111 protein-coding genes, 16 tRNA genes, 1 other RNA gene, 1 riboswitch and 2 other annotated features (2 of these 131 running past the window's edge) are annotated in these 115,343 nt (G+C 42.1%); of the genes, 37 read left to right on the top strand and 91 right to left on the bottom strand.

Annotation, left to right across the window (positions count from 1 at the left end; genetic code table 11):
* Both FE005_RS06130 and FE005_RS06125 read right to left on the bottom strand, forming a co-directional pair.
* On the bottom strand, positions 1 to 537 hold the 5' portion of the coding sequence (locus FE005_RS06130; RefSeq protein WP_138371467.1) for a YjjG family noncanonical pyrimidine nucleotidase. The gene continues 147 nt to the left of window position 1, outside the view; the window shows 537 of its 684 coding nt (coding positions 1-537); its start codon is at positions 535 to 537; the stop codon falls past the left edge of the window.
* 13 nt (positions 538 to 550) lie between these two features.
* On the bottom strand, positions 551 to 1,264 hold the full coding sequence (locus tag FE005_RS06125; RefSeq protein WP_138371466.1) for a pseudouridine synthase: 714 nt from the start codon (positions 1,262 to 1,264) through the stop codon (positions 551 to 553).
* 300 nt (positions 1,265 to 1,564) lie between these two features.
* Between FE005_RS06125 and FE005_RS06120 the strand changes: the two genes are divergently transcribed.
* The 4 genes from FE005_RS06120 to FE005_RS06105 all read left to right on the top strand — a co-directional run bounded on the left by FE005_RS06120 (position 1,565) and on the right by FE005_RS06105 (position 4,032).
* Positions 1,565 to 2,179, top strand: coding sequence for a 50S ribosomal protein L25/general stress protein Ctc (locus FE005_RS06120; RefSeq protein WP_003128535.1), 615 nt, complete (start codon positions 1,565 to 1,567; stop codon positions 2,177 to 2,179).
* 119 nt (positions 2,180 to 2,298) lie between these two features.
* Positions 2,299 to 2,616, top strand: a complete 318-nt coding sequence (locus FE005_RS06115; protein WP_003128534.1) for a DUF960 domain-containing protein — start codon at positions 2,299 to 2,301, stop codon at positions 2,614 to 2,616.
* A gap of 409 nt (positions 2,617 to 3,025) precedes the next feature.
* Entirely contained in the window at positions 3,026 to 3,283 is a 258-nt protein-coding gene (locus FE005_RS06110) for a hypothetical protein (RefSeq protein WP_156233682.1), read from the top strand.
* Positions 3,268 to 4,032 (top strand): helix-turn-helix domain-containing protein, encoded by a 765-nt coding sequence (locus FE005_RS06105; RefSeq protein ID WP_081131410.1) that lies wholly within the window; start codon positions 3,268 to 3,270, stop codon positions 4,030 to 4,032. Before FE005_RS06110 ends, FE005_RS06105 begins: the two co-directional genes overlap by 16 nt.
* A 182-nt stretch (positions 4,033 to 4,214) precedes the next feature.
* On the opposite strand, the gene FE005_RS06100 is transcribed toward FE005_RS06105, so the two are convergent.
* The 7 genes from FE005_RS06100 to FE005_RS06070 form a co-directional block, all read right to left on the bottom strand.
* Entirely contained in the window at positions 4,215 to 5,066 is an 852-nt protein-coding gene (locus FE005_RS06100; RefSeq protein ID WP_003128530.1) for a MetQ/NlpA family ABC transporter substrate-binding protein, read from the bottom strand.
* 47 nt (positions 5,067 to 5,113) lie between these two features.
* Positions 5,114 to 5,800 (bottom strand): methionine ABC transporter permease, encoded by a 687-nt coding sequence (locus FE005_RS06095; RefSeq protein ID WP_003128528.1) that lies wholly within the window; start codon positions 5,798 to 5,800, stop codon positions 5,114 to 5,116.
* Positions 5,793 to 6,827, bottom strand: a complete 1,035-nt coding sequence (locus FE005_RS06090; RefSeq protein WP_060813125.1) for a methionine ABC transporter ATP-binding protein — start codon at positions 6,825 to 6,827, stop codon at positions 5,793 to 5,795. The genes FE005_RS06095 and FE005_RS06090 overlap by 8 nt, the downstream gene beginning before the upstream one ends.
* A 75-nt stretch (positions 6,828 to 6,902) precedes the next feature.
* Positions 6,903 to 7,154 (bottom strand) — a binding site (T-box leader).
* Positions 7,155 to 7,226: 72 nt separating this feature from the next.
* The gene (locus FE005_RS06085; RefSeq protein ID WP_003128526.1) at positions 7,227 to 7,565 is read right to left on the bottom strand and encodes a glycine cleavage system protein H; all 339 of its coding nucleotides are present in this window, start codon (positions 7,563 to 7,565) and stop codon (positions 7,227 to 7,229) included.
* On the bottom strand, positions 7,547 to 7,924 hold the full coding sequence (locus tag FE005_RS06080; protein WP_003128525.1) for an arsenate reductase family protein: 378 nt from the start codon (positions 7,922 to 7,924) through the stop codon (positions 7,547 to 7,549). Before FE005_RS06080 ends, FE005_RS06085 begins: the two co-directional genes overlap by 19 nt.
* Before the next feature lie 10 nt (positions 7,925 to 7,934).
* On the bottom strand, positions 7,935 to 9,116 hold the full coding sequence (locus FE005_RS06075) for an FtsW/RodA/SpoVE family cell cycle protein (protein WP_005472807.1): 1,182 nt from the start codon (positions 9,114 to 9,116) through the stop codon (positions 7,935 to 7,937).
* Between the two features lie 157 nt (positions 9,117 to 9,273).
* Positions 9,274 to 9,346: transfer RNA gene (locus FE005_RS06070), tRNA-Thr, on the bottom strand.
* Positions 9,347 to 9,472: 126 nt separating this feature from the next.
* Here FE005_RS06070 and FE005_RS06065 point away from each other — a divergent pair.
* Positions 9,473 to 9,709 carry a hypothetical protein gene (locus FE005_RS06065; RefSeq protein WP_003128523.1) on the top strand — a complete coding sequence of 79 codons (237 nt, stop codon included), beginning with the start codon at positions 9,473 to 9,475 and terminating at the stop codon, positions 9,707 to 9,709.
* 200 nt (positions 9,710 to 9,909) lie between these two features.
* Here the strand turns inward: FE005_RS06065 and upp are convergent, their stop codons facing one another.
* From upp to FE005_RS06025, 8 genes are all read right to left on the bottom strand, one after another.
* Positions 9,910 to 10,539 (bottom strand): uracil phosphoribosyltransferase, encoded by a 630-nt coding sequence (gene upp, locus FE005_RS06060; RefSeq protein WP_005472811.1) that lies wholly within the window; start codon positions 10,537 to 10,539, stop codon positions 9,910 to 9,912.
* A gap of 132 nt (positions 10,540 to 10,671) precedes the next feature.
* Positions 10,672 to 11,907 (bottom strand): serine hydroxymethyltransferase, encoded by a 1,236-nt coding sequence (gene glyA / locus FE005_RS06055; protein ID WP_005472813.1) that lies wholly within the window; start codon positions 11,905 to 11,907, stop codon positions 10,672 to 10,674.
* An 80-nt stretch (positions 11,908 to 11,987) separates the two neighbouring features.
* The gene (locus FE005_RS06050; RefSeq protein WP_138371465.1) at positions 11,988 to 13,016 is read right to left on the bottom strand and encodes an L-threonylcarbamoyladenylate synthase; all 1,029 of its coding nucleotides are present in this window, start codon (positions 13,014 to 13,016) and stop codon (positions 11,988 to 11,990) included.
* 196 nt (positions 13,017 to 13,212) lie between these two features.
* Positions 13,213 to 14,049: a peptide chain release factor N(5)-glutamine methyltransferase gene (prmC, locus tag FE005_RS06045; protein ID WP_113850240.1), complete on the bottom strand. Its 837-nt coding sequence runs from the start codon at positions 14,047 to 14,049 to the stop codon at positions 13,213 to 13,215.
* The gene (gene prfA, locus FE005_RS06040) at positions 14,042 to 15,115 is read right to left on the bottom strand and encodes a peptide chain release factor 1 (protein WP_003128515.1); all 1,074 of its coding nucleotides are present in this window, start codon (positions 15,113 to 15,115) and stop codon (positions 14,042 to 14,044) included. The genes prmC and prfA overlap by 8 nt, the downstream gene beginning before the upstream one ends.
* A gap of 3 nt (positions 15,116 to 15,118) precedes the next feature.
* Complete coding sequence (locus FE005_RS06035) at positions 15,119 to 15,703, bottom strand: thymidine kinase (RefSeq protein WP_029487305.1); 585 nt, start codon at positions 15,701 to 15,703, stop codon at positions 15,119 to 15,121.
* Between the two features lie 122 nt (positions 15,704 to 15,825).
* The gene (locus FE005_RS06030; RefSeq protein ID WP_138371464.1) at positions 15,826 to 16,428 is read right to left on the bottom strand and encodes a GNAT family N-acetyltransferase; all 603 of its coding nucleotides are present in this window, start codon (positions 16,426 to 16,428) and stop codon (positions 15,826 to 15,828) included.
* A 50-nt stretch (positions 16,429 to 16,478) separates the two neighbouring features.
* Positions 16,479 to 17,033 carry an AAA family ATPase gene (locus FE005_RS06025; RefSeq protein WP_138371463.1) on the bottom strand — a complete coding sequence of 185 codons (555 nt, stop codon included), beginning with the start codon at positions 17,031 to 17,033 and terminating at the stop codon, positions 16,479 to 16,481.
* 92 nt (positions 17,034 to 17,125) lie between these two features.
* On the opposite strand from FE005_RS06025, the gene msrA reads away from it, so the two are divergent.
* The 5 genes from msrA to FE005_RS06000 all read left to right on the top strand — a co-directional run bounded on the left by msrA (position 17,126) and on the right by FE005_RS06000 (position 22,956).
* Positions 17,126 to 17,644 (top strand): peptide-methionine (S)-S-oxide reductase MsrA, encoded by a 519-nt coding sequence (gene msrA, locus FE005_RS06020; RefSeq protein ID WP_138371462.1) that lies wholly within the window; start codon positions 17,126 to 17,128, stop codon positions 17,642 to 17,644.
* A gap of 311 nt (positions 17,645 to 17,955) precedes the next feature.
* Positions 17,956 to 19,020 carry an iron-containing alcohol dehydrogenase family protein gene (locus tag FE005_RS06015; protein ID WP_081131415.1) on the top strand — a complete coding sequence of 355 codons (1,065 nt, stop codon included), beginning with the start codon at positions 17,956 to 17,958 and terminating at the stop codon, positions 19,018 to 19,020.
* Between the two features lie 265 nt (positions 19,021 to 19,285).
* Positions 19,286 to 20,692 (top strand): TrkH family potassium uptake protein, encoded by a 1,407-nt coding sequence (locus tag FE005_RS06010; RefSeq protein WP_103300307.1) that lies wholly within the window; start codon positions 19,286 to 19,288, stop codon positions 20,690 to 20,692.
* A 250-nt stretch (positions 20,693 to 20,942) separates the two neighbouring features.
* On the top strand, positions 20,943 to 22,292 hold the full coding sequence (locus FE005_RS06005) for a Mur ligase family protein (RefSeq protein ID WP_060813132.1): 1,350 nt from the start codon (positions 20,943 to 20,945) through the stop codon (positions 22,290 to 22,292).
* Positions 22,285 to 22,956 carry a type 1 glutamine amidotransferase gene (locus tag FE005_RS06000; RefSeq protein ID WP_138371461.1) on the top strand — a complete coding sequence of 224 codons (672 nt, stop codon included), beginning with the start codon at positions 22,285 to 22,287 and terminating at the stop codon, positions 22,954 to 22,956. Before FE005_RS06005 ends, FE005_RS06000 begins: the two co-directional genes overlap by 8 nt.
* Positions 22,957 to 23,087: 131 nt before the next feature.
* Here the strand turns inward: FE005_RS06000 and FE005_RS05995 are convergent, their stop codons facing one another.
* Positions 23,088 to 23,900 carry an endonuclease/exonuclease/phosphatase family protein gene (locus FE005_RS05995; RefSeq protein ID WP_081131417.1) on the bottom strand — a complete coding sequence of 271 codons (813 nt, stop codon included), beginning with the start codon at positions 23,898 to 23,900 and terminating at the stop codon, positions 23,088 to 23,090.
* A gap of 218 nt (positions 23,901 to 24,118) precedes the next feature.
* The gene (locus tag FE005_RS05990; RefSeq protein ID WP_138371460.1) at positions 24,119 to 26,290 is read right to left on the bottom strand and encodes a PTS transporter subunit IIBC; all 2,172 of its coding nucleotides are present in this window, start codon (positions 26,288 to 26,290) and stop codon (positions 24,119 to 24,121) included.
* Between the two features lie 253 nt (positions 26,291 to 26,543).
* Between FE005_RS05990 and FE005_RS05985 the strand changes: the two genes are divergently transcribed.
* The gene (locus tag FE005_RS05985) at positions 26,544 to 28,808 is read left to right on the top strand and encodes a glycoside hydrolase family 65 protein (RefSeq protein ID WP_138371459.1); all 2,265 of its coding nucleotides are present in this window, start codon (positions 26,544 to 26,546) and stop codon (positions 28,806 to 28,808) included.
* Between the two features lie 114 nt (positions 28,809 to 28,922).
* Positions 28,923 to 29,942, top strand: coding sequence for a LacI family DNA-binding transcriptional regulator (locus FE005_RS05980; protein ID WP_081131419.1), 1,020 nt, complete (start codon positions 28,923 to 28,925; stop codon positions 29,940 to 29,942).
* A 63-nt stretch (positions 29,943 to 30,005) separates the two neighbouring features.
* Here the strand turns inward: FE005_RS05980 and FE005_RS05975 are convergent, their stop codons facing one another.
* Complete coding sequence (locus tag FE005_RS05975; protein WP_005472824.1) at positions 30,006 to 30,971, bottom strand: ribose-phosphate diphosphokinase; 966 nt, start codon at positions 30,969 to 30,971, stop codon at positions 30,006 to 30,008.
* A gap of 72 nt (positions 30,972 to 31,043) precedes the next feature.
* Positions 31,044 to 31,592: a C39 family peptidase gene (locus FE005_RS05970; protein ID WP_005472825.1), complete on the bottom strand. Its 549-nt coding sequence runs from the start codon at positions 31,590 to 31,592 to the stop codon at positions 31,044 to 31,046.
* A gap of 157 nt (positions 31,593 to 31,749) precedes the next feature.
* Between FE005_RS05970 and FE005_RS05965 the strand changes: the two genes are divergently transcribed.
* Positions 31,750 to 33,642, top strand: a complete 1,893-nt coding sequence (locus FE005_RS05965) for a M13 family metallopeptidase (protein ID WP_005472826.1) — start codon at positions 31,750 to 31,752, stop codon at positions 33,640 to 33,642.
* A 218-nt stretch (positions 33,643 to 33,860) separates the two neighbouring features.
* Here the strand turns inward: FE005_RS05965 and FE005_RS05960 are convergent, their stop codons facing one another.
* Genes FE005_RS05960 through FE005_RS05950 form a run of 3 tightly spaced genes read right to left on the bottom strand, consistent with a single transcriptional unit; the run spans position 33,861 to position 35,441 of the window.
* The gene (locus FE005_RS05960; RefSeq protein ID WP_081131421.1) at positions 33,861 to 34,160 is read right to left on the bottom strand and encodes a hypothetical protein; all 300 of its coding nucleotides are present in this window, start codon (positions 34,158 to 34,160) and stop codon (positions 33,861 to 33,863) included.
* Between the two features lie 18 nt (positions 34,161 to 34,178).
* Positions 34,179 to 34,724: a cysteine hydrolase family protein gene (locus FE005_RS05955; protein ID WP_003128491.1), complete on the bottom strand. Its 546-nt coding sequence runs from the start codon at positions 34,722 to 34,724 to the stop codon at positions 34,179 to 34,181.
* 21 nt (positions 34,725 to 34,745) lie between these two features.
* Positions 34,746 to 35,441 (bottom strand): 5'-methylthioadenosine/adenosylhomocysteine nucleosidase, encoded by a 696-nt coding sequence (locus tag FE005_RS05950; RefSeq protein ID WP_060813139.1) that lies wholly within the window; start codon positions 35,439 to 35,441, stop codon positions 34,746 to 34,748.
* Positions 35,442 to 35,463: 22 nt separating this feature from the next.
* Here FE005_RS05950 and FE005_RS05945 point away from each other — a divergent pair, with 22 nt between their 5' ends.
* Complete coding sequence (locus FE005_RS05945; RefSeq protein WP_306297876.1) at positions 35,464 to 36,168, top strand: class I SAM-dependent methyltransferase; 705 nt, start codon at positions 35,464 to 35,466, stop codon at positions 36,166 to 36,168.
* Positions 36,169 to 36,267: 99 nt separating this feature from the next.
* Here FE005_RS05945 and macP read toward each other — a convergent pair whose 3' ends face one another.
* Positions 36,268 to 36,564, bottom strand: coding sequence for a cell wall synthase accessory phosphoprotein MacP (macP, locus tag FE005_RS05940; protein WP_003128486.1), 297 nt, complete (start codon positions 36,562 to 36,564; stop codon positions 36,268 to 36,270).
* Entirely contained in the window at positions 36,557 to 37,135 is a 579-nt protein-coding gene (locus FE005_RS05935; RefSeq protein WP_138371458.1) for an NUDIX hydrolase, read from the bottom strand. The genes macP and FE005_RS05935 overlap by 8 nt, the downstream gene beginning before the upstream one ends.
* A gap of 213 nt (positions 37,136 to 37,348) precedes the next feature.
* Between FE005_RS05935 and FE005_RS05930 the strand changes: the two genes are divergently transcribed.
* Complete coding sequence (locus FE005_RS05930) at positions 37,349 to 37,996, top strand: 5-bromo-4-chloroindolyl phosphate hydrolysis family protein (protein WP_003128484.1); 648 nt, start codon at positions 37,349 to 37,351, stop codon at positions 37,994 to 37,996.
* Positions 37,997 to 38,093: 97 nt separating this feature from the next.
* A complete protein-coding gene (locus FE005_RS05925) occupies positions 38,094 to 39,287 on the top strand; it encodes a toxic anion resistance protein (RefSeq protein WP_138371457.1) in 1,194 nt (397 codons plus the stop codon).
* 133 nt (positions 39,288 to 39,420) lie between these two features.
* Here FE005_RS05925 and FE005_RS05920 read toward each other — a convergent pair whose 3' ends face one another.
* The 19 genes from FE005_RS05920 to FE005_RS05830 form a co-directional block, all read right to left on the bottom strand.
* Positions 39,421 to 40,812: an APC family permease gene (locus FE005_RS05920; RefSeq protein WP_138371456.1), complete on the bottom strand. Its 1,392-nt coding sequence runs from the start codon at positions 40,810 to 40,812 to the stop codon at positions 39,421 to 39,423.
* A 22-nt stretch (positions 40,813 to 40,834) separates the two neighbouring features.
* Positions 40,835 to 41,701 carry a GRP family sugar transporter gene (locus FE005_RS05915; RefSeq protein ID WP_003128481.1) on the bottom strand — a complete coding sequence of 289 codons (867 nt, stop codon included), beginning with the start codon at positions 41,699 to 41,701 and terminating at the stop codon, positions 40,835 to 40,837.
* Between the two features lie 97 nt (positions 41,702 to 41,798).
* Positions 41,799 to 42,824 (bottom strand): HAMP domain-containing sensor histidine kinase, encoded by a 1,026-nt coding sequence (locus FE005_RS05910; RefSeq protein WP_041119852.1) that lies wholly within the window; start codon positions 42,822 to 42,824, stop codon positions 41,799 to 41,801.
* An 8-nt stretch (positions 42,825 to 42,832) separates the two neighbouring features.
* Entirely contained in the window at positions 42,833 to 43,507 is a 675-nt protein-coding gene (locus FE005_RS05905) for a response regulator transcription factor (RefSeq protein WP_003128479.1), read from the bottom strand.
* Positions 43,508 to 43,658: 151 nt separating this feature from the next.
* The gene (locus FE005_RS05900; RefSeq protein ID WP_003128478.1) at positions 43,659 to 43,865 is read right to left on the bottom strand and encodes a hypothetical protein; all 207 of its coding nucleotides are present in this window, start codon (positions 43,863 to 43,865) and stop codon (positions 43,659 to 43,661) included.
* Between the two features lie 21 nt (positions 43,866 to 43,886).
* Positions 43,887 to 45,380 carry a phosphomannomutase/phosphoglucomutase gene (locus tag FE005_RS05895; RefSeq protein WP_138371455.1) on the bottom strand — a complete coding sequence of 498 codons (1,494 nt, stop codon included), beginning with the start codon at positions 45,378 to 45,380 and terminating at the stop codon, positions 43,887 to 43,889.
* A 157-nt stretch (positions 45,381 to 45,537) separates the two neighbouring features.
* The gene (locus FE005_RS05890) at positions 45,538 to 46,032 is read right to left on the bottom strand and encodes a methylated-DNA--[protein]-cysteine S-methyltransferase (protein ID WP_138371454.1); all 495 of its coding nucleotides are present in this window, start codon (positions 46,030 to 46,032) and stop codon (positions 45,538 to 45,540) included.
* 108 nt (positions 46,033 to 46,140) lie between these two features.
* Positions 46,141 to 48,063 (bottom strand): ABC transporter ATP-binding protein, encoded by a 1,923-nt coding sequence (locus FE005_RS05885; RefSeq protein WP_254697000.1) that lies wholly within the window; start codon positions 48,061 to 48,063, stop codon positions 46,141 to 46,143.
* Positions 48,002 to 49,741, bottom strand: a complete 1,740-nt coding sequence (locus FE005_RS05880) for an ABC transporter ATP-binding protein (RefSeq protein WP_005472838.1) — start codon at positions 49,739 to 49,741, stop codon at positions 48,002 to 48,004. The genes FE005_RS05885 and FE005_RS05880 overlap by 62 nt, the downstream gene beginning before the upstream one ends.
* A gap of 301 nt (positions 49,742 to 50,042) precedes the next feature.
* Positions 50,043 to 51,539: a PASTA domain-containing protein gene (locus FE005_RS05875; RefSeq protein WP_003128472.1), complete on the bottom strand. Its 1,497-nt coding sequence runs from the start codon at positions 51,537 to 51,539 to the stop codon at positions 50,043 to 50,045.
* On the bottom strand, positions 51,532 to 52,206 hold the full coding sequence (locus FE005_RS05870) for an ABC transporter ATP-binding protein (protein WP_003128471.1): 675 nt from the start codon (positions 52,204 to 52,206) through the stop codon (positions 51,532 to 51,534). Before FE005_RS05870 ends, FE005_RS05875 begins: the two co-directional genes overlap by 8 nt.
* Before the next feature lie 12 nt (positions 52,207 to 52,218).
* A complete protein-coding gene (locus FE005_RS05865; RefSeq protein ID WP_138371452.1) occupies positions 52,219 to 53,763 on the bottom strand; it encodes an ABC transporter permease in 1,545 nt (514 codons plus the stop codon).
* A gap of 354 nt (positions 53,764 to 54,117) precedes the next feature.
* Positions 54,118 to 54,564, bottom strand: coding sequence for a D-aminoacyl-tRNA deacylase (gene dtd / locus FE005_RS05860; RefSeq protein ID WP_003128467.1), 447 nt, complete (start codon positions 54,562 to 54,564; stop codon positions 54,118 to 54,120).
* A gap of 10 nt (positions 54,565 to 54,574) precedes the next feature.
* Entirely contained in the window at positions 54,575 to 56,785 is a 2,211-nt protein-coding gene (locus tag FE005_RS05855; protein WP_003128466.1) for a bifunctional (p)ppGpp synthetase/guanosine-3',5'-bis(diphosphate) 3'-pyrophosphohydrolase, read from the bottom strand.
* A 208-nt stretch (positions 56,786 to 56,993) separates the two neighbouring features.
* Positions 56,994 to 57,653, bottom strand: coding sequence for a hypothetical protein (locus tag FE005_RS05850; RefSeq protein ID WP_003128464.1), 660 nt, complete (start codon positions 57,651 to 57,653; stop codon positions 56,994 to 56,996).
* Between the two features lie 4 nt (positions 57,654 to 57,657).
* Positions 57,658 to 58,413: a 16S rRNA (uracil(1498)-N(3))-methyltransferase gene (locus FE005_RS05845; RefSeq protein WP_005472847.1), complete on the bottom strand. Its 756-nt coding sequence runs from the start codon at positions 58,411 to 58,413 to the stop codon at positions 57,658 to 57,660.
* Positions 58,414 to 58,423: 10 nt separating this feature from the next.
* A complete protein-coding gene (gene prmA / locus FE005_RS05840) occupies positions 58,424 to 59,365 on the bottom strand; it encodes a 50S ribosomal protein L11 methyltransferase (protein ID WP_138371451.1) in 942 nt (313 codons plus the stop codon).
* 11 nt (positions 59,366 to 59,376) lie between these two features.
* Complete coding sequence (locus FE005_RS05835; RefSeq protein WP_138371450.1) at positions 59,377 to 59,865, bottom strand: DUF3013 family protein; 489 nt, start codon at positions 59,863 to 59,865, stop codon at positions 59,377 to 59,379.
* Positions 59,866 to 59,882: 17 nt separating this feature from the next.
* Positions 59,883 to 60,503, bottom strand: a complete 621-nt coding sequence (locus FE005_RS05830) for a DNA-3-methyladenine glycosylase (RefSeq protein ID WP_005472850.1) — start codon at positions 60,501 to 60,503, stop codon at positions 59,883 to 59,885.
* Positions 60,504 to 60,679: 176 nt separating this feature from the next.
* Between FE005_RS05830 and FE005_RS05825 the strand changes: the two genes are divergently transcribed.
* From FE005_RS05825 to FE005_RS05810, 4 genes are all read left to right on the top strand, one after another.
* Entirely contained in the window at positions 60,680 to 61,957 is a 1,278-nt protein-coding gene (locus FE005_RS05825; protein WP_005472852.1) for a replication-associated recombination protein A, read from the top strand.
* Between the two features lie 97 nt (positions 61,958 to 62,054).
* A non-coding RNA gene (gene ssrS / locus FE005_RS05820) (6S RNA) lies at positions 62,055 to 62,249 on the top strand.
* Positions 62,250 to 62,367: 118 nt separating this feature from the next.
* Complete coding sequence (locus FE005_RS05815) at positions 62,368 to 62,652, top strand: hypothetical protein (protein ID WP_003128458.1); 285 nt, start codon at positions 62,368 to 62,370, stop codon at positions 62,650 to 62,652.
* A gap of 63 nt (positions 62,653 to 62,715) precedes the next feature.
* Entirely contained in the window at positions 62,716 to 63,198 is a 483-nt protein-coding gene (locus tag FE005_RS05810) for a universal stress protein (protein WP_003128457.1), read from the top strand.
* A gap of 368 nt (positions 63,199 to 63,566) precedes the next feature.
* Here FE005_RS05810 and FE005_RS05805 read toward each other — a convergent pair whose 3' ends face one another.
* Together FE005_RS05805 and FE005_RS05800 are read right to left on the bottom strand one after the other, a co-directional pair.
* The gene (locus FE005_RS05805; protein WP_138371449.1) at positions 63,567 to 65,147 is read right to left on the bottom strand and encodes an ABC transporter; all 1,581 of its coding nucleotides are present in this window, start codon (positions 65,145 to 65,147) and stop codon (positions 63,567 to 63,569) included.
* Entirely contained in the window at positions 65,144 to 65,905 is a 762-nt protein-coding gene (locus tag FE005_RS05800) for an ABC transporter ATP-binding protein (RefSeq protein ID WP_003128453.1), read from the bottom strand. Before FE005_RS05800 ends, FE005_RS05805 begins: the two co-directional genes overlap by 4 nt.
* A 270-nt stretch (positions 65,906 to 66,175) precedes the next feature.
* Here FE005_RS05800 and FE005_RS05795 point away from each other — a divergent pair, with 270 nt between their 5' ends.
* The 3 genes from FE005_RS05795 to abc-f all read left to right on the top strand — a co-directional run bounded on the left by FE005_RS05795 (position 66,176) and on the right by abc-f (position 70,058).
* The gene (locus FE005_RS05795) at positions 66,176 to 68,182 is read left to right on the top strand and encodes a KUP/HAK/KT family potassium transporter (protein WP_005472860.1); all 2,007 of its coding nucleotides are present in this window, start codon (positions 66,176 to 66,178) and stop codon (positions 68,180 to 68,182) included.
* 59 nt (positions 68,183 to 68,241) lie between these two features.
* Entirely contained in the window at positions 68,242 to 68,370 is a 129-nt protein-coding gene (locus FE005_RS17135; RefSeq protein WP_005472862.1) for a hypothetical protein, read from the top strand.
* A gap of 104 nt (positions 68,371 to 68,474) precedes the next feature.
* Complete coding sequence (gene abc-f, locus FE005_RS05790; protein WP_138371448.1) at positions 68,475 to 70,058, top strand: ribosomal protection-like ABC-F family protein; 1,584 nt, start codon at positions 68,475 to 68,477, stop codon at positions 70,056 to 70,058.
* A gap of 172 nt (positions 70,059 to 70,230) precedes the next feature.
* On the opposite strand, the gene FE005_RS05785 is transcribed toward abc-f, so the two are convergent.
* Entirely contained in the window at positions 70,231 to 71,088 is an 858-nt protein-coding gene (locus tag FE005_RS05785; protein ID WP_138371447.1) for a radical SAM protein, read from the bottom strand.
* A gap of 99 nt (positions 71,089 to 71,187) precedes the next feature.
* The gene (locus tag FE005_RS05780) at positions 71,188 to 72,648 is read right to left on the bottom strand and encodes a peptide MFS transporter (protein ID WP_003128449.1); all 1,461 of its coding nucleotides are present in this window, start codon (positions 72,646 to 72,648) and stop codon (positions 71,188 to 71,190) included.
* Between the two features lie 991 nt (positions 72,649 to 73,639).
* Here FE005_RS05780 and FE005_RS05775 point away from each other — a divergent pair.
* The 5 genes from FE005_RS05775 to FE005_RS05755 are packed head-to-tail and all read left to right on the top strand — an operon-like array spanning position 73,640 to position 76,349.
* Positions 73,640 to 73,981 carry a PadR family transcriptional regulator gene (locus tag FE005_RS05775; RefSeq protein WP_005472869.1) on the top strand — a complete coding sequence of 114 codons (342 nt, stop codon included), beginning with the start codon at positions 73,640 to 73,642 and terminating at the stop codon, positions 73,979 to 73,981.
* 9 nt (positions 73,982 to 73,990) lie between these two features.
* The gene (locus tag FE005_RS05770) at positions 73,991 to 74,893 is read left to right on the top strand and encodes an ABC transporter ATP-binding protein (RefSeq protein ID WP_138371446.1); all 903 of its coding nucleotides are present in this window, start codon (positions 73,991 to 73,993) and stop codon (positions 74,891 to 74,893) included.
* Between the two features lie 3 nt (positions 74,894 to 74,896).
* Positions 74,897 to 75,676 carry an ABC transporter permease gene (locus FE005_RS05765; protein WP_138371445.1) on the top strand — a complete coding sequence of 260 codons (780 nt, stop codon included), beginning with the start codon at positions 74,897 to 74,899 and terminating at the stop codon, positions 75,674 to 75,676.
* 10 nt (positions 75,677 to 75,686) lie between these two features.
* Positions 75,687 to 76,028, top strand: a complete 342-nt coding sequence (locus FE005_RS05760; RefSeq protein ID WP_081131433.1) for a DUF1048 domain-containing protein — start codon at positions 75,687 to 75,689, stop codon at positions 76,026 to 76,028.
* 9 nt (positions 76,029 to 76,037) lie between these two features.
* Positions 76,038 to 76,349, top strand: coding sequence for a DUF1048 domain-containing protein (locus FE005_RS05755; protein ID WP_081131434.1), 312 nt, complete (start codon positions 76,038 to 76,040; stop codon positions 76,347 to 76,349).
* Positions 76,350 to 76,570: 221 nt separating this feature from the next.
* On the opposite strand, the gene FE005_RS05750 is transcribed toward FE005_RS05755, so the two are convergent.
* The 14 genes from FE005_RS05750 to FE005_RS05685 all read right to left on the bottom strand — a co-directional run bounded on the left by FE005_RS05750 (position 76,571) and on the right by FE005_RS05685 (position 86,860).
* Complete coding sequence (locus tag FE005_RS05750) at positions 76,571 to 77,755, bottom strand: acetate/propionate family kinase (RefSeq protein ID WP_003128443.1); 1,185 nt, start codon at positions 77,753 to 77,755, stop codon at positions 76,571 to 76,573.
* 24 nt (positions 77,756 to 77,779) lie between these two features.
* Positions 77,780 to 78,787 carry a class I SAM-dependent methyltransferase gene (locus FE005_RS05745; RefSeq protein ID WP_003128442.1) on the bottom strand — a complete coding sequence of 336 codons (1,008 nt, stop codon included), beginning with the start codon at positions 78,785 to 78,787 and terminating at the stop codon, positions 77,780 to 77,782.
* Positions 78,788 to 78,961: 174 nt separating this feature from the next.
* Positions 78,962 to 79,240, bottom strand: a complete 279-nt coding sequence (comGG, locus tag FE005_RS16985; protein WP_050801522.1) for a competence type IV pilus minor pilin ComGG — start codon at positions 79,238 to 79,240, stop codon at positions 78,962 to 78,964.
* A gap of 49 nt (positions 79,241 to 79,289) precedes the next feature.
* Positions 79,290 to 79,703, bottom strand: coding sequence for a competence type IV pilus minor pilin ComGF (comGF, locus tag FE005_RS05735; protein WP_003128440.1), 414 nt, complete (start codon positions 79,701 to 79,703; stop codon positions 79,290 to 79,292).
* Positions 79,693 to 79,974 (bottom strand): hypothetical protein, encoded by a 282-nt coding sequence (locus FE005_RS05730; protein WP_103300412.1) that lies wholly within the window; start codon positions 79,972 to 79,974, stop codon positions 79,693 to 79,695. The genes comGF and FE005_RS05730 overlap by 11 nt, the downstream gene beginning before the upstream one ends.
* Before the next feature lie 10 nt (positions 79,975 to 79,984).
* Entirely contained in the window at positions 79,985 to 80,464 is a 480-nt protein-coding gene (gene comGD / locus FE005_RS05725; protein ID WP_138371444.1) for a competence type IV pilus minor pilin ComGD, read from the bottom strand.
* Positions 80,433 to 80,708, bottom strand: a complete 276-nt coding sequence (comGC, locus tag FE005_RS05720; protein ID WP_138371443.1) for a competence type IV pilus major pilin ComGC — start codon at positions 80,706 to 80,708, stop codon at positions 80,433 to 80,435. Before comGC ends, comGD begins: the two co-directional genes overlap by 32 nt.
* A complete protein-coding gene (gene comGB / locus FE005_RS05715; RefSeq protein WP_113850255.1) occupies positions 80,705 to 81,736 on the bottom strand; it encodes a competence type IV pilus assembly protein ComGB in 1,032 nt (343 codons plus the stop codon). Before comGB ends, comGC begins: the two co-directional genes overlap by 4 nt.
* Positions 81,711 to 82,652, bottom strand: coding sequence for a competence type IV pilus ATPase ComGA (gene comGA, locus FE005_RS05710; protein ID WP_005472888.1), 942 nt, complete (start codon positions 82,650 to 82,652; stop codon positions 81,711 to 81,713). Before comGA ends, comGB begins: the two co-directional genes overlap by 26 nt.
* A gap of 111 nt (positions 82,653 to 82,763) precedes the next feature.
* Positions 82,764 to 83,426, bottom strand: a complete 663-nt coding sequence (trmB, locus tag FE005_RS05705) for a tRNA (guanosine(46)-N7)-methyltransferase TrmB (RefSeq protein ID WP_138371442.1) — start codon at positions 83,424 to 83,426, stop codon at positions 82,764 to 82,766.
* A 53-nt stretch (positions 83,427 to 83,479) separates the two neighbouring features.
* Positions 83,480 to 84,259, bottom strand: a complete 780-nt coding sequence (locus tag FE005_RS05700; protein ID WP_003128432.1) for a phosphotransferase family protein — start codon at positions 84,257 to 84,259, stop codon at positions 83,480 to 83,482.
* Between the two features lie 104 nt (positions 84,260 to 84,363).
* Entirely contained in the window at positions 84,364 to 85,575 is a 1,212-nt protein-coding gene (locus tag FE005_RS05695) for an ABC transporter permease (RefSeq protein ID WP_138371441.1), read from the bottom strand.
* Positions 85,572 to 86,306 carry an ABC transporter ATP-binding protein gene (locus tag FE005_RS05690; RefSeq protein WP_003128430.1) on the bottom strand — a complete coding sequence of 245 codons (735 nt, stop codon included), beginning with the start codon at positions 86,304 to 86,306 and terminating at the stop codon, positions 85,572 to 85,574. The genes FE005_RS05695 and FE005_RS05690 overlap by 4 nt, the downstream gene beginning before the upstream one ends.
* A gap of 74 nt (positions 86,307 to 86,380) precedes the next feature.
* Positions 86,381 to 86,860 carry a hypothetical protein gene (locus FE005_RS05685; protein WP_138371440.1) on the bottom strand — a complete coding sequence of 160 codons (480 nt, stop codon included), beginning with the start codon at positions 86,858 to 86,860 and terminating at the stop codon, positions 86,381 to 86,383.
* A gap of 196 nt (positions 86,861 to 87,056) precedes the next feature.
* On the opposite strand from FE005_RS05685, the gene FE005_RS05680 reads away from it, so the two are divergent.
* The 3 genes from FE005_RS05680 to FE005_RS05670 all read left to right on the top strand — a co-directional run bounded on the left by FE005_RS05680 (position 87,057) and on the right by FE005_RS05670 (position 89,004).
* Positions 87,057 to 87,482, top strand: a complete 426-nt coding sequence (locus tag FE005_RS05680; protein ID WP_005472896.1) for an HIT family protein — start codon at positions 87,057 to 87,059, stop codon at positions 87,480 to 87,482.
* Complete coding sequence (locus tag FE005_RS05675) at positions 87,483 to 87,848, top strand: YtxH domain-containing protein (protein WP_138371439.1); 366 nt, start codon at positions 87,483 to 87,485, stop codon at positions 87,846 to 87,848. It abuts the gene before it with no gap.
* A 127-nt stretch (positions 87,849 to 87,975) separates the two neighbouring features.
* On the top strand, positions 87,976 to 89,004 hold the full coding sequence (locus FE005_RS05670) for a peptidylprolyl isomerase (RefSeq protein WP_003128425.1): 1,029 nt from the start codon (positions 87,976 to 87,978) through the stop codon (positions 89,002 to 89,004).
* 39 nt (positions 89,005 to 89,043) lie between these two features.
* On the opposite strand, the gene FE005_RS05665 is transcribed toward FE005_RS05670, so the two are convergent.
* From FE005_RS05665 to FE005_RS05645, 5 genes are all read right to left on the bottom strand, one after another.
* Positions 89,044 to 89,988 (bottom strand): 3'-5' exoribonuclease YhaM family protein, encoded by a 945-nt coding sequence (locus FE005_RS05665; RefSeq protein ID WP_138371438.1) that lies wholly within the window; start codon positions 89,986 to 89,988, stop codon positions 89,044 to 89,046.
* A gap of 28 nt (positions 89,989 to 90,016) precedes the next feature.
* Positions 90,017 to 92,677 (bottom strand): AAA family ATPase, encoded by a 2,661-nt coding sequence (locus FE005_RS05660; protein ID WP_138371437.1) that lies wholly within the window; start codon positions 92,675 to 92,677, stop codon positions 90,017 to 90,019.
* Positions 92,674 to 93,861, bottom strand: a complete 1,188-nt coding sequence (locus FE005_RS05655) for a DNA repair exonuclease (RefSeq protein ID WP_138371436.1) — start codon at positions 93,859 to 93,861, stop codon at positions 92,674 to 92,676. Before FE005_RS05655 ends, FE005_RS05660 begins: the two co-directional genes overlap by 4 nt.
* A gap of 261 nt (positions 93,862 to 94,122) precedes the next feature.
* Entirely contained in the window at positions 94,123 to 94,464 is a 342-nt protein-coding gene (locus FE005_RS05650; RefSeq protein WP_003128420.1) for a YlbF family regulator, read from the bottom strand.
* Positions 94,465 to 94,534: 70 nt separating this feature from the next.
* Positions 94,535 to 96,691, bottom strand: a complete 2,157-nt coding sequence (locus FE005_RS05645; protein ID WP_003128419.1) for a PBP1A family penicillin-binding protein — start codon at positions 96,689 to 96,691, stop codon at positions 94,535 to 94,537.
* A gap of 193 nt (positions 96,692 to 96,884) precedes the next feature.
* Between FE005_RS05645 and FE005_RS05640 the strand changes: the two genes are divergently transcribed.
* Positions 96,885 to 97,736: an RluA family pseudouridine synthase gene (locus FE005_RS05640; protein WP_081131440.1), complete on the top strand. Its 852-nt coding sequence runs from the start codon at positions 96,885 to 96,887 to the stop codon at positions 97,734 to 97,736.
* A 92-nt stretch (positions 97,737 to 97,828) separates the two neighbouring features.
* Here FE005_RS05640 and FE005_RS05635 read toward each other — a convergent pair whose 3' ends face one another.
* On the bottom strand, positions 97,829 to 98,554 hold the full coding sequence (locus tag FE005_RS05635) for a pseudouridine synthase (protein ID WP_138371435.1): 726 nt from the start codon (positions 98,552 to 98,554) through the stop codon (positions 97,829 to 97,831).
* A gap of 90 nt (positions 98,555 to 98,644) precedes the next feature.
* Entirely contained in the window at positions 98,645 to 100,291 is a 1,647-nt protein-coding gene (locus FE005_RS05630) for a polysaccharide biosynthesis protein (RefSeq protein WP_138371434.1), read from the bottom strand.
* Between the two features lie 196 nt (positions 100,292 to 100,487).
* On the opposite strand from FE005_RS05630, the gene murE reads away from it, so the two are divergent.
* Entirely contained in the window at positions 100,488 to 102,002 is a 1,515-nt protein-coding gene (gene murE, locus FE005_RS05625) for a UDP-N-acetylmuramyl-tripeptide synthetase (protein WP_138371433.1), read from the top strand.
* Between the two features lie 140 nt (positions 102,003 to 102,142).
* Here the strand turns inward: murE and FE005_RS05620 are convergent, their stop codons facing one another.
* Positions 102,143 to 102,442, bottom strand: coding sequence for a DUF5960 family protein (locus tag FE005_RS05620; protein WP_138371432.1), 300 nt, complete (start codon positions 102,440 to 102,442; stop codon positions 102,143 to 102,145).
* Between the two features lie 230 nt (positions 102,443 to 102,672).
* Here FE005_RS05620 and FE005_RS05615 point away from each other — a divergent pair, with 230 nt between their 5' ends.
* Positions 102,673 to 102,903, top strand: coding sequence for a hypothetical protein (locus tag FE005_RS05615; protein WP_003128412.1), 231 nt, complete (start codon positions 102,673 to 102,675; stop codon positions 102,901 to 102,903).
* Positions 102,904 to 103,258: 355 nt separating this feature from the next.
* On the opposite strand, the gene leuS is transcribed toward FE005_RS05615, so the two are convergent.
* Together leuS and FE005_RS05605 are read right to left on the bottom strand one after the other, a co-directional pair.
* Entirely contained in the window at positions 103,259 to 105,673 is a 2,415-nt protein-coding gene (leuS, locus tag FE005_RS05610; protein ID WP_003128411.1) for a leucine--tRNA ligase, read from the bottom strand.
* Between the two features lie 87 nt (positions 105,674 to 105,760).
* Positions 105,761 to 105,987: a binding site (T-box leader), on the bottom strand.
* 44 nt (positions 105,988 to 106,031) lie between these two features.
* On the bottom strand, positions 106,032 to 107,702 hold the full coding sequence (locus tag FE005_RS05605) for a LysM peptidoglycan-binding domain-containing protein (RefSeq protein ID WP_138371431.1): 1,671 nt from the start codon (positions 107,700 to 107,702) through the stop codon (positions 106,032 to 106,034).
* A 261-nt stretch (positions 107,703 to 107,963) separates the two neighbouring features.
* On the opposite strand from FE005_RS05605, the gene FE005_RS05600 reads away from it, so the two are divergent.
* From FE005_RS05600 to FE005_RS05590, 3 genes are read left to right on the top strand one after another with little or no spacing between them, the layout of a single operon-like run.
* Positions 107,964 to 108,614: a phosphatase PAP2 family protein gene (locus FE005_RS05600; protein ID WP_003128409.1), complete on the top strand. Its 651-nt coding sequence runs from the start codon at positions 107,964 to 107,966 to the stop codon at positions 108,612 to 108,614.
* Positions 108,615 to 108,638: 24 nt separating this feature from the next.
* Positions 108,639 to 109,622, top strand: coding sequence for a TIGR01212 family radical SAM protein (locus FE005_RS05595; RefSeq protein WP_029487327.1), 984 nt, complete (start codon positions 108,639 to 108,641; stop codon positions 109,620 to 109,622).
* The gene (locus tag FE005_RS05590) at positions 109,597 to 110,172 is read left to right on the top strand and encodes a class I SAM-dependent methyltransferase (RefSeq protein WP_005472914.1); all 576 of its coding nucleotides are present in this window, start codon (positions 109,597 to 109,599) and stop codon (positions 110,170 to 110,172) included. The genes FE005_RS05595 and FE005_RS05590 overlap by 26 nt, the downstream gene beginning before the upstream one ends.
* Before the next feature lie 24 nt (positions 110,173 to 110,196).
* Here the strand turns inward: FE005_RS05590 and FE005_RS05585 are convergent, their stop codons facing one another.
* From FE005_RS05585 to FE005_RS05500, 18 genes are all read right to left on the bottom strand, one after another.
* On the bottom strand, positions 110,197 to 110,979 hold the full coding sequence (locus tag FE005_RS05585; protein WP_021149016.1) for an alpha/beta hydrolase family protein: 783 nt from the start codon (positions 110,977 to 110,979) through the stop codon (positions 110,197 to 110,199).
* A complete protein-coding gene (locus FE005_RS05580; protein ID WP_138372196.1) occupies positions 110,979 to 112,460 on the bottom strand; it encodes an MDR family MFS transporter in 1,482 nt (493 codons plus the stop codon). Before FE005_RS05580 ends, FE005_RS05585 begins: the two co-directional genes overlap by 1 nt.
* A gap of 67 nt (positions 112,461 to 112,527) precedes the next feature.
* On the bottom strand, positions 112,528 to 113,712 hold the full coding sequence (gene metK, locus FE005_RS05575) for a methionine adenosyltransferase (RefSeq protein ID WP_003128403.1): 1,185 nt from the start codon (positions 113,710 to 113,712) through the stop codon (positions 112,528 to 112,530).
* Positions 113,710 to 113,792: riboswitch (SMK box riboswitch) on the bottom strand. It overlaps the preceding gene by 3 nt.
* Positions 113,793 to 113,894: 102 nt before the next feature.
* Positions 113,895 to 113,966, bottom strand: a tRNA-Glu gene (locus FE005_RS05570).
* A gap of 13 nt (positions 113,967 to 113,979) precedes the next feature.
* A tRNA-Ile gene (locus FE005_RS05565) sits at positions 113,980 to 114,053 on the bottom strand.
* A gap of 16 nt (positions 114,054 to 114,069) precedes the next feature.
* Positions 114,070 to 114,140 (bottom strand) — tRNA-Gly (locus FE005_RS05560).
* Between the two features lie 4 nt (positions 114,141 to 114,144).
* A tRNA-Phe gene (locus FE005_RS05555) sits at positions 114,145 to 114,217 on the bottom strand.
* 4 nt (positions 114,218 to 114,221) lie between these two features.
* Positions 114,222 to 114,294 (bottom strand) — tRNA-Asp (locus FE005_RS05550).
* Positions 114,295 to 114,311: 17 nt separating this feature from the next.
* Positions 114,312 to 114,385: transfer RNA gene (locus FE005_RS05545), tRNA-Met, on the bottom strand.
* Between the two features lie 84 nt (positions 114,386 to 114,469).
* Positions 114,470 to 114,559, bottom strand: a tRNA-Ser gene (locus tag FE005_RS05540).
* Positions 114,560 to 114,573: 14 nt separating this feature from the next.
* Positions 114,574 to 114,645 (bottom strand) — tRNA-Glu (locus tag FE005_RS05535).
* A gap of 7 nt (positions 114,646 to 114,652) precedes the next feature.
* Positions 114,653 to 114,740: transfer RNA gene (locus FE005_RS05530), tRNA-Ser, on the bottom strand.
* 25 nt (positions 114,741 to 114,765) lie between these two features.
* Positions 114,766 to 114,839 (bottom strand) — tRNA-Ile (locus FE005_RS05525).
* A 16-nt stretch (positions 114,840 to 114,855) separates the two neighbouring features.
* A tRNA-Gly gene (locus FE005_RS05520) sits at positions 114,856 to 114,926 on the bottom strand.
* Between the two features lies 1 nt (position 114,927).
* A tRNA-Asp gene (locus tag FE005_RS05515) sits at positions 114,928 to 115,004 on the bottom strand.
* Positions 115,005 to 115,050: 46 nt separating this feature from the next.
* Positions 115,051 to 115,124: transfer RNA gene (locus tag FE005_RS05510), tRNA-Met, on the bottom strand.
* Between the two features lie 86 nt (positions 115,125 to 115,210).
* A tRNA-Ser gene (locus FE005_RS05505) sits at positions 115,211 to 115,300 on the bottom strand.
* Between the two features lie 19 nt (positions 115,301 to 115,319).
* Positions 115,320 to 115,343: transfer RNA gene (locus FE005_RS05500), tRNA-Ile, on the bottom strand; it runs 50 nt beyond the window's last position.

Raw genomic sequence — 115,343 nt, 5'->3', positions numbered from 1 at the left:
ACCAATAATGACTGTTTTTTGTTGTTCAAAATTAGGAATCCGGTCAAAAACATAGGTGAAGAATTCTTTCATTGGTTTTTGATAACCTGTATCTTCTGATACAAATATATCTCGAAAATAAGGCATCAACTTAGCATCTGACAAACGGCGGTATTGGGTTTTAGAGACACCATTAGTCACAACATATAAATCAAACTTGTCAGCCAATTCGGCCAACACTAGCTGACTATTGCCTAATAATTTATGCCCTTGATCCAAGTAAGAACGATAGTTTTTTTCCATCGCTTCACTGTCGACGATTCGCCCATACTTTTTAAAAAATAAGCCAAATCGTTCATTGACTACTTGGTCTCTAGACAGCTTCCCTTGTTCAAATTGTTGCCACAGTCCGTGATTGACCGCTTGATAAGTCTGTTTCATTTCGAGATCCATCGTCAGACCTTGTTCCGCAAAAAGAGCTGTCAGCGCTTCATGTTCAGTATCTTGGAAATCAAGAATCGTATCATCGACATCAAATAACAGTGTTTTATAAGTCATAGTCTCCTCTTTCTCAGCGAAAATAATTCGCTAGGCTTTCTAATTCAAATTGGGTGAGATTCCGGTATTCTCCGGACAATAGATCCCCTAGTTCCAAAGGACCAATTGCAACTCTTTTTAGGGCAATCACTTTTTTCCCTCTTGCTAAAAACATCTTCTTCACTTGATGGAACTTCCCTTCAGCAATCTCTAGATGAACAAAGGACCGCCTACCTGAAGTCATCTCTATGGTCAATTTGGCAGGCTGGCAAACGACACCTCCATGAAAAACGATGCCTTGAGCAAAAGCAGCCACATCTTCCGCTGTTACCGGACCATTGACAATAACATCGTATCGTTTCGGCACTTTCTTGTTTGGGTGCAATAATTCATAGCCTAACTGCCCATTCGTCGTCAACAACACCAATCCTTCTGTATCGCGATCCAAACGTCCCACTGCATAAAGTGTCGCCTGTCGGTCTTCTGGCTGTAAAAGATCAATGACTGTGGGGTGCTGGTGATCTTTATTTGCTGTCACCACCCCCGCTGGCTTATTGAGTAAGTAATACACATCTCTTGTTTGCAGCAGTACCCCAGCAACCTTGATTTCATGCAATCGACTGTCGACATTTCGAGATGGGTTCCGTTCGATTTGCTGATCCACCAAGACTTTCCCTTGTTGAAAAAGACGTTTCATTTCTTTGCGAGAGGTCGCTAACCGCTCTTCTATCAGTTTGTCTAAACGCATTGTTTTCTCTCCATCTTGGCTATTATAGCTCAGATTTAATTGCTTGCAAATCCTCGACTCATCATTTCATTTGACTTTCTTCGACTTTCCACGTAAGGTTAAAGAGTAAAGTAAATAAAGTTTCTCATACACAGCGTTACGACCTGGTGGAGAAAAGTTGAACCAAAACTTTCTGGGGCAGTTGTGTAAACAACTGCCCTTTTGCGTGTTTTTACTCACGTACCACTTAATGTGCAGAGTTAACAAAATTTGCTTAAAAACATCCCGTTTTTTTCGGGAAATTTTAGGAGGAATTGAGTTATGTCAGTATCATTAGAAGTTACGAAAAGAGAAGTTCGCCCCCGTTCATTACGGAACAAATTGCGTCACGAAGGAAAAGTACCTGCTATCGTGAATGGTTATCAAGTAGACAGTACTCCGATTGCAGTCAATGCAGCGGAATTAGAAAGACTGCTACGTGAAAATGGTTTGAATACCGTAATCACTATGAACTTAGAAGGCAAGAAAGTAAATACACTGATCAAAGAATTTCAATCAGACACGTTCACTCGTGCATTGACCCATGTTGAATTCATCTCAGTCGATATGAATGAAGAAACTGAGGTAGAAGCTGAATTGACCTTAGTTGGTGATGCAGCAGGCGTGAAAGCCGGCGGCGTATTGACACAAAACTTATACAGTGTCGTTGTATCCGCAACACCAGATAAATTACCTGAACGTATTGAAGTTGATGTCACTGGACTTGAAATTGGTGACGCGTTGACTGTAGGCGATTTAGAGAAAAATGATGATTATACGATCGTCACAGAAGCCGAAGAACAAATCGTTGCTGTTGCTGAAGCACAAGAACTTTCAGAAGATGACGAAAACGGTGAAGCAGCAGAACCAGCTGTTATTGGTGAAGATCAAGAATAATTTTTGCTACAAGTAAAGAATAAGACCATTCCTTGGGGAGTGGTCTTATTTTAAACAAGTTGATTCTATCTTTCGATTGCCGACCCACGACCGACTTTATCCTCAAGGAGGGAACAACCATGTTTGAACCATTTGACAGTAGCCGCAGCCGCTATGCTTCTGGCGGTATCGTCCAAACCATGCCGGGAGAATTGATCGATAGTTTATGGCTGATCATTGACTTGGATCTGAAAGGCGTTATTCCGTTAGAAAATCTATTAACTTTTCACGTAAAAAATAATGACGGCCGTGTTAGTATTCATTTTTCACAAGATGATCGCCGTGCTGGGATGTGTATCGATCTGCCGATTGCTTACAATGAGTATTTGCCTCAAACCGTTTATGCCTATGATGATGGTCAGCGCCAAACCATTTTATTGCCTAGTGAAGCAAGCTGATCTTCTATAGTTTATTTCTCTGCATTACGTACCAAATCTCCAGCGAGGGAGGGATAGCTAGACACTTTCTGCTAGGCTTAAGGTATTCTTAGCCTAGTAGTTTATTAGTGTTGCCCTGCTATTTTTCAGCTATTCAGTTGTGCGGTTCTTTTGAGTCTGCTTTTAAGCGACACTGCTTGCAGGATCACCCAATTTCCCCTTCCATCATTCCCTACTATGAATCCAGAATCCCTGTTTTTTTCCTTATTTTCTTCGTTTTTTTCTCTTTTAAGCTGATTAGCTCCACATCTGTCTCTTTGTAGTGAAAATTATTTATTAAACTTTGATGATTATTCTTTTCTAAAAAAACCAAGAAACTAGTTATCCACTATAATAAATGTAATCTCATCCGAAAGAGGTGATTCACAACTTGGAGGATTTTCTCGAGAAAGAAGTGTTGCGCATGTTGCGTCTGATCCGTAGTCTTTTCAAAGAAAGTCCGCTCCCCCTCCAACAAGCAGCCCTGCAACAAGGGATCTCCGTCAAGACTATTAGACGGATGATCGCCAGCGAGTTAGGTATCAAGTTGCCAATCAAATTTTTGATTAAAAAAGGCCAACTTGATTATTTACAGACGGAAGCAATGTCGGTTACTGAGTTACAAAAAAAGTCATCGCTTCTCTTGTAAAAAAGAGCAGTAACTACCGTATTCTTAACACCCAGCTGGAAGAACCTTCGTTGACTTATCCATTATTATGCAGAAAATGCCACCTGAGCCCTTCCAGTGTCAATCGACGTTTCACTGCTCTATCATCCTCTTTGGCAGCGTATCACTTATCTCTGAATCGCAAGCATTTTCCACTTTTACAAGGGAACGAAATACAAATCCGTTTTTTCCATTATCAATTGTTGCGCTGGATGCGTCCACACTTGATAAAAAGTTCCAGTGAGGCCTTCTTTTGTATCAAAACAATCCATGAAAAAAGAAAAGCGGTTTATCCGCTGGAAAATGGGATCGCATTAGCTACAGTTTTTCCAAAAAACTTTGTCCCTGCCTTTTATTTGCGCCATGAACGCAACTATCTTTTCTTATGGAAACAATTACTTGGACTTGAAGCCTTCTATTTATCTGAAGAAGATACCTACTTGCTGAACCAAATATTTGCTGCAGAACTGCTCAAAGAACGTCTGGGAAGTGACTCCTTTCAAATCTGTCTTGTCAAAATCACTCAAATCCACTTGCTCTGTGCTTTATTGGAAGGCAATCTGATCTTGTTTAAAGGGAGTGGATCACTTTCACCTGATACCCTCACACTCATTCGTCTGTTTCTTAGCCAGCTCCCCCACTACGATCAATTATTAAAAAAGCACCCTGAATTGCCGCTGCTGTATGAAATGATTTGGCATAACCGTTCTGTTTTGCTAGATTGGAATTAAAAAAGAGCAGTGACAAAAGTATGAAACAAACCACCTAACCGAAACGTAAAGAGATTACTCCTGCGATTCAGGAGGTCTTCGACGCAAGATTGCGAGGAAGGTCAAATCTCTTTATCATTTAGTAAGTTTCGTCTGTTTTTAACTTAGGTCACTGCTCTGTTTGTACTGCTTAATGAAGGAAACTATTTAGCGTCCGCATCAACGATTTTCACAGAACCTTGCCATTGTTTTTCGACAAAGTCTTTGATTTCGTCAGAGTGAAGCACTTCAACCAATTTTTTGATTTTATCGCTGCTTTCGTCGCCACTGCGTACGGCAATCACATTGACGTATGGTGAATTATCCGCTTCTAATAAAACAGAATCATCTGCTGGATTCAAGTCGATCCCAAAAGCAAAGTTCGCATTGATGGCCACTAGGTCTGCTTCATCATTTTGGTAAGCCGTTGCCAATAATGAAGGATCAATATCATGCTTGAATTCTAATTTCTTTGGATTTTCAGCAATATCATCAAATGTTGCTGTTTCAGCATCGACACCATCTTTCAACTTAATCACACCAGCATCTTGTAAAATCGTTAAGATACGGCCCCAATCGGATTCCGAATTTGAAGTAATCACGGTTGCACCTTCAGCTAATTCAGAAATGTCAGAGATCCGTTTTGAATACAACCCCATCGGTTCGATATGAACCGCTCCTGCATTAACAAAGTCATAGCCATTATCGGCAATTTGCTTGTTCAAGTAAGGGATATGTTGGAAATAGTTGGCATCGATATCGCCATTTTCTAAAGCTTTGTTTGGCAAGATGTAATCATCGAAGGTTTTGATTTCTAAATCGATTCCTTCTTTTTCCAACAATGGTTTTGCTTGTTCTAAAATTTCTGCATGGGGTGTGACAGATGCTCCCACCACCAATTTCGTGTTTTCTCCACTAGCTGATGTTGAATCGGCGCTGTTATTTGAACCTGTACCGCAGGCTGCTAAAGCGACTGTTAACAATACTGTTGTTGCAAAACCAAAAATCTTTTTCATTTTTATTCCTCCCAATTTTCTGTTTGATGTTTTTCTTTTTCAGCCAATCAGCGTTTGTCTGTTGCTTTTGTCAAAAAGTCGCCGATTGCTTGTAAGATAAAGACAATAATTAAAATAATCACTGTTGCTACAAGCGTCACAGTGTAATTTCCCCGTTGAAAGCCTTCTTGCCAAGCCAATGAACCAAGGCCTCCGGCACCGATCGCCCCTGCCATAGCTGTGTAACCGATCATTGAAATGGTGGTGACAGTGATGCCCGAAATCAATGCTGGGACACTCTCAGGAATGATAATCTTATAAATAATCTCCCAGTAACTTGCCCCCATCGCCTCGGCAGCTTCAATCACACCTGGACTTACTTCTCGAAAGGCAATCTCTACTAACCGTGCATAAAAAGGAGCTGCTGATAGAACCAATGCTGGAATCGCAGCTTTTGCCCCTAAGAAGGATCCTACCAATAGTGTCGTAAACGGTATAATCAAAACCATCAAGATCATAAACGGAGTTGAACGAAACACGTTACTGATAATCGAAACTAAGGTATAGGCAAAGCGTGATCCAAATGTTTGCTTGCGACCTAATGAATAAAGAGCCAATCCTAGTATTAGTCCAATCACAATGACTAGTACCATAGAGAAGAATGTCATAAATAACGTATCGATCGTCGCTTGTTGCATGTTTGCCCAATCGATTTTTTCAAAATCAAAATAGGTTTCTGAAAATGATTTACCCACGCTCGATCACCTCCACGCCTACTTGTTCTTGCGCAAAAAAGCGCAATGCTTTATCGATTTCTGGTGTTTCACCGGTCAATAGAACGGTTAATGCGCCAAAAGAGCCTTCATTTGTTTGCTGAATCTTGCCATAAACAACATTGACATCAATCAGATACTTTCGGATCGCTTGCGAAATGATTGGTTCATTCGCATTGTCTTCCGTAAAGGTCAATGTCACTAAGCGGCCATGGGGATTTTCTCTTAAAAAGGCTTGACGCAATTCCTCGGGATCTTCTTCTGGCTCCAAATCTTGCTGCACAAAGCGCTTAGTCACAGCTTGTTGCGGATGACGAAACACCGAGTGCACGGAACCTTCTTCAACGATTTTGCCTAATTCCATTACAGCTACTTTATTGCAGATTTTGCGAATCACGTTCATCTCATGGGTGATCAGCACAATCGTCAAATTCAGTTTTTTGTTGATGGACAGCAGTAAATCCAGAACTTCTTCGGTTGTTTGAGGGTCAAGTGCACTGGTTGCTTCGTCGCATAGCAAGATTTCTGGCTCATTTGCTAACGCACGGGCAATTCCTACCCGTTGTTTTTGGCCACCTGACAATTGGGAAGGGTAAGCTTTTTCGCGTCCTTCTAACCCGACAAGTTTTACCAGTTCTTGTGCCCGCTCGCGGCGTTTGATTTTGGGGATCCCTGCCAATTCTAATGGTAATTCGATATTTTCCAATACTGTTCGTGACCACAAGAGGTTAAAGTGTTGAAAAATCATTCCAATTTTTTTACGAAAATCTCGTAATTCTTTGTTCTTCAAGGCTAAAATATTTTGACCATTGATCACTACATCACCAGCTGAAGGAAGTTCTAATCCATTCAATAGACGAACCAATGTACTTTTGCCGGCACCTGAATAACCAACGATGCCATAAATATCGCCTTTTTCCACTTGCAGAGAAACATCATTGACGGCATGGACTGCGCCACTTTTACCGTCAAAGGATTTCTTTACGTGGGTCAATTCGATTAATGCCATAAATTTCCCATCTTTCTTTATTCATTCACTAGTTAAACACAAAAAAAGCTTTCATCCTTTGTACATTATACTGTTACAAAGGACGAAAGCACAACTTCCGTGTTACCACCTTGATTTACTGTCGACTCGCATCAACAGCCTCTTCCAGTACTTGAATTTCTTCGCATACTGTTGCACAGTAACGGGTGCATCCCGTGATAGGCTTGTCCTTAGACTCACCCATCCTGCTCAAAGACCATCTTCCATCTTCTCTTCGTTGCCCATTTACACCAAACAGGGCTCTCTGTGTACGTCAAGAACATGTACTCTTCTTTTCAAAGCATTCATTTATTGAGCAAATTATAGCAACGTCTCAATCTGCTGTCAATTCTTTTTGTAAATCAGTGGTTGGATCTTGTTTTATAATTCGTCAAATTGACTTGGATCAACATCTTTAAAGCTGACTAGCCAAGCGTTCATTTCATCGCTGTCGTTTAAGATATCAACGTTTTGATCGATTTTTTCATTTACAGAAGAAATCACGCCTGTTAATGGGCTTGGAAATTCACTGACAGCTTTTTCTGCTTCCAACTCCACTAGCGTATCTCCTTGTTTCAAGGCTGTACCAACTTTTTTCAAAGAAGCAAAAGACACAGCACCTAATTCTTCTTGTGCTTCTTTTGTCAAACCAACACAGTATTCTTTGCCATTGAACAGTACCCACAAATTATCTTTTTTTCTCAAGCATTTCTTTTCCATGATTCTAACAAGACTCCTTCATATTCTTTTTCTTTAAACCCATTGATCAAAAAGCGATCTTCACTAATCAACAACGGGCGTTTGATCAACATGCCGTCTGTGGCCAACAAAGTTGCGGCTTCTTCATTCGACAACGTTGGTACTTTCTCTTTCAAACCTAATTCACGATATTTCATTCCGCTTGTGTTAAAAAAGCGGCGAGCTGGCAAGCCGCTAGAGGTGATCCATTGTAACAATTGCGCCTTCGTAGGCACCTCTTTGATCATGTCAATGGCCTCATAGGGAATCCCATTTGCTTCTAGCCAAGCTTTCGCATTTTTACATGTACTGCATTTCGGATACCAGTAAAATGTGATCATAGCTATCTCCTTACAAGGTTTTTGGTGTACTCTCAGCCTGATAGCGCATCGATAAAATCAAGCCAATGCCGATCATGTTACTTAATAATGCCGATCCCCCTTGACTGATGAAGGGTAATGGAATACCTGTCAAAGGCAATAAGCCAATATTAGCACCGATATTTTCAAAGACATGGAACAAGATCATCATGATGATCCCGGTAGCAAGATAGGCATAAAATTCATTGTTTGTATCAAAACAAACCCGAATCATTCGGTAAATCAAAATGAAATATAATAAAATCACAAAGGCACTGCCGACAAACCCAAAGTTTTCTCCGATCACAGAGAAAATCATATCTGATTCACGAACTGGCACGTAGACATCACTCACATTGAACCCTTTACCGAACATCCCACCAGACCCAATAGCCATTAAAGCATAAGCTAGTTGGAAAGACTGGCCTTGAGTATCGTGAAACGGATCTAACCAAGAATCGATACGTGCAAACTGATATTCTTTAAAGCCGACATTATAGAGAAACTCTCGTCCCATATCTGTTGTAACTAAAAAGATGGTCCCGCCCCCTATCAAAACAAAAGCGGCGATAACTGGGATCACGATCTGCCAAGAAATCCCCGACATCAAAAAGATCCCACCAAAAATAGCTAAGAAAACTAACATCGTTCCAAAGTCTTTTTGCAGCATGACTAAAACTAGGACCGGAATGGTTACAGCTAACATTTTAGCGATCAATAAGCCATCCGTCTTTAAATCTCGATCTCGATGACGAACATTGTGATGGGTGACCACCAGCGCCAACATCATGATAAAGGCAATCTTCATCAATTCCGAAGGCTGGATCGTAAAGGAGCCAAAACGCAGCCAGTTTCGCGAGCCCGTAGAGTCGGCTAACCCTGCATCATAGAACTTCAAGAGACCCAGCATTACCAGCAATCCTGCTCCGTAAATATAGGGAGTCAACTTCCACAACCACTTGGATTTTATATGCATGATCACTATAATTGCGATAACTCCTAGTACATACCATAAAGCTTGAAATCCTAAGGTTTTTCCCACGGATGGATTCCTTGGATCATTCGTCAATGCGACATACAATGACGCAAACCCAATCAAGCACAATAAAAATACGGGTAATATCACACCGTAGTCAATTCGATTATCATTCTTTTTTATTCGTGTATTTTCCATGCCCACACTCTCTTCTGTAGAATCTTTATCCATTATAGTGATGTTTGCGCAGAAAAGAAAGGATTCCCCGTTCTCATTCAGAAAAAATTTAGAAACTTTAAAGTTTTCTCTAAAAAAATCATCTAAAAAAAGAAGCAGTCTAATTAGACTGCTTCAATGCCAGCTGCAGGATTCGAACCTGTGACCTACGCGTTACGAGTGCGTTGCTCTACCAACTGAGCTAAGCTGGCAACTAACACAAAGAAGATTATAAGAAAAAAACACAACTTTGTAAAGAGAAGTTTAGGGAAAAAATAGGATTACTGAAAATTTTCAAAAAATGTGGTATAATTTAACTATATCAAGGAGGTTTTTACATGGCAACATTTGGTAAGTTCGAAACAACCGTTGTCCCGTCAGCTGAAGGTGCAAATTTTGAGGTCGCTACTCCTGTCATGTTCACGATCCATGGAATAAAACAAACCGGTACAGTCACTAAGCAGCTTAAGAACTCTGCGGTTGTTGAATTGAATCAGACAGCGGAGAATCAAAAGCTTGTTACACAAAGTAATGGTGTATTGATCATTAATTATAAACAGTTAACGAAAATGTAGTTCGTTCAAAAGGAGACTGGGACAAGAGTGGTAATCTCCAAGAAATAAGGAGGAATACACGGAAATTGCTTTTCAAATGTTTGAGTAGTTTTTGAGTAGTTCGATTTATTTCCGAAGGAGTTGCTCCTGCTCCCAGCGTTTAGACGTGTTTAGAGCGTGGAACAAAAGTGTTTTTCACTTTTTGTTCCACGCTCTTTCTTTTATTTTGTTCCAAACAAACGGTCACCAGCATCGCCTAATCCAGGAACGATGTAGCCATGTTCATTCAAGCGGTCATCTAAGCTTGCTGTGTAGATATCCACATCAGGATGGGCATCCTGCAATGCTTTCACACCTTCTGGCGCAGCAACTAGGCAAACAAACTTCATGTTAGAAGCACCGCGTTTTTTCAACGCATCGATGGCCATGATCGCTGAACCACCAGTTGCTAACATTGGATCAACAATAAATAACTGACGAGTGTCGATGTCTTCAGGCAATTTAACGAAATACTCATGTGGTTCAAGGGTTTCTTCATCACGATACATACCAATGTGTCCTACTTTAGCCGCTGGGATCAACTCTAGAATACCGTCGACCATGCCTAGTCCGGCCCGTAGAATCGGTACGATTGCTACTTTTTTACCACTAAGTGTTTTTTGGGTCGATTCTTCGATCGGTGTTTCGATCACTACATCTTCGAGGGGCATATCCCGTGATACTTCATACGCCATCAACATGGCGATTTCATCGACAACTTCACGGAACACTTTCGTTCCACAGTTCTTGTCGCGGATCATTGTTAATTTGTGTTGAATCAAGGGGTGGTCAATTACTTGGAATTTACCCATTTTAAAAGTCTCCTTTGGTTTTTCTTTTATTTTAAAGCAAATCAACGATTGATACAACCTTGCATCACGTCATAGCCATATTCCTTCAAAAAAGGATTTGAGCATCGGCTCAAACCCTTTTCCTGCTACATCTTAATACAACGGATACTTGTCCGTCAACTCTTTCACTTGTGCTTTTGCTTCTTCCAAAACAGCCGTATCTTCAGGGTGTTCCAACACTTTGACAATCAGTTTTGCTACTTCCACAGCATCTTCTTCTTTGAACCCACGGCTAGTGATTGCCGGTGTGCCGACACGAATACCGCTCGTTTTAAATGGGCTAAGGGTTTCAAATGGAATCGAATTTTTATTGACTGTGATGTTGACTTGGTCAAGCAATGCTTCGGCTTCTTTTCCGTTAAGCTCAAATCCTCGCACATCAATCAGCAATAAATGATTGTCCGTTGCACCAGAAACAAGCCGTGCTTGCGGTGCTTGATTGAACACTTTTGCCATTGCTTGCGCATTTCTGATCACTTGCTCTGAATAGGATTTGAAGTCTTCATCCAATGCTTCTTTGAATGCGACTGCCTTGGCAGCGACCACATGTTCCAAAGGTCCGCCTTGAATGCCAGGAAAGACTGCACTGTTGATTTTTTTCGCTAAGTCTTCGTCATTGGTCAAAATCAAGCCGCCACGAGGCCCTCTAAGGGTTTTGTGGGTCGTAGAAGTAGTGATGTCTGCATAAGGAACTGGATTTGGATGCAGACCAGCAGCAACTAATCCTGCGATATGTGCCATATCTACCATCAACTTAGCACCGACTTCATCAGCAATTTCACGGAATTTGGCAAAATCGATTGTTCGTGAATACGCACTTGCACCAGCAACGATCAATTTTGGTTGATGCTTTCTCGCTAAGATCCGTACGACATTATAATCAATCACTTCAGTCGCTGGGTCTACGCCATAGCTAACAAAGTGATAGGTTTTCCCACTAAAATTGACTGGAGAGCCATGGGTCAAATGCCCACCTGCGGATAGATCCATGCCCATCACCGTATCTCCTGGTTCAATCAACGCTAGATATGCTGCAGTATTGGCTTGTGAGCCTGAGTGAGGCTGTACGTTTGCATAGGCCGCACCAAAAAGTTCTTTGGCACGATCAATTGCTAAATTTTCAACAACATCGACAAATTCACAACCACCGTAGTAACGGCGACCTGGATATCCTTCGGCATATTTATTTGTTAAAATACTGCCTTGAGCCGCTCTTACACCTGCGGAAACGATATTTTCAGATGCGATCAATTCTAAATTGTTTTGTTGGCGATCCGCTTCCTTTTCAATGGCTTGCCATAAATCAGGATCAAACGTTTGATAGTCCATTCATACAACACCCCTTTACCTTAATGCTAGCATTGTATCATATTTCCTAAGCACTACCTATGATCAAAGCAGCGTTTTTTCTATTTTACCTGAAAAAAATTTTGATTGGCTGCTTTTTTCAAGCGATTCATATAGGCGCTGCCCATCCCTGTCTCAGGAAAAGCGGCCGCTAAAATGATCTCCAAGCCAGCGATCGATTCATCTAAGGCTCGCAAACCTGCAAAAAGTCCTTTTGCTGCTGCCTCAACCGTGTCGTCCGCATACATGTAAACAGCTGCTGTTTCAAATCTGGCTGTCTCACAAATTGATGGGCCTGCCAAGACACCTGCTCGCAATCGCTGCTGCTTGACCCAATCGAGTGCTGCTGGCCAGTCCTCTGACCGAACCATCACAACCTTTGTATCCGGAGCATAATGTTTGTATTTCATTCCCGGTGCTTTGGGTCTTTCACCTTCAGATACTAGGTGTTTATCTATTTCGACTTCACTGCCTAAAACCGTTTCTAATTGTTCTTTGGTCACGGCTCCTGGACGCAAGATCATTGGGTTTGCTGTCGGATCACTTAAATCCAAGACTGTTGATTCAACTCCGATACTAGTAGTCCCATCATCGATCACACCAGCTATCTTTCCTTTCAAATCATGCAATACATGTTCAGCTGAGGTCGGACTTGGCTTGCCAGAGGTATTTGCGCTAGGTCCGACTAGTGGGACATGTGCCTGTTTAATGACTGAAAGTGTTTTTTTATTCGCTGGCATACGGAATGCCGCTGTGGATAACCCCCCGGTCACAATAGACGGTAAACTGTTATTTTTGATAGTAAAAATCAATGTTAGGGGGCCAGGCCAAAACTTTGCCATCAATTTTTCCGCTGCTGGATGCAAGTTATCCACATAATCCTTCAGTTGTTCCGGGTCGGCGAGATGGACGATCAATGGGTTGTCACTAGGTCTTCCTTTGACGGCATAGACTTGTGCTACCGCTTCAGGCAAAAGAGCGTTGGCGCCTAAGCCATACACTGTTTCTGTAGGAAAAGCAACTAATCCACCCGCGGCTAAAATTTTTGCTGCTTCGGATAATTGTTCTTCACTAAATTTTTTTGTTTCCACAGTTTATCCACATCCTTTTTTTGAGGACTTCCACACTTATCAACATTTTTTCGGTTTTTATCCACATTTTGTGGATAAATCGTTTGTCAAGTGTGGATAACCCTGTTTATAACTTTTATTCGCAAGTAAGTCTTACTCTATCACTGTTTTTTATCAAAAAAATTTTTCAAAAAAATGGTTGTCCACATGCTGTGGATTATTGTACTGCGACCAACCGATCTTTTCCAGATAAATCTTGAATGACCGTAACTTTTTTATCTGGAAAAGCTTCCGCAAAAATACGCTGGACAGATTTACCTTGTTGAAAACCGATTTCGACGAAGATTTTTCCGTCAGGTGTCAATAACTTCTTTGCCTGGTCTGCAATCTTACGATACATCACTAGACCATTCTCCGCTGCAAAAAGGGCCATTTGGGGTTCAAACTGACGCACACTGGCATCCATCAGCTCCCACTCCTGCTCACTGATATAAGGCGGGTTTGATACAATGATGTCCCATGATTGATCCCCCACTGGTGTCAGGGTGTCGCCTTGATAAAAAGCGACCTCCGCACCTAATTGCGCCGCATTCTCTTTAGCTACCGCCAATGCGGCCTCTGAAAGATCAACAGCAGCGATCTGCCAGTGAGGACGTGCCAATTTCAAAGAGACCGCGATCGCACCTGTCCCTGTCCCAATATCTACGACCCGCAAATTCTCTGCAGGTTCTGTTTGCTCCAGACACAAAGCGACTAATTCTTCCGTTTCCGGTCGAGGAATCAATGTGTCTTCTGTTACTTTGAAGCGATGGCCATAAAACTCTTCATAGCCTAAAAGGTATTGGGGGGGACGATGCGCTAAAAGCTGCTGCAGATCTGCTTCAATTTGCACTTCATCAGCTGGCGAAATTTGCTGATCCATATGCAGCAACCAATCTAGTTTTTGCCAATTTTTACGAGCCAGAAAAAGGTATTGGATCGCATACCCTTCCAGTCCCTTTGTTTCTAAAAAAGAAGAAGCCCGTGAAAGGACTTCTCGATAGGTTTTACCCATTTTGCATTTCTTCCAATTTTGATGTTTGATCGTACATGATCAATGCATCAATGATCTCATCAAGTTTTCCAGCCAAAATTTGATCCAATTTTTGGATAGTCAACCCGATGCGGTGGTCCGTCACCCGATTTTGCGGAAAGTTATACGTACGGATCCGTTCAGAACGATCCCCAGTTCCCACTGCTGATTTACGATTTGCATCGTATTCGCTTCGTGCTTCTTGCTGGATTTGGTCGTATACTCTTGCCCGCAAGACTTTCATCGCTTTCTCACGGTTCTTCAACTGTGAACGCTCATCCTGCATGGCAACGACGATGCCAGTCGGCAAGTGTGTCAAGCGGACAGCTGATGCCGTTTTGTTGACGTGCTGACCACCAGCGCCTGAAGCATGATAGATATCTGTTCGGATATCTTTATCAGCAATATCGATCTCTACTTCTTCTGCTTCTGGCATCACGACTACGGTTGCTGTAGATGTGTGGATTCGTCCTTGAGATTCTGTCGACGGCACGCGTTGTACCCGATGCGCGCCACTTTCATATTTCAATTTTGAATAGACATTCTCACCGCTGATCATCATGATGACTTCTTTGTAGCCGCCGATGCCGGTAACGTTGGCATCCATCACTTCGACTTTCCAACCTTGTGTTTCCGCATATTTCTGATACATATTAAAGAGATCTCCAGCAAATAGTGCCGCTTCATCTCCACCCGCAGCCCCGCGAATTTCCATGATAATGTTTTTGTCATCATTGGGATCTTTTGGTAATAATAAGATTTTGATGCGGTCTTCAAGAACATCTTTTTCTTTTTTTAAGTCAGATAGTTCTTCTTTAGCCATTTCTGCCATTTCTGCATCCAAGTTTTCGCCCAATAGTTCCTCTGTATCTTTGATGCCTTCAACGACTTCTTTGTAACGGCGATACACTTCGACAGTCTCTCGGGTATTTGCTTCTTCTTTGGACAACTGCATGAACCGTTTCGTATCTGAAATGACAGCGGGATCACTAAGCAGTTCGCCTAGTTCTTCATAACGGTCTTCAATCGCTTGTAACTGATCGTACATGTTTTATTCTCCTTCTTTTTTGATTCCAGGGTGAAAATAGTGTTTCCGACAAACAGGGTAATAGGCTTCATTACCGCCAATTTGAACTTGATCGCCTTCATAGACTGGTTTACCGTCAATGTAATGCAGATTCATGGTCGCCTTTTTGTGGCAGAACCAGCAGATCGTTTTCATTTCTTCAATTTTATCTGCATAAAGAAGCAGATATTTAGAACCTTCGAATAATTCGTTGCGAAAATCATTTTTTAAACCAAATGCCATCACAGGAATGCCTAATTCGTCTACGATTTTAGTAAACGCCAAGACATGGTGTTTTTTCAAAAACTGTGCCTCATCAATCAAAATGCAATAGGGTTGATATCCTAGATCTTTTACTAAATGATACAAATCGGTCTCATCGAAAATCGGAATGGCGTCACGCTCTAACCCAATACGACTGGAAACTGTTCCGATCCCGCTTCGGGTATCGATGCCGCTGGTCATAATCACGACCGGCTTGTCTTGTTCTTCATAATTATGTGCAACTTTTAAAATCTCGATCGTTTTGCCACTATTCATCGCGCCATATTTAAAAAAAAGTTGTGCCATCTTGCCCATCCTTCCTGATACTCCTTTGGTATTATACTTGAAAACAAGGAATTTTTACAGGTTTAAATTCAGAAGTCGCTAAGAGGGGTACTGAACAGAACGATGCCTGCAAATGATTGGCTTTACTGCCCGTTTTCCTTCTGCGCCACGTCTCTCAAAATAGTCAATACTTGTTCGTACTCGGGATTCATCTGTCCCTGATAGTCTGTATCAATAAGTTTGAAGCCTAGTTGTTGATACAGTCCAATCGCAGCATGACTCCATGTTTGCGTATGGAGATAAATAGCGGCAGCAGATTCTTCGGAATCTGCCGTTTGGTTCTGGCATGTTTCTATAACTTTGGTTACCAAGCCGCGAGCGATCCCTTGTCTTTGAGCGCTGGGAATGACTGCTACCCAATGAACGAGCGGCACAATGTTGCCATCTTGCTTCTTCTTCCACCAAGCAGTCGCTGTTCCTACCTTTGTTCCTTCTGGATTCACTGCAAAAAACATTCGTTGCGGCAATTGAGATTCATAGGGGAGAAAGTCTTTTTCAAAATACGCAAGTGCCGCGGCTTCTGTATCAAATTCTCCCACCGCTGTCTCAATCCGCGCCCACTCACTCGCATCACCGGATTGATAAGGTTGAATGATGTAGTTATTTGAGGCAGGGACCGGTGCTACTTCATCCGCAGCCATGCGCTCCATCCAAATTTCTGCATAAGGAATTGATTTGTCTAACATAGAGATACCTCACTTTAGTTTTTTTGGAAAACAGATCGTTTGCTTCAAGGCTATTTTTGAAACTGTTTCGTATCCTCCAAGATCATCGTGATCATTTCAGATATTGTCTGCTTCTCTGTAAACATCTTCTCTTTTGAGAGGACTGATTTATTACTCGTATCATTGCTCTTGGACGCTATGCCGTTTTCCCCAAAGAGAAGGTCTTTTTCGAGCCACCACTTTTGTAGCGATGATTCGGAAAAAAATGCCCGTTGTGGCCGTGTTCGGTGTCTTTCAATCGTTGTTTGAAAAGGCACATCAAAATAATAAATGAGACACTTCTCAAAGGATTCTAGTAAAAAGAGCAAGAAGTCCTGGTATTTTTCACGGACAAAAATTCCCTCAACGATGATGAAAGGAACCTTCCCTCGCGCATATAAAAGGGCCTCCATCATTAGACCTACAGCATGATTATTAGGCGTATCTTTCACGTGAAAAATTTCTCGGCGAAATACATCCTGTGAGATCAACACCGCTTCTGCCCCTAATTGTTGATGCAGCGCTTTTGCTACTGTCGTTTTTCCGCTGCCAGAATTCCCCCGCAATAAAATGATAATCGTATCCACAGCAAACCTCGCTTTCTTTGGCCGTTTCTTATAAGCATATCGCTTGTCTTTCTCTATAAGAAGCATACCATAAAACCAAAGGAGGAATCACAATGAAAGATACTGCAATTTTTGCCGGCGGCTGCTTCTGGTGTATGGTCAAACCTTTCGATTCTTTACCAGGAATTCTTTCGGTAGTCTCAGGTTTTACCGGTGGACATGTCCCTCATCCTACCTATCAAGAAGTAACAACTGGAACCACAGGACATACAGAAGCCGTAGAAATCACTTTCGATCCTGAACAAATAACGTATGAAGAACTCGTGGCTATCTATTGGCAACAAACCGATCCTACAGATGCCTTTGGTCAGTTCGCAGACCGTGGGGACTCTTACCGTCCAGTCATCTATTACAATAGTGAAGAACAACGAAAAATCGCAGAAGCTTCAAAAGCCGCTTTGCAAGCAAGCGGTCGCTTTACAGATCCAATCGTGACAACAATCGAACCTGCTAAACCTTTCTATCCAGCAGAAGACTATCATCAAGATTTCTATAAGAAAAATACGGCGCATTACAACGCCTACCGTGAAGGTTCAGGACGAGCTGGTTTCATCCGTCAAAACTGGACATAACCTATTTTGAGAAGCGGCAGTTTGAATATTCCTTTAGTTTTCTGAGATAGAAATAGTAATGTTGTCTCGCCCAACAACTGACCCTCAAAAGGAGAGGATCTTCGCAAAACAGTCTTGATTATACGAAGACTAGCAAGAACAAACTCTCCTTTGTTAGGGTCTTTTTTTATGCCCTCTTTACGCCTGCTTGCGCCGATTGGCTTTGGCCTGGCTGATCTGAACAAAACTGCTCAAAAGAAAAATTGACAGCAGGCGCTATTCCACGTTACACTAATTAGAAAATTCTGACGATTGCAAAGGAGTGTTGTGTTATGTTAGCCAATGAAGTCCGCCCTGGACCAAACCGGTATATTACTGGTGAAGGAGTTCTTTTTGATCTACCAGAGTATCTCAATGATTTTGATCAGGTTGCTGTCATTACTGGCGATCAATCATTTGACGTTTTTAAAACCTATTATCCGCATCCATTTGACTATCCTGTTTATCGCTATGATGGCTCCTCAAGTTATGAGAATGCTCAGGAGTTAGCGGATAAGATCAAACACACAGATGTCCTGCTTGCGATCGGTGGTGGACGTGTCGCAGATACCGCAAAAATTACTGCAGAAAGAATGGGAGCGGAGCTGATCGTCATCCCTACATTGGTTTCCAACTGTGCACCCTTTACTCCTGTGATTGTCGCCTATTACCCAGACCACACAATCTGCAAGATCGATTACGCCAAAAAAGGGGCTTATATGACGATCGTCGATACTCGATTCTTGCTAGCAACACCCGTGGATTATTTCATTGCAGGCATCGCAGACACGCTAGCCAAGTATTATGAAATGGAAGCCATTGTACGCACGATGGCAGAAGAAGATAAAACAGCCTTGGTTCGGCTCGGTTTTCAAAGTGCAAAACTAATCAAAGAACTCTTGATCGCAGATGCCATCCAAGCAGTCACTGATTTAGAAGCCGGGCGCTTGACGCCAGCTTTTGCGCGAATCACAGATGCCATCATCGCTTTAGCAGGAGAAGTTGGTGGATTTGCTGTAGAGTTTGGCAGAACTTCTGGCGCCCACGCATTACATGACGGCTTATCTTATCTGAGCGAAACCCACAGTGTCCTCCATGGCAATAAAGTGGCCTACTGCATCTGGGTACAGCTTGCCTACACCAACGATTTTGCTGTTATCGAGGAACTGCGTCCTTTCTACGAAGCATTGCACTTACCTATGAAACTAAAAGACTTGCATGTCACTCGTGTGGATCGCGCTTATTTTGCGCCTGTTTTGACTTATGCCGTTAAAGAAGAAGAAACATTTGTCCTGATCGACCCAATGATCACTCCAGAAAAAGTCTTTCGCGCAATCGAAGCGGTGGAAGCACTCTAACTAACCGATCTCTTCAAAAAAACTGTAAGCCCAACAGACTTATCGGGCATACAGTTTTTTTGTTCGACTCACCGCTATCTTCGCTCTCTCAATGACAGGCTATCGTCTTCTCTGTTCCAGTGATTGTTTTGCGGCGCTATCTCATATTTTTGCAGAGCGTTTCTTTGATGATATTGGCTGCTACTTACTTTCAATCTTGCTTTCTTTTGAAACTGCTTGGTTCTTTGGTATACTGTGGGTAGTTTATTTAGTGAGGAGACTAGTTATGAATTTCACGCGGTTTGCTCGTCTGACACAACGCAAAAGCAAATATTTTATTGCCCAAAATGTTTCTTCGATCCAAGTGATCGTTTTTTACTATATTCTGATGACGATTATTTCCTTAGGTTTATTTTACCTTCCCTTTTTTCGTGAACCTCATTCTCATGCTTCCTTCATCGATATGTTTTTTATGGCAGTCAGCACGGTCAGTGTCACCGGATTGACAACATTCCCTATCGATGATGTGTTCAATGATCGCGGTGTAGTGCTTCTTGAAGTTCTTTTTCAAGTGGGTGGACTAGGGATTATGATGATCTCCACTTTCTTTGCGATCGTTTCTCGGAGAAAGATCTCATTGAAGCAGCGTCAGTTGATTATGACGGATATGAATCAGCCAAAGCTAAGCGGAATCGTGCGGATGATTCGAATCACGTTTACGATCATCTTACTTTGCCAAGCCATCTCTGGCGCTATTTTTTCTATTTATTTTTATTTTAATGGCTATTATGACAATTGGCGGGATGCCCTATTTTATGGTTTTTACCAAGCTATTTCCGCGGTCACAAACTCTGGCTTTGACGTGACAGGAAATTCCATTTTACCTTTCGCACATGATTATTTCTTTTTGATTTGTATCATGTTTTTGATTTTTATCGGTGGGATTGGGTTTCCAGTGATTATGGATTTCCGAGAATGGGCCCTCTTCAAGCTGAAAAAAAATCGCCGACAACTGCCTTTTCGCTTTTCATTGTTTACAAAAATCGCGATGTTGGCTTTTGTGATTTTGTTTATCGGTGGAACGATCGCCATTTATTTCCTAGAGAAAGACCATCTGTTCAAAGATTACGGCTTTAGCAGCACCTGGATCAACAGTATGTTTTATTCCATGACTACCCGTAATGCTGGACTGCAGATCCATGATTTAGGGAACTTTCAGACCACGACATTGATCGTTTTTTCGTTACTAATGTTTATCGGTTGCAGCCCAAGTTCAGTTGGTGGCGGGATTCGTACGACAACGATCGCCATTATTGGTCTTTATCTTTATGCCTTCTTAAAGAGTGAAGACAATATCAACATATTTGGCCGACGGATCGATGAAGACGATGTGCGTAAGTCGGTTGTTGTCTTCATGTTATCCTTAGGAATGTGCTTTTTCTGCGTATTATTTTTGACCGCCACTGAAGATATCCCGTTGATCGCCATCATTGTCGAAGTAGCTTCAGCGTTTGGGACCACCGGTTTATCGTTAGGGATCACCGATGATCTCTCAAGTGTGGGTAAGTTAGTGATAGCCTTACTGATGTTCATTGGACGTGTAGGTATGCTTTATACGTTGTTGTTGTTTGTGCCAAAAGAAACCCGAGATTTAGGTTATGAATACCCAACCGAGAAGATTATTATTGGTTAAACAGCCAGTAAAATGGCGCTATTGAAGGTTCTAAGCGTTGTATCTTAAAGTCGCGAGCCTTCCACAAGCGTTTTGAAGCGGCAGAGACATCTTGTTTGTAACGAATGTCTCTGCCTTTTTTGGTTCAATAAACTGAACTCTTTGCAGAAACTTAAAGAAATCGAAAAGCCGTTTAACCTTTTTTAGAACATATGGTATGATAAATTGAATTTAAACTAAAAAGACAATCATCTCGTTTGGAGGTTCAACTATGGGGTTAAGAAGTCAACTGGCTGTCACAGTCGGTAAGACCTCTCAGTGGGTATTAAAAAACTTTTTTAAAGGCGGATCAAGTCTGCCTGGGAAAATAGCATTAAAAATCGATCCGCATATTTTAGATCATCTAGCAAAAGATTATCAAGTTGTCGTTATCACTGGTACGAACGGAAAAACCTTGACTACTGCACTGACGGTGAATATTTTACGGCAAGAATTTGATGATGTGCTGACAAATCCAACAGGTGCCAATATGGTCCAAGGAATCGTTTCTACTTTCTTATCTGCCAAACCAAAAGGCGGCAAAAAGTTTGCAGTACTAGAGATCGATGAAGCTAGTCTTAGCAAAGTAACGAAGTATATCAAACCTGAACTATTTGTCTTCACGAATATTTTTCGCGATCAGATGGACCGTTATGGTGAAATCTATACAACATATAAAATGATCGTTGAAGGAGCAGCAAATTCACCGACGGCCACAATTCTATGTAATGGTGATTCCCCGTTGTTCAATTCTGTCACTACTGTTAATCCAAGAAAGTATTATGGCTTTGATCACTTACCTGATCAGGAACAGATGGCCCATTACAATACAGACGGGGTTCTTTGTCCAGAATGCCACCACATCTTACATTACCAAATGATTACCTATGCGAATCTAGGCAAATACTATTGTCCGAACTGCGGCTTCAAACGTCCAGAACTAGACTACAAACTGACAGCCATCACAGCAATGGACAATACTTCTGCTGATTTTGTCATTGATGGGAATTCATATGGAATCGAAGTTGGCGGCATGTACAATGTCTATAACGCATTGGCAGCGACCGCTGTAGCGGAATATTATCAAGTCGCACCTGAAAAAATCAGAGCTGGATTGGCCTATGATGAAAAAGTCTTTGGCCGTCAAGAAGTCATTACCATCGATGGCAAAGAGTGTACACTCGTGTTAGTCAAAAATCCGGTAGGACTGAATCAAGTGATCGATATGATCGGCTTATCTCCGTATCCTTTTTCTCTCGTCAGTCTCTTGAATGCAAATTATGCGGACGGCATTGATGTTAGCTGGATCTGGGATGGAAATCATGAAGCATTTGCCGAAATGGCGATTCCTCAAGTCATTGCTGGTGGCGACCGCCATCAAGATATGGCGCTGCGTTTAAAAGTAGCGGGAATTCCCGAAGAAAAGATCACCGAAACAAAAGATCTTGATGAGGTCATTAAAGATATCGCCAATCTACCAACTGAAAAAGTCTATATCCTAGCAACCTATACTGCTGTTTTGCAACTACGCAAAAAATTGGCAGAAAAAGGCTATATCAAAGGGGGGATGGATCGTGGCTAATTATCGTTTGAATGTTGCTCATCTTTACGGGAATTTGCTGAACACCTACGGGGATAATGGCAATTTGTTGATGTTGCGTTATGTAGCCGAAAAAATGGGTGTAGAATTCATTTCGGAAGTCGTCAGCATCCATGAACCATTTGATCCGAAGAAGTATGACTTAGTCTTTTTTGGCGGCGGACAGGATTTTGAACAGCTGATCGTTTCTGAAGATATCCAAACAAAAAAAGAAGCATTGACGGAATACATCGAGAACGATGGAGTCATATTGGCCATTTGTGGCGGGTATCAGTTGTTAGGTCATTACTACATGGGAGCTAACGGAGAGAAAATCAAAGGAATTAGCGCATTGGATCATTACACATTGAGTCAAGAAAACAATCGCTTCATCGGAGATATCGTTATCCATAATGAAGAATTCGATGAGACCTATTATGGTTTTGAAAATCACAATGGTCGGACGTTTCTTGGCAAAGGTGAGAAACCACTAGGTAAAGTCGTAGAAGGGCAGGGAAACAATGGCGAGGACCAAACAGAAGGCGTGGTCTACCGCAATGTTTTTGGTTCCTATTTCCATGGTCCACTGCTTGCCCGGAATGAACATTTGGCAGAACGCTTAATACGCACTGCCTTAAAAAACCGCTATGGTTCGATTGACATTTGATCAAAATAAAAAGGATGAAATCAGAAATTCGTTTCTGGTCTCATCCTTTTTTTAATCGATTGTCTGCTTCCTGAATCTCTAGCCGATTCAAGCGATAGCAAGCGAATAATCGAAGTCGTCTCTATTCTTGGTTATTCAAAAACCACACAGATACCAAAATGATCGCTGACTATCGGCAGCCGCTGACCGTCAAAGACCACTTCATACTCTACGGGCTGTTCATTCTGTGAGGCAAAGACATAATCGATACGCAAGGCTGTCTGATTGTCTTGCCAGCCATCGATTGCTTTAACAACCGAAGCCTCACCGATCGTTTTTGTTGCGGCAAGAAAACTATCCTGCAGCTGCAATGAACTGTTTTTAACCAGCTGATAACCCAAGCTGTCTGCCTCATTATTGAAATCACCTAAAAGCAAGAGCGATGCTGCTCGCTCAGTCAAAAACGCTTCGGTTTGCTGCCATTCATAGGCAAACTTGCCGTCATTCCACCAAGAAAAATGGCAGCTTAACACTTGGATCATTTTGCCATCTACTTCTGTGAGACCGCTAAGATTTTTTCGCGTAGTATGGTCCCAGACATCGGTTGTCTCAGAAGCCAAATATTCTTTGGCAATGATTGGATTTTTGGACAGTAAGGCATTCCCTTCATGATAGACATCATAACCCACATGACTGTAAGTCCATGACCAATAATAATCGTGATCCAGAATCTGCAGTTCTTCTACTAAGCGCAAAGCAAAATTGTCTTCTTTGATCTCAAGGATCGCCTCTGTCGGACAATAAAGACCATCCGGAACGATCGTTGTAGCAGCAATCGATTGATTGACTTCTTGCAACGCAATCAAATCATAATCTCCTGCTGCGATTTCTTGTGCGATCACTTTTAATTTTGCTTCTTGACCGTCTTCTAACCAGCTATGGGTGTTTAATGTTAAAACTTTCATGAATAACGCTCCTCTGCGTTTAATTATCTTCTTTCAAAATGTAAATAAAAGAACGGAGCTGTGCCATAAGTATGAACCAGACGAAACTATCCGCACTGTATGAGATCAGCTGTACTTCTCGTGAATTGCGACGAGAAACTACCAGACTGTAGCAACCCCACGATCGTTTGGATATTCAGTTTGGTAAAAAACTTATGGCACAGCTCTTAGTCATTTTATTATAGTTTGACGATTCCAACAACTGCTGCAGCTTTTTGCTGACCAGTTTGGGACAATTCAAAGGAATCGATTTGATCGGTATTTGTCATTACTACAACGATCGTTGTATCCTTACCCGCTTCTTTGATAGCTGCGAGATCCATTAAAGCCAACGGGTCACCTTTTGTGACTTGCTGCCCTTCTGTGACAGAAACTGTGAATGGTGCCCCTTGAAGTTCAACAGTATCCAAGCCCATATGAACCAATACTTCGACTCCTTCATCAGATAGCAACCCAATCGCATGTTTCGTAGGAAAAACATTCGTCACTTTCCCAGAAACAGGTGAATACACCTGCGTGTTATCGGGAATCACGCCAAATCCGTCCCCCATCATTTTCTCTGCAAAGACTTGATCACTGACCTCCGTGATCGGAATCACTTGCCCATCGGCTACTGAAACAACCTCAGCGGTTATCCCTTGGCTTTCGTGATTCGTCTCATTAGTGACTTCTTTTATGACTGCTTCAGGAATCGCCACACCGGAATCCAAGATATCCTGGATGTCTGATTTAAGTACATCGGCTTTAGGACCATATACCGCTTGCACTCCGTTATCTTTTACGATCAAACCTAATGCGCCGGCACCTTTCCAAGACTTTTCGTCTCCTACTGAGCTAGGGTTTTTGACAGAGACCCTTAAGCGAGTCATACATGCATCTACATCGCGGATGTTTTCACGTCCTCCCAACAGATGAATGATCTTAACCACTTGAGAGTTTGGATCTAACGTTCCGTCAGAGGCAGTTGTTGCTACGTTTTCGTCAGCTCCTTCTACTTCGTAGTTGCCGTTGCGTCCGGGCGTCGCAAAGTTGAATTTTTTGATTAAGAAGTTAGCCAAGAAATACATGCCGACCCCAAATGCGATCGTTACTAGGACAAAATTGATCAAGTCCTGACCCAGACCTGCATTGATCGCCATTGGTGTCCGAGTCAATAGTTCGATATTTCCAAAGGAGTGAACACGCAGGTGAACGATATCCGCCATAGCAAATGCTGCCCCTTGAACGACTGCATAAACAACATATAACGGTACAGCCGCAAACATGAACATAAATTCCAATGGCTCTGTCACGCCTGTCAAGAAAACCGCGATGGCAGCGGATAAATACATCGAGGTATATTTATGGCGTTTGTCTGCATCGACATTGCGATACATTGCATAGGCAAGTCCCATCAAAATACCAGAAGAACCGATCATTTGTCCGACTTTGAAACGTGCAGGCACAAAATTCTCTATCAAGAATTGGTATTGTGAAGTATCTCCTGCATTTCGCATATTGACCAAATCAGTTGCCCAAGCTAACCATAGAGGATCTTGACCGAAAACTTGTGTCCCCGCTTGTGCACCAGATAAGATCGTATAGGTGCCTCCCAATTCAGTATAATTGATGGGAATAGTCAGCATGTGATGCAACCCAAATGGCAATAGTAATCGTTCTAATGTTCCAAACAAGAAAGGTGCTAAAATCGGCGCACTTTCTTGCGATTGTGCGATCCACAAGCCAAAGTTATTGATTCCTGCTTGAATGTAAGGCCAAACGATCGCTAACACGATCGCAACAACCACGGAACGAGCAATTACAACAAACGGGACGAAGCGCTTGCCATTAAAAAACGAAAGCGCATCGGGCAGTTTGCGGAAATTATAGTATTTATTATAAGCAGTCGCACCAACAAACCCGGCGATGATCCCTACAAAAACACCCATGTTCAGTGCCGGAGCTTCTAAGACACTTGTAAAAAAGCCGTCCACCATAATTTTCGTACCGAACAATGTATGAGTAAAAGCCCCTTCTTCCGTCAGCATGGCGCTTGTGACCCCGAAGATCGAACCTGTGATTCGATTGATCAATACAAATGCAATCCCCGCAGCGAATGCCCCGCCTGCGCGTTCTTTCGCCCAACTACCACCGATAGCTAATGCAAATAATAAGTGCAGATTCCCAATAATTGCCCAACCAATATTTTCGATCACACCACCGGTCGTTACCAAAAATGCCCAATCGGCATTAATCATGGGGATCGTCTTCCCAATACTGATCATCAATCCGGCGGCAGGCATAACAGCTACCACAACCATTAGTGCTTTTCCGAATTTCTGCCAGAATTCAAAGCTTAGTAATTTTTTCATCCTCTTTCTTCCTCCTCCACCGTTTTACGCAATCGGTTTCTTAATAACCACATTGTAGCGGAGATTGAAAATTTTGTAAACCGAGAAATTTCAATTTACATTCTCCTCAGTCATTAATTTATAAAAATGCGCAAAAACAGCTCTTTGTCACACTTCTATTTAAAAAAGCATAGAAACCAATGATTTACGCTTGACTAACGCAATCGTTTGCATTTATTATAGAGTTATCAAAAAGATTTTGGAGGAAAAACCTATGAAAAAAATCCAGCGTTTGTTCGATATCGATCCTTGGAAAATCGCAACAACTACTTTAGATAAAGAAAATCGCCGACTACAAGAGTCGCTTACAAGTATTGGAAATGGCTACATGGGGATGCGGGGTAATTTTGAAGAACAATATAGTGGCGATCACCATCTAGGGACTTATCTGGCAGGGGTCTGGTATCCAGACAAAACTCGTGTTGGCTGGTGGAAAAATGGCTATCCGGATTATTTTGGAAAAGTGATCAATGCTGTTAACTTCATTGCAATGGATCTTTTCATCAACAATCAGGCTGTTGATCTTGCGAAAATCAGTCCGAGCGATTTTTATATGGAACTGGATATGCAAACAGGAATTTTACGCCGGACATTTACGGTTTCATTAGCTGGCGCAACTGTCAAATTTACTTTTGAGCGCTTTTTAAGTATCGTCAAGCGAGAAATGGCGGTAATCACGATGCAGGCAGAAATCCTTGAAGGATCAGCAGAAATCACAGTCATTTCTAAACTAGACAATAATGTCCGCAATGAAGATAGTAATTACGAAGAACGCTTCTGGGAAGAATTAGACCACGGCAGATCAGGCAACTATCGTTATCTGACCACCCGTACCATTGAAAACAACTTTGACATTGAGCAATTCACGGTCACTGCCGCAATGCGTCATAGTCAAGAGCCAGCATCCACAGAGACGAGTGAATTGACGATTGCTGACGCGTTTACTTTTACAGGAGAAACAGGAGCTGTCTTTCATTTACAAAAAGACGTGATTATCGTTACCAGTCGTGATGTCAATCCTCATGATCAAGTAACAAAAATTGCAGAGCTTTTCCAAGTGTACAGCGCACCTTACGAAGACTTACGGCAAGAACAAGTCAATGCTTGGAAAGACCGCTGGGCATTAGCTGATGTGATCATTGAAGGCGATGCTGCTGCGCAACAAGGAATTCGTTTCAATTTATTCCAACTCTTCTCGACTTATTATGGAGAAGATGAGCGTTTAAATATTGGACCTAAAGGATTTACCGGTGAAAAATACGGTGGCGCTACTTATTGGGATACAGAAGCCTATGCTGTGCCTCTTTATTTGGCATTAGCGAAACCAGAAATCACTCGGAATTTGTTGAAATATCGCCACAATCAATTGCCGCAAGCCCATATCAATGCGCAAAAACAAGGCTTGGCTGGCGCGCTTTATCCTATGGTGACATTTACAGGGATCGAATGCCACAATGAATGGGAAATCACCTTTGAAGAGATCCATCGAAATGGTGCAATCGCTTATGCCATCTATAACTACACGAATTACACAGGTGATACGAGCTATCTGAAAAAAGAAGGCTTGGAAGTATTAACGGCCATCGCTCGTTTCTGGGCAGATCGTGTCCATTATTCCAAACGTCAGCAAAAATATATGATCCATGGCGTTACCGGCCCCAACGAATATGAGAATAACATCAACAATAACTGGTATACGAACAAGATGGCTACCTGGGTCTTGAGCTATACTTTACAAAGTTATAAAGAATATGCCACAGAAGCAACCGTAACGATCCCAGAAAAAGAGCAAGACTACTGGCAGGATATCATTGACAATATGTATTTCCCAGAAGATCAAGACTTAGGAATTTTCGTTCAGCACGATACCTTCTTAGACAAAGATTTGATGCCAGTCACTGATTTAGATCCAGAAAACTTGCCATTGAATCAAAATTGGTCATGGGACCGAATCTTGCGCTCTTGCTTTATCAAACAAGCGGATGTCTTACAAGGAATCTATTTCTTTGGGGATCAATTTACAGAAGAGGAAAAACGAAACAACTTTGACTTCTATGAACCAATGACAGTGCACGAGTCTTCCCTGTCTCCTAGTATCCATGCCATCTTAGCAGCCGAGCTGGGAATGGAAGAAAAAGCACTGGAAATGTATGAACGAACGGCTCGGCTAGATTTGGATAACTACAACAATGATACCGACGATGGTTTGCATATCACTTCAATGACTGGCAGCTGGTTAGCGATCGTTCAAGGATTTGCCCAAATGAAGACGGACCATGCCCATCTAGGTTTTGCCCCGTTTCTACCGAAGACTTGGAACAGCTATGCTTTCCATATCAATTATCGCGGACGCTTATTATTCATTTCTGTTAAAGAAGAAACTGTCACACTAAAGAAAATCAGTGGTGAGCCATTGACAGTTCAGCTTTATGGAAAAGAGCATCTGCTGGAAGAAGAAGTCTCAGTAACTATTGCTTAATTATTGATCAGAAACCAAGAAAGAAGAAATGAAGGCATTTCTTCTTTCTTTTCTTTCCGGCTACCAAAATAACACAACTTTATGATACTATAAGCTAAAAAAGGAGGGAAAACAGTGAGCGTAACTGTCAAAGATGTCGCCAAAAAAGCCGGCGTCGCTACTTCAACTGTTTCTCGGGTCGTGAATGATCACCCTAGTATCTCTGAAGACACAAAAAAGAAAGTACGCAAAATCATGGCTGAGATGGGCTACGTGCCAAATTTGGCTGCGCGAAATCTAGGCAAGCAGATTTCAAGCGCGATCGGTGTTATCTTGCCGCCTTTGGATTCAAAGGAACGGCTAGGAAATCCTTTCTATTTAGAAACGATCGAAGCCATCAACGAAGAAGCTCGCCACCACCAAATGACGGTTGCGGTTGCCTCTGCCCGTGATTTTGATACATTATTGAAAAATGTGGAACGTATGCACCTTCAAAAACAAGTGGATGGTTTTATCTTAGTCTATTCCGATGAAAAAGATCCAATCATTGATTATTTAGTTCGTAAAAAAGTTCCTTTCACATTGATTGGACATCCTTACAGCAATGAAGAAAATATCGTTTTTGTTGATAATGACAACCAAATGCTGGGAAAACAAGCAACAGAGTATCTGATCTCCCAAGGACACTCTAAGATATTGTTTGCTACGAATACAACTCACGAAAATCTCTATTTCGAACGTTTCTTTGGCTATCAAAAAGCAATGATGCTAGCCAACCTGCCTTTTTATCCGGCATTGACATTTGAACAGGCAGAAGACTATGTCAATTTCGAGACAACGATCAAAGAGACCGAAGCAACGGCAATCGTAGTAATCGATGATCTTTTTGCAGTTCGGATCATCCAACTGGCAACGATGTTCGGGTATAAAGTTCCGGATGATCTATCTGTGATCAGCTTTAATAACTCGATTTTTGCTACATTGACCCATCCTTACTTGACCAGCATTGACATCAACGTCTTATCCTTAGGAAAAATCGCCACAGAAAGCTTGATGGCACAATTAAACCATGAAGGTTCAAATGCGGTTCAGCTTGTCGTCCCGCATAAGCTGATTAAACGAGAGACTGTCTTGAACCTCAATAACTTAGCATAAATTGCATTGTCTCATGACAAATAAGAAGCAAGAAAGTCCAGAATAACCGGACTCTCTTGCTTCTTATTTGTATTCTTTGCTTTCTAACCGAAACAGGGGACTCATCGGTGTATTTTCGTGGATTCGTTTGACAGCCTCGCCCATCAGTTCTGCACAAGAAAGGTAAGACAACCGTTCTGGATGCCGTTCTTCGGCAGTCCAACAAGAATCTGTGACACAAATGTTTTCGATGACAGATTGATCAAGAATGTCTTTGGCTGGTGGTGACAATAACGCATGAGAGACGCACGCATAAATCTCACTAGCTCCTGCTTCTTTTAGCAAATCTGCTGCCTTTGACAATGTTTTGCCTGTATTCAAAATATCATCTACTAAAATACATTTTTTGCCGGCAACATCTCCAATCACATAGCCACCATCTGCCTCATCTTGATCAACGATCGCAATCGCTGTATCTAAATATTCGGCTAAACTGCGGGTCCGCTGAACTCCGCTATTTTTGGGAGAGACAACGACATATTCGTCTCCGATCATTTTTTTCTCGCGATAATAATGCGCGAAAAGCGGAATCGTAAATAGATTATCAACAGGAATATCAAAGAAGCCTTGCACCTGCACGGCATGCAGATCCAATGTCAAGATCCGTGTCGCCCCAGCTTCCACTAACATATTGGCAATCAATTTTGCCGTGATCGGCTCATGAGGATTTGCCGTCCGGTCTTGTCTTGCATACGCATAGTACGGTAAAACCACATTAATCGTTTTGGCACTTGCACGTTTCATGGCATCGATCATGATCAACAATTCAAGATAGTGATCATTGACTGGTTCATTGGTTGATTGAATGATAAAAATATGATCGCCACGAACACTTTCCTCAATATTGATCGCGATCTCTCCATCACTAAATTGTGTTACTTTTGACTTGCCTAACTCTGTACCGAAAACTTTTGCAATTTTCTCGGCTAACGGTCTGTTGCCGTTCAAACTGAAAATCTTCAATGAACTATCTTTATAACTTTCGCCCATGTCTGCCTCCAAGTGAAGTGAATTGTTTCTTTTATTCTAGCACATTATAGGTGCTTTTTTCATTAAATTAATTTAAGGTAACGAGACGGTTCCGTTAATCCAGCTGGCTGGAATCACTTGATTGTAATTCCCCCAGTTGTCATGAACTTTTAGATAACGTCCGGTCTCTGTTTCTAAATAAGCATATGCGACTACCCAGTGATTGCCGTAGGTACTTCCTAAAGGCTTCAAGAGACCAACGATCACCGGTTTGCCTTGATCGATCCGTTTGCAGGCTCGCTGCCAGCCGCCGAAAACTGTGGCACGCCCCCGATAAGGTAGATCAAAATGAGTGAAAAAGCGTGATAGTCCATGAGCCACCTGCCAAGCAATCGTTGGCAATCCATGAGGTTGAATCAAGAGCCGCAAGATGTCAGTCAGTGCGCCCGGCTGCAGCTGATTTTTCCTTCTCACTGTTTTAGGGATGATCTGCTCATCGATATAATCTTGATAATAAGCCAAAAACACGGTGGCAGCATAAGTTCCGCACAAATAGCCGGAAGGTGTTACCCAAGATTTGTAGCGGCGGAATCGTTCTTCTGGTATTCCCTGCCAAGTATCTATGTTCTCTCTTTCTTCCATCGCCATTCCTCCTTACCAAAGTATATCTTAATAGTACCACGGGAATCAGCCGGTTTAGACACTAAGGAACTTTTTCGTTAAGAAAAAAACAAACTTTTTTTGCGTACTGGAAAATTTTGTTCCATAATAGGAGAAAGCATAAAAAGGAGCGAAGCATATGACAACATTATTAAAAGATGATTTTTATGATTATGTGAATGGCGATTGGTTGGAATCAGCGGTGATCCCTGCGGATAAACCGGCAACTGGAGGTTTTCAAGATCTGGTAGACGGAATCGATCAGTTGATGATGGCTGAGTTCAAGAATATGGCGGCAGATCCTTTAGCAATTCCTAAAGGAAAAATGAAAGACGCCGTTGCTTTCTATCGCTTAGCAAGCGATTTTGCTACCCGTGATGAAAACGCAGGTCAAGAAGTTTTGCCGATTTTGGCAAAAATCGAAACCCTTGCGTCTTATGACGAGTTAAATGCACAGCTACCTGAATTCATTCTTAACGGCATCCAACTACCATTTGCTTTCGATATCGACTCCGATATGAAAAACGCGAAAATGAATACACTGTTGGCCTATCCGCCAGCAACGATCTTGCCTGACAAAACATATTATACTGACCACCCGCAGGCAGAAGAGTTACTACAAGTTTTCTTCGACAATGCTGTTGCGCTCTTAACGAAATTAGGGAAATCACAATCCGAAGCAGAGTCGTTGGTAGAACAAACACTGGCTTTTGATAAATTGATTGCTCCTCATGTTCGCAGTGCAGAAGAAAATGCCGATTACAGCAAAAATTACAATCCGCAAAGTCTAGATACCTTTGCACAGCATTCGGCGCAACTCGACTTCAAAAAGACATTAACCGCTTTATTAAATGCCGAACCAAAAGAGCTGATCGTGACTGAGCCTGAGTACTTTGAGGCATTCGATATCATTGTCTCTCCTACCCACTTTGATTTATTGAAAAGCTGGATGATCGTTCATCAAAGTTTGCGCTACACTGGATATCTTAGTGAAGAACTACGCCAACTCGGCGGAGCCTACAATCGGTACCTCTCTGGCGTTGATGAAGCGATGCCTAAAGAAAAAGCCGCCTATTATCTGACGATTGGCCAATTTAGTCAAGTCGTCGGTGATTATTATGGTCGCAAGTATTTTGGTGAAAAAGCAAAAAATGATGTAAAACATATGGTAGAAACGATGATCGGCGTCTATCAAGATCGTTTGACCAGCAATACTTGGCTCAGCGAGCATACCAAACAAAAAGCAATCGTTAAATTAAATAAACTAGGAATCCATGTCGGTTATCCAGACAAAATCCCAGCTATCTATGATCGACTGCACACAGACCCTGATGCATCATTGTTACAAAATGCACTACGTTTTGGACGTATCTTCCGGGAAGATCTTTTTAGCAAATGGCAAAAACCGGTCGATCGCGAGGAGTGGGAAATGTCTGCAGCAACAGTCAATGCCTACTATCATCCTTTCAAGAATGTGATTGTCTTCCCAGCAGCTATTTTACAAGCACCATTTTACAGTCTGTCTCAATCAGCAAGTGCCAATTATGGTGGGATCGGTGCAGTGATCGCTCATGAGATTTCCCATGCGTTTGATAATAACGGAGCCAAATTTGACGAATTCGGCAACCTGAATAATTGGTGGACAGCAGAGGACCTGGCCCATTTTGAGACATTGGCTCAAGAAATGATCAATGAATTCGACGGCTTGCCATTTGCTGGTGGAACGGTCAATGGCACCTTGACAGTATCGGAAAATATTGCCGATGCTGGTGGATTAAGCTGTGCACTAGAAGCAGCAGAAAAAGAAACTGACGTCTCACTAGAAGACTTCTTTATCAATTGGGCAAAAATTTGGCGCACAAAAGCCAAAGAACAATATCAACAGTTGCTGCTAGCCATTGATGTTCATGGCCCTGCCAAGTTACGGGCCAACATCCAAGTTCAAAACATCGATTCCTTCTTCACTACTTTCGGTATTGAACCAGGAGATGGCATGTACCGGGCTCCTGAAGACCGTGTTCAAATCTGGTAAGATACAGCTTGCTACGAGGCATTTGTTACGAACTGTTTGGTTATGAATCATTGGTCCATTTGTTGATGCAACTTTTCTAAAAAAAGAGGATTCACCTCACATCATTAGCCAAAGTAGTTCAGAAATACAATCAGCCGTCACCTTCATCAAAAGATACAATATTAAGACCGCCCCCGAAAAGTTAGCTGTTTGCTGCTAACTTTTCGGGGGCGGTGATTTTATTTTCCTAGTGCTTTTTTGATCATTTCGATTAGAGAATCGAATTGGGAATGGTCCTTTACGACTTGGTCAGCATGATGCCGGTTGCTTCTATCTTTCATAAAGTCCATGAGTTGATCTTTATCTTGAATGCCTAGTTTTGTCATCAATGCTTCCACATTTTCAAAATCGGTATACTTTTGCATGAACGTATCATTCAAAATCTTGTCAACATCCAATTCACCGCTTTTATAGGACTGATACAATCCTGTCAATTCACTGAAACTAAACTGTTCTTTTAATTGATCCATAAATCCCATTACACTCAGCTCCTTTTTTTAAAGAATAGTAGCCCCTAATGTCTGCTCAAAGTGGCGCAACGCCCATTCATGACCGACTGGATCGAAACTTGCGACAGCATCTTTGAAAATAAATAATCGATACCCAAGGTTATACGCATCGACAGCCGTATGCAAGATACAGATATCTGTACAGACACCAGTCAAATAAAGTGCAGTAATGCCCCGTTCCCGTAAACGAATGTCAAGATCTGTCCCACTAAACGCCGAGTAGTGGCGCTTATCGATCCAGTAAACATTTTCTTTTTCTTTGTGATCTTCATACACTGCAGCTAGTGTCCCGTAGAGATTCCGTCCCTCTGACCCTGCCAGATTATGAGGAGGAAACAACTGATTTTCTGGATGATAAGGATCTTCTGCTTCATGGCGATCAATGGCAAAGACAACAAAATCCCCTTGATCGATAAATCGTTGGGTATGATCTACTAATGTTGTTTCAATCGCTTGACCCGCTTGACCGGTCGTCAAACGACCAGTATCAGCTACAAAATCGACCGTATAATCAATTGAGAGTAATGCGTTCATTTGTGATCTCCTCCAATTTTATTATTTCAGCTTTTTAACAAAGGCGAGCACCATTTCCGCAGAGCGCTTGCCGGCTTCCAAAATGAATTCGTCAAAGGAAACTGTTGCAGCATGATCCGCAGTGTCACTGATGGCTCTTACGACAAGGAAAGGAATATTGAATTGCTTCGCTGTTTGGGCGATCGCAGCACCTTCCATCTCGCAAGCCAAAGCGTCTGGGAAGTGCCTTAGGATTTCTTGTACTTTACGTCCGTCATTGATAAAGCTGTCCCCTGTTACGATCAAGCCATTTTTTACATTGTGATTCGTTGCTTCTGCGGCTTTGGTCATTTCGCCGATCAAGTAACGACTGGCCTCGAAATACAAAGGCATTCCCCCTGGGAGTTGCCCATATGTATACCCAAATCCAGTAACATCTACATCGAAATAAGCTAGTTTTTCTGAAATCACAAGGTCGCCAACAGCTAAACCAGCACCGATTCCCCCAGCAGATCCAGTATTGATCACCATGTTGACCCCATATTGCTGAATCAGCAAACTTGTTGTCAGTGAAGCGGCAACTTTCCCGATTCCAGATCGAACAACGATCACTTCATGATTGCCGATACTGCCGGAAATAAATAGTGCTCCAGCTCGCTCCCAAGATAAGGGAGCTTCCAATGCTTCCCGCAACATCTTAATTTCTTCATCCATTGCACCGATAATACCAATTTTCATCTTGTAGCCTCCTGACGATCCTATACATTATATCTTAATAAAAGATCATTTTTTCTCCTTTTATGATAAACTAGTTTTACTCAAAGGAACAGTTTTTTGTCAGACCATTAAGGAGGTTTTTATGTCTGAGATATTTAATAAAATGGCCGACCATTACGATACACCCCCAAGGATTGCTCTAGCTGAAAAGATTACAGCAGCAGTAAGACCCCAACTGATGAATGCCCGTGAACAAATTCTTATTGATTATGGCGGCGGAACAGGTCTTGTTAGTTTACCGCTGGCCCCTTTAGTCAAGCAACTGCAGATTTGGGATACTGCGGAGGGCATGCTGGCGATCGTTGATCAGAAGGTCACCCAGCAAGGGCTGACAAATGTTTCTGGATCACTCCACGATTTAACGAAGGAGTCCATTCATGAAGAAGCAGATATCGTTCTGTTGTCGCTGGTAATGCTTCATATTCCCGACACAGAACATTTACTGCAGCAACTTTATCAGTTGTTAAAACCCGGCGGACGTTTGTTCATCGTTGATTTCAATAAAAACCAATCCGTCTCACATCCTAAAGTACACAATGGATTTGAGCAAGACACGCTGCTCCAACTAGCAGAATCAGTAGGTTTTGATTCAGTAAGTTATGAAACATTTTTTGAAGGTCCACAGTTGTTTATGGGGCAAGATGCTGCTCTTTTTCTATATAGCGCTGCTAAGCCATCCCAGCCATAAAACAAAAAAACCAGCATGCTGAGCGCTGATGCTCTGCGTGCTGGTTTTTGATTAGATACATGTGCTGATCAACGAATTAAATCCGATTAATCGTGTTCCTTAAAGCAAAAAGATCGCTAATGCAACTACGATCAGCAGCAATGCCACTACCACGATTGCTTTGATCAAAAAAGTATTCAAGTTGCGGGACTTCTGATTTTCTCCTGCTCTCGTTTTAGTGATCGCTTTATTTTTTTTACGGACTTTCCGATAATGATTGTCGATTTGCTTTTCTTTTTGCTTCCACTCTTTGTTTGCTTGCTTAGCAACGATCTTTTGGTTTCGCTCAGAAGCAGCCATTTCTTCTTCACGACGTCGACGCAATTCAGAGCGGGTGATCAGTGGTTCTTTAGGCACGGCTGCTCCTCCGTTTCAATTCTAAAAGCTCCCAAAACTGAATCGCAAAAATCGTTTTTGCATCACAGATCGTTCCATCTGCGATTGCTGCTTTGGCTTCTTTCATTGTCAATTCATACACTTCCAATACTTCATCCTCATCTTGAGGCAGCGGGTTCTCTACTTTTTGTAATTGTTTCGCGTGAAACAAATGCAGCACTTCATTAGCAAAGCCCGGGGAGAGGTACATCGAATGCACATGTTCCAACGTTGATGCTCGGTAGCCGGTTTCCTCTTCTAATTCACGAGCACCAGTCAATTCGGGCTGTGCACCTTCTCCTGGATCGATCTTGCCTGCCGGAATCTCTAAAATGACTTTCTCTAATGGCTTGCGAAACTGGCGGACAAAAATCATTTTATTTTCTTCCGTCACAGCGATCACTGCAACACCGCCTGGATGAAAGACCAACTCTCGTTTGCTAGTACCGCCATTTGGTAATGCGACATCATCAACAACGACATCAATGATTTTTCCATGAAAAATCTCGTTTCTGGCAATCGTTTTTTCTTCAAAATCTTTATAGGTTAACATTTTTTCACCTGACCTTTAACGTCTTCTCTACAAAATACTTTAGCATAGTTTCTCAAAAATATCTCCTTAAGAAAGAGCAAGAAAGATTATGATTTTACTAAATATCGGAAAATCCACCCCAAGTCTGATATTTTTCTACTAGTGAACATGCTAAAATAAGGATGTCGAACAATCCCTATATTACTTGTCCAAAGAATTTTAGGAGGAGGAAAAATGAAAAAAAATATTTGGCTGATCGTTTCTGCGATCGCTGTAATCACACTTTTTGCCTTTATCAGTTCCACAGGCACTGATTTATTTACTGTCTTGTTGCTGATCGTTGGCGCGATTCTGGTATTTATCGGTCTGAAGGGGCGTAAGGTAGAAGCAAATCCCAATGTGTTACCTATACTGACGAAAGAAAAAGAAGCGCATTACTTGAAAAGCGGTATGTCTCCAAGTGAAATCGAACTGTTCCGAGAAACCATGAATCAAACCAAACAACAGATCGAGCATTTACAAAAAAACATCAACCGCAGCAATAAATTAAAAGCGATCGACTTGCGTCATGATGCATTACGCGCTTCGAAAGCACTGTTCAAAGAGTTGGTCAAAGAACCGACGAAATTACATTCGGCGAGTCATTTTCTTTACACCCATTTGCCGAACATGGTTGATTTGACAGACAAATTCATTGAGATTAATGAACATGAGATCAAAAGCCGTGAAACCTATGAAAAAATCGAAGAAAGCACTCAAATCATTGAACAAATGGCCTCGTTGATCGCTAAAGATTATCAGCAGTTTGTGGCAGATGATTTAGATGATCTTGATATCGAGTTATCCATTGCCAAACAAAGCATAAAACGAGATAATGAATAGGGATGGATTCCTTTGCTCGATCTTCGAATGAAGCGATCCAAAAAAAAATCTAGCCCAGGCTAGATTTTTTTCGAAACAAGACTTAGGAGGAGTTAGAATGACGGAGACACCAAATCAAGTTAAACCAGTAAACGATACTCTTGATGATCTATTGAATAATCCATTTGCAACCCCTGTCGATACATTGACGACAACCCAGCAGGCAGAGATCAATGCCTTGCAAGAACAACAAAAAGCCTCTCGCTTAATTGATAAATTACCACCTGAGCGACAAGCACAGGCACAAGAGTTAGCGAATAAGATTGATCCAACCGACCAACAAGCAATCATTACCTATGGCGCAGCTGCTCAAACCAAGCTGGGAGAATTCTCTCAATCGATGCTGAATCATGTGCAAGCAGCAGATATCGGACCTGTCGGTGATTCATTGACAGAGTTGATGTATCGTCTGCAAGAAGCTAATCCAGATGAATTACGGGCAGGAGAAGGCAATCTCTTCAAACGGATGTTTGGCAAAGTCAAACAATCGATTTTTGAGATCACCGCTAAATACCAAAAAATCGGTGCTCAAATCGATAAAATCGCTGTTAAATTAGACAAAGAAAAAGACGGTCTGTTAAAAGACAATTTGATGTTGGAACAGCTTTACCAAAAAAACAAAGATTACTTCGATGCATTGAATATCTATATTGCTGCCGGTGAGTTAAAAATGCAAGAACTACAAACAACGATTATTCCTGAAGCAATGAAAAAAGCACAAGAAACGAATGATCAGATGGATGTACAGATCGCCAATGACTATACGCAATTTTTGGATCGCTTAGATAAGCGGACCCATGACTTGCGCTTGGCCCGTCAGATCACGATCCAACAAGCACCACAGATCCGTTTGATCCAAAATACCAACCAAGCATTAGCAGAAAAGATTCAGGCATCTGTCAATACAGCGATTCCTTTATGGAAAAACCAAGTCGTTATCGCACTGACTTTATTGCGTCAAAAAGATGCGGTTACTGCACAACGCCAAGTTTCGGAAACAACGAATGATCTCTTACGTAAGAACTCTGAAATGCTGAAGGTCTCTGCGATCGAAACAGCTAAAGAAAACGAACGAGGAATCGTTGATATCGAAACGCTGCAAAAAACGCAAAACGATCTTGTCGAAACAATTCAGGAAACATTGCGTATCCAAAAAGAAGGAAAAGAAAAACGCAGAGCGGCCGAAGTGGAATTGGGTCACTTGGAAGAAGACCTCAAAGATCGCTTGTTAGACTTGACTGGAAACAAATAATTCAGGCAGACGCAATACTGTTTTCTATTAGCTGAACGAGCCTCTGGGAATCTCTCAGGGGCTCGTTTTTTACAGTGTCATCACTTTTGGTTTCCTGCCAAGACATGAACAAAAACAAGAGCGTTAGCAAACACTAACGCTCTTGCTGGTTTTCTTCATTCAATGCACTATTGCGGTACCCATAGATAAAATAGATCAGCAAACCAATGACGATCGTAATACCAAAAACGATCCAAGTGGCTGTCTGCAATCGCGTCATCAAGAACAAACAGCTAGCAACAGAAACTAATGGCAAGACTGGCACAAGCGGCACCTTGAATTCCCCTTTTTTGGGCATGCCCATCATTTTACGCAGCTTGATGATCCCCAACGACATTAAGATCAAGTAGGCCAATGCCACGATATTCGTTAATTCTGCCAAAATATTCAATGGAAAAGCTGCGGCAAAAAAGAAGGCGACGACTCCAGTTGCATAAGTCGCTTTTTTCGGTGTCTTATGCTTAGGATCAATTTTTTGCAATGATTTTGGCAACAAGCCATCCTTACTGATAGCATAAAGCAAACGTGCTAATGAGTACATCATGGAAATCGTCACTGTCAGCAGCGTTAAAATGGCACCCACCGAAATCACCGAACCAACTACGCCGTGATCGATATATCGCATGGCAAAAGCTACCGGATCATTGACATTCAATTCTGTAAAGGGAACGATTCCAGTCAAAATCAGCGTGACCACGATATACAATAAGGTAGCGATCGCAATTGAACCGATAATTCCCCGGGGCACATCTTTTTTCGGATTTTCAACTTCTTCCGCAGCCATTGCGACCGCATCAAAGCCCAAAAAAGCAAAGAAAACAAGTGCCGCCCCATTAAAGACGCCCGAAAATCCGAAAGGCATGAACGGCTGCCAGTTGCTTGGCTTCACAAAAAATACCCCAAAAAAGATAAAAAGCGCAATGATCCCGAATTTGACCCAAACCATAGCATTGTTCAATCGCAAGGCTTTTTTGGCTTCTTGACTTACCCAAATCGTCACAAAAATGATCACTAATCCTGCAATCAGATCAATGTACGTTCCTTCGCCAGGATTATAGCCAGCAGTCAGCGCTTTTGGCAGATGCACACCGATACTTGTCAAGAACCCTTGGACATAACCGGACCAGCCAGAGGCCACCGAAGATACTGCCAACATAAACTCGCATAGCAGAAACCAGCCAGCGAGCCATGCAACAAATTCGCCAAATACAACATACACATACGAATAGGCACCGCCTAATACAGGGATACGGGAAGCAAACTCCGCAAAAGAGAGCCCTGATAAGATAACGACAAAAGCCGCTAAGACAAATGACAAGATCAATGCTGGCCCTGCATATACAGCAGAAGCCACACCGGTCACAACAAAAATCCCTGTGCCGATGATTGCGCCAATACCCAACATGATCAAGTCTTTCAATTTCAAATCTTTTTTCAAATGACTAACGGGACTGGCTTCAATAGTTTTTTTACGAAATAAATCCATAAATCCTCCTAAATTTCACTACTTATGCAGCTTTCATATACCCTAGAAGGATACCACCAAAAATAACAAGCAAGCAACCAAAAACCACATATTTGAACTCTTTTTTGGTTTTTTTCTCCCCTAATAAGAATATGCCTCCCAGTGTAGAGATAATAATCCCCATCTGTGACAGCGAGAAACCCACGGCCAGTCCGATCTGTTGAACTGTTATCAACATACAAACATTTCCTATTCCCCACAACAATCCTGATAATGTATTCTTCCAGACCGCCCGATTGACTTTGGTTTTTCTTAGAGCAAAGAAACTAGCGCCAATCAGCATGCCTATACTCTGAGGCAAGATAATTGCCAATGGATCAATTCCCGCCCAAGTAATAATGATTGTGTAAGCACCATAGCCAATTGTTGAGGAAATCAACGAACGAAAGCCTCTAGGAAAATCCAACATCTTGTTTTCTGTCTCAGGCATTTGTTCCCCGTCTTGTCGTGCGGTCAAATAGGCACCAGTTACTAATAAAATCAATGCGGTGATTCCCAACAAATAGTCTCGTGATTGCGTCCATTCGCCAAAAAAAAGGGCACCAGCAATTGTATTTAAGATCAATTGCATACCAGTAGATAACGGAAGCCCCACCGAAACGCCCAGATATTTCATTCCATGAAATTGACCATTTTGACCAACTGACCAGCAAAGTCCTGACAGCAAACCAATCACTACGATCCAGCCATCAATCGTCGGCATAGTGACAAAGAAAACAATTAGTGAAAAAAGGAATGCACCAATTGTCATTCCTAATGTCTGTTGATTCGCATCCCCACCTAATTTTCCACTGACCAATCCGATACTGCCCCAGGCAAACATCGGTATTAAAGCAAATACTATACTCATCTTATCCATCCTTATCATTCAATTTGACACACAAGGTTCAGTGTATCAGTGAAAACGGTATAGAGACAAGAACTAAATGGTATTTCTCAAAAAATCATTAGCGATTTTCTTGATAGTAGCTTAGCAGAGGGAAGTAAAGCGTGACGGTTGTCCCTTCTCCTACAACCGATGAAATCGTTAACTCAATTCCTAATTCTTTGGCCAGATTCTTGGCTAAATAGAGCCCTAACCCTGTCGAGTGCATATCAGTCTTCCGACCATTCTCACCAGTAAATCCCTTATCAAAGACTCGCCTTAGATCTTCTGCCGGAATACCGATTCCAGAATCTTCTACCGAAAGACGCGTTCCTTGCCCATCTTTTTGGATTTGGACAATGATTCGCCCATTTTCCGGAGTATACTTCAATGCATTACTGAGGATTTGCCGAAAAATAAAACTCAGCCATTTGCCGTCAGTTAATACTTGCTGGTCTCCCCCTTTAATCGCATAGTGAATATTCTTCTGAATGAACACGTTGGCTTGACTGCGAATAACCGGCTGAATCGTTGCTTTCAATGACACTTCTTGAACAAGGTAATCTTTGGAAAAACTGTCCAAACGTGCCACATACAGCACTTGTTCCACATACTCATTGATCCGATTCACTTCGTTTTCCAGTAAAATATACTTTTCATCTGGAATATCAAATTCAATTGAATTTAACAGTAAGCGCGTCGCTGCCAAAGGTACTTTAATCTCATGGACCCAAGAATCAATGTATTCCTTTTGCTCTTCTTGATTGCTTATCACTTGCTGCATCAAGTCTTGGTGTTCGCGAATCAGCTGATTGATATAGTTTTGAACTAGTTCTTCCTCTGATGAACGCGCACCATGAATATAGTTTTGTAAGACACTGTCTGACTCATGGAATGTGAGCTTTTGCCAGAAACGACGTTTAGTAATATAAAAAACGCCCAAAAAAAGCAGTAGAACGACTGATTCCATCAAAAAAAGATAGCCAACAGTTCCCCAGTCGATGGGGAAATCAGGTGTCAGCCACATCACTAGAATCATCAGCAAGAAAAAAATCACCCAACCAATCAGAAGTAACCAGCGGTCTTTTAAGAAGGCAATGAATGACATCGGTTTGTTCATGGCACAATATACCCTTGTCCAACTTTGGTTTCGATGTAATTATCCATACCGGCTTGCTCAATCTTCCGACGCAAGCGATTGATATTGACAGTCAATGTATTGTCGTCAACAAAACGTTCATCATCCCAGAGCGCTCGCAACAGCTTTTCTCGACTAAGGATCTTCCCATGATTCTTCATCAATATATATAATAATCGATACTCATTTTTGCTTAAATCAATTACTTCATCATTGATCTGCATGCTGCTGTTGTCGATATTCAAAGTAAGCCCATTGTGAACCAGCGTTTCGCTGTTGTTTTCGACATAGTTATAGGAACGGCGCAGCAGTGCATTGATTTTTGCAATCAAGACATCAATCTCAAATGGCTTCGTCACGAAATCATCTGCCCCCATGTTCATCGCCATGATCATATCCATATTCGTATTACGGCTTGATATAAAAATAATCGGTACTTTCGATGTCTCTCTGATTTTCTGGCACCAATAATAGCCGTCAAAAACCGGTAAATTGATGTCCAACAAAATCAATTGCGGTTCTTGCTCTTCAAAATCGTCAAAAACCTGATGAAAATCAGTTGTTCCAAATGTTTCGAATTGCCATTTTTCAAGTTCTTCGATGATCAGCTGGCGAATAACTGCTTCATCTTCTACTACCATGATTTTTGCCATCTGAATATTCCCCTCCACTTCTTTTCTTTACTTTAACAAATATCTAAATCGAAAGCGAATGATAATCCCAGCTTTAAAAAAAGCTAAAAAAACTCTCAAATCCGCCAGATCAAAAAGTTCTTTTTCTCTGACTCTCTAAGAGTTTCTTTGTCTATTCAATAATCATCGCTGCTTCTAATAATAACTTTCCAACAAATAAAACGATCCCATCTACAAACAAGACACTCATATTGACGCCCAGTAACATAGACAATCGTTCTACCACATCGATCTGCGGCCGTTTTCTCATGTATGCTATCAGAAAAAGATTCACACCATAAGTGACAGCCATGATCACTAACATAATAAATACCAACATTAACCCTTCATTCTCTATTCATTATTTTTCTAAAAATTGTTTGATTGCAGACTGATCGATCGCTTCAAACGGCAGCAAACGTTCACTGATTTCGCGGACGATCGCCGGCAAATGTCCAGGTTGGTCATTTTCGATCTGCAAGACCAATAATGGTTCATGCAAACTCAACCGCAACAAAAACCACCCTTGTCCATAAGGTGCAGAAACCTGTATACGGATGCCTTCTTCATTTTCATTGTCAATCTGCCACCCCGATGGGAGATGATGCGCTATCGATGCGATAACCTTCTCCCCGGTTGCGCGATAATCTGAATCATTGATCTTGAAACGCAATTCTTGGGTTTCAACTGGCTGTTTCAGCGCCGCGATCAAGTCTTCCAAACTGATATTTTGCGCACGAAGTGTTGGCAGCAACATCAAGATCTTCGCAATAACATATGCACCATCATCTAAAAAATAGTTTTCCTTGAATGCTGCATGTCCACTAGTTTCAATCGCCAACTGAGCATTAATGCCTTTTTCGTTAAGAGCGATCGCTTTGTTGATGACATTACGATACCCGGAAATATAACGCACTTGATGACCACCTAGCGATTCAATAAATGACTTTAGATGAGTGGAGGTCGGGGAATTCGTGACAATACTCGCAGCCGGATGTTCAGATAAGACGATTTTACTCAAAACAGCAATCATGTTGTTGCGGTTCAGCGGCTGTCCGCTTTTGGTCACCACAGCGGATCGATCGACATCGGTGTCAAAGATGATCCCCAAGTCTGCTTGTTCTCGTAAAACGGCTTCCGTAATACTAGCCATCGCTTCTTTATTATCCGGATTAGGAATGTGGTTAGGGAAGTGTCCATCTGGCTCCAGAAACTGTGAACCATTCGTATCTGCCCCTAACGGCACTAAAACTTGCTCTGCAAAAAAACCACCTGCGCCATTTCCAGCATCCACAATGATTTTCATTCCAGCCAATGGCTGTTCTTCTTCTGTCTGCATCCCATGACGAATTTTCGTCACCATATCTGCTGCATAGGGAGTAAGTAAGTCTCGTTGGTAATACTCGCCGAGTTGGTCAGCTGGATGAGCTTCAGGATGTGCTAAGATAAACGAGATATCTTCTTTTTCTGCACCACCAGATTTACTAAAAATCTTGATTCCATTAAAGTAATAGGGCAAATGACTGGCTGTCAGCATCACACCGGCATCACAATCAAAATCAGCAAACTGGGTACTCATAAATAGCGCGGGTGTTGTAGCCAGCCCACAATCAATAACCGTAATCCCTTCTATTCGCAATTGGTTCATAAACGCCTGCTGCAGCGTTTCACCACTTAAACGACTATCACGACCAACTGCCACTTTTAAGGGTTCCGTATATCGCTGCAGCAACCAGGTCCGCAGACCTGAAGCAATTTCTTTCACTGCATCTTCTGTTAAATCCGCTGTAAGATCTGCTGTCGAAAGCGCGATTCCACGGATATCTGAACCATTTTGCAACTTCATTCGCTTCATCTTCTCCACTCCTTTTTTGTAAACGGAAACAACTCCATTATATCAAAGGTAGCATAAAAAGAAACGCCTTTTTAGTATTTTTTACTTTTAAACAAACAATTTATGAAGCACTAAATTCGAGAAGAAGACCTAGTAAATTTTTGCAGAAAAAATGCGTTCAGTCCTTGAAAGGAATCCCTTCTAGTTGCAACAGTTTCCGCTTGATCGGCAAACCTCCCCGATAACCAGTCAATCGACCATTTTTTCCCAGGACACGATGGCAAGGGACAATAATCATCATCGGATTGCGTCCGACAGCATTGGCAACCGCTCGGACGGCACTAGGACGTTGGATTCTCACCGCTAATTCACTATAGCTGACAGTCGTTCCATAAGGGACTTCAGTTAACGCTTGCCAAACAGTTTGTTGGAACGGTGTACCGACAAAGTCAAAAGGAAAATCGAAGGCTACTGGCTCCCCGGCGAAATAGGCTTTCAGCGGCTTTGCATACCTTTCTGGTGTCTGAGAACATTCACGAATTTCTGCATATGGGAAAAAAAGAGCCAACTCTGCATGTTCTGCTAAACGACCAAAATAAGCTGCCCCCTGATCAGTGACACCCAGTTCATACATTTCCTCATTCAATTGGATCTGTGAAACCGTTAAATGCATCCTATTTCCTCCTATCCACTTACTCCTCATAGTTTTTCTTTAGTATAGCACAGCAGCAAGAAAAAAAACGAAGACCCTTAAATCCGGTCTTCGTTTCCTGGGAAAAAATCAGTCTAACTCAATTTTTCCTGTATACAGTTGGTAATAGGTCCCCTTCTCTGCTAATAACGTATCATGAGTACCTCGTTCAATGATTCGACCATGATCCATCACCATGATCACATCTGAATTCTGAATCGTCGAAAGACGGTGAGCGATCACGAAAACTGTCCGACCTTGCATCAGCCGGTCCATTCCAGACTGGACGATCCGCTCTGTTCGCGTATCAATGCTGGAAGTCGCTTCATCTAAAATCATAACAGGCGGATCGGCGATCGCCGCTCTGGCAATTGCTAGTAGCTGTCGCTGTCCTTGCGACAGCCCTTCGCCATCCCCCGTGATTACGGTATCGTACTTCTCAGGTAAATGATTGATGAACATATCCGCATTCGCCAGTTTTGCTGCCGCTTCTACTTCCTCATCCGTGGCATCCAGTTTACCAAAACGAATATTTTCTCGAATCGTTCCTGTGAATAAATGTGTATCTTGCAAGACGATCCCTAATGAGCGCCGCAGAGATTCTAGTTGGATCTTTTGAATATTGATGCCATCATAACGGATCTTTCCCTCTTGAATATTGTAAAAACGATTGATCAAGTTAGTGATGGTCGTCTTACCGGCTCCCGTTGCTCCCACAAAAGCAACTTTCTGTCCCGGTTCAGCAAAAAGATTGATGTCATGCAGAACCATTTGATGATCCACATACCCAAAATCAACTGCTTCAAAACGAACATCTCCAGTCAATTCTGTGTACGTAACAGTTCCATCTTCGTGAGGATGTTTCCAAGCCCAGAGTCCTGTACGATTTGTTGTTTCCACTAAATGGCCAGATTCCCATTTGGCATTGACTAGCGTGACATACCCTGTATCAATCTCTGGGGTCTCATCCAACAAATGAAAAATGCGTTCTGCACCTGCCAAAGCCATGATCACAAAGTTGATCTGCTGTGAAATTTGGCTGATCGGTCCATTCAGCGAACGGCTAAGCTGTAAGAAAGAAGCAATCATCCCTACGGTTAGTCCCGAGACACCATTGATGGCAAAGAGCCCGCCGATAATTGCGATCAGCACGTATTGAACATTCAGCAAGTTCATCATGATCGGCATCAATGTATTGGCATTGACATTGGCCTTTGTAGCACTGGATTGCAACTGGTCATTCAAAGCATCAAATTCCTGCATGACAACGTGTTCATGGTTAAAGATCTTGACAACTTTCTGTCCATGCATCATTTCTTCAATATAGCCATTGACTGCGCCTAGATCCCGTTGTTGTGCGCCAAAGAAGCGGCCGCTTTTGCGGGAGATGATCCGAATCACATTCAGCATCAAAATGACCGAAACCAGTACAAAGCAAGTCAATGGGATACTAATGGAAAACATCGCAATGAAAACCGAGCAAAATGTGACGGCAGCCATCATCAAATTGGGAATACTTTGAGAAATCATTTGCCGTAATGTATCCGTATCGTTGGTGAAATGACTCATCATATCACCATCAGAATGGCCATCAAAATAACCAATCGGTAATTTTTGCATATGTTTGAACATCTGATCGCGGATTTTTTTCTGAGTGCCCTCACTGATTTTGACCATCATAAAGTTGTAAGTCAAACCAGCAATGATCCCAATTAAATAAATAATTGCTATCTGAATAATAGCTGCCAGCAGTCCGCTGAAGTTAGGATTGCTTTGTCCCAGCAGCGGAGTTATATGGTCATCGATCACCACTTGCAAAAAAAGTGAGCCGCGAACATTGGCAAAAGCACTTAACAAGATCATGAACAATACGATAATCAACTGCAGTTTGTAATCGCCAAACATGGTCGCCAGCAGCCGTTTCAAGGTTCTCTGGGGATTTGCTGCTTGTCTATTCTTCACCTTCACCAAATCCTTTCTGCTGCGAGTCGTAGACTTCACGATAAATTTCATTGCTAGTTAATAATTCTTCATGGGTTCCGATTCCGTTGATTTTCCCATCATCCATCACAATGATTCGATCGGCATCTTCGATCGAATTGATCCTTTGGGAAATGATGATCGTTGTCGTTCCCGGGATTTCTTGTTTCAATCCTGCTCGAATACTACGGTCTGTCTTTGTATCAACAGCACTAGTAGAGTCATCCAGAATCAGAATTTTCGGTCTTTTTAACAGCGCTCGCGCGATCGTTAACCGCTGCTTTTGTCCACCGGAGACATTATTTCCTCCTTGAGAGATCAACGTGTCATATTTATCAGGAAATTCTTGGATAAAAGGATCCGCTTGGGCAATTTTTGCTACCCGCTGAATCTCTTCATCCGTTGCTTCCGCGTTTCCCCAGCGAAGATTCTCACTGATCGTCCCGCTAAAAAGGACATTGTTTTGCAAAACCATACTGACTTGATCCCTCAATGCTGCCAAATCATAGGCACGAACATCTTGTCCCCCAACGAGAACACGACCGTCAATTACATCGTACAAACGGGGGATCAATTGGACCAGCGTTGATTTTGCACTTCCGGTTCCGCCGATGATCCCGATTACCTCTCCGGATTCAATTCGTAAGTTGACATTTTCCAATGCCAATTTCGTTTGATCATTTGCGTAACTGAAACAAGCATTTTCAAAGACAATTGAACCATCTTTGACTTCTGTCAATGGCGATGCCGGATTTTTCAAGTCGCTTTCTTCATCCAAAACTTCCACCACCCGCTGTGCGGAAGTACGAGCAATCAGAATCTGAACAAAAGCCATTGACATCATCATCAAACTCATCAAGATCTGCATAGTATAGTTGAACATGCTAACCAGTTCCCCTGTCGTCAAGCTGCTGTGCTCAACGATCAGTTGGGCACCGAACCAAGACAACAGCAACATGCAGCTATAGATCGAGAATTGCATCAAAGGCATATTGAACGAGACGATTCGTTGTGCTAGCGTAAAGTTGCGGTAGACATCATTTGACACCTCGTCAAAAAGTTCTTCTTGCTGCTCTTCTCTGACGTAGGACTTGACCACACGGATTCCTTGAAGATTTTCTTGGACTACGTTGTTCAAACGGTCATAGATCCGAAATACTTTCAAGAAAAGCGGATGAGCAAAGCGAATCACTAAAGCAAGTCCGATGGCTAGAATTGGCAAGACGACTAGGTAAACCAGCATCAATTCTGGACTGATCGTGCTAACCATGATCAGTGAGAAAACCAGAATCAATGGACTGCGCACCAAGATTCGGATAATCATTTGGTAAGCATTTTGCACATTAGTCACATCGGTGGTCATTCTCGTGATCAAACTAGAGGAAGAAAAACGGTCGATATTGGAAAAAGAAAAATCCTGAATCTTGCTAAAAAGATTGTGGCGAAGATTTCGAGCAAAACCGGCAGAAGCAATCGCAGCTGTTCGTCCTCCTAAAGTTCCTAGCATCAGTGCCAATAATGAGCACAAAAAAAGCAGACCGCCATAGCGCAAAATGACGCCCGCGTGTCCTTTTTCAATTCCTTGGTCGATCATCATTGCCATGATCAGTGGCATAATGACATCTAGCGCCACTTCGCCGGCAACATAGACCGGTGTCAATAGGCTGGCTTTTTTATAATCGCCAACATTTGCTAGTAATTTTTTGATCATTTCTTTCGTCCCTTCTCTATGTAAAATACTGCTTATTGACTGGTTATCAATTCAACTGTACCGTATCGATAAAAGGTTTTCAAGCATGCATGCTTGAAAACCTGTGATTACTTGATAACAAAAAACCTCTCTCCATTTTTCAAAATCCAAGTAAAAAAAAAGAAAAACTATCTAAATGCAGGTAGATCCTTCTGTTTCAGTCTGTCATTGTCGACAAACAGAAGACACACTTCATTTAGATAGTTCACTCACTTATTGCTTGGGTTCTGTAGCTTTGTTACGGGCCCGATTGCTAAATGTCTCATTCGGTAGTGGCACTGTTGACTGTTTCTAGCGGATCCTTTACATTTTCTGTCTCAGGACTGACCGGTAATGATTCGGTCTCGCCTTGCAGATTTCCGCGACTAATCCCGATGGTGATCGATACTTCCAATGGAATAAATTCACCATAACGACTCATCTCCACAACTGTTCCTTTTGGTTCTGCTGAATCTACATAGTAGACATCATAATATACAGAAGCACCTTTCGATTTGTACTCATCAAAGAACATTTTTGGCAGATCGCCTTCCGTTGCTTGGTGCCGGATATCCTTCAAATACGGTTGCCCCAGTGAATAAACCACTTTCACTGTTGGCAATGTATCGCTGTCACTATATTCTTTGCCCGCCTCTTCCGACTGACTGATGAAATTGCCATAACCGATTTGATCAGAATAAACTGTCTTGACTTGAATCGGTATCTTCGATTCTAGCCCCTCTGCCTGCTCGATGGTATACTGTGAGAAATCAGGAACAACTAATGCTTTCCCTTTAGAAACTTTGACAAGAAATTGATCCTTTTTGGCCAATTTGCTGCCTTTGACTGGTTCTTGGGAAACCACGACGTCTAGAGCAACTGTATCAGAAAAAACAGCTTCTTCTTTGTACTTCAATTCATTTTTCTTAGCCCACTCTTGAGCTTCACCTTTGTTTTTCCCTGTAAAATCAGTAACTTCGATGTTCTTCTCGAAGACTTCTTTTCCTTTTGAATAATAGATGCTTAAGCGATCTTTGCGCTTATAAGCTTTGAGATCTTGCTCTTTATTTGCTGCTTCTTGTTTGATGAATACACCTGCTTCGACTTTGTCGTCATACTGTTCGATCAACGAGATATTTTCTGCCTTTTGTTTCTCGATCCATTCTTTTGCCGCTTCGGTAGTCAGTGACGAAAAGTCGGGCAGCTCGATCATTTCTTCTGGGTCAGGACCTAGGCTTGCTTTGACTGTCAAAGTCTTGCCTTTTTTGATCTTCTGATCTGCAGCAACACTTTGACTAACGATTCGATTGGTCTCTACCTCAAAATCATACACTTGATCGACTTTGATCGCCACGCCTTCTTCCATGCCCCATGTTCGGGCTTCGGATAAATCTTTCTTAGCAAAATCAGGAACCTTCACATGAGTCAATTGATAATACACCACACTGCTGATGGCAATCAGCACAATGACAGCACCAGCGATCAGCGCGTATTTTTTACGCTGCCGCTTGCGATAAGTTGGATCAAACTCTGTCTCTTCTTTTCCAAACCGACTGACCGGTTGAGAAGAGCTAGTTTCCTTGCGTGTTCTTCGCTTCATTTCCTTCGGATCCGATGCTGCTGCAGCTTTACTCTCTCCTGCGCCCTGATCAGATGTCTGAGAATCTGGAATTGGTTCTGCTTTACGCTCTGTTTTTTCGTCAAACTCAGTTTCTTTAGGAGAGCTTTGTTTCTTGCCATCGTAATTACCAGGACTGAAATTTGATAAAAAATCACTCATCTTTATTCAACACACCTTTACGCAAATAGAGTACTTCGTCTGCTTGTTGGGCGATTTCATTCGCATGGGTCACAACAATCACACATTTGTTATGCATATGAGCCAAATCTTTAAAAATATCGATGATTTCCTGTTCCATTTCTTCATCTAAATTTCCCGTTGGTTCGTCTGCCAAAATAATATCAACATTCGTCGCCAGTGCACGAGCTATTGCCACCCGTTGCTGTTCCCCACCAGACAACTGATTGACTAAACGATCTGCTTTTTCTTTCGTGATCCCAATATAGTCCAATAAATTGTATGCGACTTCCCGCTGGTTCTCCGGCAATTGATTATCCGTGATCGACATGGGGACTAGAACATTTTCTACCGCAGACAGGTACGGAATCAAATTGTAACTTTGAAAGATGATACTGATATCGTCTCGGCGATATTTCTCATGTCCGATTTTTTGAATATCTTCTCCATTAAAGAAAACAGCGCCACTTTTAGGTGTATCCAACGCACTGATCAAAGAGAGAAATGTGGTTTTTCCTGACCCTGACTGTCCTAAAATGGCATAAAACTTGCCTTTTTCAAACGCCACCGATGTTTCTTTCAAAATATAGCGCCGCTGATCGCCATCTTGATAATAGTAATCTACTTCTTTTGTTTCCAACAAAGCCATTTTTTCTTCCCCCTACATCATGATTTTCTTTGGATTCAGCCGTAGAATATATAACAACGGCAAGATTGCAGACAACAAGACTGTACCTAATCCCAATAATAGATAGGTGATGACATACCCCATAGAAAAAGTGACTTTATAAGCACTTTGGACATCCGCATAGCTGAGAGTATTTGTCATCATTGTGCTTGAAATGGAATAGGTATCCGTTTGGGACAGATTCGTCATCCAGTCACTTTGCATCAATGTTTGAGAAACCGCACTTCCTAATAGATTTCCCGTCACCAATGAGCAGATTAGAGCGACTAAGCTGACCAGCACCACTTCAATAACGATTTGCCCAATCACTTTCCCACGGCCTTCTCCTAAAGATAGATAGATCCCTAATTCCTGCTTGCGGTCTCGCAAAAACAATAGAACGACTAATGAAATGATAAAGACCGTAGCAACAGCAGCAACAATCACGATATAGCGGGAAATCGTTCCCAGACGATTCATTCCTCCGGCAATCTGATCGTATTGATCTGTGGAAGCTACCACATGATAGTAATCCGGTAATAATGGATTGGCTTCTTGTTTGAATGCTTCAACATCGTCGGTAGAGTTCAAAACATACATCGCTTGATAATACTCTTCCGGTTCGGCCTCCGTATCTTCGGCCATTACCATATCTCCCCACAATTTTTCGTTTTGGAATTTGCTAAAATCTTTCACCAACTGATTGGCAGCATAAATCGTATTGATCTGTTCAACAGCTTGCCAGATTTGATTGGATTTTTCTTCTTGCGAAGGATTACTATTGGCCGATTCCTTTTTTACTACACTAAAAATCCCTGCAACTTTGACAGGATAATCAGCTGTGACAACTTTTGTTTGGATTTCTGCACTTTCACTCTCTGCATCTTCATCATCTGAAGTAGCCGTACTATCATCACTGTCACCCATCGGATCTTGAGGGACTTCACTATACATATCCCAAACAAATTGATCGCCAACCGACAAATTATTTTTTTCAGCGACTTCTTTACTAATCAAAATCGAATTAGTGGTTTCTGACAAGTCTTTTTCACTAAACACTTCTCCATCGATCAGCTTGATGTTGCCTTCTTCCATATCTAATGGCTGTGGTCGATTGCCGCCCTTTAAATTAAAATAATTGCCGCCCGCCATGCCAAAAGATTCATCTTCTGGTGTATAGGCTTTGAATTTCTTGGTCTCTAACCAACCCATCATGGTATAGTCGTAATATTTGACGTAATCTAATTCTCCCACTTTGTCATAGTCCGCCGTTTTTGGCGTTTTCGGACTATTTTCTTCAGAATAAACTTCCTCATCTGATTTTCCTGAATTGTCTTTCTCAAACTGCTCATAATCAAACTCGACTGTAGCAACGTTGCCCATTTTCTTTTTCGTTTCCCGTTCCACATTCATAGTAGACTGCTGCACAGCTACCGCACCTGCGATCACGTTACCTAAAATAAAGATGACTAAAAATAAAATAAACGACTTCCCTTTCCTGCGAGTAACACTTTTTAATGCACGCTGCCAAAAATTCATTGTCATTTCCTCCAGTGACATTATTTTTTAACTATTATTTCACATTTGCGCTTTAAGGACAATCTAATTTATTGAAAGTTTTTTAGGGATGGATAAAAACAAATAACTTTTTTGTAACTGCTACCATTACGAAAAGGAATAGATTCAGCTCTTAAATAACTATTTCTGATCAGAAAGAACTATCTTACAGTTTTGTAAGATAGTCCAAAGACAAAAGGGTTGGTACCAGAAGTGCTACAAGATGGACTTATTTCCACTAAAAAAAGACTACCAACTTGCATGTTGGCAGTCCTCTTTAAACTATTTGCTTTGGTTCTTTTGGCATGTTGGATAGGCAGTCGTTGTGAACGCAGCCTATTTTTCCTTCGTATCGATCAGGATCGTTACAGGACCGTCATTGATTAATGACACTTGCATGTCTGCGCCAAAGCGACCCGTAGCCACTTCGATACCTGCAGCGTGCAGACCCGCATTGAAAGCTTCGTACAATGGTGTAGCCACTTCAGGTCTGGCAGCTTGAATAAAGCTTGGACGGTTTCCTTTTTTGGTCTCGCCATACAATGTGAATTGCGAGATACTCAAAATAGCACCTTCGATTGCTTCAATCGATTGATTCATTTTTCCCGCTTCATCTTCAAACACCCGCAAATTTTTGATTTTTCGAACCAAGTAATCCACATCTTCTTGGCTATCTTCATGAGTGATTCCCAAGAGAACTAAAAAACCTTTTTGGATTGCTCCTACAGTAGTTCCATCGATTGCAACACTGGCTTCACTTACACGTTGAATGACTGCTCGCATGTCTCGCGTCTCACCCCTTTGTTCTTCTGACACTATATACTTCTGGGATTTGTTTGATTTTGTCCACGATTGACTTAAGATGTGTTAGGTTCTGGATTGAGACCGTGATTCTAATGGTGGCCATCTTGTCTTTGTTGGTTTTCGCTTCCACACTGACCAATCGTTTAGTAACAGCGTTGACTGTTTGCAAGACATCATTCAACAATCCGGAACGATCATAACCATAGATTTCCAGATCTGCATCGTATTCTTTGCCGCTGTTAGAAGTATCTTCCCACTCGACATCGATTAGACGATTGACGATCTCTTTGCTTTGGACATTCGGACAGTCACTGCGATGGATCGAGATGCCGCGGCCCTTCGTGATATACCCGACAATGGCATCACCAGGAACTGGATTACAGCAACGAGAGATTCGGATCAGTAAGTTGTCCACGCCTTCGATCACGATCCCGCCTTCATGGCGGACTTTCATTTTCTCTGGTTCTTTCTTCGCTGGCTGATTGATCATGTCTTGTACTTGTTGTTTTTGTTTTTCGATCTGTTTCTCACGGCGTTCTTCTTCCGTCAAACGATTGGCCAGTGTAGTTGGACTCACTTCGCCAAAACCGACAGAAGCAAATAAATCATCTTCTGTTTGATAATTAAATCGTTCGCAGGCTTCTGCCATCTTGCTTTTCGTTAAAAATTCTTTTGGTACAAAGCCCATGTCTTGCAATGTTTTGACCACTGCTTCGTGCCCTTTGATGATGTTTTCGTCACGATCTTGGGCCTTGAAAAAACGTTTGATCTTGTTTTTAGCTTTGCTGGTAGCTACAAGCTTGATCCAGTCGCGGCTTGGTCCGAATGAATTTGGTGATGTCAAAATTTCAATGATATCGCCATTTTTCAATTTGTAATCCAACTGGACCATCTTGCCATTCACTTTTGCACCAGTGGTTTTGTTCCCGATATCGGTATGAATACTGTAGGCAAAATCCAGCGGACTTGAACCTTGAGGCAATTCTGTGACATCGCCTTTCGGTGTGAATACATATACTTTGTCACTGAAAATATCCCCTTTGACACCTTCCATAAATTCAGAAGCATCGTAGCTTTCATCCTGCAGTTCCAAAATTTCGCGGAACCAACCGACTTGCTGGGTCATTTTGTCTGCTTTGACTTTCTCGGTTCTACCCTCTTTATATGCCCAGTGAGCAGCAACCCCGAATTCAGCAATCTCATGCATCTCATGGGTACGAATCTGGATTTCTACTGGATTGCCTTTGGGACCGATCACTGTCGTATGTAGTGACTGATACATATTCGCTTTAGGCATCGCAATGTAATCTTTAAATCGACCTGGCATTGGTTTCCATTTTGTGTGGATCGTTCCTAAAACAGCATAACAATCTTTGATTGAATCAACGATTACCCGAATAGCCAAAAGATCATAGATTTCATTGAATTGTTTCTTCTGGTCTTTCATTTTGCGGTAAATGGAGTAGATATGTTTCGGACGACCATAGATCTCAGCAAAAATATCTAGTTCTTCAGTTGCAAGTCGAATCTGTTCAACGGTTTCCGACACATAAGCTTCCCGTTCTTCCCGCTTGGTTTGCATCAAGTGAACGATCCGATAATATTGTTGTGGATTCAAATAACGTAGTGAAATATCTTCTAGCTCCCACTTGATACGGCTGATCCCTAAACGATGCGCCAATGGTGCATAAATCTCCATCGTTTCTTGGGCGATTCGCCGTTGTTTGTCTTCCCGCAGGTGTTTCAATGTACGCATATTATGTAAGCGGTCCGCTAATTTGACCATGATCACGCGCAAATCTTGAGCCATCGCGATCAGCATTTTGCGATGATTCTCTGCTAGCTGTTCTTCATGGGATTTGTATTTGATTTTCCCTAATTTTGTCACACCATCGACCAGCATCGCTACATCTGCACCAAAGACTTCTTTTAGATCTGCTAGGGTCACTTCCGTATCTTCTACCACATCATGTAAAAAACCAGTGGCGACTGTATGAGGATCCATTTGTAGTTCCGCTAAAATCCCTGCTACTTGAATAGGATGGATGATGTAAGGCTCGCCGGACTTGCGAAACTGATCTTTGTGGGCTTCTGTCGCATAATCTAAAGCTTTCTGTACAAATGCAACATGTTCTTCACTCATATAATGGGCCACGAGCTTGATCACACCAGGTCCGGATAATATCACTTCTTTTGCCATGAAACGCGCCTCCTTTTTTCCTATTTTCAAAAAGCAAGACAGAAGCCGCTTCTAAAGAATTCTGCTATCCCCAACTCTCTGAATAGCAGAACTCTTGAAGCAATGCGCTTCTGCCTGGCCATCTTCTTTTATGATTAGTGTCATTATACAAATTTTTCTTGTTTTTTTCAATTCTCTCTATTCTGGTCAAGCGAGACAAAATACCGGTTTATTCATTCAACAGTAACGCTGACTCTGTAAAGGGCACGCCGATTTTTGCCGCCCCTGCCTGTAAAAGTTCTGCAAGTGATTTCTGATCCGTAACAGACGCTGCCGTGTTGACTTGGATCGTCAGTTGCGGTCCTCCATCTAGAGCAAAAATCGAGACATCATGCAACGCATCTGAAACAGTTAACTGCTGACCAAGAGTAATACTAGGCCAGTCCCATGCTTTCAAACGCTGTGCTACTTGGATCTTTGTCAACTCATTCATAAGTGAAGTATTGACAGCCCAGCGGATCTCACCACCAGACAAAGCCAGTGACCGGCTTGTCTCCATTAACTCCGCCAGATCAGCCGTCCGCTCTTTTTCCACCAGCAAAGCCGCTGGTAGCCAGACTTCTAAAAAATCAGCGCCATCCATAAAGGAATGACCGATCTCAAAAGCTTTCTTAGCGATTGTTCCTTGTGCCAAGGGAAAATCAACTGCACAGCCGACTTGGATCTCGGAGCCTTCAGTTAACTGCTTCGCTCTGCGCAAATCACTAGGCAACACGATGACTTCTTGGACACCAAGTGTCTTAAATTCAGTAAACGTATCTTTTAACAACCAATCCGTCAGTCCAGCTTGTAAAAATCGAAAACTAAGCTTGTCTTTGAATTGCGTCACTTGATCACTTCCTTACTAATTCAGTTAGTACGCTGACAGCACTCAAAAAATAAAATGGGGCGGTTTCGGTTCGCAAAATACGTGGCCCTAACCCACAGATCACAGCACCTTGAGATTCAGCACGAGTGATTTCAGCAGGTGTCAGCCCACCTTCGGGTCCGAAAATTGCTAAGATTTTGCTGCCGGGCGCTGCTTTGGACAAAATATCGATCAGTTTGGCATTCTCGCCGCTTTTAGCAGATTCCTCATAAGCAACGATCACATAGTCATAGTTTGAAAGACTATCCCACAACTCTTTGTCCGAAGCAGCCAGTTGGATGATCGGTGCTCGTTGCCGCTGCGCTTGTTCAGCAGCCTCTTGGGCAATTTTTTGCAGCCGCTGCTGTTTCTTTTGGAGTTTCTTATGGTCCCACTTAACTACCGAGGATTGGGCGGGAAAACCGATAAATTTAGCGGCACCCAATTCTGTCCCTTTTTGGACGATCAATTCCAATTTATCTCCTTTAGGATACCCGCTGGCGATCGTAACATGAATCGGTAATTCTTTGTCTTGCTGTTCCTTTTCTACTTCAATCAAATGAACCGCTTGTTCATCGATCTGCTGGATTTTCGCGAGGATCGCTACTTGGTCTTGAAAGACCAAGTAGACACAATCATCCGGAACCATCCGCATCACACGTACCATGTGATGAAACGGTTCTCCCTCTACTACATAAACAGGCTTCGCCTCATAATCCTCATTCAAAAAATATCGCTGCATATGACATTCCCTACTCTGGTTTTTTTAGTGCGATCGCATACCAATCTTTTTGATTCAAGATTTGGTCAACAACAAATCCTTGCTCTGTCATGGCATCGATCACAAGTTGTTTTTTCGCTTCGATGATTCCAGAAACAATTAATGTTCCGGTAGGCTTCAGCAACCGCCAAGCATCTGGGATCATCAGTAAGATGATATCAGCTAAAATATTCGCTACAATAATGTCTGCTTCGATTTCAATACCTGTTAAAAGGTCATTGGCAGCAACATTCACTGCTTCGGCAACTGGGTTTAGTGCCATATTTTCTTTTGCCGCCCGAACAGCCACCTCGTCAAGGTCATAGGCATATACTTGATTGGCCCCTAAGTGGCGGCTGGCAATACTTAAAACCCCTGATCCGGTTCCAACATCCAGGACCGTTTCCTCGCCTCGTAAATACATTTCTAACGCCTGTAACGTCAAGCGCGTCGTCGGATGGGTACCAGTTCCGAAAGCCATTCCTGGATCTAGCGTAATGATTTTCTCGGCAGGGTCCGTCGTTTCATATTGTTCCCAGCTGGGAACAATCGTCAAATAGCGAGTGATCCGTACTGGATGATAATATTTCTTCCAAGCAGTCGCCCACTCTTCCTCTACTACTTCATTGGAGGTAATCTCATTTTTGCCAATTGCTAACCCATATTCCGGTAAACGAGCGATCGCCGCCTCAATAAATGGCAAAATTTCAGGTAAAAAGATAGTCTCGGGGAAATAAGCCGTTACCTGGGCGCCTTCATCCAGCGTCGTATAGGTTTCTTTGTCTAACACTTCACCATAGGCATCGCTTTTAAAGTTTTCAATGTCAAGAACATCTTCGATTGCTACACCACTGGCCCCTTGTTCCATCAAAATGTTGGCGACCGCTTCAACTGCTTCACTTGCAGTAGCTACTTTCACTTCATTCCATTTCATCTATCTGCTCCTTAATAACTTGGATAAGGAATATACGATTCCCCATCGCTTTCTTGGTAAGTATTCATACGGTCTAACAACTGATCTTGATCGAAAGCTAGTTCGAAGACCGCTTCTTCACTCTCATCGTTTAGAAAATCTAGTAAATCACTTTCTCCCTCCGTCAGAATCTCTTTGATGTAATCAACCAAAGCATCCAGCAACGCTTTTTGGATTCCTTTTTTGCCTGCGTAGGGAATGACTGCCAAAAAGTCCTCTTCTGCAAAGGAAGACTTTTGGGGATCAAACAATAAAATACCGTCTTCAAATTCGATGATCTCTTCTTCAGAGGCTACTCCTTGGGCATCATCTACCTGCAAATGATTCGGGTTCTCTGCAAATAAGCGTAAAACAAGTTCGATGGTATGGTTTCTTGCATCCCAATCAAGGGCAACATCGTACTCAGGGTTTTTTTTTGTTAATTGTCTGTCCAAATAAGTCAGCATTGTTTCTTTAGCCATTATACGTTCCTTCTTTCCTATTGCCAGCCGTGATCTGGCTGGACAGCAGATTTTCTGCTGTTGGTAATATATGGGTTACCTGCTACGACAAACCGCAGCGGCTTATGGGTCCACTCCCCTTTATTCGGGATACCGATTCTGGGAACAGCGAGTATTTCTTTCGGTGTTCGCCGTTTCTCGTTGACAAGATGCAGTGGACTTGTAAAAATTGAATGGCCATAATAATCAGGCGTAATTCCCAAAGCTTTCACGAGCTTTCCAGGACCGTTCGAGAGATCAGGACCGGATTTACTGCGATTTATCTCCATTTGTGCGATTCCTTCGACGGGCTCCACGCCGCGGATCATGATCCCTTGGGGAATGCCTTCAGGCTGTGTGATAAAATTCAAAATCAAATGAGTATGCATCGTATATAAATAAATCGTTCCCGGCTTTTCATACATTGCTCGAACTCGTGGCGTGTTACGCATCCCGAAACTATGAGCAGCCAGATCTTCTGGTCCTAAATAAGCTTCACAGTCGACGATATAACCGCCTAATTTCCCACTGGGCGTCTCATGTTCCAGATACATTCCTAATAATTGCCGGGCAATCGCTGTTGTTGATTGTTGTGCAAATAATTGTTCAATTTCATTCATTTTCTTCACCTTCTTTATTTTACACAATTCTCAAGGAACTTACTATTGATTACGACCATCTTATCAATTGTTTGACCTTTCTATCGCCACTGACTAGTTTCAATAGCAAAATACCCGCTTCTTTATGGGAATATACGTTCTTATGATATACTAAAGAAAAAAGAAAGGAGCTTATTATGCAGCAACCACTTGCGTACCGCATGCGTCCCCGCAACCTTGATGAAGTCGTAGGTCAACAGCATTTAGTTGGACCCGGAAAGATCATTCGCCGGATGGTTGAGGCCAAGATGCTCTCTTCCATGATCCTGTATGGTCCACCAGGGACCGGAAAAACAAGTATCGCTAGTGCAATCGCCGGTTCGACACGTTACGCATTCCGCATGCTGAATGCTGCGACTGATACGAAAAAAGACCTTCAAATCGTCGCCGAAGAAGCCAAAATGAGCGGCACAGTCATTTTACTTTTGGATGAAGTCCATCGTCTGGATAAAACAAAGCAAGATTTCTTACTGCCTCATTTAGAAAGCGGAAAAATCATTATGATCGGGGCCACAACTGAAAATCCTTATATCACTATCAACCCAGCCATCCGTAGTCGTACACAGATTTTTGAAGTAAAACCATTGCAAGAATCAGATATTTTAGCCGCCATTGATGCGGCTTTAGCTGATAAAGAACGTGGCTTGGGAACAGAATCGATCCAGTTGACAGAAGAAGCTCGTCTCCATCTTTCACGAGCGACCAATGGGGATCTCCGCAGTGCACTCAATGGATTAGAACTCGCTGCTCGCTCCACGCCGCCAAGTTCTGATGGGAAAATCCATTTGACTTTGCCAATTATTGAAGAGTGTGTTCAGCGCAAAGCATTGACCCATGACAAAGATGGCGATGCCCATTATGATGTCATCTCTGCTTTTCAAAAATCGATCCGCGGCAGTGATGTTGATGCGGCACTCCATTATCTGGGTCGTCTGGTAGAAGCAGGAGACTTGGCAATCATCTGCCGGCGTTTGATGGTGATCGGTTATGAAGATATCGGGTTGGCCAATCCAGCGGCAGCTGCTCGAACAGTCAATGCTGTCTTAGCAGCGGAACGATTAGGCTTACCTGAGGCGAGGATCCCTTTAGCAGATACTGTGGTCGACCTTTGTCTATCCCCTAAGTCCAACTCGGCTTATATGGCACTAGACGCTGCCATCGCAGATATTCGTGCAGGCAATGCCGGGGATGTCCCTGATCATCTAAGAGACAGTCATTACAAAGGAGCTGAAGCCTTGAACCGAGGCGTCGGTTATCAATACCCGCACAACTTTGATGATGCGTGGGTCGATCAGCAATACTTACCCGATAAAATCAAGCAAGCTCACTATTATCAGCCAAAGGCTACCGGAAAATACGAGCAAGCTCTAGGTCAAAGATATCAACAATTGCAGCAACGAAAAAAACAGACCTAACCCTCAGCAGCCGCTTCATGGAAGCGAGAAAGGTTTTTGTCACCGTTTTCAATCTTCTTTATTGCTACTTTTGTTGTCCTATGCTACTATGAAGGTGGGAATTCTGTGATGTACGAGTTGTCCCATCTGTGTGTTGACCGAACATTTTTATTGATATATTGGGATCCGTCTTGTGTCAAAGCTGGTAACATGCCTTTTCATTTGGTAGTTCGATGCTTAGACCGTGGAACCCACCTGCTAGAATTTGCGGGATCAATACTACGGGAAAAAGAACGGCATCTACGGATATTACCCATTCTTTATTGAATGTGCCATCTGTTTTAGACAGGTGGCTTTTTTGTGCTTTTTGCTATTCCTTTAGCACTTCGCTATACTAAAACTATCTTATAAGAGAAGGACGGATTTCACGGATGATTTTTCTATTATTTTTGATTGCTGCTGTTTTGTTGTTTGGCGTCTGCTACTTACTGTTAACAAAACATGCCATTTTCTTTTCCCTTATTCCTGAAAATACTAAAAATCAAACTTTTTTGACCATTTATGGCTATCTTCATGGTATTTTAGGTATTCTTGCAATCATCGTGGCTTTTTTAGACAAAAAGTTGATTGCCCTCGTTTATTTAGCAGTGTTAATGATTACTTCTGCCTCATTCAGTTTGCTGTTTGCCCGTAAGATGAAAAAAACAGATAATTAGGTTTTTCTTTTTAGTCAAAAAGTTTTACAATAAAGATGAAGTTATCTGAGAGGAGTGTTTCATATGTTACAACAATATCAACGAATCATGGTTGCAGTCGATGGCTCAAGTGAGTCAGAATTAGCTTTTAAAAAAGCGGTCAATGTGGCCCAACGGAACAATTCTGAACTGGTACTAGCCCATGTAATCGATACCCGTGCCTTTCAAACTGTTTCTTCCTTTGATGGCATGTTGGCTGAGCAAGCGACTGAAATGGCTAAGCAAACATTGAAAGATTATGAAGACTATGCCCGTAAGAACCAAGTAACTGCAGTAAAGACTGTCATCGAATACGGTTCGCCAAAACCAATCATTGCGAAACAATTACCAGAAGATAATCAAATCGATTTAATCATGATCGGCGCTACTGGTCTCAATGCCGTCGAACGAATTTTTATTGGTTCAGTCTCTGAGTATGTAATCCGTCATGCCTCTTGTGACGTATTGGTCGTACGGACAGACCTTGACAATCATCTGCCAACAACCAACGAAAAAGAGGAAGCATAATCTCTGAATGAACCAACACATACTCAAATCAAAAACACTCTGACAAAAAGGTTCTTGTCAGAGTGTTTTTTTCTATTTTTCACGATTTGTTAGTTTTAGCCATTAAAAAAACTGCGCCATCCGTCTCAGCTCAAAATGACCCAGCTGTCTTTCTTGAAGAGGACACCTTCTGGTTCCTTCTGATCAGTATGACGTTTGGCACAGTCTCTTGCAACAAGCCTGTGGAGCAAGCTTGCCAGCAAAAAATGAAAGCAAAGTAATAGGTTATTTATTATCTAATCATGTTTCTGAATACTTGTAAAGTCTTTTTTCTGAATTTTCTGATTAAATCTATTTCTTTTTCAATGCGCTATTGATGGCGACTAGACTCAGTGAATCAACTGCCAAAATTTTCTTTGATAGTAGTTGTGCCATAGCACGCTACCAATCAACAGAACCAGCAAGACTGGACCATTCAAGAGCCAAAATGGAATCATCGTTGCTGCAAAACCGTAACCGACGAGTAACAGAATACTAAGGAGAAGTGCCACCATCATGCCGACGATCATTCCCACACTTCCGGCACCCCGGGTAAACAATTGACTGACATTGGTCCAATCAAGCAAAAGCAAGCGATAATCACGAGCAAAATATTTTAAGCATAGCAAGTAACAACCAAGTAACGTACCTAGAAAGAAAGTCGTTGCCAATAGGATCGGCATCTTAAAGAGCAAAATCGCCAATAAGGCAATCCCGCCAGTCAAAACCATTTGAAGCATTAGGCCAAATCGGAATTTTGCTTGTAAATATTTTTTCATAGACAACGGCAATGAACGAACAAACAGAAAATTTTGCTGATCCAATGAAATCAAGGTACTGATAAAAGAGGTTGGATTGACCATCATCACAGCTAATGCGATACCTGCCAAAAAGAACACTCCGCAAAAACGAGCACCCATTTGTCCTAGATCAAACGTACCGCTCAATGCAAATGTCACAATAAAAATGATCGGTGTCATCAGTGAAGTGGACAATACTTGCATAATCAAGTTGGGATCACGAACCAGCTGGGAATTATAACTGAATAACATCTGCGACAATCCTTGCCCGGATTTCTGCTTCCGTCGCACGCTTCCATGGTCGGGCACAGCCATCGCCACCTGATCATAAAACTTCGGTAAAATAAAGAACCGAATCGCTCCTAGCAGCAACAAACAAACCACTAGAACAATAGCAAAGCTCCCGATTCCTGCAACTGCAAAGGGACTGTGCATGATATAGAAAAATGGCAGTAAAAAGGCAATGGCCCCGCGATCCATGATCTGTGTATCGTAGGAACTGGTTTGATTCATCATCAAGATCCCTACCACTACTACGATCATAGAAATTCCCAACAACAAGCTGGTCATCATTTTTTTATGTTCACGAAACAATTTTGTTCGAGCCAATCCAAAAACGATCAAACTACAAATACTAAAAACAATCACGAGAAATAATAAAAAGAGCACAATCGCTAACAAAAGCGTGAGCAGAATAAAGACCTGTGAACGCATTCCCGTTAAAAGAAATAAGACAAATAACGGAAAAACAAATGGTGCCACTGTTAAAAAGACAACAAGAATCTTGGCGGTGAAAATTTCTGATTGCCGGAAAGGCAATGGCAAATATGCAGGCAAGTCTTGACTCTCAAAGAAGACATTAAAAATGGACGAGATTCCTTGAGAAAATCCTAGAACGCCAAAAAGAGCAACATAATAAGTGAAAAAACCTGGCAAACGGCTGAAATCCAGTGCGATCATTGTTAGGCCGTAAATCACTAAAAAAACGAAACCTGATAATACATATTGTTGGATCAAATAACGAGTCAATTGTGTCCCGCTTTTTCCTTTTTTACGGGCTTTGTCTGTGACTTGCGGATTGGCGTACCGAAGATTGACGCTTGTCAACGTCAATAACTGTCGCTTGTTCATCTGAACTCGCCTCCATTTTCTGTCAACGATGGCTCTTCCGCGCCTCTACCTGTCATTTTTAAATAGATCGCTTCCAAAGAAAGATCTGGATTTTGTGCAAGCAATTCATCGACAGAACCGTTATAAAGCAATTCGCCTTTTTTCAAAATAGCTAACTGATCACAAAGCTGTTGGGCAGTATCCAAGACATGCGTCGAGAAAATAACCGTTTTGCCTTTCGCAGCATGTGCTTTCATCATTTCTTTTAGATCAAACGCTGCCTGCGGGTCTAATCCCTGCAAAGGCTCATCTAAGATCCAAATATCCGGATCCGGCAGTAATGCTCCAATTAGAATGGTTTTTTGCCGCATACCATGGGAAAAACTGGCTAGCGTTTCTTCTGCATGCGTCGTCATATCAAATAACTGGCCCAGTTCATTTAAGCGTACCTTTTTTTGGGTTTCCGGTACTTCATAAGCAGCTGCGATCAAATCCCAATATTCTCCGGCGGTCAACTGCAAAAACATGTCCGGTGAATCCGGGACATAAGCAATCTGTTTTTTTATTTCTTCTCGGTATTGGGCTAATGCTTTGCCATCAAAAACGATTTCGCCACTCGTCGGCTGTAAAATACTAACTAGACTCTTGATGGTCGTTGATTTTCCCGCACCATTATGTCCTAAAAAACCAAAGATCTCACCTTGCTGAATCGTCAATGAAAGGTCCTTCAATGCTTTTTTTGTTCCGTACGTTTTACTTACATGTTTCAATTCAATCATTTACTATCCCCCTTAGAAATAAGACTTAACGTAATTTTACGTGAATAAACAGAAAATTTAAAATGTTTATTTACATTTTAAATGAAAAAAGTTGACAGGAATCAGCAAAACAAAGATAATTATAGCAATTTAGGGGAGTAGCACATGGGTTTTTCCATGATCATAGATCAACAGCAAGCGGGAATCCGCTGGTCTATGATGTTTCTTGCAAGACCTAAGTGGCAAAGGGCCTCTTGGGTCTTTTTGCAGTTCAATTTGGAGGGAAAATCTATGAGTAAAATGAAAAAATTAACCGCGGGAGGCCTTTTGGTCGCCATGGGTGTGGTCTATGGAGATATCGGGACCAGCCCACTCTATGTGATGAAAGCAATCGTTGAAGACAACGGCGGGTTGAAAACACTCTCCCCGGACTTTGTATTGGGAAGTGTCTCCCTCGTTTTTTGGACTCTGACTCTGCTTACCACGATTAAGTACGTCTTAATCGCTTTGAACGCGGATAATCACGGTGAGGGCGGAATTTTTTCCTTATACACACTTGTTCGTAAGCAAAGCCGCTACTTGATCATTCCGGCAATCATTGGTGGCGCTGCGTTATTGGCAGATGGTGTACTAACTCCTGCCGTCACTGTCACGACAGCCATTGAAGGGTTGCGGGGCATTCCGATGTTTTATGATCATTTTGGGAATGATCAATCCATTATTGTTTGGATTACATTAACGATCCTTTTCGTTCTTTTTAGCCTGCAACGCTTTGGGACAGAATTCGTTGGGAAAGCATTTGGACCGATCATGCTTGGTTGGTTTACTTTTTTGGGGATCGTCGGTTTGATCAACTTTTCCGGTGATCTGTCTGTCATTCGTGCGTTGGATCCGCGTTATGCCATCGGGCTGCTGTTTAGCCCTGATAACACCTCAGGTTTGTTCATTCTCGGGAATATCTTTCTGGCAACCACTGGTGCTGAAGCACTATATTCCGATTTAGGACATGTGGGCAAAAAGAATATTTATGCCAGCTGGCCTTACATCAAAATCTGTTTGATGCTTAATTACTTAGGTCAAGCTGCTTGGTTATTAAAGGTTTATCAAGATCCTGCCTATCAACAGATTGAAAACCTAAACCCTTTTTTCCAGGCTTTGCCTCAAGGTTGGACCGTTTTTGGCGTCGGCTTTTCTGCGTTGGCTGCAATCATTGCCTCCCAAGCTTTACTTTCCGGATCTTTCACGTTAGTTTCGGAAGCAATCAAGTTGCGTTTGTTGCCGCGGATGCAGATCATGTATCCTGGTTCTTCCATCGGACAAATGTATATCCCCGCGCTTAACCTGATGCTGTGGATCGCTTGTTCCGGTGTCGTTCTCTTATTCCGGACATCCACGCGAATGGAGGCCGCTTATGGTTTAGCGATTACAGTAACTATGCTGATGACCACAGTCTTGTTATATTTCTTTTTGCGTCAATTCAAAAAAGCGCGATTTATCGCTCCATTTATTACCTTATTTTTTGCAGCTATCGAAGGCATCTTCTTCATCTCGAGTGCCGCAAAATTTTTCCACGGTGGGTTCGTTGCGGTTTTGATGGCCGCTTTGATTATCGCCATCATGCTCATTTGGGAATGGGGCAACCACATTCAAGAACAAGCTGCCGAAGAAGTTGACTTGACCGAATACATTCCCCAACTACAGGAATTGCGGAATGATGAGACATTGCCATTTTCTCAGACCAATGTCGTCTTTTTAGTTCCTAAACTGCAAGGAAATACGATTGGCCGTCAGTTTATTTATTCGATCCTTGATAAACGGCCGAAACGCGCCAAAGTTTATTGGTTTGTGAATGTGGAAGTCACAGATGAACCTTATACAAAACAGTACGAAGTCTCGATGGCTGAGACAGATTTCATCGTAAAATTGAAACTCTACTTAGGTTTTCGGGTTTCTCAAGAAGTCAATGTCTACATCCGACAAATCATTCAAGAATTGATGAAGGATGGTCGCTTACCAAAACAGCCGCAAAAATACTCATTGACCCCGGGACGTCAAGTTGGCGACTTCCAGTTTGTTCTGATCGAAGAAGAGTTGTCGAATGTCACCTCATTAACCCGATGGGAGCGGCAAGTAATGTTAACCAAACTCTTTATCAAACGGCATACTATTTCTCCGGAACGTTGGTTTGGACTCACTTACAGTGACGTGGTCCATGAGACCGTTCCATTAGTGATTGGGCAACCGAAGGCAAGTAACCTTTCTGAAATTGTTCCAGTCAAGAAAAAACTAACTGACTAATTGCAAAGTAAGGTCACTTGCGGTACACTATTGGCAAATAAGCAAAAGGAGGAAACACCATGATGCGCATGACTAAAATAACATGTAACGTCAACTATCAGCGTTACCATATCGCATTTAGCCATGCAATTGGTTTTACAAAAACCGTTTTAGGGACGAGTCTGTCTAAAACAGTTGAATATTCGTAAAATCAATGGCCATCTCAAGGTGTTTATCTCGAACAACATCAGATAAAAATAACACAGGCCATGGATTTCCATGGCCTTTTTGAGTGGTCTCAAGGAATGAGATCATGCTAATTCAAGCAAATAAAATCAGTAAAAATTTTGGCGGTACCCCGCTATTTGAACAATTAACTTTCCAAATTGATCCCGGTGAAAAGATTGGTTTAATCGGCATCAATGGCTCTGGTAAGACAACATTATTAGATTTATTACTCGGGACCGAGAAAAACGATACTGGAACGATCAGCCGACGTAAAAGTCTTTCTATTGGTCATTTGGCACAAGAATTTTCGCCCTCTTCAGAAACGGTGCTGACGTATTTACAAACCTCTTCCCCCCGACTGCAAGAGATAAGTCGCAAGATGCGACGTTGTGAACAACAGATGAGCGATCCTGACGCTGACTTATCGAAATTATTGGACCGCTATGGTCAATTACAGCTACAATTTGAAGAACTCGGTGGCTATCTGTTAGAAGACCGGATTCTTGCTAGCTTAAGAGGATTGGGAATAGCGCAGTTGCAAGAAACTTCTTTGCAGGCGTTAAGTGGTGGGGAGCGAGTCAAAGTAGAACTAGCAAGATTGCTGTTGACAGAGCATGACTTGCTTTTACTGGATGAGCCCACGAATCATCTTGATTTAGCTAGTCTTCATTGGCTGGAAAACTATCTTATCAATACGAAAAAAGCATATATCGTCATCTCTCATGACCGCGCTTTTCTGGACAAAGTGACGACTAGGATCTGTGAGATCGAAGATGGTCAATTGATTTCTTATCCGGGAAACTATAGCCAATATCGGTCATTGAAACAAGCTCGAATCGCAGAACTGACTAAGAACTATGAGCTGAAGCAAAAAGAATGCCAGCGGCTTAAAGCGATGATTCGCCGTTATCGCCAATGGGGGAATGAAGGGGACAATGAGGACTTTTTCCGTAAAGCCAAAGAAATTGAAAAGCGTTTAGCGAAGATCACTCTCGTCAAGCCCCCGCTGCCTCCTAAAAAAAGGATACGCACAGTCAATCAAAGTGATCGAACAGGCAGAGAAGTCTTTATCGCCCGAAATATCGGTAAAGTCATGGCTGATCGGCTACTCTTTGAAGACAGTAGTTTCTCGATTTACCGTGGTGATCGCTTAGCGATCATTGGTGAAAACGGCACCGGTAAGACGACCCTGATTCAGCTTTTGTTAGGTACTTTGGCGCTTGACGCGGGAACGATCAAATCCGGCAGTAATCTGCAGATCGGGTATCTGCCTCAAAAGCTCTCATTTTCTAATCCCGCTATGCGGGTCCTATCCTTTGCCTATCAGTTCATAGGCAATGAACAATCTGCACGACAACAACTGGCACAAATCGGTTTTTATCAGGATGATGTCTCAAAACGCATTCAGGATCTTTCTGGCGGTGAGAAGATTCGCCTTTATCTGCTGAAACTTTTTCATAAAAAAATCAACGTCCTGCTATTAGATGAGCCTACCAATCATTTGGATATCTATGCTCGTGAAGAAATTGAAGAATTGATTCAGCGCTTTGGTGGTACGTTAATTGCTGTGAGCCATGACCGCTATTTTCTAAAACAAACTTTCCAAGACATGCTGTTGATCCGCGACCAGCAGGTCATGCGGCAGCCCATCGACTGGCAGGCTCTTTAAGAAGATCACGTTCGTTTTTTTCACCATAAGGAATCGTATATCAGAAAAATCAAATAAAAATAGCCGCAGGATAAGAGAACTGGCAGACCTCGTGACAGGGTGACGAGGTGTTGTTCGTACACTGGAACACTCTCAGTCCCTGCGGCTATTTCATTTGTTTAAAAGACGCGAATTAAAAGAGTGTCAACTGCTGGTCTTCAAAACGATGGATATAGGCAAAGACTTCTTCTGGTCGATAAAGAATTTGATAGGTTTGGCAGAATGCACAAAAAATAGCCATTAGCTTTTGCTGATTCGGACTGTCGCAAACATACCGATCGCCAAAAGTTTGCTGATACTTTTCCTTCATACCAGGAAAATCACGGTCTAGTTGCTGATAAAAGTATGCGCGATTTCCTTCCCGCATCGTCACCCCAAATCCAAAACAGATGATGCCTTTCACTCCCGCTTGGCGACAGTAGTCCAAAACCCCCAACAGATTCTCCTCGCTGTCATTGATAAAAGGAAGAATAGGTGATAACCAAACAACAGTAGGAATCCCTGCTGCTTGAAACGTCTTAAGCGCCAAAAAACGATGATAAGTGGTAGCGACTTGTCGTTCTAATTTTTTACATAGTGCTTCATCATAAGTCGTTAGAGTCATTTGAACAACTGTTTTCGTTTGCTGGTTGATTTCTATCAGCAAATCCAAATCTTCCAACACACGCGTTGATTTGGTCAAAAGCGCGACACCAAAACCGTTCTTTTTGATTACTTCCAGTGCTTGCCTCGTTTGTCTCAAACGCTGTTCTGCATGAACGTAAGGATCTGACATAGCACCGGTAACGATCATGCAAGGCTGTCGGCGCTTCTTTAATTGCTGGTCCAAAATCGTTATTGCTGCTTCTTTGATCTCGATATCCTCAAACCGATGCGCCATCTGATAGCAGCTGCTGCGACTATCACAATAAATACAGTCATGTGTACACCCTCGATAGAGATTCATTGTATTGTTTGGTGAAAGAATTGTTTTATAGCGTCGCGTGTGCATTTAACCCCTCCTACAGAACTTATGTTCCCATTTATTTTCTCATAACTTGACTAAAAGTGCAAAAAAAGACTTGATCTTTTTCAAGATCAAGTCCGTTGATTAGTGAATATTCCCAATCAGCTTACGAATCGGTTTTCTTGCCATGTAAAGAATAATCCCTACGACTACTGCAACACCACCGACAATGCCATAATAAGCCCCTTCTGTTTGCGGTGTATAGAAACGAGCAATCTGAGCATTGATCGCTTGCGAAGAAGCATCTGCTAATAGCCAAATAGCAAGAGTTTGGGCTTCGAAGGCTTTTGGTGCTAATTTGGTCGTTACAGACAATCCAACTGGTGACAGACACATTTCGCCAGCAATCATGATAAAGAAACTAAAGACTAGCCACAATGGGCTTACCCGTTGATTGACTCCGAACAGCATACTTGGGAACATCAACAAGACAAAAGACAAACCTGCTAAAATCAAACCAATTGCAAATTTCACTTCCGTTCTAGGTTGTTTATTGCCAAGTTTCGTCCACAACCAAACAAATACCGGTGTCAACAACACGACAAACAATGGATTTAGTGTTTGATACAGACTCGCCGGAATCGTGATCCCAAACAACGTATCTTGTGTCCGATCGGCCGCAAAAAGTGCCAATATTGATGACCCTTGTTCTTCTAGGGACCAAAAAACGATTGCAGATAAGAACAAAGGAATATACGCTAAAACTTTTTTCTTTTCATCCGGTGTCACATCACGAGAACGCAACATTTTAGTAAAGTAGTAGATCGGCAAAAATATTCCTAAGATACTGATGCAATTGATAAAGAAATCAACGGTCAGATAGCCCATCGCAGCTGCACCGCCGAAAACCACTGCTACAAGCACTAGTACGATGATAACGTTACGGAAAAAGATTTTTTTCTCTTGCGCAGATAATGGATTAGTTGGTGTCGTTGCAACATCTTTCAACGTTGTCTTCCCTTGAACATAATATTGCACCAAACCAATGAACATTCCGATAGCTGCTATTGAAAAACCTAAATGGTAATTGACGTTTTGTCCTAAAATACCCACAATGATCGGTGCTAAAAGTCCACCAATATTGATCCCCATATAAAAGATTGAAAATCCTGCATCTCGGCGCACATCTTCTTTCGAATATAAGTGGCCGACCATCCCTGACACATTGGACTTCAACAAACCTGTTCCAATAACGATCAACATCATAGAAACAAATAGTGCAGCAATACCAAGAGGCGCTGCCAGAACAATATGTCCAAACATAATAAGGATCCCGCCATAAAAAACGGATTTGTTCGATCCTAATAAGCGGTCAGAGATCCATCCGCCAACGATACTAGACATATAAACGAGTGAACCGTAGATTGACATGATCGCTACAGCCGTTGATTTAGGTAGGCCTAAACCACCATTTGTTACAGCATCATACATAAAGTAAACTAAGATGGCCCGCATGCCATAGTAGCTGAATCGTTCCCACATCTCAGTGAAAAATAGTGTCGACAACCCTCGCGGCTGTCCTAGGAAAGTCTTTTCTTTTTCCATACTTACTGGCTCCTTATAAAAAACAAATTTAGAAATTTTTCTGAAAATTCACAAATGCCAGTTTATTCCCGTTTGGCTTCCTTTACAAGGTTATTTTGCTTAGATTATGTTTTGTAAAATGGCGATATGCTGAGTCGAAAATGAGAGTTTTTTACTAGATACTAGGAAATCACTGATCTAACAACCTAAAAAATTGTACGTTAATTAAATAACATTTTTTATCGATTAAAATTATTTTTACCGTTTTTTTATTCTAGATTCAAGAATTTGTTAATAAAAATAACCTGATTCATCACATTAATGTTTATTCATACACTTATATGCTGAATCAGACGATTTTTTATTCAATGTTCTTTGTTATTTAGCAGGACACAGCCTCTCTCAACATCTGGCAGAACATTTCCACCGACTGGGCATAAAGAGCAGCAATTGTGAGCTTTCCTCTTTTAGTCTAGGCTTGCTTACTGTCTCAGTCAAATCAAGTGCATTGGGCGCCTATGTATCAGCGGCATTCCCTAACGAAACAATCCTTAGTTTCATAACAGAGCCCAATAAATCTCGATTTTTTTTGCTCCCTTCTCAATTGATGTCTAACATTTCATGTCAATGATTCACACCATGATCGGTACCGAAGTCCTATTTCTCTTTACTGAACACAATTCATCAAATCAGAGCCATCTTGTTGAACTTGTTCTTAAGAGTGATAACAACGGCGAGCAACAGCTAATCACTGTCTTCGATGATTAGCTGCAAACTTAGATTCGAACGAAGAAGTTGCAGAGCAGCCCACAATAAAGCTCAGTTTAACAGGATCCAGTCTCCTGAGTACCATTCGCCACTAAGCGGGAAGCTTTTTTCAAGGTGTTACTTTTTTTGCATCTTTGCTTAATAATACTTAGTAGTTGACAGTCCATCTACTAAGTATTATTATGTAGCAGTACTGAGTAATACTAGGTATTGAGACAAATGGTTTTTTGAGAGGATGAGCGATGTGAAAGGAATGACTGAATTACTAAAAGGTGTGCTAGAAGGTGTCGTGCTTCAAGTCATCCATAACAGCAAAGAGACTTATGGCTATGAAATCACGAATACACTGATCGAATTAGGGTTTCAAGATATCGTCGAAGGCACCGTCTATACGGTCTTACTCCGTTTAGAAAAAAAAGAATTGGTAACTGTTGAAAAAAGGAAATCTGACCTTGGACCGGCAAGGAAGTTTTATCGTTTGAACGCAAATGGGGAAATTTACCTCCAAGATTTCTGGAGTAAATGGACGTTTCTTGTAGATCAGCTAGATAAAATCAAGCACGAGACACTTTTCAATCAGGAATGAGGGATAACTATGAAAGCCATCACTGTGGAGCATCTTACAAAAACCTATGGTGATCTTGACGTATTAAAAGGAATTACTCTTGAAATCAAAAGAGGCGAAATCTTTACTTTACTTGGAGAAAATGGTGCTGGAAAGTCAACACTGATCAATATTCTAACTACACTCGCTAGCCCTACATCCGGCAATGCAACAATTTTAGGGTTAGACCTACGAAATGACTCCGATCAAGTGCGGGATGTCATCAGCTTGAATAGTCAATCGATCACACTAGATGATGAATTTACCGGTTTTGAAAATTTGAAATTAATTGGCACGCTGTTGGACATCCCTCATCTGCGCAGGAAAATAGATACCTTATCAGAACGACTTCATTTAGCAGATTTTCTCTATAAAAAAGTCGCTACCTATTCTGGAGGAATGAAGCGACGACTAGATATTGCAGTCTCTCTGCTCCCTGACAAAGAAATTTTGTTTCTTGATGAGCCAACTACTGGTGTGGATCCAAAAAACAGATTAGAGATTTGGCAACTAATCCTTCAACTTAAAGCAGAAGGAAAGACGATCTTTCTGACAACTCAATACCTTGATGAAGCAGACCGTTTAGCTGATCGAATCGCTTTTATCAACGATGGGAAGATTTCATTGATTGGCACACCACAAGAATTGAAAAAGCAAGCAAGAGATCTGCACAAAGTCATCGTTCCAAAAAAAGTGATCGATCAAGCGACTTCTCTTCTAAACGAATCTGCGATTCACTATATGGTTGAAAATGACACCATTATTCTTGCTAGAAATGATTTAAAAGAGTCGATGATGAAACTCTTGCAAAATGATATTGACATTCTAACAACTGCTCCGATTGAACTTAGTTTGGAAGAAATATTCTTGGATGCTACTGGAAAGGAGGACTAAAAAATGAAGACAATCAAGCAACTTTTCACATTAACGAACCGCATCGTTAGACAAAATTTAACAAGTGTCGATACGATCATTACAAGTATCGTTATGCCTATTTTCATCTTACTTTTTTTCGTTTATGTCATTGGTGGCAATATTTTAGTCGGGGGCACTGCAGGAGAGCCTTCAGATTATCTTAGCTACGTTATGCCAGGATTTTTGCTGATGTCTATGACAATGGGATCGGCTTACATTGCTTTGAGGATCAACAATGATAAAACAAAAGGATTCCTGACGCGATTATTATCTATGCCAATGAAACGTTGGGTGATTCTAGGATCGCACATTGTCGCCTCAACAATTTTTATGCTTATTTCTGTACTTTCTGTACTGCTGATCGGACTAGTATTGGGTTATCGACCACAAGCAACGATTGGTGACTTCCTGCTTTTCACCCTTTTGATCGTACTTTTTGCCGTTAGTCTCACTGTGCTAGCTATCCCCTTCTCGTTAACAGCAAAAGATTATGCTGGAGCAGGAGCCTTTTCGTATATTTTGATCTTCCTGCTTTTTATCAGTCCAGCCTTTGTGCCGGTCGCTGGAATGGCAAAACCTGTACGCCTATTTGCTGAGAACCAGCCAATGACGCCCATTATCGAAACGACAAAGAATTTGCTTGCTGGTACATTCTCTTTTGGTTCCCAAAGTAGCCTCTTGACCCTTTTATGGCTAGCCCTATTACTAAGTTTTTTCTCTTTTCTGTCAATGAAACGCTACAAACAACTATTTATTAATTAGGAGGCCCACCATGAACTTTTATGACAAAATAACAGGTAACGACATGAATAAGCAACAAAAAGAATTTCAACTTCGTATTGATAAGTTACCCGTTGGCTACCAAGATGCGTGGCGCGAACTCAATCAAAAGATCTGGAACTACAGTGATTTTTCTGGAAGAAATCTGTACCCTATCTTGGAAGGGATCGTCGGTCTTTTTGAAGAAAGTGCCGCAGAAAAACTGCCAATCAATAGCGTGATCGGTGAAAATATGACTACCTTCATCTCAGAAATCGCTGAAGCAGCTGGTGCCAAAAATGAGCGAGACAAATTGCGAGAACACTTGAATCAAGTGACCAAAAAACTAAAGTGAGGGATGAAGATGGGAATAAAAGAAGCATTAGAAGGTAAAAAAGAATGGCGTGCTCTGCAAAAACGGGCAAATCAGTTGCCGAATGATTATCGAATCGTCTATAAAGAAATCCAAAAGTACTTTATGAAAGTTGATCCAGTAAATCTTGCCAGCGATTTCCAACCACTCGTTGATCTGTTGGATTTGTTTGAAGACAGTGCGCAACAAGAAAAAAGTGTTCTTCAAGTAACTGGCGAAGACGTGGCCGCCTTTGCGGACGGATTGCTGGTAAACCAAGCAACCTCTGACAACGAAATGGAACCAAAGTCAAAAAAGCTATGAGAAAATGGCTAGATAAGTTTTGAGTTCCACCGTTGGATTTTCTGAAAATATAAAGAAAAATAAGAATAGCGCTAACTAAATTTGCAACTTTCAAGCATTATTCATTGGTATCCAGGTATCCAAGGTGTACAGCTGTTCAAAACAAAAAAGTGTTAAGCCGAGGCTTAACACTTTTTTTAATCAAATAATGAAACTCATTTGTTCCAATTGATCTCCGACAATTAACCGCGCAAACGTTCCACGTCGCGAGCAATCATTAATTCTTCATCTGTTGGAATCAACAAGACTTTCACTTTAGAATCTTCTGTAGAAATGACTAACTCTTCACCGCGTTTGGCATTTTGTTCTTCATCAAGTTCACAACCAAACCAAGTCATTCCTTTGATAACCTCACTGCGGACATGGGCATCGTTCTCACCGATACCAGCAGTAAAGACGATTGCATCAACACCGTTCATTGTTGTTACATAGCCACCGATATATTTACGAATGCGGTCAGTAAAGACATCATACGCAACTTTTACTTCTTCTTTGTCATAATTAGCTTCAAGATCCCGCATATCGCTAGAAATACCGGAAAGTCCTAACAAACCAGATTTTTTGTTTAAAACATCGATCATTTCATCGATTGATAGGTCTAATTTTTCCATTAAATAAGGCAATACAGCTGGGTCGATATCACCAGAACGAGTACCCATCGTCACTCCTGCAAGTGGTGTGAAGCCCATTGATGTATCAACAGATTTTCCACCATCAACTGCAGTGATCGATGCGCCATTTCCTAAATGACAAGTAATGATTTTCAAATCTTCAATCGGTTTGCCTAACATTTCAGCCGCACGTTCTGACACGTAACGGTGGCTTGTACCATGGAAACCATATTTACGAACTTTATAGTCGTTGTAGTAAGCCAATGGCAGACTGTACAAGTAGTTGTGTTTTGGCATGGTTGCGTGGAAAGAAGTATCGAAAACAGCAACACTAATAATATCTGGTAAGATCTTCTTGAAAGCAGTGATCCCCATCAAGTTGGCTGGATTATGCAATGGTGCAAACTCTGCCAATGCTTCAATGCGTTCCATCACTTCATCTGTGATCACAACAGAATCCGGGAAGTCTTCTCCTCCATGAACGACACGGTGACCAACACCAGTGATTTCATCATATGAACCTAAGATGTTCAATTCGATCAATTGATCCAAAAGCATTTTTACTGCGACTTCATGATCATTGATGTCGATGATTTGTTCGAATTTTTGATCTTCCCCATATTTGATGGTAAAAATCGAATCTTTTAATCCGATACGTTCAACGATCCCTTTAGCGACCACCGTTTCTTCTGGCATTTGATATAACTGCCATTTTAGACTTGAACTTCCAGCATTGATTGCAATTGTTTTAGACATAATTTTCTCCTTATCCGATTTATATTACAAATTTGATGCTTTCCAAGCTTCAAATTGTTCGAAAAATTTCTTGATGTTTTTTGGTTCCTTGAGAGATGCGAGTTTAGCAAGTAACACTGGTGCTTGCTTGCTCGTTGCACCATGATTTTGAATCAGCACAATACTTTTTCTTGATCGCTCATTTTTGAAAAGCTCGTCTGGCAATTGAATGATTCCTTGCAGATAAACTTTTTCATTGAGCCATTTCTTCAAATAATCGCTTTGTTCAGTTTCCATGAAATTAGCCGGAGCTAAGAATAGTCCATAGCCATCTTCTTTCACATAGTTCATTGCTTGTTCCATCAATAAATGGTGGGCAAAGCTATGTCCTTCGCCTTCGGGAGCTGAAGTAAGAAACGATGCTGCTTTTTCATCTTGTGGATAATAGCCGACTGGCAAATCACTGACAGCAATGTCCATTGGGTCGATTAACAATTCTTGCAACCCGTCTTGATGAAACAAATGCAGCGGGGCTTGAGTCCATTCGCTTGTAGCTGCAGCAACACTCAGTAATGTTTCATCAATGTCAACACCTGTTGCTTGCACATCTCTTTGCGCTAACTGCAAATTGAGCAAGAGCGTTAAGACAAGATTCCCCATTCCAACCGAAAGGTCCAGAATCTTGGTTTGTTGCTTCGCTGGTGTCAATTGCTCGATCAAATACACAAACAAAAAACCGATACTATCTGGTGTCAGCTGATGATTAGGCTGCAGATGTTCGGTTTGTCCGCCCTTTAACAGAAGTAGTTGAGCAAGTTTACGCCGTTCTTCTGCTGTTAAGGGTATCTGCTCTAATTTTTTATAAATCGCTTCCAACCGTTGAGCATCCGCTTCACTAGGTACTCCGTCGATCACCCGTACGCGATACTGATCAATAAAATTCTCGATCGTCTCGATATATGCATCCAAATAAGATGTTTCTAATGCGTTTTGGAGCACTTGAATCGCTTCTAGCGATAAATGAAAAGACTCTTCCATTTTTTCTGGGGACATCTTGCACCTCTTTTCAAAACTATAACAACATACATACCTGTTTAATTTTAGCTGATTCAGCCAAAATAATCAATCGCTATCTTTCAGAATAATTTGTGAAGAGACAAACATACTTTTCAACTCTTTTATACAGAAAAAAGACACAGTATGTCTGTGCCTTTTTCTGTATTATAGTTACTCAAGATCTGTTGCTATTTTTTCTAAATCACCTGACAAAATTTCGGTAAAACGGAAAGTGCGCTGATTGACGACACATTGAATCAACAACAGCTCTTCTTTTTGTTCGTAAATGACCCTCCCTACATTGTAGTTGACACTGCCTTGCTCGGCATAGGTTAACCGCTGATAATCCGCCAAAAAAAGTTCTTTCATGATTCGTGCCTCATACATGTGAAGAGTCTTAATATAGAAATCAGTAGTTGTCCGAGTATTTTCTAAAACCGTTAGCAACATAAGGCTCAGCAAATGAATCAGCATCATTGCTGACAAAAAGATACCGCCCTTATGCAGGAATCTGCCATTGACCAATTCTCACCTCTCCATTCTCGAAAGTCACTGTAAACTGGATCGAGGATGCCTTTTTTTCAAAGTAAATCAATGATACTTCCGTCAATAACGGATGGTAGCCATTATTGTCTCTTTTACGGACTTTCCCATTGATTCGATCGATCGTGACTACATTTTCTTTGCTGCTTTTTAAAAAAAGTGTATACGGACTCACTGAAACATACGTACACGTTTGAAGCTCCCTTTCTAACTGAATCAAAAATATCTGCCATTCTTGGTCTTTGCGAGCAAAAAGCTGTTGATTAACTTGAGGCATCTGGCGAATGATTCCGTTGATCAACAACACACTGAGTCCTAAGATCATTAAAGACAGCAAACATTCCAACAAAGTAAAACCCTTACTCTTCATAGTTGATCTCCATGATAAGAGGGCCTCTTACAATCCGTCCATAGCTTCGGTCACGCTTGAAACCGAAAGACAACTGATACGACTCTGTACGTTGTGTCGAATAAACGACTTCCTGTTCAAATGCTTGGCATTGGACTTCTTCATACAATACCCGAATAGCAGCCACCTTGGCCTGTAACTGTGCACTTTGCTGCAAAATATGGGTCTGGACAGTCAGAAAAAGGAAGACACTCGTCGTCAGCAAACCAAAGCCAATGATACTTTCTAGCATGATATATCCTTTATTCGATGATCTTATCATATCGTCCACTTCCAAAAAGAAATTTGTAGGTAATCTTTTTTTCTTGGTCCATCCATTCAAACCGTAATGTTTCCATCCGCGTATAATTGCCAGATTGACTGGTGAATGTAAGTACAGGAAAAACACGTACTGCGAGCTGCGAGGGTACTTCAAGTGGCTCCATTTTGATTTCACCTGTGATCGTCGAATGAAAATATATCGTAGGAACTGGTGAATCAGAATAAGCGACTTTCGTTTCGCGAGCATCAATAATCGCTGTTTGTTGTGCTACTGCCAATCCTTTTTCCAAACGAGCACAAAACCCCCACACTTCAAAATATGCTTGGTAACGGTCGATAGCTATTAGCGGAAGAAAGATGAAAATCGAAACGACTAAGAGGACAATCAAACTCTCCACCATTGTAAATCCCCGCCAAGTAAAAAAACTGCTATTCGTTCCGATGGACAAGATAAATCGCATACTGCTCCTCCGTTACGTAATTTCCAGCTAGTAATTCTTGTCGAGTAGGTGTTCGATTCTCATTAAGCTGGAACAACTCAATCTGGGTTTCTACGACTTTGACGATTGCCGCATTTCCTTTCTCATCTATCACTGTACGTTGTGCGGATAAGTTTGGTACAAACAATAAAATCAAAATACTGATCACTAACAGTACAATCAGCATCTCCACCAATGTGAACCCTTGATGCTTCAATTTTCTCATTCGATCACTCCTTGAATATTGCCGTAAATCGGCAAAAACATTGCAGCATAAACACCCACGATCAGAAGGGCCACTAATAAAAAAATGACTGGTTGAATCCACTGGATTTTCTTCTCGATTTGTTGGAAAAGCCGATCTGTCAAAAGCTGACTATAAACAAACAATTCTTCTCCTAATTTCCCACGCATTTCGCCCTGGAACACAATCAATGAAAACTCTGGCGTCAAAAATGCATAGTCCTTTAATTTGTCCGGCAACAATCCGCCACTTGCCAAGCACAGCTCTAATTGAACAGCTAGTTCTTGTACTAATGTTGCTGTACTTGTTTGTTGCATGCACATAATGATCTGACGAATTTCCAAGCCTTGCTGAAACAATTTCCCCCACTCTAATGCAAAATAACTAGTTTGATAGCAGCGATACAAGTCTCCCAAAAAAGGCAATCGACTCAAAAAAGCGGCTCGCTTCAACGCTGTCTGCTTGGCAAAGATTCCTCTTACAACAAGAACGAAACCTCCCAATCCGCCTACAATGACCGCACCGATCCATGGTGCTGCCGTAATAAAGAGAATGCCCCAATGATTCGCATCGATCATACCGGAGGCCAGAAGTTGAGGCAATAGAAACCGACGCATGGCAAAGAGAGCGGTAAAGACAAATACCAGCAATAGAAGGGGATACGCCAACACTTTTTGTAATGTCTGATTTTGTTTTTCCAAAAGGATCTGGTAAGCGACCATTCGCTGCAACGTATCCACCAGATTGCCATGGGTCTCTGCCAAGTCCAGCTGATTTTGTTCGGCTTCAGATAAATGCAGCAAAGAAAAGGCCTGTCTGAGTCGTTGACCTTGTTTCAGTCGCTGATCAATATCTTTTACTGTATTCGGATCAAATTGGCCACTGCGAAGTAGAACAAGCAAACTCTCTTGTAATGAGAAACCACTCTCTAATAAAACCGTAAATGTGGCTAATAAGGCGTGGGTCTGTTTGCGGGAAAGCCGTTTACTTTTCCTTGTCAAAAACCTCATGGGTGATCTGCTCCTTTTCTCTGATCCTTGTTAGTGCTTGATCCCAAGTCATTGAGGATTTGTGGGGTTCATAAAAGGTGTAGGCCATCAATGCGTGAGGGACTCCGTGAAGATCTGGCAGTAAGCGCTGATAAATGATTCCTTGGAGGCATTGGTCGATCACAGCTGCTTCCTCTGTCAGCTCTTGCAATCGCGCAATTGTTTCCGTTAATCCCCGTGCATGGATCGTCGCAAAAACCCGATGTCCTGTCAGTGCCGCACGGATCGCAGCCTTGGCCGTTTCTTTGTTGCGGATCTCACCAATCAGCAATAGCTCAGGTCGATGCCGCAACGACAAACGAATCAGCTCATCATAATCCTGGCCGATCATTGGATTGGTCTGCAACTGTAAAAAACGAGGCTCAACGATCTCAACCGGGTCTTCGATCGTGATCACCTGACCTGCTGCAGCTGAAGCTAAGCGATACATCAGTGTGGATTTCCCCGATCCAGTAGGACCAGAAAAGAGATAGAGCCCTCGATAGCGGCATGCATCTGCGATCGTTTCATATTGTTCATTCATAAAGAATCGATGGAACTTACCTAAAGGGTGCAAAAAACGTAGAACTAAACTTTCTTGACCTTGGAAATCCCCAACAGTCGAAACCCGGATACGCTGCTCTCCATCTGCCAAAGGATAGCTGATAGCCCCTAATTGCGCTCTTCGTTTTTCTCCTACTTCCATACCGCCCAGAAATTTGAATCGAGTGATCAATTGTTGCGCGTCTTCTGTAGTAACTTTGCGATACATTTGCCGATAGTAACTTTTGCTGAAAATCAGAGTCATCCCTTCGACTGTTGGCAGTATGGATAGATCTTGCATTTTCTGCACCTTCGCATACTCCACCAACTCATCTGAAAATGTACAAATGTCCATTGTCACCCTCCTAAAAAGAGATACGCAGCTTTTACTTTTCTATACAAAAAAACTGTAGAACAAAGACATTTTCTGCCTTGTGCTACAGTCTGAACGCTAGGACTCGCTTATTTAACTTTTGGTCGTATCTTCTGGTGCCACAAATTGGGCTTCTACCCGGTAGATTCTTTGACCGCGGCTGGAAAACTTCTCTTCATACTCGGTCATGATATTTCCTTCATAGTCACTTTGATGAAGATCCAACCATACTTGTTTTAAAACCATACCATATTGTGAAAAGCTGGCGAGTGAATATTCAAATAAGCCTTGATTGTCCGTTTTGAAATGAATTTCACCATTCGGACGTAAAATTTGTTCATCGACTGCCAAAAAAGCTTTGGATGTTAGTCGGCGTTTCTCATGCTTCTTTTTTGGCCAAGGATCTGAAAAATTCAAATAGATTTGATCGACTTCATGATCCGCAAAATAATTCGTCAATGCGGAACCGTCAACGTGCAGCAGTTGCACATTAGGGATATCTTGTTCGATCAGTTTATCCAGTGCAATGGAAACCACACTGATTTGCATTTCGATGCCAATATAATTAATTTCCGGATGTGCTTTAGCCATTTCGGTAATGAAACGGCCTTTTCCCATACCGATTTCAATATGCAATGGGTGATCATTGCCAAATCGTTCCTTCCAACGGCCTCTCCACGCTGTCGGTTCAGCTACTACAAATTCGGGATGCGCTTGGACTAATTCTTCTGCTCCCGCACGTTTTCTTACTCTCATGTTGTTTCCTTTCCGAAAAAACAAGATGGAACTTGTTGCTTCGCTCCATCTTCTCATTCACTATAAATTCTTTTTAATTGCAGAATCTCTGCATTCATTGCTTTATAATCCCCGCGTTGGTAGTACTTCTTTACTTCCTGAAGCATACTTAATAAAGCATACCAATAAATTTTCTCGATCACTTCACTGCTGCCATGAATCCCGTAACGCACTAGCCAATGCGGCCAGCTGGATAATGGAACATAATGCCCTAAGATCGTACCGATATCCATTGCGGGATCCGCAAACATGATCGAATCCCAATCAACCAAATACAGATAGTTTTGGCAAACAAGCCAATTACGGTAATTGACATCCCCATGAACGACGGAGGCCTTTTGTTCCTGAAATTCTGGAATATTCTCTCTTAAATAACGATAAACAATAGCAATAAAGCGATTTTGAACAACCGCTTTAGGTAAGTTTTCTTCATATTCAACTAACATTTTTTCTGGTGTCATCACTTGACCACCGATTTTGCTCAGCATCTTCGCTAATGTTTTGGAATGGTGCAAATGATACAATACATCGATCACATCATTTCTTTGACCGATCTCTTCGGGGTCCAATACACGACCATCTAGCCACTCTTGAGCAGACAACGTATCGCCATTGCCGGTACGCTTGGTCCACACAAGTTTAGGAGTAATCCCCTCTTTGGAGAGTGCCGCAAGCATCGGGGTCGTATTTCGTTTGATAAAGACTTTATCATTGTCCTTCAAGCCAATGTAGGCTTTGCCGGTGTCGCCTTTGATTGGTCTCAGGCGCCAATCTTGATCCAAGCGAATATCCATCCTAGCTTCTCTCCTTATTTCACAGTATCTCTTATTCTAGCTTCCTAAAGAGTCAACGTCAAGCGCATATGCGTTCGGTTTTTTCGAGTAACGTCCAGCCATCTTTATTGACTTTGCATTTTTTTCAAGCGGGCAGGTACATAGAAAACCAAAAAGAGTCCTGTAAATAACAAAAAGCCCAACAGCACTAGCACTCCTTGCCAAAGAATTGCCGCTCGGAACAAGCCGACTACACCAAAAATGAAAGCAGCTCCGCCTAATAATCTAAGCAATAGCCAATTAATGGCTGTCTGTTTTTGCCCTTCCTCGATTGGATATAAATGAGTCAAAATCATGTACTGAAACTCATTATACATCGGCAGTAGCTGAAAACCGATCAAATAAAGAAACATACATCCTAACCCTAGACTAAGCCACCATTCTTGAACAAAGAAAAGCACTAATACGCCAATCAGTGTCAAACGGAAAAAAAGCCCGCTATATTGTTCCCCTCGCAAAAAGCGGCGAGCATATAGATAGCGATAAGTCTGTTCCTGTCCAAAAGGAATCCTATTCAACAGACCATCTAAATACTTGCGGCGTTTGGCTGCTGCTGTGATTTGAGGTACATCTGTGAATAAGTTGATAAACCGATAAATGCGATGAAGTCTCGTTTCTTCCATGTGGATCATGCGATCCCAATCTAATAGAAGACCTGTCGGACGACACTGAAGGTTGAACCAAGCAGCTTGTAGAACAGCTAAGAGCAATCCAACCCAAGGTGCAACATACAGACTAGCTAAAAGGCTGCTTAATGCAGCAATCACCCACAGAACACGCTGGTTGTTACGCTGTTCTTGTCCTTGATAAAGAGACAAACGCTGTAACCAGAGATCCGTAACTTTTAACAACCAAATCGTCCCTAAATAAAAGAAAAAGCTCGCAAACGTTTGTTCAGTAACTACTACGACTAAAGGCATCGTCGCACCAACGACTAAAAAGGAGACCCCAAAAGGCAGCCACATCGAATAGCGCAGTGCTTGAGCAAGATAGTCCGCCATCTGCTTTTCTTTAGCTAAAAGAAAAATCAAATCTGCTGGTTTCACCAATGTTGCCAACTTGCCGACTGACAAAAGTGCCAACCAGATCAATAGCAATACGATCCCCCCTTGAGGGAACGGCCGAGGGAGCGTTTTTAACAAATTCGAATAATATAGACCCAATCCACCCATTAGAAATGTGCTGAGGATCGCAAAATGATCATTGAAAACATAACGCAAATAGCGACTCATCTGTTTCTGGTGTCGTTGCAAGCGTTGTGAGAAGAACCCCTTCATAGCTGACTCTCCTTTGTCAATGCTAAGTACAACTCATCGAGGGAAGCTCCTTCAGCCCCAAATTGGCTTTGTAATTGCGACAGCGTTCCTTGGGCTCGAATCTCGCCATTGTGAAGCAGGATAAACTTATCACAATATTTCTCAGCTGTAGCCAAGATATGGGTCGACATTAAAATCGATGCCCCGGTTTGTTTCATCTCATTCATCAATTCAAGCAATGCATTGATTGCCAATGGATCTAAGCCCAAAAAAGGCTCATCGATGATGTACAAACTTGGTTCAATTAGAAAAGCACACAAAACCATGACTTTTTGTTTCATTCCCTTAGAAAAATTTGCTGGAAACCAGTCCAACTTATTTTCCAAGCGAAATGTTTTTAATAACCGCTCCGCCCGTTGCAGTGCGACATCTTTGGGGATGTCATAGGCCATTGCCGTTACTTCGATATGCTCTTTTAAAGTCAATTCTTCATAAAGCGAAGGCGTTTCAGGAATGTAGCCGATCTGCTTGCGATACGCTTGCGGATCTTCTTTCAGCGATAGTCCGTTGATAGTGATTTTTCCAGTGTGAGGTTGTAGCAGACCAATGATTTCTTTAATCGTGGTACTTTTACCAGCACCATTCAAACCGATCAACCCCACAAGTTCACCATCCGCGATCGAAAAATCAATATTTTTTAGAACAGGTAGCTGTGTATAACCGCCTGTTACATTTTCTACTTGTAATGTCATTTTCGTTCCTCCAATATCGACTATTATACCATGAAGCAGCGGTCAAAGAGCAGTCATCTACTTCTTGAAATCTGCTATTTTCCGTTATTAGTTATTTGAACAACATACTCGTGTCCAGCTACTTGCAATGGTTCTTTTGGCAGCTCACTGCTACCAAAACGCTCGACCCACCTGTCTGCTTCGGACGCATCAAAAATGACGGCTTGAATTGCTCCGGCAGCTAAACGGGTCGTAAAGGCTTGGACAGCGGCTGGATCTTCATAGGAAACAAATGTAACTGTTATTTCGTGATCAGGCGCCACGTTTTGCTTCACCCAATCCGTCGCTGCTTGTTCAAATTCAGATTGTGTGGGCTGCTGTTCACTGGTCTCAGAAACAACAGCCACTGTATAGACAACTTCTTTTGGTCTTGTCATCGAATAGATCAGCGAACCTCCTACTAGAATGACTGCTAGTCCTGCAATCAGCCACTCCTTATACGCATAGGCAAGATAGCTGATTTTTTCTCGTTTGGTCTTTTTTTTCTGTAATGTTTCTTTAATGATTGGTTTCATCGTATCCGTCCTTTTCTATTTCTGCTTTTAAGTCTATTGGTGCAAGCGGACAAATGCAAGCGTTTCTCTCCACAAACATCCGTACTTTACATGGAAAAGAAGCGATGGCCTGCTTTTGAAGGAATTCAAGAACAAAAACTGTCGAAATCAGCAGAATATGGTAAAGTAGGACTAGAAGAACAAGGAGGTTTATGAAATGGAAAATTGTATTTTTTGTAAGATCAACAATCGTGACATCCCTAGTTACAAAGTATATGAGGATGATCAAGTCTATGCCTTTTTGGATATTTCCCAAGTAACACCTGGACATACATTAGTTATTCCGAAAGTCCACGTAACGGATATTTTTGAGTATGATGAAGCCCTTGCTGCAGAGGTCTTTGCTCGCGTTCCTAAAATCGCTCGGGCAATCGAAAAAGCCTTTCCTGAGATCAATGGACTCAACATAATCAATAACAATAAAGAATTGGCTTATCAATCTGTTTTTCATTCCCATATTCATTTGATTCCTCGTTACGATGAAAAAGATGATTTCTCGATGCATTTCGGTAATCATGCAGAGGATTACTCACAGGAACAGCTAACAGAGATCGCTGAAAAAATCGGAAAGCTGGTGGACTAAATGATCGCTAACTTTATCAAAGGTTTGTTATTCGGCTCTCTAGCCGGCGGCTTAGGCGGGCTGCTATTTGCACCAAAAAGCGGTAAAGAAACCCGTGAACAAATGATTCGTTATGTCGATGAGACCACGGAAGCGACTCTTGAGTTTAATGAAAGTGTCAAAAACTTAAAAAATGCTGTCACATTGACGCGTAAAACGGTTGACGAAACGATTCCTGTTGTCAAAGAGTCTTTCACAAAAGATTTTGAATCATTCAAATTCCAAGCACAGCCAAGAATCGAGCGGATAAAGACCCACGTGGATCGTTTGAACCAACATGTCACGACGATACAAGCCAAATCAGTTCCCCAAGAAGAAAATAAGTAGCAAATATTGGAGAATATATGAATTTTGTTTGAAACATCATTTGTTTTCTTCCCAATTAAAAAAAGAGTGTGGTATAGTATTAGCTGTGATTCTTTGAAATATTTAGAAAATAGGAGTGCTTAAACGAATGAAGAAAAAATTGATTTTAGCAGCAGTCAGCGCACTGAGCGTTTTGACATTAGCTGCTTGTTCCGGAAGTTCAAGTAATGAGATTGCAACCATGAAAGGCGGTAAAATCACGGTTGAAGATTTTTACGAACAAGCAAAAACAGATCAGAATAACCAAAGTCTTATCCGCCAATTGATCGTCTTAAAAGTCTTCGATCAAAAATATGGGGATGATGTTACAGAGAAAATGATCGACAAGCAATACGATCAAACTGCGAAACAATATGGCGACAGCGATAAATTTGAGTCTGCATTGGAAGCTTCTGGGCTTACTAAAAAAAGCTATCGTGAACAAATCAGACAGCAATTAGCATTACAAGAAGGGCTAAAAGCGAACATGGATATTGGTGATGATGAGCTGAAAGCAGCTTGGGATTCTTTCCATCCAGAAGTTGAAGCACAATTGATCAAATTGACTAGTGAAGATGATGCGAAAGATGTATTAAAAGAAGCTCAAAAAGATGGTGCTGACTTTAGTAAATTAGCAAAAGAAAAATCAACAGACACAGCGACTGCAGAAGATGGCGGTACAGTCAAATTCGACTCAACCTCAACAACTGTGCCAGCTGAAGTACAAACAGCTGCCTTTGCATTAAAAGATGGTGAAATTTCAGAGGTCATTTCTGCTACGGATGCTTCTACTTATACAACAAGCTATTACATTGTCAAAATGGTCAAAAACCAAGACAAAGGCAACGACATGGATAAATACAAAGATCAAATCACAGAAATCGCACAAAACACGCTATTGAACGATTCTACATTCGTGGCAAAAACGATTGGTAAAGAATTGAAAGCTGCTAATGTGAAAATGAAAGATGAAGATCTAGCTGATATTCTTTCTGACTATGTTTCTGCAGCAGAAACAAAAGATTCAACTGATTCTTCTGCTACAGATGCATCAGATAACAAAGAGAATGCAACTGATTCTACAAAAGAATCAACTGAAACAACTAGTTCATCTGCTACAGATTCCTCTGAAAAATAACAGAAAAAAAAGATTGGCAAAAGCCAATCTTTTTTTTATTTATACATCTTTCGGCACATAAAAACTACGATTATCCATCCCAAAAATCCGCTCAGTGTATTCTCCTGGTTCCGTTAAGCGAATAGATGACAACATCATTTGCATAGAAGCATCGATGTTATCGATTTGATGCAGGATCTCCGCCTCCATAATTCTTGGGCGAACTGGTGAGCCATATTCCAACAATCCATGATGAGCCAAAACCATGTGCCGCAGCACAACGATATCTTCTTGTTTATCATCAAATTTCAGAGCAATACACGCTTGGGTGATTTCTTCATCTACTAGCACTAAATGTCCAACCAGATTTCCAGCTAATGTATACTCTGTGGTCATTGGTCCCGTCAATTCAATCACTTTTCCTAAATCATGCAGGATAATTCCTGCATACAAAAGCGGTGCATTGATTTCCGGATACTCTTTGACCAAAGATTTTCCGATTCGCAACATGGTCGTTGTATGGTAAGCCAATCCACTAGCAAAGGCATGGTGATTCCGTTTAGCTGCTGGAAAATCAAAAAATTCTTTCTTGTATTTATTCAGCAAAAAACGAACGATACGATTCCAATGAGGATTGGTGATTTCAAACAATGTCTGATTAATTTCCTCTTCCATGTCTTCTTTTTTCATAGGGGCTCTTTCCATGTACTGGCTCGGGTCATGAGGTTCTTCTGGTTTTGCCAGACGCAGATGCAAAATCTTGACTTGGGGATTTCCTTGATAAACTTCTCGCTTTCCATCTAATAAAACGACCTTACCAGCCTCGAAGCGATTGATTTCTTCCTCAGAAGCATCCCAAAACTTTCCGTCGATTGTTCCAGAAGTATCTTGAAAAGTAAACGCGATAAACTTTTTGCCATTTTTTGCGATACGAACATCCGCATTTTTAATCAGCAAAAACAGTTGAAACGTCTCATCTACGGTCAATTCTCGAATTTTTTTCATGTTAACATTTGGCGCATAGCCAAATTTCTCACATCCTTTGACTAAGTTCTTGTACGGATTGCTGGTATTTATGATAATAGCTTACCATTTCTTGGTCAGAAGACAAACAAATTACTTGGTAATATTGGCCAAACTCAGCGAATAATTCCGCTAACCGTTCTTTTCGTGCACTATCATAATGCAACCAGCCATCATCGATAATGATGGGACTAAGCGGATGATTTTGTTGCAACGCAAGATAACCGAAGCGGATCGCCATGATCAGCTGATCTTTTGTTCCTGTTGATAGATCGATGATCGAGTAACTATCGCTAGCATTGCTGGCAACTAATTGCCCCTCATGCAGTGTTACTTGGTGATAGCGGTCATTGGAAAGCAGTCTGAAATATATCGAAGCTTTTTCTAGTAATTGCGGCAATTGTTGCTCAGACAATTCAGTCGTCAAATCGGACAATACCGAAGCAGCTAATTGTCGACTGCTCCAAGCAAGAGCCAATTCCTCGATTTTTGCCCGCAGTTCGCTTTCTTCCTGATAGAGCTGGCTCAACGTACCGCTTTTTTGGCTGGCGGCTACTTCTAGTTCAAGCCGTTGCCTTTGCTCTGCCTTTTGTCGACTAAGCTGGTGCAGCTCTTTTTGCTTTTGTGCCACTTGCGTTTTCTTTTCCAGCAATTCTTCTTGTGTGATTGGTTCCGGGAAAATCGGATCCAGCATGACTGCTAATTCGGCTTCCCGCTTTGCCGCCCGCTGATGCGTCTCCCATTGTTTGAGCCAAAGACTGATTTCTGCTGGCTGATCAATGCCAACTTGTGAGAGAATCTCTTGAGAAGCCGCCAACAATGCAGTCCGCTCCGCCTTTTTGCGAGCAAGTTGCTGCGCCAACAACGTGCTGGGCTGCTGTAAACGCGCCAATTTAACAGCCTGCATCTCTTCATTGAATTCATGCAATAGCTGAGCCTGCTCCAGTATTGTCTTATTTTGCAGGGGCAACCAATCAGCAAAAGGTGTAAACATCGCTTGATAAGGCTGAAGCTGTTCTGTGACCTCTTGCAGTTGTTCTTTGGCTTCGCGAAGCTGATGAGCATACAACTGATAATTAGTAACATCTTCTTGGTACTGCAGCAAGAAGGCCGGCCATCGGTGATAAGGTTCTGTGCCAAAAAAAGGTTGCAGCGCCTGACGCCATCGTTCATTCTGCTGTTTTTGTAAATTATTGGCTTCTGTCAGATCTGCGATCTCTGAGGCAACCAGATCCGTTTGCAACAATAACTCTTGCCATTGTTTTTTGCTGTCACCTTGTTTATGAGGACGTTGTTTCATTGCCTCCCAAATTGCTAGTCCAATACCAACGGTGCCAGCCGCTATACACAACCAGCGCCAAGGAGACGGTAAAAAGAATGCTGCAACATAAGCAACCAAACCACCTACTAATGGCACCATAGGAATAGCCATTTTTTGCTCTCCCATCAATCCTGGGTGCGCCTGTTCCAACCGTGATAAAGCATGTTGAAGATGATTTTCCTTCTCTTCTAACCACTCTAAGCGCTTGTTTGCTTCCTCTAACTGGTAGTCGCTTTGCTCCAGATTCATTAATTGTTCCTGGATTTGTTCTGTCTGCAGTGGTGGTGATTCTTTTGACCATTGCCGTCTATTGATCAGCTGGTTCAACGCCATTCGTGCTTGTTGTTCCTTTTCTAGCGCCTGTTCCTGCCGATCCATCAATCGGGCCATCTCAACTTGTTTCTGAAGGATCTGAGTGATCAAATGTTCGTTGTCCAGATAAAAGAAATATTTATCTGAAGCTTGCCCTTGTTCCAAACGATCAAGTTCTGCTTCTTTTTGATGAATATCTTCTGTTAAGTGCTGATAGGTCTGATAAAATCTGCTGATTTTCTGAGCGTCTTTTTCTGCTACTGCAGCTGGCTGGCTTGATAGCTGTTGCCATTCTTCATACAATGGCCAATGGCTGATCTGTTGTTGAACAGCTTGATAAGCATCGCTTTGCACTTGCTGCTGTTCTTCTAATTGCCGCAATTCTTTTTGAATCTGTGAAATCTGCTGATACTGCTGTTGCAAGCGATGTTCTTCGCTTTCTTTTTGGGCAATTTTCTCCTGTAGTTTCTCCAAACGTTTCAACGCTTGGTTCAAAGGGAGTTTTTGTCCCCGCGGTTTATAATTTTGTTGATTGATTGCTTCATAGCGAGCCACTTGTTGCAGCATCTTTTGACTCCCACTGATTCCCAAAGAAATCAGTGCTTGATGCAATTCATTTTCTTGCAGCTTGTCAATTTGGGCAAGTTGTTCTTGCTGAAAAGTAAATACATCGAAAAACAACGTCTGATTCAAGGGTTGCAGCAACTGTGCCAGCATTTCCTCGTCGCCGGTCTGCCCGTTGAAATGGACTTTGGCTCTTCCTCGATCGATTTGACGGTAACGTTCGATCATCACTTCCCCGTAAGGTTCGACAACTAGCCACAATCTGCCTCCATAAGCGGCCCCATTTTTTGGGGTATAATCCTTTTTCTTAGCTGTTCTTTTAGGAAAACCAAACAGCATAGCCGCAATAAACTGATACAATGTCGACTTGCCGATTTCATTGTTGCCAAAAAGCAATTGATTTCCTTGGGATAATTCAATCACTTGATCATGGTAACGGCCAAACCCAGTGATCTCTGCTTTTAAGATTCTCATACTTCTTCCTCCCACTGGAAATCATTCTCCAGCAAGTGTTTCGTCTGCTGTAAGACCTCTTCTTGAAAGGCACCTTGATCAATCCCGCGATAAAGCAACGGATGACGAAGCAAATCATTCAGTCCTTCAGCAAAAATAGACGGGTCTTGATAAATAGCTAGTAATTGATCAACATAGGACGCCGGGATCGCTAATGGAATTTTTTCTGTCTCTGTTTTGTAGACTTCGATTGCATAAATTGTCTGTAATACGTCTCTTGACAGCTGCTCGTTCAAATAGGCGATCATTTCATTTTTTTCGGTTTCAGAAAACCAATCTGAAGATAACTGATCCGTATCTGTCAGCACTAATTTGATCAGTCGTGGCTGATTCGTGTTGACCTCCTTCAAAATCGTTTGCAAAATCGAACGCTGATCCTTACAAGCTGCTAATGAGACTTCTTGTTGTGCCCATGTGATTTCTGCTACGTCGACCGTCTGGATCTCGGTACCATGGGAACTCAAAGTGGCTAAAACAACGCCTGTATCTTGTTCTTTTTGCGTTTTGCCTTGTGGGGTCCCTGGATAAACGATCGCAGGCTCTTCTGAAAGGATCTTAGGAACATGAATATGACCTAGTGCCCAATAATCATAGCCTTTCTGCTTCATTTCACTCACAGAAAATGGTGCATAATGTTCCCCTGCACTATCCCCGTGGTACATACCGATATGGAAATCAACCGCTTGGCGATTAGGAAATTCCCTGATCTTGTTCTGTGTAATCCAAGGCTGCTGATAACTAAAGCCACTGATAGCATAGGTCTCACCATTTCTGGTTACGCCTTTGATCGTTTCAACCGTCTCACTGGGAAACAGCTCAACATTCTCAGGAAAATCAAACCAATAACGCTGCGGATCATAGTAATCATGGTTACCAAAGATCATATAGACAGGGATCTCTGCTGACGCAAGTCGGGAAATCTCTTGAAAAAAGTCATGCTGGATCCGCAGACTTGGACGGGCTTGGTGGAAGGTATCCCCCGCCAAGAGAACAAAATCCACTTCATGCTCCAGTGCCGTATCAACCAGTTTTTTGATTATTTTTCGATTGATCAGCGGAAGCTGCTCTTTGACGTTATCCGATAACATGCGGATCCCTTCGAAAGAACGATCAATATGCAAGTCAGCACTATGTAAAAAACGCATGATACCTTTCCCCCTTTTGCTTCTATCATAACATTTCTTTGTTTTTTCGTCAGCAAAATACGAAAATTTGTTCGCCTTTTTGAACAAAAAAATTCGAAGGGTCGAGGAAGTCCCCGATCCTTCGAATGTTGTCCGCTCAAATTAGCCTCTAACGCTATCTAAAGCACTGTAAATTGGCATAGAATTGGCACAAGTCCGAGGCCTCTGTTTGAGAACCCCTCTTGGTCTCTTTTGTGCTGCGGTAAGTTAGCAAGCTAGCGCTTAGGCTTCGTATAAGTCCCGCACAGGGCCCATGATGATTCGATTCAAATCATTGGCCACCAGACTAAATGCTTGCTCTTTTTGCATCAATTCCGAAACGATTGGATCTTGCTGAATTTTTTGAGAGAGTTCTTGTGCTTGCTGTGCTTCTTCTTCTGTCATTTCTTGGCCTGCCATCATTTTTTGTTGCAAAGCTTGTTGCAAGCCTTGGAACTCCTTGAATAAGCTATACGCTTCTTGGTTTTCTTTCAAACGATCAAACGAGGCTTTTAAATCTTGAAACTGTTCGGATTCTCGTAATTCTCGTTCTAATTGATTCGCTGTGTCATAAATGTTTGCCATACTGTTCCCTCACTTTGTTTTTTTCTTATTATAACATACTGTTCGGATGCACATGCAGTAGAAGCTAACATCAATTACCATTGATCGTATTCCATAGATTACCAAAAAGCTCTTTGGTTCCTTGTTTGACGCGCTCACCAAAATCTTTTAATCCTTCTTTGGCATTTTCGGCAAACTCGTCAACTGATTTTTTCCAGTCATCGTTGTCCGTTGATTCATTTGGATCTGGCACTTCATCTGCTGCCATCAGTTTCCCACCAGTCATATAGGCATCTGCTACTTGGAACTGACTTCCTTGGCTGTAAGGCAACAGACTTTCGGCTTCCGCTTTAAATATCTTGCCGACGACTTGACCGCTGGTTCCAGTCAAATAGTGTTCGGCACTCGTTTGTTCAAAGCCCAGCCAGGTGGAGATTACGAGATCAGGTGTATACCCAACGATCCACTGATCATTGACTTTTGATAAATCAAAGTTTGTTTCCGTTGTCCCGGTTTTTCCTGCGATCGTAAAGCCATAAGGGCTAGCGCTGACCCCAGTTCCATTAGAGAAGGTACCCAGCATCATGCTTGTCATCTTGTCTGCTGTTTCTTTGGAGATGACTTGTTTTCCTTTGACTGAAGTATTATCTACAATAACCGCGCCCGTTGAATCAACGATTTTGGTGATCAAATGCGGTTGGTAGTAATAGCCTCCGCTAGCAAAGACACCATACGCGGCAGCCATGGTCAACGGTGATTCGCCAGTTTCCAATCCGCCTAACGCCAATCCCCAATATTTGTCCGATTCTGACAATGTTAGCCCAAATTCCTGAGTCTTTTTGTATCCGCGGTCGAGACCAATTTCATGAAGTGTCCAAACAGCTGGCAGATTTAAACTTTGAGCCAATGCTTGATACATCGGCACTTCACCGGAATAGGTCCCATCGTAATTCTTTGCCTCATAATAACTTTGAGGTTTGTCTTCCAAAATACTATCTGGATTATAGCCCGCTTCGATTGCAGGTGCATAAACACTGATGGGTTTGATTGTCGAACCTGGCGAGCGTTTCATTTGGGTAGCAAAATTGAACCCGCGAAAAACATGTTCGCCTCGTCGCCCTACCAATGCTTGAACACCGCCAGTTGTCGGATCTAATGCCACCGAACCTGATTGGACCATCGTTCCATCAGACGCATTTTCTGGAAAAAGCGCATCGTTTTTATAGGCAGCTTCCATTTGTGCCTGATAGTTTTGATCCAGTGCTGTGTAGATTTTGTATCCACGGTTCATCACATCATCCGCATCAAGTCCGTAAGACTCCGCTTCATCGATCACTGCATCGAAGTAATAAGGATATTTATAGCCAGATTCTGAATTGCCATAGCCATCGTACAACAGGCTAGCTATTGAAACTTGCTCTTCTTGATCGGCCACAGATTGATCCAGCATTTTGTTGTCTACCATCAGTCCTAGAACAGTATCTCGGCGGTTCGTCGCATTTTCTGGATGATCGATAGGATTATAAATTGATGGACCTTTAAGCATACCTACTAAGGTAGCTGCTTCTCCCACCGTCAAATCTGAAGCATTAACACCAAAATATTTGAGCGAAGCATCTTGAATCCCCCAGACTCCATTACCGAAATAGGAACTGTTCAAATACATTTCCAATATTTCATCTTTTGAGTATTTTTTTTCGATTTCAATCGCTAGAAACAGTTCTTTGGCTTTTCGACTAAAGGTTTGATCGAGAGAAAGATAGGCATTCTTTGCTAGTTGTTGCGTAATTGTACTCCCACCGCCACCTTCTGCACTACGATTGACTACCATCCGCAAGGCCGCCCGAGCGATCCCTTTGATATCAAACCCATGGTGATTATAAAAATTCCGGTCTTCCGTTGAGATCAGTGCGTGAACGACTGCTGGGGAAATGCTTTTTAAATCAACATAGGTGCCCTTTTGAGAATAGAGCTGCCCAGCTTCTTCTCCTTTAGCATCGTAGATCACAGTGGACTCTTTCAATCCTGATTCTAATTCACTAACTTTGGTATTCTTGGCGATATAAAACAAGTAACCGCTCATCACTAAAATACCCACTAAAGTCAGTAAAATAACTATTTTATTCACATGATATTTCTTCCAAATGCGTTTGCGCCATTGATGGAATTGCTGTAGATAAGGCTTGATCCAACGCCAGAAAGTTTGGATCGATTCTTTTATCTTGTGAAGGATTTGTTTCAAATCCATTTCTCCACGCTCCTTTTAACAAAGTGTAGCATAAATCAAACCGTTTGGAATACGGCTCTAGCAGTAAATTTCATCCACAAAAGATTGCTCGTCAATTCTATCAGCGAAACTTCTGTTTTTTGTTGTTTTTTTTATAAGAAAATCTTAAAGATGCTATAATAGCAAATAGATCACAACTTAGAAAGGGATTTTTATGGAATATACCATTACATTACCTAATGACCATCCCCGAACAACGATTCGGGAATTATTAGAACAAGAATGGCTCGTCCCTCGCAAAGTACGCCATTTACTGCGAACCCGCAAAAATGTACGCGTCAACGGTGAAACAGCCCTTTTTCATCAGGAAGTAGCAGGTGGGGATCAGCTCACGCTTCTTCTAGAAGAAGCAGATTACACGTATCAGCCAGTGATTTCTGGGAACAAAGAGAAGATTACGGTGTTGTTTGAAGATGAACATCTGATCGTTGTCAATAAGCCCGCTGGTATCAAAACCCACCCCAACCAACCAAATGAAACCGACACACTTATGAATGATCTGGCTGCATATCTTGCACCAGAGACAAGACCCTATGTCGTTCACCGATTAGATAAAGAGACCAGCGGCGTCATTTTATTTGCTAAAAACCCCTTAGTCTTGCCTATTTTGGGACGAATGCTTGAAAGTAAGCAAATTTATCGTCGCTACCAAGCAACAGTCTGGGGACAATTGGATCAAAACCAAACCATTCGCAAAAAAATCGGACGCGATCGCCACGACCGTCGCAAACGAGTCATTGACCCACGCAATGGCTTATCTGCGGTGACACACGTTGAGATTGCCGCTCGCAATGCCCAAACGACTTCGATCTATTGTGTATTAGATACAGGACGTACGCATCAGATTCGTGTCCACCTTGCTAGCATTGGACATCCTATCGTCGGAGACCCTCTTTATCAGAAAAAAACTGCAGCTCGCCTTGAGCTGCATGCTTATGAACTTTATTTGACCCATCCATTCTCACAAGAGTCACTGCAGATCAAAGCGCTGCCTGGGCTCTGGTGATGGACAGAATGTTTCTGAAGCAGCAGAAACATTGCCTCTAGTCTCATTCAACATACCGGGCACAGCCGTCAGGCTTCATTCGCTGCAACAATTCAATCATCCGCTGGTTCAGCAGAAAGCTGTGCCAGCTCTTTTTCTGTCACTGAACGATACTCTCCTAATGCCAAATCTTTCGGCAGTTGTAAACCGCCCATTCGAGTACGCTTGAGATAAGTCACTTCTTTTCCCACTGCCTGCACCATTCGTTTTACTTGGTGAAACTTCCCTTCATGCAAAATCAAGGTAATCGTGGATGTCTCGGACTGCTCGTCTACCTTTAAAATCGTCAGCTGTGCCGGCATGAGAGTTTCCCCATCCAGTTCGATTCCTTGGAGAAATTGGTGACGATCCTCTTCGGTCATGATCCCTCGAACTTCTGCATAATACTCTTTTTCGACGTGTTTTTTGGGTGACAATAACCGATGAGCTAGCTGGCCATCATTCGTAATTAGCAGTAGTCCTTCGGTGTCTTTATCCAAACGACCGACTGGAAAAAGATCCCGGCGATAATCTTCCGCCGCAAACAAATCCAAGACCGTCTTTTCCGGATCGGTCGTTGCAGAAATCACACCAGCCGGTTTGTTCAATAAATAATAGAAATCTTTCTGGTAACGTACCAGTTCTCCTGCAAACGAAACCTGATCCTCTTGTTCAGCTACTTGGAATTTATCACTTTTGACTTGTTGACCATTGACCGCAACAAAGCCTTTCTTGATTGCTTGCTTCACTTCTTTTCGTGAGCCATACCCCATATCTGCTAAGAATTTATCTATTCGCATGTTTTCTCGCCTCTTTCTTTGCGATCTTTTTTACTGAAAAAACCGCCTGATCGATCCATGCGATCTCAGCGGCTAATCAGGTTTATTGGGTTATTTGATTCGCAATTTCTTACGCAAACGAATCATTGATGAGCCCAGTAGTTTTTCTGCTAAGCGGATTTTCAATGCCATATAAATATAGGCCCCGCCACCGACTGCTGCAACCAGTAGAGAAAGAATAAAGGCTTGGACTTTGCGATCCGAACTTAAGACCAGACCAAACAATTGCCGAGCAATCAGCGCGATCACTAACATAATGAGAGTCATCAGGAAAATCAAAACCGTTCTTCTAAAGGTCAACTTGGCATTGAAGTGGCCTTTAGTCAACATTTTTCTAATATTCAGCCAGCAAGTCACACCAAGTGCCAATGTTGTAGAGACTAAAGGACCATAAACTTGGAACAGCCAGATGGCCGGATACTGCAAAATAAATTTTAGCAACAAACCAATAAAGAAGAAGATAACCGCTTCTGTGTTATGGTACATCCCTTGCAGCATGCTAGAAGTCAGCATGAACAAGCCCAGGATTAAGCCAGAGATACAAGCAGCAACGAGGACGCTTGCCCCTAATGTATCCGGTCGATAAAACAATGTATACAATGGATACGCCAATACGATCATTCCAAACGTAGCAGGCAGCATGACAAAGGAATACAACTGGAGGTTATTACTGATCAATTTAGCTAAATTTCCTTGATTCTTTTTCGCTACTGCTTCACTGATTAAAGGCAACCCTGTAGATGCCATCGACGTTGCTAAGCCGATCACGACCATTGTCAGCTTGTCTGGATTGCTGCCAAAGATTGCCATCATGTCTAAGAGCTGATCATTTGAATATTGTGTAAATCCTTTCATAATTCGAACAAAGGTATACTGATCCACTAGTTTAAAAATTGTGATCCCAGAACCAACAATAATAAAAGGAATCGCTTCTTTGATGGTGGATAAAACCAATTCTTTGGTTTGGACCTCTGTTTCTTCTTTGCTCATGTCCAGCAAAACATCCATCCGAACCCGCTGCTTCTGGAAATAATAAACCAAAACCAGAACACTTGCTAAAACGCCGATAAAGGCAGCAAACGTTGATTGAGTCACAGCAGCTGTATAGTCGCCTTCTACCACCCGCATGATAATAAACGTTGCCAACAGCATATAGAAGACTCGCGCGATCTGTTCAACGATCTGAGAAATCGCGAATGGTTTCATGTCTTGATTTCCTTGGAAATATCCTCGCATCACACTCATACATGGAAAGACCAAAAGTGCCACGCTTAAGGAGCGCATCGTTGGAATCAATTCTTCTCCGCCACCAGATGCGGTTGCCAGCCAAGGAGCGGCTATGTACATGATACCAGCAGTTACTACCCCAAATCCTGCCATCAACTGTAAAGCTCTCAGGAACAAGCGCTGACTTGTACGATACTCTTCTCTTGAGTTGTAGTAGGAAATCTGTTTCGCAATCGCTGCTGGAATTCCTGCAGTAGAAATCATCAAAAACAAAGCATAGACATTGTAACCCATTCCAAACAATGCATTTGCTTTATCTCCGTTGGCTCCCATCCAGTAGTACCACGGCAAAATATAGATCGCACCGAGCAACCGAGAACCAATGTTTCCCAGTGTCATCCAAGCCGATCCTTGAGCCATTTTTTCTTGTGTCGTTAATTGTTTTGACGCAGATTGCGTATGATTATCCATGGCAGTTCTCTCCAACTTTCTACAAACATATCCCCTTCATTTTAATTCGAAAAAGGACTTCGAGCAATCTATTTTTGCAACATATTAAAGTTTCTTCACATTATTGAAGAAGAACGACCAATCGCATGCTGTCTTCCATTCGATTTGCCTGAATATGCTATAATAAACTAAACTTTTTGAAACGAGGAGAACCAAGATGTCACTACTTACCATTACCCCCCATCAGATCCGCGGGTTGTTGATCGAAGCAAATCTATTAAAAGAGTTTATCGGCCAAGAATGGCATTATACCGTTCCACAAGAAATGAACGACTTGATCTTTACCTCATTAAGTTATGATTCGCGTCAGACAGACGCAAATACGCTATTCTTCTGTAAAGGTGCCGCGTTCAAAGAAAGCTATTTGGAAAGTGCCGTTGCTCAGGGTCTTCAATGTTATGTTTCGGAACACCCTTATGAAAATTGTTCCGCCTATGGCATCATCGTTACAGATATCCGAGCAGCCATGGCTTGTATTGCCCAGGCTTTTTACAACAATCCGCAAGATCAGCTGTTTAAAATTGGAATCACAGGAACAAAAGGCAAAACGAGCTGTGCTTATTTTGTGCGGGAGATTTTAGCCAAAACAACCAATCAGAAAGTAGCTTTTTTCTCCTCTGAAGAAAATACTGTTGACGGAAAGAACTATCAGGAAGCAGTTTTGACGACTCCGGAAACGTTAGACTTGTATGCTATGATGGCCGAAGCAGTCGCTAATGGTATGACACATCTAGTAATGGAAGTCTCTTCCCAAGCTTATAAAACCAAACGTGTCTCTGGGATCACTTATGAAATTGGAATCTTTCTAAATATTTCGCCCGATCATATCGGTCCAGTAGAACATCCGGACTTTGATGATTATCTTTTCTGCAAACGCGAGTTGATCCACAATAGTAAACAAATGATCATTAACCGACAAAGCGATTATTTTGAACTATTAAAAGAAACTTGTGCTGCTCATCAAGTACCATTGATCACCTATGGCCAATGCGATGGAGATTATCAAGTATTACCAGCGGAATCGGGCGATCCTAAATCATTCCGCATCCATTCTGAAAAAGATATTCTTCTTGTGAATGGCGACTATCAGTTGGCTTTGCTAGGAGCATTCAATCACGACAATGCTACTGCTGCAATCGTTGCTGCTTGTCTTGCGGGAGCTACCCAAGAAGAAGCACAATCTGTCTTGCCCAATGTAACGATTCCAGGACGAATGATCGTTCTGGAAAAACAAAATGGCGCATTGATCATCGTTGATTATGCCCACAACTACTTAAGCTTTAAGTCACTGAGTGAGCTAGCCCATACATTGCGGCCAAAAGGACGGCTGATTTTTGTGACAGGCAGTGCCGGCGGCAAAGCAGAATCACGACGTCCTGACATGGGTCGAGCGCTTTCTGAGTATGCAGATAAAGTCTATTTAACTTCTGATGACCCTAACTTTGAGGATCCTCGTGCTGTTGCTGCCGAGATAGCCGCTGCGATCACTGCACCTACTGTCATTATTGAAGAACAGATGGACCGCAGCCTTGCGGTCCAATCAGCGGTTGCTGAAGCCGCTAGTCAAGATATCGTGATTCTAGCTGGTAAAGGCGCTGAGCAATATTTGAAAGTCAATGGTCAAAAAGAACCTTATGAAGGTGATTTGCAGATCGCTCAGCGTTTGCTTTGATTTTTTCATTGCCTCACCTATCCGTTAACAACAAACACCCAAAGAATGACAGCATCAAGCGGGTCATCCTTTGGGTGTTTATTTTTGTGTCTATGCAAATGCCTCTTAAAAAGTTCTTGATTTAAATACCTTGCTGAAAATTATGGTTGTTCATCCTCATAGGTTTCATAGACATAAGGAGCACCATCATAGCGAAATTCTGTCGAGATTGCTGCGTCCAAATCTTCGGTATACATGAATTTGTTGAAAGGAAACAGAAAGACTTCGCCGTCTTTCGTTTTTTCCGCTTCCACTCGGTAAATTAGCTGGTCCGCAGTCAATTGCTGATTCAGCTGTTCCAGCACGTCATCGATCACTTCTTCTTCTTGGTAACCTGCTTTTGCTACTCGTTGATAATCATTGAAAAAAGCCTCTTGACCTTCAAAAGATTGATAGTCCATTTTTATTCCTTCTTTCTGCGCTTTCATTTGCGTTAATTCTATTATACGAGACCCCTCTTAGTTCAGCGAATGATTTGATTGCCGTTTCACTTAGAAAGAGTCAGCTGACTAGAAAAATATGTCAAATTCATTTCAAGTGTATTACGAATCAATGATTTGACAAAATCGCATTGAAGACTTTTTCATTTTTTGTATAATGGGACATAGAGAATATTAAAGGGGCAGACGCAATGAACAGCACAAAGAAAAAAATCTTCTTTGGAACAGGGGCAACAGTAGGTTTTCTAGCAATGATCGCATTGGTCGGACAATTTTTAGTAGCAAACCACTTGATCGGCACAAATGATACTTCCACAGAAATCTTCACTCGCGCAACATATCCAAATGGCTTTCTATTGGTGATCTTCATTCCATTAGTGGCTACAGCTGTATTGTTTTACGGCATTATTCGCAAAAAATAGTATGCAGCGGCAGTTGATGTTTGCATCAGCTGAACCGCTGCTTTTTTGTACAAAAAAAGCGGGGACAGAAGTGTTAAACTCCGAGAAATAAGGAGGAATACACAGAAATTGCTTTTCAAATTTTTGGGTATTTCGACTTATTTCTCGGAGTTGCATCTGCTTCGACCGTTTAGACATGTTTAGAGGGACTGTGCCATAAGTCATCATCCAACAAGTTAAACCGAATAATAGTCTATTGCTAGGATAGATTCCTCTGACTTTTGCGACGAGGAGTCCCTGCACCGCAGGAGCAATAATAGTTAATGTTCGGATAGTTTTACTTGTAGGAGACTTATGGCACAGTCCCTCTTTTCAATTAATTAGCGACGATATTGACCAATTTATTTGGTACAACGATGATTTTGCGAATCGTTTTTCCATTCAATTGTTCTTTTACCAGTTCATTTGATTGAGCTAACTGTTCGAGCGTCGCTTTGTCTGCATCCGCAGGAACTTTGGCTTTTGCCCGAACTTTGCCGTTCACTTGGAATACCACTTCGATTTCATCTTCGACTAGCGCACTTTCATCATAAGTTGGCCATGGCACATAAGAGATGCCCTCTTTATTTCCGAGAATTGCCCATAGTTCTTCACCGATATGAGGGGCAATCGGTGCCAACAATTGGACAAATCCAGCAACATATTCATATGGTAGTGCATCGGACTTATATGCTTCGTTCACAAAGACCATCAGCTGTGAAATAGCCGTGTTGAAATGAAGCTGTTCAAAATCTTCGGTAACTTTTTTAACTGTTTGGTTGTAAACTTTACTTAGTTTGCCATCATTGAATGTAGTAATTCGATCACGCATTTTGCCATTTTCATCCACGATCAAACGCCAAACGCGGTCTAGGAATTTACGGCTGCCTTCCAAGCCGTTTTCATTCCAAGCGATCGATGCATCTAATGGACCCATGAACATTTCATACATGCGCAGTGTATCTGCTCCGTATTGTTCGATGACATCATCCGGATTTACGACGTTTCCGCGAGACTTCGACATTTTTTCATTGTTTTCCCCAAGGATCATCCCTTGATTGAATAATTTCTGGAATGGTTCTTTTGTCGGTACGACACCAAGATCATAAAGGAACTTATGCCAGAAACGAGCATAAAGTAAATGAAGCACCGCATGTTCTGCCCCACCGATATAGATATCTACTGGTAACCAGCGTTTCAATTTGTCAAAATCGGCTAAGCGATTTTTATTGTGAGGGTCGATAAACCGCAAGAAATACCAAGAACTCCCTGCCCATTGCGGCATCGTATTCGTTTCACGACGTCCCTTCATGCCTGTTTCTGGATCAACGACATTGACCCACTCGCTGACATTCGCCAATGGCGATTCACCTGTACCACTTGGCTTGATATTATCGGTTTTTGGCAAGCGTAGTGGCAATTGATCTTCCGGAAGAGTGGTTGTAGTACCGTCTTCCCAATGAATGATCGGGATAGGCTCACCCCAGTAACGCTGCCGAGAAAACAGCCAGTCTCGCAGACGGTAGCTGATTTCTTTTTTACCGACTCCTTGTTCTTCTAACCAGTGGTTCATTTTTTCAATTGCAGCTTCTTTATCTAGACCATCCAGAAACTCTGAATTGATATGAGGACCGTCTTCAGTATAAGCAGCTTCTTCAACGTCTCCCCCAGCCAGAACAGGAATGATTTCTAACCCAAAAGCTTTTGCAAATTCATGGTCACGTTCGTCATGAGCTGGCACAGCCATGATCGCACCAGTACCATATGAAGCCAACACATAGTCAGCAATCCAAATTGGCACTTCTTTCCCATTCGCTGGATTGACCGCATAGGCCCCTGTGAAGACACCCGTCTTTTCTTTAGACAAATCGGTCCGATTCAAATCGGACTTCTTCGCTGTTTCTGCTACATATGCCTCAACTGCTGCTTTTTGCTCCGGTGTAGTGATGGCTTGTACCAACTCATGTTCAGGAGCCAAAACCGTATACGTGGCGCCAAATAATGTATCTGGTCGTGTCGTAAAGACGGTGAATGCTGCATCGCTACCCGCTACTTTGAAGGTGACATTGGCACCCACAGAACGACCGATCCAATTCCGCTGCATTTCTTTGATGCTCTCAGGCCAATCAACTTCTTCTAGATCATCTAGCAAGCGATCCGCATAAGCCGTGATCTTCAACATCCACTGACGCATAGGTTTGCGAATAACATCGTAGCCGCCGCGTTCACTTTTGCCATCGATCACTTCTTCATTGGCGATAACCGTTCCTAACTCTGGAACCCAATTGACAGGAACCTCGGCTTCATAAGCCAATCCTTTTTCATAAAGTTTGGTAAAAATCCATTGCGTCCATTTATAGTACTCAGGATCTGTCGTGTTGATCTCACGATTCCAATCGTAACTAAACCCAAGTGAATTGATTTGACGACGGAATGTTTCAATATTTTTTTTCGTAAACTCGGCCGGATCATTCCCCGTGTCCAATGCATATTGTTCAGCAGGCAACCCAAAAGCATCCCACCCCATGGGATGAAGAACGTTGAATCCTTGGCTGCGCTTGAAGCGGCTTAGAATATCCGTCGCTGTATATCCTTCTGGATGCCCTACGTGCAATCCTTGTCCAGAAGGATATGGGAACATGTCTAACGCATAAAACTTTGGTTTATCCGGTTGATCGTGGGTATTGAACTCATTTTTCTTAGCCCAATATTTTTGCCATTTTTTTTCAATTTCTTTGTGATTGTAGTTCACTATGGACGCCTCCTAAAAATTGGTGCTCTGACTTGATCAAAAATCAGCAGAACTTAAAAAAAGTCCTATAAAAATCACTATTGATTTTTATAGGACGTTATAAACGTGGTACCACCTAATTTTATCTGTTATGAAACAGACCTCGATGTGTTAACGACCATCGCCGTATCTGCCTACTTTGAGCGGTTCTGAGAAACACTCATTTCAGTCAAATATCACTTGAAGGCGAGTTCGAAAGGTCTTCTGTGCATTTCCACCAGCCATGCACTCTCTTGATTCCAACACGTTTCTACTATTCCTTCTCAAATGTGAAAGATTCTTTGCACTTATCCTATCAAAAAAACAGCGGAATAGCAATCTATTTTACGCGAACGCTTTGGCCAGGATAAACAAAGTTGTCTTTAATGTTATTCCATTGAATAAATTGATCTCTGGAAATACCAAATTTATCCGCAATTCCCCAGACAGAATCGCCAGATACTACGGTATAGTTGCTCGTACTTGCCGTCTGATTCGCAGCCGTTGCCGTACCGCTGACCCGTACGCTTTGACCAGGATAGACGTAATCATTTTTGATATTGTTCCAACTGCGGAATTGGTCCATCGTGATACCAAATTTATTAGCAATCGACCAAACCGAGTCCCCTGACGCAACGGTATACTTTTGACTGCCAGCTGATGAAGAAATGCTCGTAGAAGCTGTGGTCGGGCTACTTGTCTGTTTATTTCCAGAATTTTTTACGACTAAGCGTTGACCAGGATAAATAAAGTCATTTTTGATATTGTTCCAGCTGCGCAATTGATCCATCGTGATGCCATGCTTATTCGCCACACTCCAAACCGAGTCCCCTGACGCAACGGTATAACTACCAGCATTGGTTACAGAACTTATTGCTGTAGTCTTGTTGGCCTGACTTTTTGACCCAGTACCATTTTTTACGACTAAGTGTTGACCAGGATAAATAAAGTCATTTTTGATATTGTTCCAGTTGCGCAATTGGTCCATCGTGATACTATGCTTGTTCGCCACACTCCAAACCGAGTCCCCTGAAGCAACAGTATAACTACCAGCACTTGCTGTCGTGGTAGATATGGTCCCTGTATTCGTCGTTTGTTTGGCAGTACCACCATTGATCGTCAGTTTTTGTCCTGGGTAGATAAAATTATTGCGAATATTGTTCCAGCTACATAGCTGATCCATTGTGATGCCGAATTTATTAGCGATTCCCCAGACAGAATCCCCTGACGCAACTGTATAGCCTTGACTACCAGAAGAAACTGACGATGTCGCTGCTGGCTTGCTGACAGGATTTGTAGCGGTATTAGGTGCACTGACCGTTGCTCCACCACCGGCATTGCCTGAAGCTGGTGTATCATATTTAGTCAAGCCATACTGCTGGATCACCGTATTCAATGAAGAAGCATAGTTGGGAGCTGTTGCGTAACGCCCCGTCAACCATTGGGTTGCATCACGGTAAGAAGACGTATTGCTCTTCCAAGCACCTGCATAATAATAATTACCGTTTCCTAGCGAAACATTTCTTAATGTTCGTGCATTGTCTTCAAAAGATTCTTTGTAAGAAGGGTATTTTTTGAAGGGTTCTTTCATAGTCAACCATTGATTGTTTAAATACTCTGCTGTGTTCATATAGACTGTCTGACCATTATAACTGCCCTTGATTCCAAAAAGATTATGGTTAGGTGATTGGGACAGGGCACTTCTTCCCCAGCCGCTTTCAAGAATGGCTTGTGCGATCATGACTGAAGCATAAAGATCATTTGCTTGGGCAACAGGCTGTGCATAAGTTGCGATTTCTGTAATGAATGCTGCTGTATTAGGTGCAGCAAAGTTACTTCTCACCACAGTATTTTCTACGGCATCCGCTTGAACTGGAGTCAGCAAAGGCGCTACTACTGAGCAAGCGGTTATGGTTGTCCCTACAACAGCGGCACTTTTTCTCATCATTTGATAAAATTCACTGGACTGTCCTTCTCTGCGACGCTCTTTGCGCGATAAACTCATGTTCATGAACGTTCCTCCGTCTTCTATTTTTTTCCTACGTTTAGTATACAATTTCTTAAGATTTTATAAAAGTTATTTCCTTCTTTTCGCCAAACTGTAAACTCTTTGTAATCTAACGTACATTATTCGAAAGAAGAAGTAAGCAACAATTTCTTGTTATACAATATTGTCCCTCAAGAAACACCCCTGCGCCACTGTCTTTTGTCCCTCCAAGATAAATGGTATAATAGACTCACTATGTTTGCCTGTAGAAATGAGGATTTTTTTATGAACAAAAAACTGTATTATCAATTCGCCGGCAGCTGTTTTTTGCTGCTCTTTGCCTTTTTAGGCTATGTTGTCAAATTCTATCCAACTTGGCTGAATCCTTTCGATGAAAGTAGCACTCGTTTGATCCGTAGCGGTTACCCTTTTTTGACTGACTTTTTCCTATGGGTGACCAAGTTTGCTAATCCAGTAACGATTGGGCTGCTTTTCATTGTTGTATTGGTCGTGTTGCTTATCAATCGCTTCTATTCCGAAGCACTGTGGCTCAGTTTCGGTACGATTGGCATCTCAGCGGTCTTCAATCCGTTGATTAAATTATTCTTTATGCGAGAAAGACCAACACTGGAACATTTAGTGTTGGAGACAAGCTCTAGTTTTCCTAGCGGACACTCCACTGGCAGCATGGTATTTTATGGAACCTTACTTTTGCTGATTCCTGTCTTTTTCCAGTCACAAGCGCTACGCTGGGGTATGAGAATCTTGCTTGGCTTACTGATCTTTCTGATCGGTATCAGTCGGATCTATCTAGGTGTTCACTTTCCTAGCGACGTACTCGGCGGATTTTGTGTGGGACTCTCTTGGCTGTTACTGACCTATCCGTACTATTTGGAAAAGCGTTTTGTCTGGCGTTTCCAACAAAAACAATCTTAGAAAAAAGAAAAGAAGGTAAAATCCATGAATTCATTCCCCTATGCCGAAAATCAGCATAAACGTTACCATTCTTGGAATTATGCATTGCGTCAGGAATTTGGTGAAAAAATCTTTAAAGTACCGATCGATGCTGGCTTCGACTGTCCCAATCGAGATGGTACTGTCGCAAAAGGTGGTTGTACCTTTTGCAGCGTATCTGGTTCAGGCGACATGATCGTTGCACCTGAAGCCCCGCTGCCCGTTCAATTTCATAAAGAAATCGATATGATGCACAAAAAATGGCCTCATGTCGATAAGTACATCGTTTATTTCCAAAATTTCACCAATACCCATGCCCCAGCTGCAGTCATTCGAGAGCGGTTTGAACAAGTTTTGACCATGCCAGGTGTCGTTGGTGTTTCTATCGGTACACGTCCTGACTGTCTGCCAGACGATGTGGTAGACTATCTAGCTGAATTGAACCAACGCTTTTATTTGTGGGTGGAGTTAGGGTTACAAACAACCTTTGAAACCACCAGCAACGCAATCAACCGTGCGCATGATTATCAAACATATCTTGATGGTGTCGCTAAATTGAGAAAACATGGCATTCAGGTTTGTACCCATTTGATCAATGGACTCCCTGGTGAAACATTAGAAATGATGCGGGAAAATGTGCGGAAAACAATCTTGGACTCAGATATTCAAGGGATCAAACTCCATCTCTTGCATTTGATGCGAAATACCCGCATGCTCCGGGACTATCATGAAGGCAAGCTGCAATTGATGCAAAGAGAGACTTATGTCTCTTTGATTTGCGACCAACTAGAAATGATTCCTGCGGAGATCATCATTCATCGTCTGACAGGTGACGCTCCTTGGGATGCTTTGATTGGACCTATGTGGAGTCTCAAAAAATGGGAAGTCTTGAATGAGATCGATAAAGAAATGCTGCGCCGCGACTCCTATCAAGGAAAATTTGATGTTAGAAAAGAGGCTATCTATGCTACAAACAGCCATGCGTTATAGCCACACCCTTTTACAAGAAGTCGTCAAACCCGGACAGACCGTAGTTGATGCCACCATGGGAAATGGCCATGATACCGAGCTGTTGGCAACACTAGTCGGACCTGAAGGCAAAGTCTATGCCTTTGATATTCAGGAACAAGCAGTGACAACAACAAAAGAACGCTTGTTAGCAAAAGGACTCCTGCCGCAAGTTGAACTGATCCACCAAGGACATGAAACAGTAGCGGATTACGTCCCTGATGCCGTTCATGCAGCTATTTTCAATCTAGGTTACTTACCAAAGAGCGATAAAAAAATCATTACTTTACCTGAGACGACCGAACAGGCACTGCAAGCGTTGATCCAACGTATTGTTCCTTGCGGTCGGATCATCCTTGTATGCTATTATGGCCACGAAGGCGGACCTGAAGAGTTAGAAGCTGTTCATCGCTTTTGTCGTCAATTACCACAAGCGCAATTTAACGTGCTGTCCTATCAATTCATCAATCAGCGCAACCAACCACCAGTCCTGTTTTGTATCGAACGAAAAAAAACATCAGAGAACCGTTGACTATTCTTCGGTCTCTGATGTTTTTTATTTTCCTTCAACGAGCCAGTTTAATACCCGTTGGATCCACTGATCCCAAAATTGCCAATCGTGATCTCCGGAACCAGACTCAAATGTCACTGCCAAGTCACGTTCCTGCATTTTTGCAACTGCATATTCACTTGCAGGAAACAGTTGGTCTTCTGTTCCACAACTAATATAAAAGCGCGGTGCCTTTTGCGGATCAATCGTATCGATCAAATGGATCAAATCATTCTCTGAACCTTGAAACTGATCCAATGGGCCAAAAATCCCTTCCCAGTAAGAAGTATTTCGAATTTTTAAAAGAGAATCCATGCTTTCAGCAATCGCTAAAGCCCCGGACAAAGAGGCAACGGCAGCAAAACTCTCTGGTTTACGCAAACCCAACTTAACAGCACCATAGCCCCCCATAGATAGACCGGCAGCAAATGTCTTCTCCCGATCACTGCTCAATTGAGGAAACAGCTCTCGGCAGATTTGCGGTAACTCTTCTGCAACAAAGGTCCAGTACTTCATATCATAAGTTGTATCTGTATACCAAGCCAAATCAGTCGAAGGCATGATCACTGCCATTTGATAGTCGCTCACATAGCGCTCGATCGAAGTTCGTCTTTCCCAGACACTATGATTACCGCCCATTCCATGTAATAGATATAGAACTGGTAATTCTTTTTGATCATTTTTTGTAGTTGTACCTACCTTTTTGATGGTAGTTTGGGGGAGAATCACGTTTACCATTACTTCCATTTCAAGAACATTTGAATAGATATTTGCTTGTATAAAAGCCATCAAATCACCTGCGATTCTTTTTTTATCATTGTACCAGATTCTCGCCGAATTGTACGGGCAAACACCAAAGCAAGCACAATCAGCAACAATCCTAATCCATATACCCAATGTAATCCATCGTACAAAATTCCTCGTAATTGAAGCAGAATGTCTGTTGAAAGTTTCTTAGCAGCAGTTGGGTCCACTAAGCGATTCATGATTTCCTGATCTTGAATACCTGCTTCTTTCAATCCAAAATTATTGCTGATATTCAAGACGATCCCGAAAACAGAAACCATGATTGTCTGACCAATTGTTCTTAATAGCGTATTGAAGGAGGTCGCTACCCCAATTTGTGAATGAGGAACACTCGTTTGAGCAGTCACGGTACAAACGACCATCGTTGCTCCCAATCCGATTCCGGTAATTGAAGAGATTCCTAAAAACCAGAGAAAAGACGTTTTCATTGGGGTAATAAAAAGCCAGATTGCGCCAACAAGCGTAATTAATAGACTAGCCGTTAGGACCCATGAAACCGACCGCTTCAGCAACCAGCGGCTGGCTAGAAATGAGCCGACCATCCATAAAATCGATAACGGTGCTAGTACAAGACCACCGATACCTGCACTCATTCCTAAGACTCCTTGCATCCACATTGGGATATACACATCGATACCCATCAAAAAACCGCTAGCTAGTGCTGCGACAATATTTACTACCACAAAAGTTCTAGAATGGAATAACGCTAAATCAATTAATGGATCTGCTGCTTTTTTCTCTACTCGATAAAACAGCAGGAATGTTACAATAGTCAAAATCAGTAAGCTTACCACAGCAACACTTAACCCCTGATCGCCTAGTAACTGAAACCCTAAAAGCAGAGAAACTAATGTGACCATCATCAAAAAACTACCAAGTAAATCCATTTTCCCAGATTTCTTCGTCTTTTTGTTTTCATGAAAATAAAACCAAATCATGCCAAGGAGAAACACACCAATCGGCACATTAATAAAAAAGATCCAGTGCCAACCGACTGTATCAACAATCACACCACCAGCTAATGGACCGACGACACTAGCAATCCCCCAAGCAGTACTGTTCAAACCCAAGACTTTCGCTCTCTTTTCTACAGGGTACAAGTCGGCGATGATAGTCAATGCAACAGGCATCATCGCACCAGCCCCGATTCCTTGAACAGCTCTCGAAAGGATGAGTGTCAGCATGCTGTTTGACAAGCCACAGAGTGCGGAACCAATCATAAAGAGCAGTGTCCCAAATAAAAAAATCGGTTTACGACCAATGGTATCGGCAAGTTTACCGTAAATGGGTGTCAACATAGCACTAGTCAATAAGTAAATCGAAAAAACCCAATTCATGATCTCGATCCCGTGTAAAGAACCAACGATCGTCGGCATAGCAGTCGTAATGATCGTCCCTTCGATAGCCGTCATAAATGTTGCAACAAAAACAGCAATCGTCACACGTGTCACATTCGTTTTCATCATTCTCCCCCTCTTCTAAGTCAAAAAAAAGAACCTCTATTGATTTACATCAACAGAGGTCGCCTCTTTATTCCTTCACACTTGCCAATAAAGCATCCACTTTATCTGTTTGTTCCCATGGCAAGTCGATATCTGTACGACCAAAATGTCCATATGCCGCTGTCTGACGATAAATCGGACGACGTAGATTCAACATTTCTATAATTCCAGCTGGCCGCAGATCAAAATTCTCTCTTACAGCTTGGATCAATTTCTCTTGACTGACTTTTCCGGTTCCAAACGTATCAATTCGAATCGATACAGGTTGTGCTACACCAATCGCATAAGCTAGCTGAACCTCTACCTTTCGGGCAAGTTTCGCTGCAACGATATTTTTAGCAATATAGCGTGCAGCATAACTAGCAGAACGGTCAACTTTTGTTGCATCTTTCCCAGAAAATGCGCCACCGCCATGTCTTGCATATCCACCATAAGTATCTACGATGATTTTTCTACCAGTCAATCCGGCATCCCCTTGAGGCCCACCGATGACAAATCGTCCTGTCGGATTGATATAATATTTTGTTTCATCGTCTAAAAGAGAAGCTGGTATCACTTCTTTAATCACTTTTTCAATAACGTCATGACGAATCGTTTCATTGTCTACTGCATCATCATGCTGTGTGCTGATAACAACTGTATCCACTCGACGAGGCTGATCTTGATCATCATACTCGACAGTTACTTGGGATTTTGCGTCAGGACGCAAATAGGTCAATTCATTCGTTTTACGCAGTTCTGCTAATCGCCGAACAAGACGGTGACTCAATGCAATTGGTAATGGCATCAATTCTGGTGTTTCATCAACAGCAAAACCAAACATCAATCCTTGATCTCCGGCACCGATTTCTTCTTCATTCGCTTCATCGCGTACTTCTAATGCATTGTCAACGCCTTGTGCAATATCAGGTGATTGTTCATCAATGGCTACCAATACCGCCACAGTGTCACCGTCAAAGCCGAATTTTGCCCGTGTATAACCGATTCCTTTGATGGTTTCGCGAACAATTTTTTGAATATCTACATAGGCACTTGTCGAGATTTCGCCAAAAACCAATACCAATCCGGTCGTCACCGAGGTTTCGCAGGCAACCCGTGCCATTGGATCTTCAGCAAGCAGCGCATCTAAAATAGCATCACTGATTTGATCAGCCACTTTATCTGGATGTCCTTCAGATACAGATTCTGAAGTAAATAAATGTTTCTCTGTCATTTTTTGTATTCCCCCTAAATTTCGATTCGGTTACAAGGCATCTTCGCAGCTGCGAATCCTTTCGGGAACTTGCAACGGACTGATTATAACAAATTTTGACCTACTGTGCCTAATTTATGGAAAAACTTTTAAAATTGCCTTTTTTAAAACATAAAAAAAAAGCATTCCAAAGGATGCTTTCATGATCCGTACGGGATTCGAACCCGTGTTACCGCCGTGAAAGGGCGGTGTCTTAACCACTTGACCAACGGACCAAGTAAAATTCAATGGGCCTAAATGGACTCGAACCATCGACCTCACGCTTATCAGGCGTGCGCTCTAACCAGCTGAGCTATAGGCCCAAAAAATAAAAACTAAAGCGGGTGACGAGAATCGAACTCGCGACAACAGCTTGGAAGGCTGTGGTTTTACCACTAAACTACACCCGCAAGATGGCGCGGGACAGAATCGAACTGCCGACACATGGAGCTTCAATCCATTGCTCTACCAACTGAGCTACCGAGCCATAACGGTTCCGACGGGAATCGAACCCGCGATCTCCTGCGTGACAGGCAGGCATGTTAACCCCTACACCACGGAACCATATTTAGTTTTTTTGATTGCGGGAGCAGGATTTGAACCTACGACCTTCGGGTTATGAGCCCGACGAGCTACCAGACTGCTCCATCCCGCGATAATAAATTACTAATTACAATAGCTGCTTTAAGTAATTAAAAGCTGGACTCATTGATCTACAATCCGATCAAGAGTTCAGTAAAGGAGGATAAGGGATTCGAACCCTTGCACGGTTTTACCCGCCTGACGGTTTTCAAGACCGTTCCCTTCAGCCGGACTTGGGTAATCCTCCAAAAAGTGTTGCAATGATCCGTACGGGACTCGAACCCGTGTTACCGCCGTGAAAGGGCGGTGTCTTAACCACTTGACCAACGGACCGCTAAAACGGAGAAGGAGGGATTTGAACCCTCGCGCCGGTTTCCCGACCTACACCCTTAGCAGGGGCGCCTCTTCAGCCACTTGAGTACTTCCCCAAATGTAACAAAATATATAGTTCAATGGGCCTAAATGGACTCGAACCATCGACCTCACGCTTATCAGGCGTGCGCTCTAACCAGCTGAGCTATAGGCCCAAAAAATAAAAACTAAAGCGGGTGACGAGAATCGAACTCGCGACAACAGCTTGGAAGGCTGTGGTTTTACCACTAAACTACACCCGCATGGCGGTCTGGACGGGACTCGAACCCGCGACCTCCTGCGTGACAGGCAGGCATTCTAACCAACTGAACTACCAAACCATATTTTAGTTTTTATTTGACGCTTCTATTGTATTAACAGAAGCAATTGCGGGAGCAGGATTTGAACCTACGACCTTCGGGTTATGAGCCCGACGAGCTACCAGACTGCTCCATCCCGCGATAATAAATTACTAATTAAGCAATAGCTGCTTTAAGTAATTAAAAGCTGTACTCATTGATCTACAATCCGATCAAGAATCCAGTAAAGGAGGATAAGGGATTCGAACCCTTGCACGGTTTTACCCGCCTGACGGTTTTCAAGACCGTTCCCTTCAGCCGGACTTGGGTAATCCTCCAACATATACAATGCCACAATGGACCTTGTAGGACTCGAACCTA

Origin of the sequence: Enterococcus sp. M190262 (assembly GCF_005843965.1) — a bacterium.
Classification (GTDB): Bacteria; Bacillota; Bacilli; order Lactobacillales; family Enterococcaceae; genus Enterococcus_D; species Enterococcus_D gallinarum.
This window is presented reverse-complemented; position numbering and strand designations above follow the sequence as displayed.

Coding starts and splice junctions, on each gene's coding strand:
- FE005_RS05595 (WP_029487327.1), top strand. CDS start 108,639: ATGAATTCATTCCCCTATGCCGAAAATCAGCATAAACGTTACCATTCT.
- FE005_RS05590 (WP_005472914.1), top strand. CDS start 109,597: ATGCTACAAACAGCCATGCGTTATAGCCACACCCTTTTACAAGAAGTC.
- FE005_RS05645 (WP_003128419.1), bottom strand. CDS start 96,691: ATGGATTTGAAACAAATCCTTCACAAGATAAAAGAATCGATCCAAACT.
- FE005_RS06120 (WP_003128535.1), top strand. CDS start 1,565: ATGTCAGTATCATTAGAAGTTACGAAAAGAGAAGTTCGCCCCCGTTCA.
- FE005_RS05900 (WP_003128478.1), bottom strand. CDS start 43,865: ATGTTGGTATTTATTATGTTAGTGATCATGGCTGTCACTTATGGTGTG.
- comGA (WP_005472888.1), bottom strand. CDS start 82,652: ATGGACATTTGTACATTTTCAGATGAGTTGGTGGAGTATGCGAAGGTG.
- FE005_RS05880 (WP_005472838.1), bottom strand. CDS start 49,741: ATGATCAAAAAATTACTAGCAAATGTTGGCGATTATAAAAAAGCCAGC.
- FE005_RS05920 (WP_138371456.1), bottom strand. CDS start 40,812: ATGGATTTATTTCGTAAAAAAACTATTGAAGCCAGTCCCGTTAGTCAT.
- FE005_RS17135 (WP_005472862.1), top strand. CDS start 68,242: ATGATGCGCATGACTAAAATAACATGTAACGTCAACTATCAGCGTTAC.
- FE005_RS06100 (WP_003128530.1), bottom strand. CDS start 5,066: ATGAAAAAGATTTTTGGTTTTGCAACAACAGTATTGTTAACAGTCGCT.
- FE005_RS05785 (WP_138371447.1), bottom strand. CDS start 71,088: ATGCACACGCGACGCTATAAAACAATTCTTTCACCAAACAATACAATG.
- FE005_RS05760 (WP_081131433.1), top strand. CDS start 75,687: ATGAACTTTTATGACAAAATAACAGGTAACGACATGAATAAGCAACAA.
- prmC (WP_113850240.1), bottom strand. CDS start 14,049: ATGGGTAAAACCTATCGAGAAGTCCTTTCACGGGCTTCTTCTTTTTTA.
- FE005_RS05995 (WP_081131417.1), bottom strand. CDS start 23,900: ATGAAAGTTTTAACATTAAACACCCATAGCTGGTTAGAAGACGGTCAA.
- FE005_RS05955 (WP_003128491.1), bottom strand. CDS start 34,724: ATGAACGCATTACTCTCAATTGATTATACGGTCGATTTTGTAGCTGAT.
- FE005_RS05890 (WP_138371454.1), bottom strand. CDS start 46,032: ATGCATTTAACGGTTTCACAGATCCAATTGAATGAGGAAATGTATGAA.
- FE005_RS05910 (WP_041119852.1), bottom strand. CDS start 42,824: ATGTCATTCATTGCCTTCTTAAAAGACCGCTGGTTACTTCTGATTGGT.
- FE005_RS05915 (WP_003128481.1), bottom strand. CDS start 41,701: ATGAGTATAGTATTTGCTTTAATACCGATGTTTGCCTGGGGCAGTATC.
- FE005_RS05985 (WP_138371459.1), top strand. CDS start 26,544: ATGAAAAAAATCCAGCGTTTGTTCGATATCGATCCTTGGAAAATCGCA.
- murE (WP_138371433.1), top strand. CDS start 100,488: ATGTCACTACTTACCATTACCCCCCATCAGATCCGCGGGTTGTTGATC.
- FE005_RS06080 (WP_003128525.1), bottom strand. CDS start 7,924: ATGATCACATTTTACTGGTATCCGAAATGCAGTACATGTAAAAATGCG.
- prmA (WP_138371451.1), bottom strand. CDS start 59,365: ATGAAATGGAATGAAGTGAAAGTAGCTACTGCAAGTGAAGCAGTTGAA.
- FE005_RS05615 (WP_003128412.1), top strand. CDS start 102,673: ATGAACAGCACAAAGAAAAAAATCTTCTTTGGAACAGGGGCAACAGTA.
- FE005_RS06005 (WP_060813132.1), top strand. CDS start 20,943: ATGGGGTTAAGAAGTCAACTGGCTGTCACAGTCGGTAAGACCTCTCAG.
- comGB (WP_113850255.1), bottom strand. CDS start 81,736: ATGAGGTTTTTGACAAGGAAAAGTAAACGGCTTTCCCGCAAACAGACC.
- comGG (WP_050801522.1), bottom strand. CDS start 79,240: ATGTTGCTAACGGTTTTAGAAAATACTCGGACAACTACTGATTTCTAT.
- metK (WP_003128403.1), bottom strand. CDS start 113,712: ATGACAGAGAAACATTTATTTACTTCAGAATCTGTATCTGAAGGACAT.
- FE005_RS05620 (WP_138371432.1), bottom strand. CDS start 102,442: ATGGACTATCAATCTTTTGAAGGTCAAGAGGCTTTTTTCAATGATTAT.
- trmB (WP_138371442.1), bottom strand. CDS start 83,426: ATGAGAGTAAGAAAACGTGCGGGAGCAGAAGAATTAGTCCAAGCGCAT.
- FE005_RS05600 (WP_003128409.1), top strand. CDS start 107,964: ATGAACAAAAAACTGTATTATCAATTCGCCGGCAGCTGTTTTTTGCTG.
- FE005_RS05660 (WP_138371437.1), bottom strand. CDS start 92,677: ATGAGAATCTTAAAAGCAGAGATCACTGGGTTTGGCCGTTACCATGAT.
- FE005_RS05870 (WP_003128471.1), bottom strand. CDS start 52,206: ATGGCTTTGTTGGAAACAAAAGAAGTAGATTACTATTATCAAGATGGC.
- FE005_RS05745 (WP_003128442.1), bottom strand. CDS start 78,787: ATGTCCCCAGAAAAAATGGAAGAGTCTTTTCATTTATCGCTAGAAGCG.
- FE005_RS05770 (WP_138371446.1), top strand. CDS start 73,991: ATGAAAGCCATCACTGTGGAGCATCTTACAAAAACCTATGGTGATCTT.
- glyA (WP_005472813.1), bottom strand. CDS start 11,907: ATGGACTATCAAACGTTTGATCCTGATTTATGGCAAGCCATTGAAAAG.
- dtd (WP_003128467.1), bottom strand. CDS start 54,564: ATGCGAGCAGTCATTCAACGTGTAAGTGAAGCCAGTGTTGCAATCGAT.
- FE005_RS06085 (WP_003128526.1), bottom strand. CDS start 7,565: ATGGAAAAGAAATGCTTGAGAAAAAAAGATAATTTGTGGGTACTGTTC.
- FE005_RS05700 (WP_003128432.1), bottom strand. CDS start 84,259: ATGGATATTCGCTTGGATCAAGATTGGCGCCTGAGACCAATCAAAGGC.
- FE005_RS06115 (WP_003128534.1), top strand. CDS start 2,299: ATGTTTGAACCATTTGACAGTAGCCGCAGCCGCTATGCTTCTGGCGGT.
- FE005_RS06035 (WP_029487305.1), bottom strand. CDS start 15,703: ATGGCACAACTTTTTTTTAAATATGGCGCGATGAATAGTGGCAAAACG.
- FE005_RS05830 (WP_005472850.1), bottom strand. CDS start 60,503: ATGAATGAAATTGAACAATTATTTGCACAACAATCAACAACAGCGATT.
- abc-f (WP_138371448.1), top strand. CDS start 68,475: ATGCTAATTCAAGCAAATAAAATCAGTAAAAATTTTGGCGGTACCCCG.
- FE005_RS05825 (WP_005472852.1), top strand. CDS start 60,680: ATGCAGCAACCACTTGCGTACCGCATGCGTCCCCGCAACCTTGATGAA.
- FE005_RS05865 (WP_138371452.1), bottom strand. CDS start 53,763: ATGAATTTTTGGCAGCGTGCATTAAAAAGTGTTACTCGCAGGAAAGGG.
- FE005_RS05810 (WP_003128457.1), top strand. CDS start 62,716: ATGTTACAACAATATCAACGAATCATGGTTGCAGTCGATGGCTCAAGT.
- FE005_RS05835 (WP_138371450.1), bottom strand. CDS start 59,865: ATGGCTAAAGAAACAATGCTGACTTATTTGGACAGACAATTAACAAAA.
- FE005_RS05800 (WP_003128453.1), bottom strand. CDS start 65,905: ATGATTGAATTGAAACATGTAAGTAAAACGTACGGAACAAAAAAAGCA.
- FE005_RS05750 (WP_003128443.1), bottom strand. CDS start 77,755: ATGTCTAAAACAATTGCAATCAATGCTGGAAGTTCAAGTCTAAAATGG.
- FE005_RS05805 (WP_138371449.1), bottom strand. CDS start 65,147: ATGAACAAGCGACAGTTATTGACGTTGACAAGCGTCAATCTTCGGTAC.
- FE005_RS05580 (WP_138372196.1), bottom strand. CDS start 112,460: ATGAAAACGAATGTGACACGTGTGACGATTGCTGTTTTTGTTGCAACA.
- FE005_RS05965 (WP_005472826.1), top strand. CDS start 31,750: ATGACAACATTATTAAAAGATGATTTTTATGATTATGTGAATGGCGAT.
- FE005_RS05960 (WP_081131421.1), bottom strand. CDS start 34,160: ATGGGATTTATGGATCAATTAAAAGAACAGTTTAGTTTCAGTGAATTG.
- FE005_RS06065 (WP_003128523.1), top strand. CDS start 9,473: ATGGCAACATTTGGTAAGTTCGAAACAACCGTTGTCCCGTCAGCTGAA.
- FE005_RS05655 (WP_138371436.1), bottom strand. CDS start 93,861: ATGCGTTTTTTACATAGTGCTGACTTGCATATTGATCGTTCTTTCGAA.
- FE005_RS05935 (WP_138371458.1), bottom strand. CDS start 37,135: ATGTTAACCTATAAAGATTTTGAAGAAAAAACGATTGCCAGAAACGAG.
- prfA (WP_003128515.1), bottom strand. CDS start 15,115: ATGTACGATCAGTTACAAGCGATTGAAGACCGTTATGAAGAACTAGGC.
- FE005_RS05780 (WP_003128449.1), bottom strand. CDS start 72,648: ATGGAAAAAGAAAAGACTTTCCTAGGACAGCCGCGAGGGTTGTCGACA.
- FE005_RS06030 (WP_138371464.1), bottom strand. CDS start 16,428: ATGTTAGACAAATCAATTCCTTATGCAGAAATTTGGATGGAGCGCATG.
- FE005_RS05695 (WP_138371441.1), bottom strand. CDS start 85,575: ATGAAGGGGTTCTTCTCACAACGCTTGCAACGACACCAGAAACAGATG.
- FE005_RS05990 (WP_138371460.1), bottom strand. CDS start 26,290: ATGAAAAAATTACTAAGCTTTGAATTCTGGCAGAAATTCGGAAAAGCA.
- FE005_RS05665 (WP_138371438.1), bottom strand. CDS start 89,988: ATGAAAAAAATTCGAGAATTGACCGTAGATGAGACGTTTCAACTGTTT.
- FE005_RS05845 (WP_005472847.1), bottom strand. CDS start 58,413: ATGCAGCGATATTTTTTGAATGAGGATTATGAGGCGAAGCCTGTTTAT.
- FE005_RS06125 (WP_138371466.1), bottom strand. CDS start 1,264: ATGCGTTTAGACAAACTGATAGAAGAGCGGTTAGCGACCTCTCGCAAA.
- FE005_RS05630 (WP_138371434.1), bottom strand. CDS start 100,291: ATGGATAATCATACGCAATCTGCGTCAAAACAATTAACGACACAAGAA.
- FE005_RS05650 (WP_003128420.1), bottom strand. CDS start 94,464: ATGGCAAACATTTATGACACAGCGAATCAATTAGAACGAGAATTACGA.
- comGF (WP_003128440.1), bottom strand. CDS start 79,703: ATGAAGAGTAAGGGTTTTACTTTGTTGGAATGTTTGCTGTCTTTAATG.
- FE005_RS06090 (WP_060813125.1), bottom strand. CDS start 6,827: ATGGCATTAATCGAATTGACCCACGTAAAGAAATCCTTTGACGGTAAA.
- FE005_RS05680 (WP_005472896.1), top strand. CDS start 87,057: ATGGAAAATTGTATTTTTTGTAAGATCAACAATCGTGACATCCCTAGT.
- FE005_RS05970 (WP_005472825.1), bottom strand. CDS start 31,592: ATGGAAGAAAGAGAGAACATAGATACTTGGCAGGGAATACCAGAAGAA.
- FE005_RS05855 (WP_003128466.1), bottom strand. CDS start 56,785: ATGGCAAAAGAAGTGATATTATCCGGACCTGGTGTGATCAAGCTCGTG.
- FE005_RS05685 (WP_138371440.1), bottom strand. CDS start 86,860: ATGAAACCAATCATTAAAGAAACATTACAGAAAAAAAAGACCAAACGA.
- FE005_RS05675 (WP_138371439.1), top strand. CDS start 87,483: ATGATCGCTAACTTTATCAAAGGTTTGTTATTCGGCTCTCTAGCCGGC.
- FE005_RS05640 (WP_081131440.1), top strand. CDS start 96,885: ATGGAATATACCATTACATTACCTAATGACCATCCCCGAACAACGATT.
- comGD (WP_138371444.1), bottom strand. CDS start 80,464: ATGCGATTTATCTTGTCCATCGGAACGAATAGCAGTTTTTTTACTTGG.
- FE005_RS05905 (WP_003128479.1), bottom strand. CDS start 43,507: ATGGCAAAAATCATGGTAGTAGAAGATGAAGCAGTTATTCGCCAGCTG.
- FE005_RS05885 (WP_254697000.1), bottom strand. CDS start 48,063: ATGAAATTTATCGTGAAGTCTACGACTCGCAGCAGAAAGGATTTGGTG.
- FE005_RS05930 (WP_003128484.1), top strand. CDS start 37,349: ATGAAAAAAAATATTTGGCTGATCGTTTCTGCGATCGCTGTAATCACA.
- upp (WP_005472811.1), bottom strand. CDS start 10,539: ATGGGTAAATTCCAAGTAATTGACCACCCCTTGATTCAACACAAATTA.
- FE005_RS05925 (WP_138371457.1), top strand. CDS start 38,094: ATGACGGAGACACCAAATCAAGTTAAACCAGTAAACGATACTCTTGAT.
- FE005_RS05875 (WP_003128472.1), bottom strand. CDS start 51,539: ATGAGTGATTTTTTATCAAATTTCAGTCCTGGTAATTACGATGGCAAG.
- FE005_RS05755 (WP_081131434.1), top strand. CDS start 76,038: ATGGGAATAAAAGAAGCATTAGAAGGTAAAAAAGAATGGCGTGCTCTG.
- msrA (WP_138371462.1), top strand. CDS start 17,126: ATGAAAGATACTGCAATTTTTGCCGGCGGCTGCTTCTGGTGTATGGTC.
- FE005_RS05605 (WP_138371431.1), bottom strand. CDS start 107,702: ATGAACATGAGTTTATCGCGCAAAGAGCGTCGCAGAGAAGGACAGTCC.
- FE005_RS05815 (WP_003128458.1), top strand. CDS start 62,368: ATGATTTTTCTATTATTTTTGATTGCTGCTGTTTTGTTGTTTGGCGTC.
- FE005_RS05950 (WP_060813139.1), bottom strand. CDS start 35,441: ATGAAAATTGGTATTATCGGTGCAATGGATGAAGAAATTAAGATGTTG.
- FE005_RS05635 (WP_138371435.1), bottom strand. CDS start 98,554: ATGCGAATAGATAAATTCTTAGCAGATATGGGGTATGGCTCACGAAAA.
- FE005_RS05895 (WP_138371455.1), bottom strand. CDS start 45,380: ATGAAGCGAATGAAGTTGCAAAATGGTTCAGATATCCGTGGAATCGCG.
- FE005_RS05795 (WP_005472860.1), top strand. CDS start 66,176: ATGAGTAAAATGAAAAAATTAACCGCGGGAGGCCTTTTGGTCGCCATG.
- FE005_RS05975 (WP_005472824.1), bottom strand. CDS start 30,971: ATGGGCGAAAGTTATAAAGATAGTTCATTGAAGATTTTCAGTTTGAAC.
- FE005_RS06015 (WP_081131415.1), top strand. CDS start 17,956: ATGTTAGCCAATGAAGTCCGCCCTGGACCAAACCGGTATATTACTGGT.
- FE005_RS05690 (WP_003128430.1), bottom strand. CDS start 86,306: ATGACATTACAAGTAGAAAATGTAACAGGCGGTTATACACAGCTACCT.
- FE005_RS06075 (WP_005472807.1), bottom strand. CDS start 9,116: ATGGAAAATACACGAATAAAAAAGAATGATAATCGAATTGACTACGGT.
- FE005_RS05765 (WP_138371445.1), top strand. CDS start 74,897: ATGAAGACAATCAAGCAACTTTTCACATTAACGAACCGCATCGTTAGA.
- FE005_RS05730 (WP_103300412.1), bottom strand. CDS start 79,974: ATGCTAGAAAGTATCATTGGCTTTGGTTTGCTGACGACGAGTGTCTTC.
- FE005_RS05585 (WP_021149016.1), bottom strand. CDS start 110,979: ATGGCTTTTATACAAGCAAATATCTATTCAAATGTTCTTGAAATGGAA.
- FE005_RS05670 (WP_003128425.1), top strand. CDS start 87,976: ATGAAGAAAAAATTGATTTTAGCAGCAGTCAGCGCACTGAGCGTTTTG.
- comGC (WP_138371443.1), bottom strand. CDS start 80,708: ATGAGAAAATTGAAGCATCAAGGGTTCACATTGGTGGAGATGCTGATT.
- FE005_RS06010 (WP_103300307.1), top strand. CDS start 19,286: ATGAATTTCACGCGGTTTGCTCGTCTGACACAACGCAAAAGCAAATAT.